The sequence below is a fragment of the Alishewanella jeotgali KCTC 22429 genome, from assembly GCF_000245735.1.
Taxonomy (GTDB): Bacteria; Pseudomonadota; Gammaproteobacteria; order Enterobacterales; family Alteromonadaceae; genus Alishewanella; species Alishewanella jeotgali.
On record NZ_AHTH01000005.1, the window covers coordinates 115343 to 230685 of the forward strand.

The window sequence follows — 115343 nt, forward strand, 5'->3', positions numbered from 1 at the left end:
TCTACGGTGCGGATAATGGTTACTGTTTGCTGATCTAACTCGATATTCAGTTTATCGCCCACTTGCTTAGTGCCTAAATTGGTGATCTGCAGCGTCTCCGGGATCAGGTATAAACTAAAACCACTGGCAGTGACTTCACCGACCGTTAAACTGCACCCTTCCACCGCAATAAAGCCTTTCGGCTGGATATAAGGCAGCAGCTCGGCTGGTACACTCAGCTCAAAGCCGACATTGTCCGCGTCGCGGTGAATGGCGCTAAGCGTCGCAGTCGCCTGAATATGACCCGAGACAATATGGCCGCCCAGCTCATCGCCAAAGCGCAAAGAGCGCTCCAGATTAACCCAACTGCCCACCACCAGATCGCCAAGATTAGTTTTTTGCAGGCTTTCGGCAATCACGTCAAAACAGACCCAGCCGGCCGCAGCATCAAACTCAGTAGCAGTTAAGCAGACGCCATTAATGGCAATACTGGCACCGCGGATTAATTGCTGTAAATGTGCCGCGCCAGCCTGCACCGTTAAACGGCGAATGCCGTTTAAATCGCGAATTTGGCTGATCTCGGCCTTGGTTTGTACTATTCCGGTAAACATTCACACCTCTGTTTGTGGTACATTAGTCGCCCATTTTTACGCTTAAAACGACATTGGCGCCCATGTTACCTTTTTCCCGCTTTGAAGCCAGAACCATTTTAAAACTGTCTGGCCCGATAGTATTAGCTCAGCTTACCCAAACCCTGATGTATTTTGTTGACACCGTCATGGCCGGCCGCGTCAGTGCGACCGATATGGCCGCTATTGCCGTAGCCTCGGGCTTATGGCTACCAGTGGTGCTGACCATGCAGGGCTTGCTGCTGGCTCTGACACCTATTATCGCGCAATATTATGGCAGCCAACAGACTAAACCGATCAGCCATTTTACGCTGCAGGGTCTTTATCTGGCGATGTTGCTGGCGGCAGTGTTGTTTGTGGTGATGCTATTTGCCGATCTGCCGCTCGCCCGGCTTAATATGGACCCACTGCTGCGGGAAAAAACCCTCGATTATTTGTTCTACGTGAGTTTTGGCTTGTTCCCCGCTGCCGGCTATATGGTGATGCGCAATCTGTTTGAAGGCCTGGGTAATACCAAAGCCAGCATGTGGATTGCCTTTGTCGGGATTTTGGTTAACGTGCCGGCAAACTATATTTTTATCTACGGCAAGCTGGGGATGCCGGCATTGGGTGGCGCTGGCTGTGGTGTAGCAACCAGCCTGGTTTTCCTGGCAATGTTTGTTGCTATGTTGGTTTATGGCTATACCAGTCGCAGCACCCGCCCCTACCGCCACTGGCCGGAAAAGCTATGGCTAAGCGTAAAAGATCAATGGCAAATTATCCGCATCGGCACGCCGATTGCGTTTTCCATCTTTTTTGAAGTGACGCTGTTTGCCTGTATTCCACTGGTGATAGTACACCTGGGGCCCATCGTGGTCGCTGGCCATCAGGTGGCACATAACTACAGTGCTATAGTCTTTATGCTACCGTTGTCGCTCGGACTGGCAACTACCATCCGGGTAGGCCATTTAGTCGGACAACAAAATGTGATGGCGCTGAAAAAGGCCATCAGCACGGCGATAGTGTTATCGGTAGCCATGTCGTTGCTGACGGTAATCTTTACACTGCTATTCAGAGGTTATGTTGCGGCGTTGTACTCGCCGGATCCGGCAGTTATTGCGCTGGCCAGTTCGCTGTTAATTCTGGCGGCGATTTATCAGTTCTCCGATGCGGTGCAGGTGGTTGCGGCCTGCGCGCTACGCGGTATGAAAATTACCAAGCCGGTGTTTTTTATTACCTTAATCTCGTACTGGCCAATCGGTTTTGGTTTGGGTGCCGTATTAGGTTTAACCAACTGGCTGGTGAAACCGATGGGCGTGTTTGGCTTCTGGACCGGCATTATTATTGGCCTTACCTGCGCCGCTATCGCCCTTGCGATAGTGCTGCGCAAACAGATCAACAGGATAGAGCATGCTTTTAAAACAGGTACTGCTGCTTAATCTTTTAGTTTTAGCGCTGCTGTTAAGCGGTTGCAGCGACAGTGCCGGCGTGGCAACGCTGCGCGACTATCAGCAGCGGTTAAACCGGGTGCTGGAGCTGGATAGCACTAAACCTCAGTTGCCGGCTGCGGCTGCATTACCGGCCAAGTCGGCACTGCAACAACCCTTGCCGGATCTGCGCATTGATCTGCTTGATGCCTTTGCCACCCGCCGCTGCGGCCTGGATCAGCTAATCGCCGAGCGTAACAGCAGCCTGGGTAAGGTTTTTACTGCCAGCAAGCGCCTGCATTACGAACTGCGCTTTCTGGCCACGCTTGAGCTTTGCCTGACTGAAGCGTGGGACGAGCCGCTAAAAAGCCAACTGACGCAGGTTTACCAGCAAAAACAACAAACTATCGGTATTGCCCTGAGTAATATGCTGCAAACCGATGATACCTTGCGTAAAACCTGGCTCGGTAGCAACAAGGCACTGATACCGGGTAGCGACAACGGTTTTACCGCCAGCCTGGGCGCACTGCAGCAATTACTGGAGCTAAAACAAGCTATCGCCCGCGAAGATTGGTATAGCGCCAGCCGCATCGATCCCGAAGCCGCGCTGGCCAGCTTGTACCGCTCCGACTTCTTCCCGCAGCTGCAGTTTAGTCTGCGCTACGCCAATAGCTGGTTTAATGCGGTTAACCCGCCGCTACTTAGCCTGGCACCCGCCAGCCTGTGCCCACGCGGCCAAAGCGAACAACTCACCATTTTAACCACGGTATTTCGTAAATACTTTATCGGCGAGGTACAGGCGTACCTGGCTGAGCTTAACCGCTATCAGCAACAAAGCTGGCCATTAATCGCCGAGCTTTACCAGGGCAGCGCCCTGCTACCAGTATTGCAGCAGCGCTATCAGCAACCGGCCACAGAACTGCAACAACAGCTACTACAGCACGTTGGCTGGTACCAGCAGCTAAACCAACTGTGTCCGGTAGCACTGACCGGCTAATTTTCAGGCAAACACAACAGCCATACTGAAAAACACTTGCCAAAGTGCAAGGCGCGCAATAACATAGCGCCCGTTGTCAGCGACAACATTTGCGTCCTTAGCTCAGCTGGTTAGAGCACCACCTTGACATGGTGGGGGTCGGTGGTTCGAGTCCACTAGGACGCACCAAATTCCTAACAAAAACAGCACCTTATGGTGCTGTTTTTGTTTTTACTGCTGGTACACACTATCACATCGCTGCGCCTGCAAACACTTTACAAACATAAGCTGCTCACTACGAAGCTTCCGTCTCCGGTATGCTTGCCGTACCGGAGACGCGATCTGTGATGTTGGTTATAGCACGCCATCATCCTGCTTTGACCTTTTTGGTTGGCTTAAGCTTTACCCGCTCCGCCTTTATCCGCGTCAGCAACGCCTCAGCGCTATGCTCACCGCTTATCAGCTCAGGGTTAGCCGCCCGCCAGTCGGCTGTGAGTTCACCGCGAAAGGCTTTCGCGAGGATGGATTGGGTCAGGTTATTTACCCGGCTAAGTGCGGCCTGAGCGGCTTGTTCAATTCGGTCGGCAAAGGCAAACATCTCTTCTACCCGGCGGACACAAAATCGTCTGGAACGATTTTGGACTGCTGCAAGCAGGGCCGAAGGCCGAGTATCAGGGATGATACGAGCAATTTCGGTTTGTGGTGTGCCAGCAACAATACGCTGGCAATAGTACGCCATCATCCTGCTTTGGCCTTTTTGGTTGGCTTAACCTTATCCCGCTCTGCCTTTATCCGCGCCAACAATGCCTCGGCGCTATTCTCGCCGCTTATAAGATCGGGGTTAGCGGCACGCCAGTCAGCAGTGAGTTCACCGCGAAAGGCTTTGGCGAGGATGGATTGGGTCAGGTTATTTACCCGACTAAGCGCAGCCTGGGCGGCGTGTTCAATGCGTTCGGCAGTTCTTCTACCCGACGGACACAAAATCGTCTGGAACGATTTTGGACTGCTGCAAGCAGGGCCGAAGGCCGAGTATCAGGGATGATACAAGCAATTTCGGTTTGTGGTGTGCCAGCAACAACACGCTGGCAATAGTACGCCATCATCCTGCTTTGGCCTTTTTGGTTGGCTTAACCTTATCCCGCTCTGCCTTTATCCGCGCCAACAATGCCTCGGCGCTATTCTCGCCGCTTATAAGATCGGGGTTAGCGGCACGCCAATCGGCGGTGAGTTCACCACGAAAGGCTTTGGCGAGGATGGATTGAGTCAGGTTATTTACCCGACTAAGCGCAGCCTGGGCAGCGTGTTCAATTCGGTCGGCAAAGGCAAATAGCTCTTCTACCCGACGAACGATTTCGGTTTGTTCTGATACTGACGGCAGTTGTACTTCCATTAGTTTTAGATCTGCGCCAGATATTCCCTTCTGACCAGACGTTGATTTCACAAGAGAGTAGATATAATCACGCGCGCTCTGACTTGCTGAAAATATTTCAAGGTACTCGGGTGTCACTTGATTTTTGTCCACTCTCACTCGAATTAGCTTATCTGGATACAAAATAACTTCGTACTTTAATTCAGCTACACGCGCACAAACGCCAACAAATTCGATACTCCCGTTATAACGGGTAAACAGCAAATCGTTCAATTGTAGTTTATAACGTTCTTTATCTTTATCTGGTACCTCAAGGTGCCTAATATCAACTTGGTCTAGGGAAAATGGCCTGACAGAACTGATTCGTAAAATAGGATATCCGTTACCTAATTCATTAGGCTTTGGCGAAAGTCCATTCCGCATTTCATGTATGATTTCTGACAATTGACGTGTCACATAAGGAAACTGCGTTTTATTAAACGCACGCCACTCCTCCGTCAACTTGCCACTCACCGCTGCGGCGAGGACGGATTGGCGGAAGCGTTTTAGGATCTCGGGGATGCGCTCGAGGCGGGCTTTGGTGTTGTCGACCTGTGCCAGCAGGGTGTCGAGTTTTTCGGCGATAACTTTTTGTTCGGCGAATGGGGGGAGCGGAAAATCAAGTTCACTAAAGTGAGCTGGTTTTAAGTTGTTGATATTTGCACCAGCAGACAACTCAGAAACCTTATTTCGGTAATAAGATCCCCTTGTATAGAAACTAATAATTTCGGGAACAACCAACTTAGTTGGTCGCAGTAACCCACAAAAAGCACCAAATCCAGCATCAATATCACTAACTGATTTTGCAGTTTTTCCAACAACAGATTTACTTCCAGACGACATCGCTACGATAATATCGTTCTTTCTAATTTTCTGTATTTCTTTAACAAGTTCAGTTTGTACATAAACAAAATCCCTGAGTATGAGTTTGTCTTTCTGTATATTATTAGCACGAATTATGGGTAAATAGCCTTCATGAGCAGTGTCTGATGATTGGCTATTGTTGTATGTTACTCCACGAAGCAGACTAACCAACTCATCCAACTTAGTTAAGGCCCACCCGGGAGGAAGTTGTTCATTTACACTATCGCCGACTACCATCACACCGCCCCTTCCAACGCCTTAAGCAACCCATCCAGCTCACTAAGCGCGGCTTCCAGCTCATCTTTAGCCTCTCGCGCCAGCACATCGGGTTCTGGCAAATTCGCGGCATCGACGCTGTCTTTATCTTTTAACCAGCTAATATCCAGCGAGTCGGCTTTATGTTCGCGGATCCAGTCACGGCTGAATTTGCGCCAGCGGCTATGGGCTAACTTGCTGTCTACGCCCTGGTTCTCATCAGTTTCAGCCACTTCAACCTGTTCAGCGTTAAAGCTATATTCGCCCTCTTGGCGTGGGCTTTGGCCATTAGGATCTTGTCCATAAACAGCTTCAAACGGCGTTAAATGCTGCTCACCAAAGGGCGTGCGCTTACCAAAGCTGGGCATATTGGTGCGTAGGTCATACACCCACACATTTTCAGTGCAGTTTTCCTGCTGGTGCTTATCTTTCGCGCTGCCTTTGGTAAAAAACAGCACATTGGTTTTAACACCCTGGGCATAGAAGATACCGGTGGGCAGGCGCAAGATAGTGTGCAGGTTGCACTTGTGCATTAAATCGCGGCGCACCTCTGTGCCGACACCTGCTTCAAACAATACGTTATCGGGCAGTACCACGGCGGCGCGGCCACCGGGTTTTAAGTTACGGTAAATATGCTGCAAAAACGCCAGCTGCTTATTGCTGGTTTTATAGGTTAGGTCATCACGGGTATTGCTGGCCTCACCGCCTTTACTGGTGCCAAAGGGTGGGTTGGCTAAAATAATATCGGCACGGGCTAAACTTTTACCGCTATCGCCCAGTGCATTACCTAAATGCACTACGCCCTCAGCGTCGCCCTCCATGCCATGCAATAAGCAGTTCATCAGCGCTAAACGGCGGGTGCCGGGCACCAGTTCAATACCAACAAAGGCGTTATTGCGCTGAAAGCTTTGCTCAGTCGCCGTTAGATCATACAAGTCATCGGTATGCTGTTTAATGTACGCATCGGCGGCAATTAAAAATCCCGCCGTACCCGCGGCAGGGTCTTGTACTACCTCGCCTGCTTTGGGTTTAATGCAGCGCACCATGCTGTTAATTAAGGCACGCGGCGTAAAGTATTGGCCAGCGCCCGATTTGGTTTCACCGGCGTTTTTCTCCAGCAAGCCTTCGTACAAATCGCCCAGGCCGTCTTTGGCGGCGCTAAACCAGTCGATTTGGTCCAGCGTTTTAATCATCTGCTCTAAATGGCGTGGCTCACGCAGGCGGGTTTGCGCATCGGCGTATATGGCGCTGATCAGTGGGTCTTCATGTACCTGGTTGCCCAGTGCATCTTTACCGGTAGACAGGCTTAATAAAATACGTTTGTAATCATTTAGCAGGTTTATGCCCGATTTGCCGTTTAAATCTGTCCAGCGACAGCCTTGTGGCAACGGGTGTTTTTTTAAGGTGCCGGCTTCGGTGTTTTCATGCACCATTTTTATAAACAGCAGCAGTACTAACTCTGTCACGTAATCGCTGTAGTTAATGCCGTCGTCGCGCAGTACGTCACACAGGTTCCAGAGTTTTTGTACAATGTCGTTATTGTTCATGTTAATCCTGATTCAAAATTTCAATATAGGCACGGTATGCAAATACCCGGTTACGTTTTTGGCCGGTTAACTCTTGCACCCAGGCTACTTCGGGTTGTAGCAGTTTATCCATCACCTTACCCACCGTAGCAGCCGTTAAGCCGCTGTGTTCTACCAGGGTATTAATATTGGCAATGGGGTATTCAAATAACACATCCAGCACCTGCTGCGCTGAAGATGCTATGCGGCCAAAGCCGGACAGCGCTGCCCGGTGCTCACTGCGCAAGTTATTTAGCTGCTGCGCCATCTGCACGGCCTGGGTTGCTGTAGCGGCTACGGCGTCAACAAAAAACAGCAGCCAGCTTTCCCAATCACCGCTGGTGCGTACTTGTTGTAAGCGGTCGTAATAGGTTTGCCGGTGCTTTTTAAAAAACACCGACAGATATAACAGCGGCTGGCTTAATACCTTAGCCTGCACCAAAATCAGCGGAATAAGTAACCGTCCCAGCCGGCCATTACCATCCATAAAGGGGTGAATGGTTTCAAACTGTACATGGGCCAGCGCCGCTTTAATTAACGGATCGGTTTGTTCTGGTACGTCATTTAAAAAGCGCTCTAAGTCGGCCCAGCACTGTGCCAACTCCTGCGCCGGCGTGGGCACAAAGGTGGCTTCATCGGCACGGTAGCCGCCAATCCAGACTTGGTTTTTACGAAACTCTCCCGGACCTTTGCTTATACCTCGCCCTGATGTCATTAATGCCCGGTGTAATTCGGTCAGCAGGCGAAAGGTAATGGGATGCCCTTCATTAATACGGGTAACGCCCAGCTCCAGCGCACTAACGTAGCAAGACACTTCCTGCACATCGTCCATCGGCACGCCGGGCATGCCTTCCATTTCATACAGCATTAAATCACTCAGTGACGATTGGGTGCCTTCAATTTGCGAAGACATTACCGCCTCTTTACGCACATAGCTGTATAAAAACAAACGGGCGTCGGGCAGCAAGGTGCTGATGGCATCCAGCCTGCCCAGCGCCAGCATAGCCTGATTAATGCGCCCTTGCAGCTTGCTATCGAGTTGCAGCGCCGGCTTTGGTGGCAAGGGGGCAGGCACAAAAGCCTGGCAGTTAACCCCGCCGGCAATACTGGCTACATAATGCCCTGTGCTTCCACGCTGCATAATTTGTCCTGAAGTTAAAATAAAACCGGCCGCTAATTTAACTTAATTGCCAACTTAAAATAAGACCTCTGCTTAATTTAAGTTGGTTTAGTTACGATAAACCCTGCTGCAACCAAATGCCCTCGCTTAATTCTGCCAGCACCGTGTCTAACTGATCATCCAGCACTGCATTTAGCCGCTTAGCACCGCCATCGTTAGCAAAGCAGTTATTAACGAAATCCCGGTCGACCACCACTTCATGTACCAGCTGCTTGGCCAGGCGTTCTAACCACTTGCGCTGGTTAGGGTTAAAGTTGTGCTGCTGATACAAGCGCTGCATTGCTTGGGCTACGCGCTGCTCAAATGGCAACAGTGGTTCGCCCAGCGCAGCACGGCGAATATGACCAATAATGCTGGCTGCGATGTCCTGATTGGTTTGATTGCGTACCGCACCTCGTAATTTCACCTCGGAGTAACCGGCGCTATCCAGCAACAGTTTTACTTCCTTTAACTGCTCCCGGCTTAAGTCACGCGGCTTATTTACTACCACCGCCAGCGCAGCCGATTGGTTAAGCTGGCCTTTAATAAACTGATTAAAGCTCTCTAAGTAATCTTCTGGCTTTTCGTATTCACCATAGCTTTGCTTGCGTTCTTTAAGCTCGTCATGGTGATCCGACAATACCGGCTGATACACTGAGCCGACCAGGCTGTTTACTTCATTCAGCTGGTTTAACAGCCCGCTGTGTTGCTGAATAAACTGCGCCGCCTGAGTGGGCCCAAGTTGGCGTAAATGGGTATGCAGGCTTTTCGGCTCGACACCCCACAAGTCTTGTAGTTCAGTAAGCTTTTGCTTCAGAGCCGGTTTGCTATCGGCTTTATTTTCGGCTTTACGCAGCACCCGCATCACTTTTTGGCTTAGCTGGCTAAGCACCACATCAGCATAGCTTTCGCCTTGCTGCTCACCGGGGCTGGCTAACGCCTGTTGTAGTTTATCCGGTGTGGTCAGCTCGTCCACCAACTGCTCTAACGTGATGTTAGGGTCTTTCACCAGCGGCTTCATGGTGTTCACATCTTGCAGTGCGGCGTAAATATCTACCGGGTCGTAAATGCGAAATACCGTTTTACCAATGTCGTCACAACGGCGGGTGGCACGACCAATCATTTGCTCGTACAAAATGCGCGATTTAACCCGGCGCATAAACACCAGGTTGCAGATGGTTGGCACATCAATACCGGTGGTGAGTAAGTCGACCGTTATAGCGATATTGGGGTAACGCTCGTTCTTGTACTGCCGGATAAGCTGCTCAACCTTATCACTTTGGCCGGTAATTTTGGCCACCGCCGCCTGGTTATAGTCGCCGTTGTACATGGCTTTAAAGGCGTCATCTAACAGGCGCTTTACCATATCAGCGTGTAAATCGGTGGCGCAGAAGATCATGGTCTTCTCGTCACCAAAAGGATCCAGCTCTTTGGCTAACTGCTGGCAAATCACCCGGTTAAAGTTCTCGTTTATTACCCGGCGGTTAAAGGCTTCAACATCAAAGTTAAGTTCGTCTTCCAGATCCGCTGATTCAATCTCACCCGTGTGGGTGTTAATGGCACTGACCTTGGCGCCCTTTTCAAACTTAATGCCATTTTGGCTAAGCAAGGTTTCAAAACGGATGGGCGGCTCGTGGTCAATCAACCAGTCATCAGCTACGGCTTCACGGTAGGAATAGGTATATACCGGTTTACCAAAGATCTCGCTGGTATGCTTGGCTGGAGTCGCGGTAAGCGCCACTTTAAAGGCATCGAAGTAGTCCAGCACACGGCGGTAACTCGACAAATATTGGCTGGCATCACGAGTGGCCAGCTCGCCTTCGGTCATCTCTTGATCCAAGGTATAACCGCGGTGCGCTTCATCGACAATAATACAATCAAACTGATCCAGTGCTGGCGGGTTATCGCTCATAAAGATACGTTTTACCATCGCCTGCACAGTGGCAACCTGAATGCGGGTTTCAGCCTCTGCCGCCATATCGCCCAGATCAGCGATATTGTATATCTTAAAGAGGGTATGGTTTTGCTCTAGCTTTGCTTCGTTAAAGGCATCTAATGCTTGCTGGCCCAAAGCGGTACGGTCAACCAAAAACAAAATACGTTTAAAGCGTTCGGCTTTTAAAAAGCGATACATTAAACCAATGATGGTGCGGGTTTTACCAGTGCCGGTCGCCATCGCCAGCAACGCGGAACGACGGTTTTCGGCAAGCGCCGTTTCTACCGCTTCAATAGCTTTTTGCTGGTACGGCCTTACTTTTAAGTAACCAAAAGGCTCTTGCTTAAGCTGCTGTTCGGCTTGCGCCTTGCTGCGTTTTAGCAGATCCAGCAAGCCTTCCGGTGTGTGAAAACTCTGCAACGCGCGCTTTAGGTTGCTCTGCTCGCGTACATCACGAAACCAGGTGCCCGATTGTTCAGCCAGTTGCGGCACATATGGCCGACCATTACAGGAATAGACAAAGGGCACTTTGTAATGGCCATCGTGACTATCCGGCCAGGCCACGGTTAAGCCTGCCAGCTCCCAGGCACCGGTTAGCGGCGATACCACATTAAAACCCCGGCTATAGCGTTCAGCCTGGTCGATTTTACCGGCCACATTGACGTTTTCTTTTTTCGCTTCGACTACCGCTATCGGCGTTAACCCGCAAAACAGCGCGTAATCGGCACGACCACCTTCGCCGTTTAATTTGGTTGGCCACTCGGCAATTGCTTTGTTTTTGCCTTTCTCTGGCCGACAACCTTTTTGAAAGGTTAACTCCTGCGTATCAACATCCCAACCGGCATCTCGTAGCTGCTGATCGATCAGAATACGAGTAAGTTCTTCATTAAGGGTAATATACTGGCTGGCCGCCTGCGTTTTTTGCTTAACGCTACTTTGTTGCTTGGCCACATCGTCACTGGCTTGGGTGGCAATTTGCTGCTGCAACTGCTGGATCTTCGCTTCATATTCTTGCTGCTGTTGCTTTAATGCCGCTTCGTGCAACGCCGCTTGCTGCGCCAACTGTTTGGCTTCTTCATCCATTGCCAAGGCTAAGGCTTCATACTCTGCCTTTTCTTTCGCAACCAGCTCATGTAGTTGCTGGCTGCTATCGAGCTGCACATTTGCCTGGTTTAAATCGGCTTTTAGCTTTTCTATATCTTGCTGCAGTTGACGCAGCTGGCTGCTAGGGTCGTTCGGTGCAATAAAAGGCCCGGCTTTAAATTGGGTACCGGCCTTACCAAAGGCCTGATGAAACCACACCGCTAACGCCCGGGCGACTTTTAAACCGTCTAAGGCCTCTTTGTGTTGGGTTTTAAACTGGTGGGTAGCTTTATTGCCTTCAATACGCAATATATGAAACAGCTCGCGCACACTGGGATCAAACCCCAGCTCGCGATTAAGCTTGTAAAGTAAGTCTGCTTGTGTGGTTTGCTCGTCAAAAGCAACGCCGGAGCGCGCAGCCACTTCCTGCGCTATCGCTTCAGCAAATTGGCGCAATTTAATTAAAGTAGTATTAGGGTCTGCGCTAAAGGCACGCTCAGCACTTTGCGCCAACTGCAAAAACAGCGGATCGTATTCGTTTAGAAAAACAAAATTAGACTGGTTGGCAGTTAAAACCGGCTGCGTCATAATCCCTCATCGCAAGCTGATGATTTATCTTTAAATATTAAAGATAAGTTTGTACCACTTGTAGCAACCTAAGGCAATAATCTAACACACATGTTCTTAGAGGAAATCCAAATACTCTTTAGCTTTATTTTGCACCAAATGGCCATAGTGTTTGATGGTGGTTTGAATATTGGTATGTGCCATCAACTTAGATACCGTCAACAAATCTGCGCCTTTGGCAATTAACTGGCTAGCAAAGTTATGCCGCAAAGTGTACAAGTTCAGGTTATCCGGTAAACCGGCTAACTCACGAATTTTCGCCCAGGGCTTTTGCATGGCTTTTTTATCCAGACGCTTACCGGTAACTAGTGATGGAAACACTAGGCCTCTGATGGGATTAGCGTTTTGAATATGCCAAGCTTTTAGATAGCACAGCTCTTTTCACTGCATAGTTAAGCATTGTTTTAAGCGCACCATATACCCGTTGAATGGTATCGTGCGCTAAACCCTCGGCCTCTTTACCCTCAATACACACAGTAATAGTGTTGATCTGGGCCGGTAACAACAACGGGGAGCTGGGACTGCTCATTGTTCATGCTCCGAGAACAAGGTATCCAGTTCATCCCAATCCGGCAGACGGTGTTGTTTAGGGGTAACTTCAAACGTCAGATCCAACGCATCCAGCACCCGTTCAAAAATATCAAAGGAACCGCTAAAGCGGCCATTTTCAATCTCGGAGATGGTTGATTTATGAATACCTGTTCGTCCGGACAACGCCTGTTGGGTATAGCCAAGGGCGGTTCTGCTTGCACGTATTGTTTTACCAATTGCTACTCGGGTTGCCATAACACCCTCCAGTGTTCGCCAATTAGCAAACATTATAGGCCTATTCTACAATGTTTGCCATATAGCAAACTTTTCTCGTCGTAATACCTGCTTGCTATATCAACACTCGCCGCTCATAGCTGCCCCCCTCCCAATTAGTCAGCATCAAAATATTTCAACTTTGCCAAAATCAAGCTGTTTGGATACGAATACCCAAACCGCGATCAGTAACACCCTAGTTGCAATGTTTAGCCTTTAACTCTATTGGCAGCCAGCAAGATAGTCTCCAGGCACCCCCACCATCAACAGCGCCACCGACTTCAGTATCTGGCTGAACGGACAACACTGCCTGCGAGCTAGCCAACTTTGCTCGTCATTCTAACCAAACCGAAATGCTGACAACTGGGTGCGCAGCACATTTTCTGAATACACTTTACGGCCACTGGCCGCGCCGGCGGCTCCGGCAACAACCATTAGCGGCAGCAAATGCTCTTCGGCCCCGCGTGGATGGCAATCTATGGCATGGGGCGCCGTTTGCCACTGCTGCAACAGGGCATAGCGTGTTAGCGGCTCGGCTTGCACGGCATCGGTTAACCAGCGGTCAAAGATCTCTGAGGGCGCGGTATAGCGCGGATCGCCATAGCCACGCATATTATGAAAACTCATGCCACTGCCAATAATTAGTACGCCCTGCTCTCGCAGCGGCGCCAATGCCGCGCCAAGCTGAAGGTGCGCTGAGGCATCCAGGCCGCGTTGCAGTGACAGCTGTACTACCGGGATCTCTGCCTTAGCAAACATCAGTTTTAACGGGATAAAAACGCCATGGTCAAAACCGCGGCTCTGCTCCAGGCGGCTGGGTAAACGCGCTGCGCTAATCCGTTCGGCAATCGCCGCCGCCAGCTCAGGTGCGCCGGGAGCCGGATATGTCAGCTGATAAGTTGATTCCGGAAAACCAAAATAGTCGTAAATTAAATCGGGGTTGGCCGCAGCGGTCAGCGCAAAGGCGTCATCCTGCCAGTGTGCCGAAATCAGCAGAATGGCTTTTGGCGGTGCCGGTAAATCAGACTCGATACCGCGTAAAAACGCCGCCATCTGCTGCCAGGTATGGACCGGGTTCCAGTTCATAAAGAAACAGGGGCCGGCGCCATGTGGAATAAAATAGGCCGGTTGCGTTAGCGGCGAATCAGGCATTGCTTCAGACATCAGTAAAAGCTCCTGTGGTAAAGTTGCACCAGTTTAGCCTGTTACTGATATGATTATAACAAGCAAAAATGAACAACTGTTTTTACTATCAGTGAGAAATAAATGTTAGATCGCTTAACCAGTATGCAAATTTTTGTTGAGGCAGCCAGTCTTGGTAGCTTGTCTGCGGCTGGGCGGGCACTAAAATTATCACCGGCGATGGCGAGCAAATATCTGGATGCGCTGGAAAATCGCTTAGGTGTAAAGCTGCTGCACCGCTCCACCCGCCAATTACGACTCACTGACGCCGGTGAAGATTATTTGGGCTCGTGCCGGCGTATTTTGCAGCAGGTGGCAGAAGCCGATGCCGAAATCACCGCCCTTAGCAGTGAAGCCATTGGCCTGCTGCGGATGAATATTCCGTTATCTTTCGGTGCGCATTATATTGCCCCACTACTACCAGAATTTAGCCAGCGTTATCCGCTGGTTGAAATTGAGCTGGGGCTTAGTGATCAGCAGCAGGATATTTTAGCCGGCGGCTGGGATCTGGCGGTGCGTATTGGCCAGCTAAGCGACAGCAATTTAAAAAGCCGTGGCCTGGGGAATTGCCCGATGCGCCTTTGTGCGGCGCCGGCCTACCTACAGCGCTACGGTACGCCACAGCACAGTAGCGAATTAGCCCGGCATAATTGTCTCAGTTATACCTTGTCGGCAATGCAGCGCAGCGGCAACTGGGCATTTGGCAGACAGGGCGAGCACAAGGTGAACGTGAAAGGCAACTTACAGGCAAATAGCGGTGACGCCCTGCTCGCCGCAGCCATTGGTGGCCAGGGCATTATTTATCAGCCGGATTTTATTGTGCGTCAGGCGCTGGCCAGCGGCCAACTACAGGAAATCAGACTAGAGCTGCCGAATATCGATCTGGGTGGCTTACATATTTTATTTCACCCCAGCCGCAGTCAACCGGCCAAAGTGCGGGCAATGATTGATTTTTTAGTGGCGAAACTCGCAACTTAAAGCTTGGTAACTGACTGGCAAGACTATCGTTTTATCCAAAAGCAAAAAGGGCCGCTGCGTTGCAGAGGCCCTATTGTGTTGTTCCTTTGCCAGCAGCAAAACTTACTGGCTCAGAGCAGGCGATTAAGCCTTACATCACAGAAATTTTTGATGCTTGTGGGCCTTTTTGGCCGGCCGTTACGGTAAATTGCACCCGTTGGCCTTCTTGCAGTGATTTAAAACCACCGCTTAAGATTTCGCTGAAATGAGCAAAAACGTCAGGACCTGACGCTTGTTCAATAAAACCAAAGCCTTTAGCTTCGTTAAACCATTTTACGGTGCCGGTAGTTGGAGTAGACATAAGAGTTACCTGTATCAATTAATTAAAGTGCCTGCGACGAGGCGATAGTGCTGCAAGAGATGTTTAAACTTATGAATACAGGAAAGGGTACTAAACGGCAGTAACATTCAAGGTTTGCATAAATAATGAACAAGCTAATTAAGCCTGAGCAGTGTATCGGTTTAAACCAGGATGTCAAAGCTTATTGTATAAATATTGAGAATAAAAATTAAATGTTCTGCTATTAACCACCGCCGTCTCCAACGCCAATAAACTACCCAAGGAAAGCTGTATGCCTGTTGCAGTTTACACCAAGCGCCAACAAGGGTTGGCGCTGCTGTTAATGATGTTAACTAGTGCTTAGTCATTGCGCTGATACGGCTGCCCTTGCTGCCACCACATTGGTGCCGGCTCGCCTTTAAGGTAGTGATTAAAAAACTCCAGCATTTTCATGCTGTAATCGACCTTGTTGGCAAAGTCCGCCAGATGGTGATCTTCGCCTTCGTACTGCAGCATCACCACCTCTTTTTGCAGCCGGCGCAGCGCTAAATACAGCTCGATACCCTGCTCCCAAGGCACAGCCCCGTCTTTATCACCAAATTGGATCAACAGCGGCGTGTTGATCTTATCGGCAAAGAACACCGGTGAGTTATCAATATAAGGCTTGAGATTGTCGAACATCGACTCGCCAATGCGGCTTTGCCCGGTTTCATACTGGAACTGCCGCGCCAGGCCGGTTTGCCAGCGAATACCGCTATAGGCACTGGTCATATTCGCTACCGGTGCGCCAGCTACGGCGGCGGCAAAGCGATCAGTTTCGGTGATCACAAAAGCCGTTTGATAACCCGACCAACTATGTCCATGCAAACCGATAGCTTTAGGATCGGCAATCCCCAGTTCAATTAAACGGTCAATCGCCGGCAATAAGGACTCGGTAGCACTTGGGCCGGGCGCCCCCTCGCGGAAACGGATATCCGGTAAAAACACCACATAATCCTGCCCTAAATAAAACGGGAAGTTCGGCCGGTGATTAACCCGCATCTGGTTATAGTTAAATAAGCGGTCGGAGAATTGCTCGTAATAATACACCAGCACCGGATAGCGCTTGGCCGGATCGAAACCATCCGGCGTTAATACCACGCCTTGCAGCCGCTCACCATCGGCGGTAAACCAGTCAATCAGATGGCTGTCGCCCCAGACGAAATGGCGCTGCTGCGGATTCACATCCGTTAGCTGAGTCAGCTCGCTAAAATCAGGCTTCGCCAGTTTAAGATCCGGAAACTGGCGGAAGCTTTGTTCGGTAAACAGGTAGGCATCCTGCTGTTCCAGCGCTTCAACAACATCATAGCGCTTATTGCCGCTGATCAGGGTTTGTCGTTCACCCGTTGCCAAATTCAGCTGATAAAAGCCGCTCTGTTTGCTCTGCTCGTTAAAACCGCGTAATAGCAGCTTGCTATTCACGGCAATCGCCTGCGCTTTGGCATCGGTTTGTTCAAAGCGGTAACGCCAGTGCGTGTCGCGGCCATTTACCGTCAGATTACGGTTGTCGCCATTCAGGCCCAGTTGCCAGATATCAAAGCGATCATAAACCAGTACCGCCGATTCATCAGCTAACCAACCGGCTACGCCATAGGCAGCCGCTGGTTCCGGCCGATCGTGCATTTCATCAACCCAGGACACCTTAATATCCGCAGCCAGCTGGCGTTTGCTGCCATCGCTGCTATCAAATAACCAGAGTTTGCCCTGCTGCTGATACAGCGCATAACGGCCAGAGGGTGAGAGGTGCGCACGCTCGTAAGATGGGTTGCCGGCAAAGACCTGCTGCCGCTGTCCGGTATGCAAATTAACATGCCAGATATCATGTAACCGGCCCTGCCAGGTCAGTTGCTGCAGATAAGGACGGCCATTGCTGAGCAGCGCCGCCTGCGGGTTTTGCGATGGGTACAGCCGATCTTCGATATCGGCACTTAGCGCTACCAGTCGCGGTGTGGCGTCGCTTGCCAGGCTACTATTATCCAGACTGCTGTTATCCAACCAGAGCAAAGCCGGGGCGGTGCGGCGCTGTGCTTGCTGATACTCCGCTTTTTGCTGCGGGATAATCCGCGGATCCTGACCATGCCACACCTGCAGCTTGCGCCCAGCGGCCAGGCGGGCTAAATCAAACAGCTGCTCGTCCGTTTCCAGTGCCGCCGCTTCTACTGCCGGCGCGACGAGTGGCCGAAAACCTAACAGTACCGCCCGGCTATCGTCACGCCACTCCGGTGCCTGCTTATCGCTTAACAGCCAGCCATCTTGTGCTAAAGTCAACGGCCGGGCCGGGTTTTTATTGCTACTTGTTAAATTTTTAGCCGACCAATACCACAGTTGCTGCGCAACTTCCTGGCCTTTTTCGGCTTTAGCAGCGCTAAAAAATACCAGTTGCTGACCATCCGGGCTAAAACGTAATTGCTGTTTGATGTCGGCGTTAGCTTCAGTAAGTGCCAGACTGCGCTGCTCGGCAGGGAAATAGACTAACACCTGCTGGCTTGGTTTGGTGTTTTTTGCCGCTTTGTCTGTTGTGGTTTGCGTACTGGCAGCTTGCCCAATACCTGCTTGATCAATGCCCGCTTGCTCAACAACTAGGGCGATTAAGTCCGAGTCTTTGGCGGTAGCAAACTCTGTCACCTGCCCCAGCTCGCTCACCTTACCGCTTTGTAAATCCAGCAGTTGAAGTGATTGGCTACTGTCTTTGCCATCGGCTTTGCGCGCCAGTAACAGGGCATAATTACCGGCACCGGTAAAGCTAAAGCGTTCGATATTGGCAAACACCCGCTGCTCGCCAGTCGTGGTATTAAGCAGAATAGCGTTCTGTGCTAAGGCATCGCGTTTAGCTTTATCGTTTTTGGCCTGTTCACGCGCTAACAGCGGCGCCTGCTGGCGAAACAGCGCAAAACTACCGGTTTGATTCAGCTGGCCACGATCTGCGCGCTCAATACTAAACTCGCGCTCGCTAAGTAAATGCCGCACATAGCCGGTACTGTCGCCAAAATCCGGCTCAGCCGTATAAAGCAGCCACTGCTGATTACCGCTAACCGCACGATCTTTAATCTCGCGAAACTGCATAATATCACTCAGGCTTAACGGTTTAAGGTTGCTCACATCGGCACTACTGGCCGCAATAGTCACGGCGCTTGGCTGCAGCTGCGCCGTGTTAGTTGTCGTTCCAAGTTGACTACAGGATACAAGGGTTACCGATAGAGCCAGTGCCAGGGCGACACGGCTAACAGAGTATTGAAATCTTTTCATAGCAAGCACTTATTCTGGTTATTTTGCAGCGCTTACCCTAGCACAGGCAGCAAGGCGCCAGCAGCAAAATCCTGCCAACTGGCGATTTGGTGGGATAAAATTAAGCTTGAGGGTTCACCACATAGGTAAAACCACACCAACGCACCCCTGAGTTTAAGTATTCCGGTACCGCCTTAATACTTAGCCAAACCCAATGCCCGGCCGCATGTAAGAATCGGCATTTCACGTATAATTGCTGTAAATCTCTGCCTGAAAGTTGGATCTGTTGCTGCACCTGTAAAATATCATCTGGGTGCAAATTAACAAAAAACAGATGCGGCTTGCGCCTTAAAGTAGCCGCACTGTAACCGGTGATCCGGTAGATACTTTCACTCGCTGACGGCAGACGGTAATCTCCCACTTTATCGCGCTCCAGAATAAAAAAAGCGCCGGGGGTTAACTGTGAATATTTTTCTAGCATAGCACCCTCCAGGTGCAGCCAGCAGCGCCTGCTGCCGGCTTTGCTCAGGCAGCAGATAACCGGAACTGATTGGCCAGTTGCTGTTGTTCCAGTCCAAGCTGACTGAGCGCACTGCTGGTTTTGGCGGTTTCTTCAATCGCGACCGAAGACTGCTCTGTTACCACCTGAATATTGGTCAAACTGCGGTTAATTTCTTCTGCTACCGTACTTTGCTGCAGCGCTGCAGCGGCAATTTGCTGATTCATCGCCTGAATATTCTTGATATTACTAATAATTTGTTCGATAGCCTCAGTGGCATCATCCGTCGATTTAAATACCTCATTCGCCATGCCGGCATTGGCCTGCATCGCCTGTACTGCCTGTTCGGTTTTTTGCTGCAAGCGCTTAATCACTTCACTGATTTTGGTGGTGGGCTGCTGGGCCCGGTTGGCCAGTTGCCGTACTTCATCGGCCACCACAGAAAACCCGCGCCCGGCTTCACCTGCCCGCGCCGCCTCAATGGCCGCATTCAGTGCCAATAAGTTGGTTTGCTCGGTAATACCAGAAATCACGCTAACAATTTCGCCGATACTGGCGGCTTCTTGCTGCAATTCGGCAATGGATACCGCCGTATCACTGACCTCCTGCGCCAGATTTTTAATGCCGCTCATAGTGCGATCTAAAATGCGGTTGCTAAATTCAGCCTGCTCGGCTGAGTGAGTAGCTGCAGTTGACGCTTCCTCGGCACTGCGGGCCACATCCTGCACGGTGGCGGTCATTTCATTCATCGCGGTGGCGACCTGCATGGTTTCCATTTTCTGTTGTGCCACACCGGTGCTGGTTTGCTGCGAAATCACCGCCATTTCTTCAGTTGAACTGGCCAATTGTGTTATCCCTGCCGAGAGGCGCAAAATCAGCTGCCGTAAACTTAACGTCATGCGCTGCATAGACTGCATCAACTGTCCCAGTTCATCGCTACGATCGGGGACCAAATCGGCAGTTAAATCGCCGTCAGCAATTTTATCTGCCACGGCCACCACCTGCTGTAGCGGTTTTACAATCAGACGGGTGATGATCAGGGCGGCAGCGATGCCGAAGAGCAGCGCCAGCGCACTGGACACCAGTAATACCGTTTTTAACTGTTGCTCTTCCACGGCCAGGCGCTCTAATTGTCGCGCTAACGATAAATCAGCATCAGATACCACAGCACGAGCCTGCTCGGTTAATTGCTGCTCAGAGTTATCCAGCTGGGCACTGATTTGGCGAAAACTGCTAAATTCAGAGCGGTAGGCCGCCAGCTGCTGATTCACCTCGGCCAACAGTTGCTGCACCATTGCCTCATTACTACTTTGCTGTAACTGCGGAATAATTTGCTCCAGCGTTGCCAACTGTGCCAACAGTGCCTGATAAACCGCATTATCCTTGCTGATAATAAAGTTACGCTCTAACCGTCGCGCCTCCAGCAAAGCACGGTTGGCATCAGCAGCCAGCTGCGAATAACTTAGCGCAGCGATAGTTTCGGCATTACCCTGACGCGCGATCGCAGCAGTAGCCTTGGCCTGGAAGTCTTGCTCCAACTGGCTAAAGCTTCTGATGGCAGCGTACGCCTGGGCTTCCATCTGTTGCTGACGAGCCCGGTTTTCCAGCTCAAGTCGTTGATAATTTCTCAGTTCCTGCTGATAACTGCGGGCCTGTTGCTGCAGGGTTTGCATCAGGGTAATGCTTTCTGGCGTGCTAAAGCCGGCAATAGCGGCGTCAGACAAACGCAGACTTTGCTCAACATTGGCAATGGCCGTGTCGATATACTGCACCTCACCGCGCAGAATAAAGTTTTTTTCTTGCTGCCGAGCATCGGAGATCAGCAAACTAATGCTTTTCACGTTGTTCAGTAGCGTAAAGCGTTCACTTAAAGCGCCCAAAGCCTGAAAACTCAGGGCACTGATGGTTAATAAGATGGCCAGCACCACGGCAAAGCCACTTAACAATTTTTTCTTTACACTTAGGTTTAACAACAGCTGATTGATATTAGTCATGACAACACGCTCCTGTTTGTCTGCGTTTCTTTACACCTCAGTGCATACGGGCCGATTTATTAATTCGGTCAAAAAAAATTTAGAAAAATCGAATATTTTTTTATTATCATTAACAATCAGAGTATTAACATAAAAAGCAATTTATAAATCCAATAGAAAACTTGCTGTCAGGCAACGAAAAGCGAATCAACTGGATCTGCTGTTATTGCTTCAGTAAAGTCTGGAGTTAACTACCATCTGCTTAGCAACAACTATGTCATCCATCTTTCGCTTTGGCCCCGCCACCCTGGTTACCGCTGCTTTTATTGGGCCTGGTACCGTGGTTACTGCATCACTGGCCGGTGCTAACTTTGGTTATGCTTTGCTGTGGGCCTTGCTGTTTTCGGTGCTGGCGACGCTGATTTTGCAGGAGATGGCAGCCAGATTAGGCATCGTAACCGGCCGGGGATTGGGTGAGAATTTGCGCCTGCAGCTGCAGCATCCGCTGCTGCGGGCCTTACTTTATCTGCTGGTTATTGCCGCTATTGTGCTGGGTAACAGTGCCTATCAGGGCGGTAATCTGACTGGTGCCAGCCTTGGAGCTGAAGCCATTTGGGGCGATACCGCCTGGCGACTTGCGCTGGCAGAGCAGAGCAAGCTGAACCCCTGGGCTTTGCTATTCGGAGCCGTTGCTGCGGCTATCCTCTGGCAAGGCCGCTACCAACTGATTGAGCGCTGGTTAATTGGCCTGGTGCTATTAATGAGCCTGGCCTTTATCAGCAGCATGCTGCTAACCCAACCGACATGGTCGGCCATACTGCGCGGGCTTTTAGTACCGCAACTGCCAGAGGGCGCAACGCTAACGGTAATTGCGCTGATTGGTACCACCGTTGTGCCCTACTCACTGTTTTTACATGCCGCCAGTGCTGCCCGTAAATGGCAAACTACCGACAAAACCCAGGCGCTGGCGGAGTCTGCCGCCGATCTGCGTACTGCTATTCCGCTGGGTGGCCTAATTACTTTGGCAATAGTCTCGACGGCGGCTAGCGCATTTTTTGGCAAAGGACTGACGCTTAGTAACGCCGGTGAGCTGGCACTGTCGCTGGAACCACTGTTTGGTGCCAGTGCGCGCTATCTGATGGCGCTGGGCTTACTGGCCGCAGGCTTATCATCGGCACTAACGGCACCACTGGCCGCGGCCTTTGCGTTGCAGGGTTTATTGGCACTGAATCCGCAGCAGTTTCGCCTGACCTGGCTGCTGGTGATGTTAATAGGTATTACGGTATCCAGCATGGGGCTGAAACCTCTAAGCGTGATCTGGTTTGCCCAGGTTGCCAATGGCATTTTATTACCGGTTATTACGCTCTGTCTGTTAGTCGCGGTCAATGCCAAAGCGCTGGGGCGCTATCGCAATAACCGTCGGCAAAATCTGCTCGGTTTTAGCGTACTGGCTATCACCCTGCTGTTAAGCGGCCGCACCCTCTATCTGGCGCTAAGTTAACCCGCGCTGGTATTGCTAAAAAGGAAACAACAGGTTAGGTTAACTAATATTCTGCTTTTAAAATTAACAACCTATGTTCGAAACTTTGACTCAGATTGGTTTACCGCTAGCGCTGATCTTTATTATGACCGGTGTCGGCATGAGCCTGCGACCGCAGAATTTTCACCAAGTCGCAACCCAGCCGAAAGCGTTTTTCGTCGGTGCCGTGGCACAACTGCTACTACTGCCGCTGCTGGCGCTTGGTGTGATTGCAGTGTTTCAACTTCAGGATGAGCTGGCGGTTGGGTTATTTATTCTGGCACTCTGTCCGGGTGGCACGACGTCGAACTTATACAGCTATTTATCCAAAGCCGATGTTGGCTTATCGGTATCACTGACGGCGCTGGTCGGTTTCGTTACCCCCTTTACCCTGCCCTTTTTAGCTGCCTGGGCAATGCAACAGTTTTTAGGCGCCGAGAGTTTATTACAGCTACCACTACTCAAAACCTGGTTAACCCTACTGGTCGTTGGCGTGATCCCGGTGATTATTGGCATGTTAGTCAAAGCGAAGTTTCCACATTTTGCCGAGCGCGCCCAGCCACAAATCAGCCGTTTTTCGGTACTGGTATTACTGCTGCTGATTATCAGTATTGCCTATGATTTAGGCGATACGCTTTGGCACTATCTGCTGCTAAGCGGCCCGGCGGCGCTGGCACTCAATCTGCTGTCGATGGCTCTGGGTTATGGTTTGGGGCGCTGGTTGCTACATAGCGAGCAACAAGCGCGGACCATCTGTCTGGAAGTAGGCTTACAAAATGGCACCCTGGCACTGCTAATTACTACTGGTATTTTGCAAAGCTCAGCGATGTCCATCGCACCAAGCGTTTACAGTTTACTGATGTTTGGCAGTGCCAGCGTATTTACCTGGTGGGCGTTAAAACGCGGCACCCGGTAAACTGGTGGCTAACTTTAACAGCCGCTGCTTGTGGTGCTGTAACGCTGTCTTATCGGCAGCAGTCAAACAAGGTTCTATCGCCTGTTGCATCTGCTCAGTTTGCTGAATTTTCTGCTCTGCGATGCGCCGCTGTGGCTCAGGTAAAAAGGGTAAGCTCTGGCGGGTCAGTTGTTGTACCGGTTGTAATGATTGCAATAGCGGCCAACTGCCTTTCGCGGTTAACTCTAAAAACAGCGGCGCCGTTAATTGATGTTTTGCCAGAACCTGATCAACCTCTGCCACATAGGCTTTGCCCTGCTCTTGCTGGCGCAAATCACTGGCATGCTGCTGCCAGTCACAATGTTTTTTCAACCGCAGTTTGGTTAGCCCTTGCGGATTATCCTGTTCAATAGCAGCCAGCTCCGGTAATGCCGCTTCCAGCCGGGCAATATTTTGTTCGGTTAAAACAGTGGTTGCAACCGCGCTGCTGGTAGCCGTCAACACGGTTAAAGCGAGAGCAAATTTATACATTAGTATCCCCGTTAATTGGTTTAGCCGATTATTACCCACCCTGCTGAATGCCACCTGAAGCCGATAAACCTCGCACATAGCTAACTAGACCGGTACCTGTGCTTACACAGGTACCGGAGACATGTGGAAAACTTTAATGCACAGGTACCGGAGAATAATATGAACGCCTCCACTAAAGCGTCAGGGGCGTTTATCTGAAAGGATGGATACCCCTGGTCACGGCATCGTGTGCCAAAATGGTCGTTATTAACGACAGACAACAGGGGTATCCGAGATGAAGCTTAATGTATTTGGTGTTGATATTGCAAAAGATGTTTTCCAAATTCACTGGGTCGACAAAGCTGGTAAGGCGCGCTCAGAGAAAGTGAAACGACAACATTTTCTGGAATGGTTCAGCAATAAAGCCCCCTCGTTAATCGCGATGGAAGCCTGCAGTGGTGCGCATCACTGGGGTCGTTGTTTTCAGCAAATGGGCCATCAGGTAAGGTTAATTGCCGCGCACAAGGTTAAACCCTTTGTTATCGGCAATAAGAATGACATGGTGGATGCACAGGCCATTTGGACCGCGGTACAGCAACCGCAGATGCGGTTTGTGGCGGTGAAAAGTGTGGAGCAACAAGCGGCGTTATCAGCTCATCGGATGCGCGAGTATTTAGTGAAAACCCGCACCGGTAGCATCAATGCGATAAGAGGGTTTTTAGCCGAGTTTGGTATTGTTATTGCCAGAGGACGGACAGCGTTTAAACGTGAGATTGCCGGCTGTTTAGAAACCTTATCGCAGACGGTCCCCAAGGAATTTGCCGACAGGATGTATGAGCGGGTTGCGTATATCCACAAGCTTGATGACGATATTGCCGGGTTAGAGCAACATATTACGGCTTATTTTAAAGGCTGCCCACAATGTCAGCGGATAGCGAAGGTACCGGGCATTGGTGTGTTAAGTGCCACCGCCATCGTGGCGACAGTAGGCGATGTTAGTCAGTTTAAATCAGGCCGGGAGCTCTCCGCCTGGTTGGGCTTAGTCCCGAAACAAACCGGCTCAGGCGGCAAAGTGAAGCTCCATGGTATCAGCAAGCGAGGCGATACCTATGTACGCACCTTGTTGGTACACGGCGCCCGCTCGGCCATCACGCACAGTAAACATCCCAGTGAGTGGCTGCAGCAACTCTTGGTACGCCGGCCAAAGAATGTGGTGCTACTGGCTTTAGCCAATAAAACAGCCAGAGTTGTTTGGGCATTGTTAAGCAAAGAGGCGGAGTATAGCGAAACACAGTATTCGCAAGTCAGTTAGCTTAATCAGGTTAAGCAAAACGATTAACAACGCAAAGATAAAACAAGTTTAGCGCGAAGCTATTCGCAACCGTTTGTCAGGGCGCCTGACGTGTAATGAAATTGGTAAGACCATACTTTAGCAGCCTGGCCACACGAAGGGTTTAAATACCGACCGGAGAATAAGGACTAAAGTCGCGGAAATCATTAGGGTCAGCGGGGGCGCGCCCCGCATTAATAAGACCGGATATAGAACCGCAGCCCATCCAAACTCAGCACACGTTAAAAACCCTTGCAAAGGAGGCGTTCATATAGTGGTGTGGATAAACTAGCTGCTGATAATGGTAGCGATACCGAGCAATATAAAGATTGCACAGGCGCTGCGTCGTGCCCAATCCAGCGAAACTTTTTGCAGTAACCAGCTACCGGCATAGACCACCGGCACGTTGGCGGCCAGCATACCCAGTGTCGTGCCCCAGATCACCATCCAGACCGCATCGTCAAACGCCGCCGCCAGGATCACCGTTGCCACCTGAGTTTTGTCGCCAATCTCGGCCAGGAAAAACAGTACACAGCTGGCAACAAAGGCGCCGTATTTTAGCATGGCAGTATCGTCGCTATCGTCTTTATCCGGGATCAGCAGCCATAGCGCCACAGCGATAAAAGAGCCTCCTAACAACCATGGGCCCCAACCGGCAGGGATAAACTGCGCCGCCCAGACACCTAACCAGGCTGATGCCGCATGGTTTAATAAGGTCGCGACCAGAATACCGGCGATAATGGCGGTTTTATTGCGAAAACGCGCAGCTAAAAACAGGGAGAGCAGTTGAGTTTTGTCACCGATTTCAGCAATGGCGACAGCGGTAAAAGAAGATAGTAAAGCGTCCATAACATCCTGCATTAGCGCGGGATATTATCGACAAAAGATAAGAGCTGACTCCCGCTTTCGGTCAGTGTCTTATCTTAAGTCTCATCACACAAGCCCGGAGAGTTGAGCTTGCTGCCTATACCATGTTCATGCGGCACAAGTATGTTGATATAGGCGCCTTACGGCCGATTACTCCCTTAAAGAGGCGCGCAGTATAACTGCTGGCGGCAGAAAAGCCAAGCCTGGGCCCGGGAGCGATTCCCGGGCCCGGCTATTAAGCTTGACGCAATAAACGCCGCTGCCACAAACCGCTGCGGGCCAGTAAGCGCCCTGTTGCGGTACGCAGTTTTACTAAACCATAGTAATTAAGCGGCACCAGCAATAAGCTGGTCAGGGTGGAGAACAACAAGCCACCAATAATGGCAATCGCCATCGGCGCGTAGCTTGGGCCATTACCACCAATGGCGGTGCCACCCAGCGCCAGCGGTACCAGCCCCAAGACGGTGGTCGCAACTGTCATCAGAATAGGCTTTAAGCGTGCGGTACAGGCTTCGATAATCAGATTTTTCAGCGGCAGATCCGGCATTAACGCCCGATCCTGATTAATGCGATCAACCAGTACTATGCCGTTATTCACGACGATGCCCATCAGTACCAGCATGCCGATCATCCCCATGACCCCAAGACCAGTGCCGGTAATAAAGAAGGTCCAGAACACCCCAACAAAAGAGAATAGCAAGCTGCCAATCACCGCATTGGGCATTAACAAAGACTCAAACAAGGCCGCCATCACAATATAGATCATCGCTAATGCCAGCAGCATATTCACCAGCATCACCTGCTGCTCCTCGTTCTGGCGGGTAAAGCCGCCCTGATAGGACCAACGATAACCATCCGGCAGTTGCACCTGCTGCATCAACTGGCCAATCTCCTTACGCGCCTGATCCATACTGATATCTTTTTGCAGTGACAACTGCAAGGCGACACCGGTTTCGCGGTTAAAGCGACGGATCGACTGCAGCCTTGGCACCACTTTTAGCTCAGCCAGCTGCGACAGCGGAATACTGACACCGGCCACCACGGCAACCGGTAAGTCGGCTAATTCAGACAAGGAGCGGCTAATGCGCTCGTCATAAATCAGCCGGATCTGCAGCTCACCCTGCTCGGCACTGCGATAGGTCCGCAGATTCACGCCCCGAAGCGATAAGGCGATACTTTGCGCTACCTGATTGGCCGAAAGCCCTAAACGCTCCAGCTCTGGGCGATTAAACAAAATCTGCACTTCCTGCTGCCCACGCGCCAGATCCGAGCGTACCTCTGCTACAGCCGGTAAGCTTTGTAGTGCCGGCTCCAGCTCCGCAGCCAGCTCCAGTAAGCGCTCAGTCGAGTTACCCAGTAAATGCAGCCGCAGCCCGCTATTGTCACTACCAAAGCTAAAACTCGGTCTGGCGCGTACCAGCGGTGGCCATTCCTTGCGAATTTGCTCCTTCAGGCTATTTAGATCAACCGGTAAATCTTCTTGCAGCAAAATGATCGAAATAGCATGCCCGGAGCGGTAATAGCTATATACCGACTCGATATAGAACTCTTCCTTGCGGCTATATAAAAAGGCCTCCATCGCTGACACCTCAGCGCGCACCTCTTCCAGGTTATAATTTCCCTGGATGTTATAGTTTAAAAACAGCCGGCCACGGTCTTCTTCATCTTCATTACTGCTGCCAATTTGCAAAAAGGGTGGTACCGCACTCAGTAATACCAGCACTGCCAGCAGTGTTGCAGTTTTAGGCCAGTGCATCACCTTGGTCAGCAGCCGCCGATAGCCGCGATCCAACACTGAGCCTTGCGGATCACTGACCGGCTGAACTTTAAGTTTGGTGGTCAGCAAAGGGATCAGCGTCAGGGATAACAGCAGCGAGATCGCCAGACATAAGCAAATGGCGATAGCCACATGCTCGAGGAAAATGGTCAGCTGCATCTTCTCACCGATAATATTCGGTAAAAATACGATGGCGGTGGTCGCGGTGCCGGCCAGCACCGCCAGCCCAACCCGTTTCACACCACGCTCGGTTGCGGCACGCAGATCGCCGCCCAGTGCCCGCTCGCGGAAAATGCTCTCAGTCACCACAACAGCGTTATCGACCAACATACCGATCGCCAGCATCAGGCCCATCATACTGAGAATATTCAGGCTGTAGCCCATAAAATACATGGCACCCAGCGCAATCACGATTGCCGCTGGCACCGACAGCACTACAATCAGCGTGGTCGTCAGATGTCGCAGGAATAAATACAGCACAATAAAAGACAGCAAGGCACCGATAGCACCGGCTTGCAGCAAGTCGCTGAGCGATTTAGTGACATTGTCAGCCAGATCGTCCATCACATACAGGCTGATACCATTAAAGGCCGGGTTGGAATCGGCGGCGGCTACCACCTGCATCGCGGCTTTGGCTACCTCGACCAGATTCGCGCCAGACTCTTTGTAAACGTTCATCCCCACTGCATAGGTCTGGTTTAAATGCCGGCCGTCTTCGCGTTTTGGCAGCTCCAGTTCAACACTGGCGACCTCGCGAAGTTGCAGGCCCGGCCGGATCGGCAAGGCGGCAATTTCCGACAGCTCTTTGTACTCACCAAGCGGTTTTACCAGCACACTTTGCTCGCCGTTGCGCAGCTCTCCGGCACTTAAAGCAAAGTTGCTGCCACGTAACTGATTTAATAACGCCGTAGGGTCAACCTGCAGCGCCCGCATCCGATCCGGGTCCAGGCGGATAATCACCTGGCGCTTTTCTACCCCATAAAGCTCAACTTTGGAGACACCCGGTACCCGCTCCAGCGGCCGTTTTATTTGTTGTTCCAGCAAGTCATAAGCCATCGCCAGATCGCGCTCAGAGGAGATCCGCAACTGGAATATCGGCATATCGCTGGTGTTAAACTGGAATACCAGTACCCGCTCTACATCTGCCGGCAACAAGTGGCGCACCGTATCCAGCCGCTCCCGCACTTCCAGACTCTTACTGCTGATATTTTCACTCCAGCGAAACTGCAGTGAAATATCACCACTGTTTTCATTGGCAAAGCTACGCAGCTCTTTAATACCACTGACGGTCGCCAGTGCCTCTTCCAGCGGCCGGGTGATCAGCCGCTCCACTTCAGCTGGTGTGGCATTCGGATAAGGCACATTGACGTACAACTCCGGGATATCAATGCCAGGAAACATCTCCAGCGGCAGCAGCCGACTGGCTAAACCACCGAATAACAACATGGAGATAAACAGCATACAGATGGTCACCGGCCGGCGCAGTGCCACCCGGGTTAACCAGATTGGCTTTTGCTCATCCGCTGCCGCTCCGGCGTGATTGGTGCTGGTTTGCGTCTCGTCTAAAGGCTGTTGGCTCATAGCGTTGCCTCCTGCTCTACTGCCACTGCCTTATCCCGTTGCAGGCTATACAGCACCGGAATAAATACCAGCGTTAACAACGTGGCCAAACTTAAACCAGCGATCACTGTGATCGCCATCGGGGCGCGGATTTCACTGCCCTCACCGGTGCCCAGTGCCAGCGGCAGTAAGCCCAGTACTGTGGTCAGGGTGGTCATTAACACCGGGCGCAACCGGCTTTGCCCCGAGGCAATAATGGCCTCCTGCAGCGCCAACCCTTCAGCACGCAGCTGGTTAATGCGGTCAATCAGGACTATGGCATTGTTGACCACGATCCCGGCCAGCATAATTAAACCGATAAACACAATCACCGACAAACGGGTATCAGTAAGCCAAAGCCCCAGCACGGCGCCTGCTCCCGCCAGCGGCACCGTAAACAGGATCAACAAGGGTTGCAGCAGATTTTCAAACTGCGATGCCATCACCAGATAGACCAGGAATACCGCCAGCAGTAAGGCAAACATTAATGAGCTGTACGCCCGCGCCATCTCTTCACTTTGCCCCATCACCAGCGCCTGTTGGCCCGGTAATAAAACTAACTGTGACAGTGCGGCCTCGGCGGCGGCCGTCGCCTGCTCCAGATCGCCATAAGCCAGGTTGGCCGTCACCAACGCCACCCGCTGCTGGCCCACCCGGGTAATTTCACTGGGGCCGACTTCGCGACGAATTTGCGCCACCGCACTTAACGGTAAGGGTTCAGCTGCACCAGGATTAATAATCAACTCGGCCAGCTGCAATTCATGCTGACGGTACTGCTCATCCAGCCGCACCCGGATATCAATTTTGCGATCGTGCAATGAGTACTGACCGGCCACTTCACCACCGATATAGGTGGCAACGCGGCGTGCGACCTGCTGCGCCGTCATCCCCAGCTGCGATAAGCGGGCATGGTCAAAATACAGGGTCACTTCCGGCTGACCTGGTCTTAAGCTGGATTTAATATCGGTAAAACGATTATCCGCCTCCAGCAAATTAACCAGACGTTCGGCAGACTCAGACAACTGGGCCAAATCATAGCCACTGATCTCAATCTCCAATGGCGTACTGAAACTAAACAATTGCGGCCGGTCAAAGCGGCTGGTTACCCCTGGCAGCAATGCCAGGGTGCGGCGTAATTCTTCCTGCACCAGGGCTTCATCGTCAGCATTGCTATGCTCTGCCATCACCACATGCAGGCGGCCCCAATGGCTGCCGCCGATCGCCGGATCCACTGACATCTGGGCGCCGGTACCGGCTAAACCATAGCTGCGTTCTACCACCGGATACTGCTTCAGTTGCCCGGATAATTGCTTTAACAAGGTATCGGTTTGCTCAATAGCTGTCCCGACCGGTAATTGCACATCGACATAGAACTCGCCCTGACTCAGCTGCGGGATCACATCCGCACCCAAGCGCGGCAACAGGCTAAAACACAGCGCCGCAGCGGTTAGCGTTAAAGCCAGGGTCAGCGTTTTGGCGGCCAGCGCAGCACGCAGCAAGCGCAGGTAGAGTGCTTCAATTGCCTTTAACAGCCCCTGCACCAGCAATACCGCCGGCCGGAATAACCAGTAAGCCCCCTTGGCAATGGCTTTGCCCAGCACGCTTAGTAACGTCAGCAGCGCCAGCACTGAAAGATGTAGCAAACGCCCGGCCGCCCGCAGCGGCAACAGCGGCCAGTGATACCAGCGGCTGGGTCTCAAGGAGGGTAAAGGCGTGATCTCGGTTGCTGCAGCGCCTTTTTGCCAGGAGCGCGCGGCCATGGTTGGGATCAGAGTTAACGCGACAACCAAAGAGACTAACAAGGCAAAGGTCACCGTCAGCGCCTGATCGCGAAACAGCTGGCCGGCAATGCCTTCGACAAATACCAGCGGGAAAAATACGGCTACGGTGGTCAGGGTGGAGGCCGTGATCGCCATCGATACTTCACCAGCGCCCCTGCGCGCCGCGTCTTTCGCCGGCATGCCCTGCTCTTTATAGCGGGCAATATTCTCCAGTACCACAATGGCATTATCTACCAGCAAGCCAACTGCCAGCGCAATACCACCCAGACTCATCATATTTAGCGTAATATCCTGACCGTACATCAGATTAAAGGTGGCGATCACTGACACCGGGATCGATACCGAGATAATGACCGTCGCCCAGACATTACGTAAAAACAGATACAGCACCAGCATCGCCAGAATACCGCCGATAATACCGGCCGATTTCACGTCGCTGATCGCTTGTTTAATAAATTGCGACTGATCATAGAGCACATCCAGCTGATAACCGGCTGGCAGCATCTTTTTCAATTCGTCGAGACGGGATAACAAGCCTTCGGCGACCTTTACCGTATTGGCATCGCCTTCTTTATAGATCGCCAGTTCAATGCCCTGAGCGCCATTGATATAGCTGATACTCTGCCGATCGGCAAAGGCATCCTTGACCTGTGCCACATCCTTTAACCGGATCTGACTGTTACCAACGGTAGCCAGATACAGATTTTCAATTTCCGTTAAATTAGCAAACTGATTTATCGTCCGCACCAGATAATCATAGGCCGGAGTTTCCAGCCGGCCACCGGCCAGGTTGATATTTTCGGCTTTTAAACGCTGGGTGATCAGGCTGATATCCAGCTGCAACTGGCTGAGTTTTTGCGGGTCGACCAGGATTTGGATCTCCTGAGTTAAACCGCCATCGGGCCGCACGGCGGCAATACCCGGAAACGACTCCAGTTTGCGGCGGAATTCTTCTTCGGCGAAAGTGCGCATTGCCACTAAGTCAGCCTGGTTCATCTCCGGCTTGGACAGCGATAAGCGTACTACCGGATCTAAATTAGGGTTAAAGCGCAATAACAACGGCTTTTCGACATCCAGTGGCAGGAACAGGACATCGAGTTTCTCCCGCACTTCCAGCAAGGCCAGATCCATGTCAGTGCCCCAGTCAAATTCCAGCACGACGTCAGAGCGACCGGCACGGGAAACAGAGGTGACTTTGCGCACGCCTTTGACGATACCGAGTGCTTCTTCTACCGGCTTACTAACCAGTTGCTCCACTTCGGCCGGTGCGGCACCGACGTAGGTGGTGCGCACCGTTAAACTGGGATAAGACAAGTCAGGTAACAAATTAACCGCTAACCGACCTACTGACACCATCCCGAACAGCAGGATGGCAAGCGTGAACATCCAGACCGTGACCGGACGGGCCACGGCAGTTTCTACTAATTTCATCTTCTCGTCCCTGTCAGAATTCGCGCTCAGATACGACTTTGACCAGGCTTTGCTCTTTTAACGCAGCATGCCCTGCCACCACGACCTGCTCTCCGGCTTCGACGCCGCTGATAATTTCCACTACGTTATCGGCAGTGTAGCCCAGGGTCACCGGCCGGCGTACAATACGGCTCTCGGCATCCAGTACCAGTACGCCCGGCAGATTATCCAGTGTCAGCAATGCCCGCTTTGGCACCAATAACGCGTTGTCACGGGTATCAAATTTAATTTCTACCTGGCTAAACATCCCCGCTTTTAACTGGCGCGCGCTGTTATCAATTAACAAGGTGGTACGCACTGTGCCTGAACTGGCATCCACCACCGGCGCAACCCGGCTTACCGCCGCCTTAACTTCCGGCACACCGGCAAAGCTCAGCACCGCCTGTTGTCCGGCTTGCGCTTGCAGCACTTGCTGCTCAGGTAAATGCACAACGGCTTCCAGCTCGGTTTCGCTAACCAGATGAAATAACGAATTCGGCGTCAACTGGCTGATCAGTTGGCCGGCCTTAACATAACGACGGGCCACAACACCGGCGATTGGCGCGCGAATTTCGGTTTCCCGTAAATTCAGCTCTGCCAGCTCAACTGCAGCCTGCATTGCCGCAACCTGCCATTTTAATTTTTCATACAGATCGGCACTGACCAACTGGCGCTGATGCATTTCGGTCATCCGGGTCAGCTCTGAACTTAAGCGACCTAATTCCGCCCGCTCTTTCGCCAGTTGGTGACGCTGCCGCTCATTCTCCAGCACCGCCAGTAATTGTCCGGCCTGTACCTGATCGCCTTCTTCAACCAGGATTTTCTGCACCAGCCCACTGCTTTTCGCCATCACTTCGGCTTCAGCACGGGCCGTTAAGGTGGTGGTGGTACGGTAGCTACTGCTGATGGCGCCATTTTTCGCCACAGAAATTTCTACCGGCACAGCGACTTCAGTCGCAGCGGTGGCATTAATACTACTTTGCGCTTTATTACAACCGGTTAAGACTAAGGTACTGCACAGCACGGCGGCCGCAAGCGGCATTATCGTTTTCATTTTCGTGTTCCTTGCATAAAGGGCTGATTTCAACCCGTTACTGTTAATCTGACGCTTTCTAAATTGCAGCCACTATGCCAATAGTTTAATAGATTTAAGATCAGCTACTTAGCTTTAAATTGTTACAAATCACGACAATTGAAACACCAAAAAATAGTAAAAAACACCACCTTTTAGGCAAAAAAATTTATTCGTCGTGAGCCTTTGCCACAGCCAGACTCATCAGACCAGAACATCGCAAACCCACGTTAGAGTCTGTACTCTAAATAATAATCGTTCTATACTGCGCCCCCTTTGTCCCAACAAGGTGTACAACTTATGCTAAGAAAAACCTCGGTCGCCATTGCCGTTTTAGTGGCACTGAGTAGCCTGACTGTGCAGGCGGAAGGTTATAAATTACTGGAGCAGTCGGTCAGTAGCATGGGCAATGCCTATGCCGGTCGCGGTGCACAAATTACTGATGCGACATTGGTTTATTCCAATCCTGCTGCCTTAACCGAGCTTAAGGGCGAGCATTTTTCCGGTGGCTTAAACCTGATCCATGCCCGTACCCGCTACAGCGATGCCCAGGCGGTGAATGCCCGCGGCCTGGAGGTGACAGGCAGGGATCACGGTAAGGTATTGCTAACCGAAGTGGTGCCTTTTGCCTTTTATAGTCAGCAACTGAACGACAATTTAAGTTGGGGCCTCGGCTTTTATGTGCCCTTTGGCCTGTCTTCCAACTACCAGCAAGACTGGGTTGGCCGCTACTTTGCCGATGAAACGGCAGTTCAGGTCTTAAGCCTGCAACCGGCACTCGGTTACAAATTAACTGACTGGCTCTCAGTAGGTGGCGCCATCAGTCTGAACCGCGCTGAAGGCACCTTATCCAAATACAAAGATCACTCAGGTTTGTGTGAACTGGGTAGCGGTATTGCGCAGCTGGCCGGGCGCGATCTGTCTAACGCCGCCTTTTGTGACAGTCATTATGAAGTCACAGGCAGTGACGTTAGCCTGGGATATACACTAGCCCTGCATGCCGAGCCGCTAAGCGGTACCCGGCTGGCGCTGATTTACCATTCAGCGGTCCGTTATACCCTAAGTGGCGACTCCGAAATTACCAATACCCCTATTACGGCAGCCACGGCGGGCAATACCCCAGGGCTTATCAGCGTTGCTCCGGGCCTGCCATTGGTGGATGCCAGTACCGGGCGTTTTGCTGCCCGCGACTTGCTGACGGAACGCAGCAAACTGGCGCTGACCACACCTGCGACCCTGACCTTTAGTCTGGATCAGCAGCTTAATGCCAAACTCAGTGTACAGGGTAGCCTGCTATGGACTGGCTGGAGTGTATTTAAAAGTATCGATATCGTCAGTAAAGATGCTAACCCCAGTATCTCCCTCAGTACCGGTGCCCAGTTAGGTGGCATGGGTTATATTGGCTATATCCCGGAATACTGGCACGATACCTGGTCTTTTTCGCTCGGGGCAACTTATCAGTATCAGGCTGATTTAACATTACGTGCCGGCATCGCCTATGACGAAAACCCGATCCGCACAGTTCACAAAACAGCACGGATCCCAACCTCAGATCGGGTCTGGTTAACCACAGGGTTAACTACCCGGCTCTCTGCCCAGAGCACGCTGGGTCTGGCCTACGGCTATATGTTTATGGATGATGTCGCCATTAATGAGTTTGAGTATGGTGTTGCCGATAACCGGCTGAATCAGGCCAATCTGCAGGCAAACTACCGCAATAAAGCCCATGTGCTGGGTGTGCAGTTTAACTATCAATTCTAAGGCGTTCTGCCTTTTTATTGCCCGCTGGCTTTCAGCGGGCGTTCACGCCCTTTTACTAAACTATTCTTATCGATAGCAGTCAAATTCAGGTACACTGCTACCAGATTGATCTGCTGCAGACCAAAGGCCGTTCAATAGCCAAAGGCTGTATTACCGGGGGTCCTATAATGAAATTGTTGCCAACCGCTTTGTTACTTTGCGCCAGTTTAATGCTGGTAGCCTGCGCCGGCAGTCCGCGTCAGGCCAATATCGATTATGATCGTAGCGTCAATTTCAGCCAGTACCAGCGCTTTGCTTTTTATCAAGCAGCGCCGGCAGAAGGCGAAGAGGCCGCCAAGCCAGCCTATGATCCGCTGCTGGAACAACATTTTAAAACTGCTATCAGCCGTGAAATGACCGCCCTGGGTTACACACTGGACGAAACCGCCCCGCAGTTACTGGTGAACTACCTGACCAATGTTGAAAACCGCCAGGATGTGCGCAGCTCGCCTTTTAGTGTTAACACCGGTTTTGGCTTTTTTGGCCGTAACAGCGCCTTTAGTGTTGGCTTTCCGCTCTATGGCGGCGTCGAAAAAGTCGACTATAAAGTGGGCTCAGTATTAATCGAAGTGATTGATGCCTCAGCCAATAGAGTGATCTGGCAGGGTATGCTGGAAGGTCGGCTATCCAACAAAGCTATGCAGCAACCGCAGCAGGCGATCAACGACACCGTTAATCTGATTTTTCAGCGTTATCCAACCAGACTCGTCAGTCAGTAACTGACTTCGCAAAAAAAGCGGGGGCCAAAGGCCCCCTGCACTCAATCGCAGAGTAATATCCAGGAAGGAAGGTATAACGGCTACGATTATCCGTTAGCAGCATGGCAGTTTTATGACGATTAGCTTGCAGAATAATGAATTCGACGCCGCAGCAACGGGCAGTGCAACCTCAGCAGATGGCAAACGCCTGGCGCTGCTGATTGCACAAAGTGGTTTATGTTCGCGCAGGGCAGCCAGCCGGTTAATCACAGCCGGGCGGGTTAGCGTCAATGACCAGCCGGCCAGCCATACCCTGCACCTGCCCGATGCCAGCACCATCTGTGTCGATGGCAAACCCTTACCTACCCCGGCCAAACTGAGCTATTACCTGTACCATAAACCTGTAGGTATTGACTGCAATATCCGCCCCGAAGATCCGGCCAGTATCGCGGCGGTACTTCGCGATTTACCTGCCAGGCTCTACCCGGTTGGCAGGCTGGATAAAGACTCGCGCGGCCTGCTGCTACTAACCAATGACGGTGCCCTGACCCAAAGGTTATTACATCCGGGTGCCCAAAAGGCCAAAACCTATTGGGTTGAGGTGGATAAACCTCTTAGAGCAGATCTCAGTGCTCGCTTTGCAGCAGGTATCAGTTGGCAAGTCGGGCCGCATCGCTACCAAGCCCAGCCCTGCCAGGCGCGGCCGCTTAGTACAAACCGTTTTGAAGTTATCTTATATGAAGGCCAGAACAGGCAAATTCGTTATATGTGCCGCGAGCTTGGTTATCGGGTACAGGATCTGTGCCGGGTGGCTATTGGTAATCTGGCGCTTGGCAGCTTAGCAGCAGGCGAGCTGCGACCGCTTAGTGCTGCCGAGCTGGCATTGCTGTAGCAGAGGGTTGCCGCTTAAGTCGCCATAGCAGCAGACAAAGTAATAACGTCAGGCCATACATTAATACCGACCCGATCACCACGCCCAACCACTGCCCTGCCTGCCAGAACGGCTGCAGATATAAAGTCCCCGAGCTGGCGCCCAGATAGTAAAACACCAGATAAAGCGCACTGGCGCTGGCCTTAGCACGGAGCGCATGTTGACTAACCCAGCTACTGGCCAGTGAGTGACATAAAAAGAAGCCAAAGGCACTGATAAAAAAGCCTGCGCCAATCAGCACTAAGCTTTGCCCCAGGGTAATGACCGACCCCAGCATCATAATCAGAATACCGGCCGCCATGGCGCCGGGTGCAGACAAGCGCGCCGCAATTTTTGCCGATAATGCTGAGCCGACAGTGCCTGTTAAATAGGTGACAAACAGCAAGCCAATCAGACTACTACTCAGGGAGAACGGAGCTGCCGCCAGCACGAAAGCGATATAGGTATATTGATTTAAAAACACCAGAAAATTCAGGCCGCCAATCAAGTACACCAGCAACAACAACGGCTGGCGCAGATGAAACAGGTTATCACTCAAGGCTTGTTTCAGCCGGAATGGTTGGCGCTGAAATTGTAACGAGGCAGGTAAATAGCGCCATACCAGCCAGCAACTCAGCAAACCCAGCAGCGTCATCGGATAGAACACCCACTGCCAGTGACCAAGATCGGCCATGGCGCCCGATAATAAGCGGCCGCTGATGCCGCCCAGCGAATTGGCACTGATATAAAGCCCGACCGCACTGACCAGCGCTGGCTTGCTGTACTCTTCGCCCATCCAGGCAATGGCAATGGCCGGCAGGCCACCGAGAAAGAGCCCCTGCACTGCGCGCCAGAACAACAACGCCTGAAATGACGCGACCTGACTGAGGATCAGCGTACTGACTGTCATGCCAGCCAGGGTGATTAACAGCAGTTTTTTACGCCCCCAGGCATCAGACAACGCGGCATACACCAATAACGACAAGCCAAGGCACAGAGTACCCATGGTATAAACCCAGCTTACCGTTAACGCCGATAGCTGAAACTGTCGGCTTAACTCCGGCAAAAGCGGTTGCATCAGATGCAAATTGGCAAATACCGCAGCGGCAGCCACACAAAGCGCCAACACACTGCGATAAAACGCTGCCGATTTATATTCAATCAAAGCCGGTGATCCTGTTTCTACTCAGAGCCTTATTGTAACCGATCCCGGGCACCGTCGGATGCGTAATGGCAAAGTTAGCGCCAATATCGACTTAAAACCCAGTCCAGGCTGAAAAGTGCAGAAAATCGAAAGATTAGTTGGATTTATTGCACTGGTCTTACCGCAACCGCGACCATATCTAACCCGGACTGTAATTAACAACCCTAAACTAACCGGAGTGCTATGAATACCGTATTCTCACCAATAAAACTGGGCGCTGTGGCGCTAAAAAACCGCATCCTGATGGCACCCTTAACCCGCTGCCGCGCTACCCTGGACCACTACGCCACCGAACTGATGGCCGAGCATTATGCCCAGCGTGCCAGTGCCGGTTTATTAATCGCGGAAGCCACCATGATTGCGGAAGGCAACTCTGCATTTTACCGCGAACCCGGCATTTACTCGGCTGCGCATGCCAATGCCTGGCGGCAGGTTACTCAGGCTGTACATGCACAAGATGGTAAGATTTTTCTACAGCTTTGGCATGGCGGCCGCGCCTGCCACCCGGCCTTAAATAACGGTAAGGTGCCGGTTTCAGCAGGCACCAACGCCATCGACGATTACACTCACACGCCGGAAGGTAAAAAAAGCTACACCGCGCCGCGGCAATTACCCACTGCTGAAATTGCAGAGGTGGTCGAGCAATTCCGCCAGGCGGCGATCTATGCCAAACAAGCCGGCTTTGACGGTGTAGAAGTGCATGGCGCTAACGGCTATTTAATTGACCAGTTCCTGCGTGATGGTATTAATAATCGCACTGACCGTTATGGCGGCAGTCTGGAAAACCGCGCACGCTTTTTAATGGAAGTGCTGCAGGCGGTCATCAGTGTCTGGGGTGCCGATCGGGTGGGCCTTCGCTTATCACCGCTAAACAGCTTTAATAGTGCCAAAGACAGTGACCCTATTGGCCTGATCAGCTATCTGGCCAAAGCATTAAGCCCATTAAAGCTGGCTTATCTGCACCTGATGCGCGCCGACTTTGCCGGCCTGCAATTTGGTGATGTCGTGAGCGCTGCCCGCGCTCATTATCAGGGGCAACTGGTGGTAAATATGGGCTATGATCTGGCTGAAGCCAATCAGGTAATTGGTCTTGGCAAAGCTGATGCGGTAGCTTTTGGCAGTGCCTTTATCGCTAACCCGGATCTGGTCGAGCGGCTGGCACAAGGCCTGCCATTGGCCCAGCCCGACGTTGCCACCTTCTACACCCACGATGCTAAAGGCTATACCGATTATCCCCGCGCCAGCGCTTAAAGCTTAAAGCTTAAAGCTTAAAGGATGGGGTCATAAAGGATGGGGTCACCCATTAGCCTCTCGGTGTCAATAGCGTAACCAAACCCGCGCGCACGCAAGTGCGCGTATCTTTTATTCCTTGTAAACCAATAACCCTCGCATTTTAGTTCTCGTTGGTGGTTGCGATATATCGCTCCAGTCACCCATCAGGATCAAGGCTCTGGACTCACTGCGTCCGGCCCCTGGCTACTTGTAGCCCCAGAAAACCCTCTGTTCTCCCGCCTGTCCAAGTGATGCAGCTTTTGCTGCGACAGAATCATGGTTTTAAACCAACCCCTTGATGGCTCAGGCAGCAGGCGATGTTACGGCAAACAAGGTGAAACAGCGTAGCAGTGCAATCAGATCTATGGTTTTACCAACCCCAAATACGGCATCAGCTACGCTGGGTAAACTCAGTTAAAGGCGCGCTTCACATCAAACTCTACCCCGTCTTTTAGCATGTTGTAGCAGGCTCTGGCCAGTTTGTGTGCCACGGCTTTCATCGCGACAACCTTTAAATTTTTAGCGCATTTACGTTGGTAAAATCGCTTGATTAATTCATCCGAGCCAATCGCAAAGTGCGCGGCCTCCATAAAAGCCCAGCACAGGTAACGGTTGCCACATTTGCGATTTCCTTCACCCTTTTTCTTACCGTTTGATTCGCGTTTTGACGTGACCATCCGGGCGTAAGAAGTAAAATTGCCGCAACTGTCAAACCGCGTAATATCACCGGTTTCCAGACAAATGGTCATCGATAAAATATCGCCAATCCCAGATACGGTTTTAAGCAGCTGAAAATCCTTGCAAGGCTTAAGTTGGCGTAACAGCTCAGCTTCTACAGCCTGAATTTGCTGTGCTAACGCTTGCATCACAGTCCAATTCGCCTGCAACGCCAGTAACTGCTCTGGCAACAGGGGCAGTGCGGCCACTTGCTCCGCTGTCCATGTTTTAATAGTGTAGCTTGGTGTATCCCGGCCTAAATTGCGCATCAATAAATTCTTGATAGACAGCAGCTGGGTGGTCTTTTGCCGTACCAACTGCGCGCGTTTACGTGCTAAATCACGCAGAGCACGAGGCTCTTTCGGATAAATATAGCCACAGGGCAACAGGTCTATTCGCAGCAAATGCGCCAGGTGTCTGGCATCGGCGAAGTCACCGCTGTATTTAAGGCCATCATAGACCACCACTGCCGCGGTGTTGACCAGACGAACCTCATAACCTTCCGCTTGCAGCGCATCGACCAGCCAATACCAGTTAAACGTTGATTCAACAGCAATAGTGTCAATCTGCTCTTTATACATGGCAAGTACCCCGAGAATAACCTGCGCATCATTCGGTAAACGCTTGGAATAAATGACCTTATCGTTTTTATCAATAATTACTAACACAGAATTATTGGAATGCAGGTCAATACCGACATACAATTTCATACGGCCTCCTTGGAAATAGTTTTTTTCGACGTCAATCAAAAAATAGCTATTAACTCGGAGGCCGTCTAAGGGCCGCTTAGGCTAATGATTATCAGGTCTTGCTTTTTGCTTATAAAGCAAAAAGCAAGACCTGACCCCAATTCCGACCCCAATACCCATGACCCCAATTCCCAATTCCGGCCGGCTTGCAGCTGGCTGTCAGCTCGGGTACAGTTATCAGGTCAAGAATGGGGTGAGATCGGCAGATCTGGCCCCTTTTTACCTTTATATACTAATAACGAGAAATGACTTTATGCATGATGCATCCTGGCGGGACTTACCCCCGCCCACGCCCTTCTATCGCTGGATGGTGTTGCTGTTTGTCAGCCTGGCGATGTTTGGTAACTACTATATCTATGACTCCTTATGGCCTATTGTTGACTTACTGCGCGAACAGCGCGGTTTTAGTTATCAACAAATTGGTTGGCTTTCTACCGCCTATAACGTCGCTGCGCTGCTGGTATTACTGGCCGGTGGCTATCTGATTGACCGCTGGGGCACCAAAAGGGCTATTACACTATTCGCGCTCATTTGCTTATTTGCGGCCATCGTAACTGCCTGGAGCCCAAACTTTGAAATGATGCTAGCCGGCCGTTTTTTACTGGGCCTGGGAGCAGAACCGCTGATTGTAGCGGCCACTACTGTGCTGGCGAAATGGTTTAAAGGTAAGGAACTGAGCTTTGCCTTTGGTATTAACCTGTCGATTGCCCGCTTAGGCTCGACTGCCGCCGATTGGTCGACCGGTTTTGCCAGCCCGCTTTACGCCAACTGGCAAGATCCATTATGGCTGGCCACTGCGGTAGCCGGTATCTCGGTAAGTGCCGCTATCCTGTACTGGATTTTAGAGCGCCGCGCCGAAGGCCGTTATAGCCTGGGTGTAGCGGAAAATAACGAAAAACTGGAATTTAAAGGCCTGTACAGTTTTAGTGCCTCTTACTGGTATGTGGTCGCGCTGTGCGTCGTGTTTTACGCCACCGTCTTTCCGTTTCGCAGCTTTGCCATCGACTACTTTCAGCAGGCGCATGGTCTCGACCGCGAAGCTGCCGGTATTCTCAGCAGCATTCTGCCAGTCTCCGCCATTATCGCCACGCCACTATTTGGTCTGTGGGTAGACCGTATTGGTAAGCGCGCCCTCTTTATGGCTGCCGGCTCACTGGTGTTGTTGCCACTGTTCTTAATTGTCACCTATGCACCGGCCGGCCCGCTGGTCGGTATCAGTATTCCATTTATCGGCAGTGCTATTGTGCCATTGACCTTACTGTTAGTGATTACAGTACTGGGTATCGTTTTCTCGCTGATCCCGGCGGTAATGTGGCCGTCTGTCGCTTACATCGTCGATGGCCGCCGCCTGGGTTCTGCTTATGCGCTGATGACGTTCTGTCAGCAAATTGGCTGGGCAATAGTGCCGCTGACTATCGGTTTCTTAAACGATCGCTTTTTGGCCGGGCCAGAAAATATTGCTGGCTATACTCCGGGTATGTGGCTGTATACGGCGCTGGCGTCACTGGGTTTATATTTCTCTTATAAACTATGGCGCACCGAACAAGGGCCTACAGGTCATGGCCTGGATAGTATTACCAGCAAAAGTGCCGGTTAACGCTGATTAAGCAAAGGGGCTGGGGTCTAGGTCTTGCTTTTTGCTTATAAAGCAAAAAGCAAGACCTGACCCCCTACATACTGTGATGGTTAGCCTTCAAATCAACTAACCCTATTAGATCAAAGTCCTGGATCGGCGTCCAGGACTTTGTCAGCAGTCTGAGGGAGCGAGTAACGCTCCCTTTTTTTATTGTCGCAGCACAAAAAACAAGCAAAAAAAGCTAAAGTTTAATCACGGGCAGCCGTTAACCCGTTAAGGCCAAAATGTAACAGGAGCGCCCAGATGAGTACCATTAAACCGGATGTCGCGGTAAACGCCAATCGGCCTGGCGGTTATAAGACCGAATTACCAGGTACAGCGAACGCAAAAGCCCAGGAAAACTATAGCCAAATGCTGCAAAAAACTAATAAACAGCAGCAAAATATGGCGATCCTGCAGGCAAATGAAAAAGTAGCACTGCAAAGCGGCAATAATTCGCTTAGCTTGTTATACAAAACGGCGCTGGAAGGCATTAATAAAGAGTTAGAGCCGATCTTTGGTAAGAACGCAGCACAAAAAATCTACGACTCGGGTATCGACACCTCACCCGAAGCCACAGCCGGGCGTATTGTTGGCTTTGCCACCAGTTTATTTGCCATATACCAACAACAACGGCCATCGAATGATCAGGAACAGCAGCTGAATGATTTTATGGACGTGATTGGCAAGGGTATCGAACAAGGCTTCGCCGACGCTATTAAAATTCTTGAGGGTTTACAGGTGTTTAATGGTGAAGTTAAAAGCGGCGTCGACACAACTTATGATTTAGTGATGCAGGGCCTGCAAAGTTTCCGCGAAAAAATGCTGGAAAGCATTACCAAGCCTGAATAGTGGGTTGGGCTAGGGGCTGGGGTCAGGTCTTGCTTTTTGCTTATAAAGCAAAAAGCAAGACCTGACCCCAGAGTTTACTCTATCCGCGTGACTAACAACTGGTCGATTTTGTAACTGTCGATATCAACCACTTCGAACTTATAGCCGCCATGCAGCACAAAGTCAGTGCGTTTTGGGATCTTACGCAGGCTATACATCATAAAGCCAGCAATGGTTTCGTAATTTTCCGCATCAGGGAAGCTATCAATGCCCAGTACCCGCATAACATCCGCTAGTGGTGTTAAGCCTTCCACCAGCCAGGAGTTGTTATCCCGAGCCACGATTTGATCTTCTTCTGAACTCACCAACTCACCCATCACAATACTCATCACATCTTTTAGCGTGATAATACCGACCACCAGTGCGTATTCGTTCAGGATAATCGCAAAATCGATACCTGCCGATTTAAAATGTTCCAGCACTTCGTACAGTGACAAAGTATCCGGAATAATCAGTGGCGCCCTGACTATACCCTCTTTGCTCAAAGAAATGGGCTGGTCATGTAGCACCTGCATTAAAATGTCGCGAGTATCAACATAACCAACTACCTGATCCAACACCTTGTCGCATACCAGAAATTTGGCATGTGGATGCTCAGCAATCTTGGCTTTGATATTGTCTTGTGATTCATCTTTAGTGAAGAAAATCAGGCTCTCACGCGCGGTCATCGCCGACGTAACGGTGCGTGACTCCATATCAAACACGTTTTCCAGCAGTTGATGCTCGTGCTCCTGTAATACCCCTGCTTGAGCACCAGCGTCCATCATTGCCATAATATCGTCCGGCGTAATGTCATCTTTGCGCATCGTCGGCACTTTAAACAAACTAAAAATCAGGTTTGCCAGACCATTAAATAACCATACAAAGGGCCGCAAGATCACCAGTAACATTAGCATCGGCGATACGATACGCAACGCGATTTGCTCAGGCGCAATCATCGCTAGGCGCTTAGGCATCAGATCGGCAAATAAAATAAACAAGGACGTGACAAAAAATACCGAAAAGGTAAAGGCCGCAGGCTGCACCCAGGGCTCTGAACTAATTAATGCCAGCAAGCTGGAAAAATAAGGCGTAAAAGCCGATTCACCAAGAATGCCACCGAGGATCGCGACGGCATTTAAGCCAATTTGCACCACCGTAAAAAAGTTACCCGGATGTTCCTGCAACTGCAGCACTTTTTCCGCCCGCACATCGCCTTCGGTTGCCAGCATTCGCAGCCGCATCTTGCGCGAGGCGGCCAAGGCAATTTCAGAGATCGAAAAAAACGAACTGGCAGCCACCAACAAAAACATCACCAGCAAGTATTCAAGGGTTGTCATAATTAATCCGCTACAAAAAAGATTGGGGTTGTGGGGATGGGGTCAGGTCTCGTTGGGAATGGGGTCAGGTCTTGCTTTTTGCGTATAAAGCAAAAAGCAAGACCTGACCCCATTCAGACCCCATTCAGACCCCATTCAGACTCCATTTGGCCACATTTATTATACTGTATTTAGCATAACTGACCGACGCTATTATCTGGACTTTATTGAAAAATTTAGTTACAACTACGCCTAATATATAGCTTGCTGCGATAATAATATGCTTAAGTCAGCGCTGAAAGTAGCCATCCTGTGTTGTAGTTTTATGACAACAGCAGTCTCTGTGCCTGCTTTGGCTTATAGTCAGGAGCTGGATAAGCCGTTGTTGGTCTTATCGGTAAAGGACGCGCAGGACCCCGCTCTGGAAGCCAAGCTCGACCGCTACCTCAATCTGGAGTTTCGTGAACCGGATGCTGCGGCAACGTTACTGCAAGACATTATCAGCTCACTGCATAGCAATACCCCTATTGAAAGTTATGTCCGAGCGCAAACCTATCTGGTGCTGGCTAAACTGTTCAGCCGTGACAGTGCCGCACAAGCAGAGGCAACACAGCTGTTAGATGAGCTGCTGACGCTGACACACTCGCCTCTCACTGCCAATGCGCTAGTCGAAATTCAGGCACTAAAGCTACAAACACTGCTGAGCCAATCCAAACTCAACGAGGCCTATCTGCAAGCTGAAGCGGTGAATGAACTGCTGGCGGACGCCTCCAACCCCAGAGTACTGTACTGGGCGCATGGGATGTTGGGCAATCTGGCGCGCACTGACGGTCAGTTTGAACAAGCGCTGCAACATTACAGCAGCGCCATGGATGCCTTGCTGCATCTTAACGACGAGCGGTTACTATTGCGGCGTTCTTCACTAAACTGGCAAACCGCCTTGGTCTATACCGAGTTAAAAAACTGGTCTCAGGCCCGTCCTTTGTTGGAAGGCTTGATCGAAGAAGTAAAAAAACACGGTCAGGACGATTATCTCGGAGACCTTTATCTGGCACTTGGCTATGTGCTAAGTATGCAAAAAGATTATCAGGCCGCCGGCAAGATCAATCAACAAGGACATGACTTAGCCAGAGCACGAAACCAGCAGTCGTTAGCCCTCACCTTTATAAATAATCAGGCTTCTATTCTGATTGAGCAGCAACGCTATGCCGAGGCGAAAGCCATGCTGGAAGCTGCCTTGCTTGAAGCGGAGGAATTAAACGAGCCGAACACCTACCAGATTATGCGCCTAAACTTAGGCTATATCAGGGTCATGCAAGGCGATACCGCCGCTGGGTTGGCCCAAATGGAGGCTGCGTACGCTTACTATGAAGAGTTTGGCGTAAAATCAGAGCTAGACGGCCATCTGGAATGGTTGGCCAAAGCCTACCGGGCCGCCGGCGATTATCTACAGCTTGCCGATACCCTGCAAAAACAAATGGCGCTGCGCGAAGAGCTGTTCTCTGAAAACAGGGAAAAGCGTATTAATGATTTGCAAAGCCGTTATGATATGAAGTCGCAAGCACAGCGTATTACCATTTTACAGCAACAAAATGAATTACAAGAAGAACTGATTAGAAACAAACAACTACAGCAACAAATCACCCTGCTGTTTATTATTTTAATGGGGCTGGCAGCCATTATGTTAGTACAGCTCTACCGTAAGGTACGCCGCTCTAACTTGCGCTTACGGGAGATGAACAAGCAGCTGGAATACCAATCCTTGCGCGATCCGTTAACCGGCTTATTTAACCGTCGCGCCATGCAGGAGAAAATGGCCAAACGGCATCAGGAAACACAACCTGCCCGTTGTGCGTTGTTACTGCTTGATATCGACTTTTTTAAACATATTAACGATCATTATGGTCATGCAGCCGGTGACGCCGTGCTAATTGAAATCAGCAAACGCTTGCAAACCTTATGTCTGGAATCCGAATTGTTGATCCGCTGGGGCGGAGAAGAGTTTTTGATTGTGTTGCAGCGTCCCGAGCAAGCCGACATTGACCAACTCTGCGCAACACTACTGCACAAGGTTTCAGAACTGCCAGTGCTGTTTGAAGGTAAGGAAATTCCTGTCACCATTAGTGGCGGCTTTATTAACCTGCCCTTTGCTCAGGTGCCCGAACACCAATTTAACTGGGAGCGGGTATTGCAAGTAGCCGATATGGCCCTGTACTTAAGCAAGGTAAATGGTCGTAACCAAATTAATCTGGTTACCGGCCTCTTGGCACCCTTTAGCGAGGCAGAGCCTCATCTGCAATCTGATCTTTCCGGTGCGATCCGCGAAAATATGATCGAGCTGCACACCATCGCCGGCTAAGCTAGGGGTTGATAGCGCCGCTTTAACCAAAGCGAACAAAAAAACACCCAACGCTGACGGCGGCCCAGTTGCTGCAACACGGCAGCAGCATATCGCTGAAGCCCATAATAAACCGGCACCGCCAATAATAGTGGCCAACTGGCAGCCCAGATAGCAGCAGGGGCCAATGCAACTAAACTTAGCCCGGTATAAGCCGCCAGCTCCAACGGCAGCCAGCTAACCCAGGCTGACGGCAGTGCCCCGCCCCAACTTAGTGTTAGTGCCGCCAAAGCCAACAGCAGTAACGGCAACCGCTGCAACCAGGGCATGCTATCAGCTACAGTGCGGCTCAACAGCTCACGTTGCTCAACTCTAAACCGCATCAGCAAGTGACAAAGCGCCAAAGCCGTACAAAGCGCCCCCAAATACAAGCATAACGCCAACGGTAGCGCGGCGGCAGCAGTAGCTTGCTTAAGCGCCGCTTTTGCCATAGCACCACTGGTTAAAGGTAGCGCTGCCAAGCTAACCACAAAAAAGCCCAGTAATAACAAATCCAGCTGGCTTAACCGATAGCGACTGGCACTGCCGGCCAGTAAAAACAAGGCTCCTTTAGCAAAAGCATGATGAGCCGCATAAGCAACCAGCGCCGACAGTGCCAGCGCCTGCTGTTCGGGTACCAGCAACCAGCTGATACTGAGTAGCATTAACACATAACCAATCTGACTAACCGACGAATACGCCAGGATTTGTTTGCTCTTTTGTTGGCACAGCGCGGCCAGAGCACCAAAAATTGCCGACCCAAACCCCAACCATAACAAGCCCTGGCCCCACTGCTGCAATAAAGGGTCGCCGGCAGGCAAAAACAACCAGAGCCCAAAGATCCCGGCTTTGATCATCGCACCCGATAGCACCGCACTGGCAGCCGCAGGGGCTACCGGATGTGCTTGCGGCAACCATAGGTGCAGTGGAAAAAAGCCTGCCTTTAAACCCAAACCCAGTACAAAGAGCGCAATCGTCAGGTGATCAAGCGGCACAGTCTGCCAACTTTGCCAATCATACAGGCCTCCGGCGGCAGCAGCGCGCAGCACTAAAGCGCTAAATAGCAGTAATTCGCCAATAATGGCCAGTTGTAAATAGAGTCGCCCTGCCCGTCTCGCCTGCTTGCTACCACTGTGCAACACCAAACCGGCACCGGCCAAACTCATTATGCTAAACCCCAAATAAAAGCTCAGCGCATCCAGTGCGGTGATCAGCAACATATTGCCAGCAAAACACAGCAGCATAAAAAGCCAGTACCGTGTCGCTTTTGGGTCTGCGGCCTGACTACTTAGGCTATAACCTAACGCCAGCACCCACAGTATTAAACTGAATACCAGCCAACCCTGACTCACTACCGAGACTAACCCCAGGCCGGCACCAGGCCATAGCAGATGGCTTAAATCAATCATCAAAACTAAACTCCCGTTCGACAATCAGCTCACTCCAGCTTAATGGGCTAAGTTCGGTACTGGCAAAGAGCCCCATCAGTAGTATTAGCAGCATCGTAAAAACCGGTGGCACTAATAACATCCAATGTGTTTCCAGGCGTTGAGAAAACCGCTGCGGTGCTGGCCAGGCACTGTACTGCACGCCAAACCAAATCCGGTACACCACCGGCAAAAAATAGCAGGCATTTAACAGCCCAGAGAGCACAAACACCAGGATCAGCCAGGGTTGTGCCACTTCGGCCGCTCCCAGCCCCAGATACCATTTGCTGATAAAGCCTGCTGCAGGCGGAATGCCAATCATCCCCAGAGCACCCAGGGTAAACGCCACTGATGTAAGAGGCATCCGCCGGCCAACACCATTCAATTCGCGGATTTTATGGATCCCCAGGGTTTCGGCGTAGTTACCCGCACAGAAGAAGAGTGTAATTTTCATTACCCCCTGATGCACCAAATGTACCAAAGCGCCTACCGCCGCCAAAGGGCCCAGCAAGGCGACCCCGAGGGTAATGTAAGACACCTGACTAATGGTTGAATACGCCAGTCGCTTTTTAATATCCTGCTGTGCCAGAGCGCACCAGGAACCAAACAAAATGGTAAAAGCCGCCAGGAACAGCAGCGGCCAGGCCAGGTCCAGGCTACTGACGACTTCTACCCCAAAGACGTCATACACCACCCTGACGATGCCAAAAGCCCCCGCCTTGACCACTGCCACGGCGTGCAGCAACGCACTTACCGGCGCCGGTGCCACCATCGCCTGAGGCAACCAACCATGCAGCGGAAATAACGCCGCCTTTACGCCTAAGCCCGCAATCAGTAACGCAAAAGCGACTTTTAGCAACGCGCCTTCGGTTGCCAGCAACGGCAGCACATAGCCACCGGGGGTAAAATCCGGACTACCGGCCAATAAATGCAATAACGACACCCCAAGCATAAGCAATAAGCCACCACTGAGGGTATAAGCCAGGTAACGCCGGCCAGCGGCCAAAGACTGCGGGGTTCCGCGGTGCACCACCAACGGAAAGGTCGCCAGTGTCAGCAGTTCATAAAATAATAAAAAACTAACCAGATTACCGGCCAGTGCCAGCCCAACGGTAGCACTGACACAGAGACTAAAATAGCCAAAAAATCGTGAGCGCAGTGGTGAATTTTCTAAATACCCAATGGCGTAAATCGTCGTGGCTAACCACAACACCGACGACAACACCACAAACAACAGTGATAGTGCATCGGCGTGCAAAATTAAATCAGCACCGGGTAAAAACGCCAGCCGAAACTCATAATTGTCACCAGCCTTTACCCCCTGCCACATCACATACACCAGCACCAGCTTAAGCACTACCCCCAGTAAATTTAAACTGGTGCGAAGTGCTACCTGCTGCTCTTTTAGCGTAAAGATCAGCAAGCCGGGCAATAGCGAGCTAAGTACAATCAGTAGCGGTAAGAACTCCAGCGACCAGGCTTGCATTACAGCTCCTGTTTTAACAAGGTCAGTAGCGGCAGACTGAACACCGCCATCACCCAAACCAATAAAGCCGGCAGTAGCGCCAGATATTGTGGCAAACGCTGTGGTGAGAAATCGGGGGCAGTAGGTGCCGCCCGGTCAAATGCTAACACCACAACCCGAAACACATAGGCTGCCGACAGTAAGGTTGCCACGACTAAGGCTAGCAGCCAAAAAAACTGCTGGCTTTGCCATAACCCCAGTAATAATGCCCACTTGGCCAGAAAGCCGCCGCTTGGCGGTAAACCAATTAAGCTGCCCCCCGCCACGGCAAAGGCAAACATTGCCAGTGGCATAGTTTGACTGGCCCCCTTTAGCTGCTCAACCTGTCTGGCACCAAGGGTATGCTGCAACTCACCGATAGCCAAAAAGCAGGCGGCCTTTGCTAACGCGTGCGACAACACAAAGAGCCACATTGCCGCCACAAATTCGGGCAAATTAAAGCGTAAGATAAAAGCCAGGGCTAAGGTGGCATAACCCAGCTGAGCCACCGTGGAATACGCCACTAAAGACTTACTATAGGGGGTGCGTATCGCGGCTATCCCGCCAAACAGCATGGCGCCCAAAGCCGCTGACGCCAATAAATAGGCCGCTGCAGGCAAGAAGGCGGCCGGAGCCAGCGTCGTCCACAGCAGATATAAAATAAACAAGGGGCCTTTAACAACCAGGGCGGATAACAACGCACTTACCGGTGCCGGTGCGCTGGCATGCGCCGCAGGCAACCAGAGATGCAACGGCCAGCATGCGGCCTTTAACATTAACCCCAGTGTCATCAACGTTAACGCCACAGCATTCAGCCAGTTGGCTTCTAACTGCCCGGCCAGCATAGGAATATCCAGCACGCCATAGCCTGCGTAGATCAAGGCCACGCCCAACAAATAGCATAGGGAGGCAAACAGCGAATACAGTAAATAATCCAGCGCCGGGCGCAGTGCTTTATCGCCCGACAGGGTGACCAGCGCCACAGCGACCATGCCTAACAATTCCAGACAGACATACAGATTAAACAAATCCCGGGATAGCCAAAGCGCCTGTAAACTGGCCAGCAGTAAGTTAGAAAGCGGCCAGAACGCTGCAGGCAAAGGATTACGCCGTTGTATCGAGCCGACATAGGCAGAAACCAGTAGATGTAATGTAACCGACACCAACAGCAATAAGGTGGTTAGGCCGTCAGCTTGCCAACGAATGGCCAGCAATGGGCCCCAATTGCCCAGAAACCATTGTTGTTCGCCGGATACCGTTACTTGCAATAAAAAGCTGACAGCCAGCGGCAGCAAGCCAACAGCCACAGCAAAGTGCAAAACCCGCGCCCGGCGCGGCCAAAGAAGCATTAGCAAGGCTGCCGCCAGCGGCAGTGTAACCAGTAATACCGCTGGCCACATTATTGCGGTCTCGCCAATAAGCGGCCAAGTAGCGCCAGCGCAAAGGCGGTGGCACTTACCGCAACCACCAAGCCGGTTAATACCAGGGCATGTAATACACTGTCGGCCGGCTCACCATACAAAACCGGCCGGTACGCCAGGCTGACCATCAGCATAAAGATACCGGCGCCAATCACATTTAATGCCAAAATCCGCCTTAATAATTCCGGGCCACGCCACAAACCGAGGCTGCCGACACCTAACAGCAAGGCCGCCGTGGCTAAATACAAATAAAAGCTAAGCATCAGCAGGCTCCTGTTCAGGTTCACCCACCACCAGTAAAGCCAGAGTCAGCGCAATAGCCAGGGTGGCAAAGGTTTCAACCAGCAAAATAATGCCACCGGCTAAGGCAACCGGCCAGCTCAGCCATACCAGCTGGCCGGGCAGCAGCAGGCTGGCCAAGCCAGCCATGACAAAAGCAATTAACCCCGCCAATACTAAGGTTCTGACGGCAAAATTCTGCCAGCTTAGCCAGGCAAGTTGTTGATTTAACCTTAAGATAACCAAACCCGATGCCAGCAAGGCCCCGGCCTGAAAGGCGCCACCCGGTGCCGCCGCCCCTCGCCACAACAGGTAAGCACTTAGCAACAATAACATTGGGCTAAGTAACCGGCTCCAGCTTACACTCAGTGACCAGCCTGCGTGCAGTGGCAACTGGCTTGGCACCTGGCGTGCCCCTAAGAGCGCCAGCAGTAACACCAATAACTCCAACAAGGTATCCCAAGCCCGGAAATTAAGTAATACCGCTGTTACCGGATGGCTAACGCCACTGACGGCTAAGTGTTCCGCCACCCGCTCGCTGAGTTCAGTAGTCGGCTGGGCCGGGATTTGAAATACGCTATACAGTAACAGAGCACTTACCGCGGCGACAAAAACCAGGGGTAACCACAGCTTAGGTTTAGGATACCCGGCGTCACCGGCGTAGCGCGCCAACGCCGTAAAACATAAGGCACCGGTTAATCCCGCACCAATTGCAGCTTCTGCTAAAGCCAAATCAGGCGCCTGCAAACGGGCCCAGGCCAGTGCCATCATAACCCCAAAGGCAATAAACAAAGTCACAGCATGCACCAACTGACGACTTAACATGGCAGCGCCAGCCAAAGTTAACAATAACGCACAGAGCACCACATCAAACAGCAGTAGGCCCATTAATCCTCCTGCCCCGGATCAGCCGGTTCCACCGGGTTAGCCTGTTGTTCGTGACTAAAGCGGGCTAATAACTGACAGGAAACGGCGCCCGATCCCATCACCACCAACCAGATCAGCAGCATCAAACAGGCTTCACGCCAATGACTTTGCAAACTCAAGCCGATAACCACCAGCCCCAAGCCCAGAGTGTCGGCTTTGGTAACTGCATGCAAACGGGAGAAACTGTCGGCAAAACGTAATAGGCCCAGGCTGCCAGCCAAAAAAAATACCACTCCTAGCGCCAGCAATAGCCAACTGCAAAGCTGCAAAATACTCATGGTGTTTTCCCAAGTGAGCGGGTATCAGCTCGCGACTTTCCCAGCCGCTGTACTAACGCAGCCGGCGCCGCTGCCGCCAGAATCGCAATTAACAGTGCCACATCTAGTAACGCAGGTAGCGCCAGTAGCTTACTTAGCACCAATAAAATGGCGACGCCGCTACTACCGAACAATTGAATGGTGAGCAGACGATCCAATAAGGTTGGCCCCTTAATTACCCGCCACAGCCCAAGTAACATAGAAAACAACAGCAGTAACAATACCAGTGTCATACCCGCTCCTGCTTATCCGATTCTGCAAATAACAGTGCCAGTTGCTGTTCAAGTGCTAAAACCTCTTGCTGCCAATTGGCTTCGGTGTCTAACAGATGCAACTGTAGCCGCCCGGCAGGCTGCAAGCTAACGGTACAGGTACCGGGTAGCAAGCTAATCAAGGACGCAAATAGCATTTGCGCCTGGGCTGACGATAAACGGGTTTGAAATTCGGCAAAGCCGCTACGATCGAAACGCTGCGGCATCAGGGCCCGGCCAGCCACATCCAGGCCGCCCATTACCAACTGCCGCAGGAATAACCCTAATAGTGGCAGAAAATAACGCCATCGCACTGCCGGTAAAACTAACGGAGAATACCACTGCCACAGCAGTAAAATGGGGAGAACACAGGCAAAAAAGCCCCAACCGGAGTTTGCTGTTAACACTGCCCAACACGCCGCGGCGACCACAACTAACCACCACGACCGACGGACGAACAACCACAACGTTATTGTCATATCGCACCGCTTCAGTTAACAAAACCACAGCGATTATCACAAATAATTACCGGGAAATCGAACAAAACCGCGACTTTCAACCCCCAAATTGGAAACGATTGGGGTCAGGTCTTGCTTTTTGCTTGAAGCGATTGTGCGATTGGGGTCACGATTGGGGTCAGGTCTTGCTTTTTGCTTATAAAGCAAAAAGCAAGACCTGACCCCCTAGACCCCAGATTGCTATAAACGGTGTAAGGTGGCTAGGTGCTGTTGTAAAAATTGTTCGAACTCAGCGAGCGGCAAGGGTTTGGCGAAATGGAAACCCTGATAATGATAACAGCCTAGCTGCAACAGGGCTTTCAGCTGGCCGGCGTTTTCTACCCCCTCAGCTAACACTTCTAACCCCAGGGTTTGACCAAGCAGAATAATGGTTCTGACAATGGCTTGTTCGTTTTCATCCCGCAGCAAATCATCGATAAAGCCGCGGTCAATTTTTAACTGGTATAGCGGCAGTCGCTTTAAGTAAACCAACGACGAGTAACCAGTACCAAAGTCGTCTAGCGCAAAACGAATACCATGCAGCTGTAATTGCTGCATTTTGGAGACCACATGGTCAAAATCATCGACCAGCATACTTTCGGTGAGCTCGAGCTTAAGCGCAGAGGCATCTATTTGGGTTTCTTTTAAAATCCCCTGCACTACCTGCACAAAATCACGCTGCCGGAATTGCCTGGCGCTGATATTCACCGACAGTTCCAACTGAGCCCGCGCTGGCTGCTGCTGCCATAATGCCAGCTGCCGGCAGGCTTTACGTAAAACTTGTTCGCCAATTGCGACAATCATGCCACTTTCTTCAGCAAAATCGATAAACTCGTAAGGGCCTAGTAAACCCCGAGCCGGGTGGCGCCAGCGCAGTAATACCTCTGCCCCCATCACTACCCCAGGGTGAACCAGTTGCGGCTGAAAATACAGTTCAAACTGATCATCTGCCAGGGCATCGCGCAACTCATGCGCCAATAACAGACGCCGGCTGGCCTGAAATTGCAATTCGCCGTCAAAAAATGCCAGGGCATCGCCGCCCTGAGGTTTAACCTGATGCATTGCCATATCGGCCTGAGTGATCAGTACATCAACTTCCTGTGTATCGCCCAAAAACAAGGTAGCACCTATGCTAAGGGTATTTTTTGGACGGATTTGCTGCAAGGCTTGGCTGTCTAATACCGATTGTTGTAACTGGGCAGCCAGTGCCGTCACCTCTTCTACCGCCGCCCGGCTGCAGGATAACATCTCGGTTAATACCAAAAACTCATCAGCGTTTAACCGCCCCACCGTATCGCCCTGCGGCAATACCTGCGCCAAAGCCTGGCCAACCAGCTTAAGCACCCGATCGCCGGTGTTATAACCCAAACTATCATTTAAGGTTTTAAAATCATCAATATCGATAAAAAGCAGCGCACTATAATGCTGTGACCTGTTACTTTGCAGCTGCGCCTGATGAATGCGGTCGAGCAGCAACTGGCGGTTAGCCAAACCCGTTATCGGATCGAACAACGCCAGACTCTCGGCCCGCCGTTCGACCTGCTGACGCAAAAGCGCACCGCAAATATTACCTGCAATCAACTGCATACCGGCAACATGCTCGTTTGACCATTGCTGCGAACAACGCACCACATCCAAGCCTAACATACCCAGCAAGCGGTTGTGGCTACGTAAGGGTAGCATCAGGAGCGACTGAATGCCTTGCGGGGCCAATAATTGATATTCTGCGGAGTCTGGCGGCAAGGCCTGTACATCAGAAATTACTGCCGGCATACCAGCCTGCCACTGGGTATACCAGGTACCAAATTCTGCCGAGGATAAGTTTTGTAGCTCTGAAAGTTGTGATGTAACGCCTGCGGCGCACCATTCGTGAGTATTACTAGCGGTTGCCAGATCATCTGCAAATTTAAACAGATAGCAACGATCGGCTTGATAAAAATGCCCAATGGCCGCCAAGGCTTGGTCAATTACAGTATCAATTTCAGCGGCAGCAGCCTGAGCAAAAGCCCCGGAGATGGTGGCTACCATCTGCAAGAAACTTGGCTCTGAACGATACTGCACTGCCAAAGCTACCTCGAACTTTTTATTGGCCTCTACTGCAGTGTATCTGCTATTACCTTAACTGCAAAGCCTGACCAGCAAAATATCCAAGCGATGAATGTTGATAAAGATTGGCGCGGCTATAGCCTATAGTCTAAGTTTTATTCAGCGTAAAATTTTGTAAAGTGTCGACATATAGACCACAAAAAGAGGCAAAATCGATGTCTTACTGCACTGAATACCAAAAATCCGTCGACAATGCTGTTGAGTTCTGGGCCGATAAGGCGAGCAAGCTGGCCTGGTTTAAACAACCAACCCAGGTCTTAACTGAGCAGCAGGGGCAATATCAATGGTTTGCCGATGGCGAACTGAACACCAGCTATTTGGCTCTGGATTATCATGTGGAACAGGGCCGTGGTGAGCAAGCAGCGCTGTTTTATGATTCACCGGTCACCGGCAGCAAACGCCGCTACAGCTACCGGGAACTGCGTGACGAAGTTGCGCACTTCGCTGGGGTATTAAAAGCGCAAGGTGTTGGCAAAGGCGATCGGGTAGTCATTTATATGCCGATGGTGCCAGAGGCCGCTATTGCCATGTTAGCGACGGCACGCTTGGGTGCTATACATTCTGTCGTATTCGGTGGTTTTGCACCGCACGAGCTAGCCGTTCGGATTGACGATGCCAGTCCAAAGGTAGTGGTGAGTGCATCCTGTGGTATCGAAGTAAACCGTATTATCAGCTATAAACCATTACTGGACAGTGCACTGGAAAAAGCCAGTCATCAGCCCGAGCGCTGCATTATTTTACAGCGGCCACAACAAACTGCGACGCTGCTAGCCGGACGAGATTTAGATTGGCACAGCGCCATGCAACAGGCCGCGCCTGCCGAGCCCGTGGCGGTAAAAGGCACTGATCCGTTATATATTCTGTACACCTCCGGGACCACCGGTAAGCCCAAGGGGGTGGTACGTGATAATGGCGGCTATGCCGTGGCGCTGCACTACAGCATGCAAGCGATTTACAATATCAAACCGGGCGAAGTATTTTGGACTGCATCCGATGTCGGTTGGGTAGTTGGCCACTCTTATATTGTGTATGCGCCACTGTTGGCCGGCTGCACCACCATTTTATATGAAGGCAAACCGGTGTTTACACCCGATGCGGGCGCCTTCTGGCGGGTATGCGCCGAGTATGGTGTTAAAGCCATTTTCGCAGCGCCAACGGCATTTCGCGCTATTCGTAAAGAAGATCCTCATGCCGAATTAATGAAGCAACATGATCTGAGCAAACTCGAAACCATCTTTATGGCTGGCGAGCGCTTAGATCCGCCCACTTACCATTGGGCCTGTGAAGTGTCTGGAAAACCTGTTATCGATCACTGGTGGCAAACCGAAACCGGCTGGGCAATTTGCGCCAACTTGGCCGGTATTGAATTACTGCCAGCCAAGGCCGGTTCGGCGACAAGACCGGTGCCAGGTTATAACGTACAAATCCTGAATGACGAAGGCCAGCAAATGGGCGCCAACCAGCAAGGTAATATCGCGATTAAATTACCTTTACCACCTGGTTGTTTAAGCACGGTGTGGGGTAATCCGGAGCGCTATGTTGCTGGTTATCTGAGCCAATTCCCAGGCTACTATGCCACCGGTGATGGCGGCTATCTGGATGAAGACGGTTATCTGTTTGTCATGGGCCGCACCGATGATGTCATTAACGTCGCTGGGCACCGCTTATCCACTGGTGAAATGGAAGAGATTATCGCCTCGCATCCAGCCGTGGCCGAATGTTGCGTAATCGGTTTGCCAGATGAGCTAAAAGGCCAGCAACCGGTTGGTTTCGTACTGCTGAAAAACGGCGTGGAAACCGATGCCGAAACGGTACAAAACGAACTGGTAGCCCTGGTGCGGCAAGAAATCGGCGCCGTAGCCTGCTTCAAACGCGCGCTGGTGGTACCACGCTTACCGAAAACCCGCTCCGGTAAAATTTTACGTAAATTACTGCGGCAAATCGGCGAAGGCCAGAGCTACCAAATCCCCTCCACCATCGACGATCCGGCCAGCCTGCCTGAGCTGGAGGCATTAATGCAGCAACATGGTTTAGCCTAGTGGGATTGGGGTCAGGTCTTGCTTTTTGCCTTTTAAGCAAAAAGCAAGACCTGATAATCATTAGCCTAAGCGGCCCTTAGACGGCCTCCGAGTTAATAGCTATTTTTTGATTGACGTCGAAAAAAACTATTTCCAAGGAGGCCGTATGAAATTGTATGTCGGTATTGACCTGCATTCCAATAATTCTGTGTTAGTAATTATTGATAAAAACGATAAGGTCATTTATTCCAAGCGTTTACCGAATGATGCGCAGGTTATTCTCGGGGTACTTGCCATGTATAAAGAGCAGATTGACACTATTGCTGTTGAATCAACGTTTAACTGGTATTGGCTGGTCGATGCGCTGCAAGCGGAAGGTTATGAGGTTCGTCTGGTCAACACCGCGGCAGTGGTGGTCTATGATGGCCTTAAATACAGCGGTGACTTCGCCGATGCCAGACACCTGGCGCATTTGCTGCGAATAGACCTGTTGCCCTGTGGCTATATTTATCCGAAAGAGCCTCGTGCTCTGCGTGATTTAGCACGTAAACGCGCGCAGTTGGTACGGCAAAAGACCACCCAGCTGCTGTCTATCAAGAATTTATTGATGCGCAATTTAGGCCGGGATACACCAAGCTACACTATTAAAACATGGACAGCGGAGCAAGTGGCCGCACTGCCCCTGTTGCCAGAGCAGTTACTGGCGTTGCAGGCGAATTGGACTGTGATGCAAGCGTTAGCACAGCAAATTCAGGCTGTAGAAGCTGAGCTGTTACGCCAACTTAAGCCTTGCAAGGATTTTCAGCTGCTTAAAACCGTATCTGGGATTGGCGATATTTTATCGATGACCATTTGTCTGGAAACCGGTGATATTACGCGGTTTGACAGTTGCGGCAATTTTACTTCTTACGCCCGGATGGTCACGTCAAAACGCGAATCAAACGGTAAGAAAAAGGGTGAAGGAAATCGCAAATGTGGCAACCGTTACCTGTGCTGGGCTTTTATGGAGGCCGCGCACTTTGCGATTGGCTCGGATGAATTAATCAAGCGATTTTACCAACGTAAATGCGCTAAAAATTTAAAGGTTGTCGCGATGAAAGCCGTGGCACACAAACTGGCCAGAGCCTGCTACAACATGCTAAAAGACGGGGTAGAGTTTGATGTGAAGCGCGCCTTTAACTGAGTTTACCCAGCGTAGCTGATGCCGTATTTGGGGTTGGTAAAACCATAGATCTGATTGCACTGCTACGCTGTTTCACCTTGTTTGCCGTAACATCGCCTGCTGCCTGAGCCATCAAGGGGTTGGTTTAAAACCATGATTCTGTCGCAGCAAAAGCTGCATCACTTGGACAGGCGGGAGAACAGAGGGTTTTCTGGGGCTACAAGTAGCCAGGGGCCGGACGCAGTGAGTCCAGAGCCTTGATCCTGATGGGTGACTGGAGCGATATATCGCAACCACCAACGAGAACTAAAATGCGAGGGTTATTGGTTTACAAGGAATAAAAGATACGCGCACTTGCGTGCGCGCGGGTTTGGTTACGCTATTGACACCGAGAGGCTAATGGGTGACCCCCAGATTGGCCCCCAAGATTTACCTGACTGATACTATTCTGCTGACTCGGGAGTAATGCAAACCGAAATAATCACCGATCTGTTTCAGGGTATAATTGCCGGTTAGATAGGCAGCGACAATGGCGTCATCGCGATTAATAGCTGCTTTTTCAATTTCTACCAGGGACACTTTATTGCTAATACGTTGTTTCTTCGGGATGTCGGTTAACTCGGCGACGTGATCATCAAGCTCTGATAAGTGTTTCTGAACAAAATCGTCATCACCTAAAAAGATCTGATTGGTAATTTTTTCCCAGATGGTTATCCCCTTGCCCTGCTGTACAAAACTGGCGTACTTTTCTCTGGCTAGCCGGCGTTGATTTGCGAAATTAGCCAACAAAGTATCCGTTGCCAACCACGTTGGCGAAGGAGCGTATCCCATCGCAGCATGCCAGCTGCTCCACGGCCATTCATCCAACGTCTGCACCATGTTGGCTCGAATGGGATTTAAGACAATATATCGGCTTAGCTCCATTAAATATGCATCTCTGTGCACCAAAATTGCCTTGAAACGGCCCTGAAATAAGTGACCTACGCGGCCATATTTGCGGTTAATCTTCTGAGTGTAACTACCATTAAGTTGGCGCATACCTTTGCTTAAATTGGCATCGGGCGTTTCAACTAACAAGTGATAATGATTTGTCATCAGGCAATAAGCGTGTACTAGCCAGTTACACTGTTCACAGACTTTGGTTAGCAAGCTAAGGAAAAGCTTGAAATCTGCGTCTTCGAAGTAAATGGGTTTACGCTCATTGCCTCTGCTTGTTACATGGTAGAGCGCCCCACAGAACTCTAGTCTAAGAGGTCTTGCCATAGCGTGCACATGGTTAACTATTGGTAATAAAAATGTAGCGGAAAAACCAGGAAAAACAAGTTGGGATTGGGGATTGGGGTCAGGTCTTGCTTTTTGCTTTATAAGCAAAAAGCAAGACCTGACCCCAAATTTTCAAATTTAGATGTTGGTTTTGTACCACTGCATGGCTTCGGCGATGCCGGCACGAATGACGTGGGTGGGTGTGTAGCCGAGTAAGCGGGTAGCTTTACTGATATCGGCTTGCGAATGGCGTACGTCGCCTGGGCGGAATTCGCGATAAACCGGCTTTTGTTTTACAGCAACACCGCAGGCGCTTAAGGCTTCTTGCAATGCGTAAAACAAATCATTTAGCGTGGTGCGATCACCAACTGCTACGTTATACACTTGGTTTTTAGCGGCGTCATCTGCGGTAGCGGCTAAAATATTTGCCTGCACCGCATTGGCTATGTAACAAAAATCCCGGCTGGTTTCACCATCACCGTTGATATATACCGGCTCGCCCTCGATCATGGCCGCCGCCCACTTTGGAATAACCGCCGCATAGGCACCCGCAGGATCTTGCCGCTTACCAAATACGTTAAAATAGCGCAGGCCAATACTATTAAACCCATAGCTTCGGGCAAAGACGCTGGCGTAAAGCTCATTCACATACTTAGTTACGGCATAAGGGGATAACGGCTGGCCAATATTCTCTTCAATCTTTGGCAGTGCCGGATGGTCACCATAAGTTGAACTGCTAGCTGCGTAAGTAAAGCTTTGTACTCCAGCATCTCTTGCGGCTACCAGCATATTCAGAAAACCAGAGATGTTTGCCGCATTCGTTGTTATGGGATCTGCCAACGAACGGGGCACAGATCCCAATGCCGCCTGATGCAATACATAATCAACCTGCTGCACCGCTTGCTTACAATGCTCCAGATTTCGTATGTCGCCTTTAATAAAATGAAAATTCTGCCATTGCTGCGGACTAACCAGTTGCCGGACTTCGTCCAAATTATGTTGGAAGCCCGTGGCAAAGTTATCAAGCCCAACAACTTTTTGGTCCAATTTCAGTAGTGTTTCTAACAGGTTCGATCCGATAAAACCTGCGACACCGGTAATCAACCAACGTTTAGGCGCTGCCTTTAGCGCCTCACATACAGATATATAGCGCACTACTAACTCCCTATAAGCGCATATCGGCAGCCTGAGCCGGCAAAATATACTTTAAATCATATAACACAGCGTTAGGTTTACAGTAGCTACGAATATCGGCGACAGATAAGGCTCTGAATTCGCGATGCCCCACCGCCAGAATAACAGCGTCGTAGCTGCCCGGCTGCAACTGGCTGACCGGCGTAACGCCATACTCATGTTCAGCCTCGGCTGGATTTGCCCAGGGATCATACACATCGGCATCAATACCAAATTCCGCAAGCTCAGCTAAAATATCCACGACTTTAGTATTTCGAATATCCGGGCAATTTTCTTTAAACGTCAGGCCCATTACCAATACATGCGAACCATTCACCTGTATTGATTTTTTCAGCATCGCCTTAATCAACTGCGACACCACATAGCGCCCCATACTATCGTTAATACGCCGTCCAGCCAGGATCACTTCAGGATGATATCCCACCGCCTGGGCTTTATGGGTTAGATAATATGGGTCGACCCCAATACAGTGCCCGCCAACCAGACCCGGCCGGAAAGGTAAAAAGTTCCATTTAGTACCGGCGGCCAGCAACACCTCTTCAGTATCAATGCCTAACTTGTTGAAAATAACTGCTAGTTCATTAATTAAGGCAATATTTAAATCACGTTGAGTGTTTTCGATAACCTTTGCAGCTTCGGCCACCCGAATCGAGCTAGCCTGATAGGTTCCTGCGGTAATAATACTGGCATATAAAGAATCAACAAAATGCGCCACTTCGGGAGTGGAGCCAGACGTGACCTTTTTGATAGTGGTAACGCGGTGCTCTTTGTCACCGGGATTGATCCGCTCTGGGCTGTAACCCGCAAAAAAATCAACGTTATACTTCAAGCCACTTCGACGTTCAATAACGGGTACACATACCTCTTCGGTAGCACCCGGATAAACTGTCGATTCAAAGATAACGATATCGCCGGCATTAATAACCTTACCAAGAGTATCAGAGGCCTTAATTAAGGGAGTTAAGTCAGGCTGGCGATGTTTATCGATAGGAGTTGGAACAGTAACAATATAAACGTTAGCTTGCTTTAAATCTGCAATATCATCACTAAACCACAAACGCTCCGCCTGGCTGAGTTCAGTGTCGGATACTTCCAGCGTATGGTCAGCCCCCAACTTCAACTGCGAAATACGCTGCGGATTAATATCAAAGCCCAAAGTCGAATAGGTTTTGCCAAACTCGACAGCTAATGGCAACCCAACATAGCCCAAACCAATAATCGCCAACCGCGTTTCAGATAACTTCATACCGGCACATCCTTATGTATCCATTGCTTAAGAAATAAGCTATATCAAGTTTAGCAGATTGTCGAGGGTTGCTAGGGGTCAAATTGCGTGGGGGTCACCCATTAGCCTCTCGGTGTCAATAGCGTAACCAAACCCGCGCGCACGCAAGTGCGCGTATCTTTTATTCCTTGTAAACCAATAACCCTCGCATTTTAGTTCTCGTTGGTGGTTGCGATATATCGCTCCAGTCACCCATCAGGATCAAGGCTCTGGACTCACTGCGTCCGGCCCCTGGCTACTTGTAGCCCCAGAAAACCCTCTGTTCTCCCGCCTGTCCAAGTGATGCAGCTTTTGCTGCGACAGAATCATGGTTTTAAACCAACCCCTTGATGGCTCAGGCAGCAGGCGATGTTACGGCAAACAAGGTGAAACAGCGTAGCAGTGCAATCAGATCTATGGTTTTACCAACCCCAAATACGGCATCAGCTACGCTGGGTAAACTCAGTTAAAGGCGCGCTTCACATCAAACTCTACCCCGTCTTTTAGCATGTTGTAGCAGGCTCTGGCCAGTTTGTGTGCCACGGCTTTCATCGCGACAACCTTTAAATTTTTAGCGCATTTACGTTGGTAAAATCGCTTGATTAATTCATCCGAGCCAATCGCAAAGTGCGCGGCCTCCATAAAAGCCCAGCACAGGTAACGGTTGCCACATTTGCGATTTCCTTCACCCTTTTTCTTACCGTTTGATTCGCGTTTTGACGTGACCATCCGGGCGTAAGAAGTAAAATTGCCGCAACTGTCAAACCGCGTAATATCACCGGTTTCCAGACAAATGGTCATCGATAAAATATCGCCAATCCCAGATACGGTTTTAAGCAGCTGAAAATCCTTGCAAGGCTTAAGTTGGCGTAACAGCTCAGCTTCTACAGCCTGAATTTGCTGTGCTAACGCTTGCATCACAGTCCAATTCGCCTGCAACGCCAGTAACTGCTCTGGCAACAGGGGCAGTGCGGCCACTTGCTCCGCTGTCCATGTTTTAATAGTGTAGCTTGGTGTATCCCGGCCTAAATTGCGCATCAATAAATTCTTGATAGACAGCAGCTGGGTGGTCTTTTGCCGTACCAACTGCGCGCGTTTACGTGCTAAATCACGCAGAGCACGAGGCTCTTTCGGATAAATATAGCCACAGGGCAACAGGTCTATTCGCAGCAAATGCGCCAGGTGTCTGGCATCGGCGAAGTCACCGCTGTATTTAAGGCCATCATAGACCACCACTGCCGCGGTGTTGACCAGACGAACCTCATAACCTTCCGCTTGCAGCGCATCGACCAGCCAATACCAGTTAAACGTTGATTCAACAGCAATAGTGTCAATCTGCTCTTTATACATGGCAAGTACCCCGAGAATAACCTGCGCATCATTCGGTAAACGCTTGGAATAAATGACCTTATCGTTTTTATCAATAATTACTAACACAGAATTATTGGAATGCAGGTCAATACCGACATACAATTTCATACGGCCTCCTTGGAAATAGTTTTTTTCGACGTCAATCAAAAAATAGCTATTAACTCGGAGGCCGTCTAAGGGCCGCTTAGGCTAATGATTATCAGGTCTTGCTTTTTGCCTTTTAAGCAAAAAGCAAGACCTGACCCCAATCCACATGACCCCAATCCAGCAGCTACTCCGGGAATTGCTGGCGGCGGATAGTGGCGAATTGCTTACGGCATAAGTAGAAGGTGATAGGTCTGGTGATCAGCGGGTATAAAATAACAAGCAACACAATATAACCAACAATCATCCAGCCCTCTGCTCTGGCAATTAAGATAAACAGCACAGATAGAATCACTAGCTTAATGATATTAAGCGTAATTTTTGTAGGTGCAGGCAAGCGATCGGCTGCAGTACGAATAACTTGCATCCGCTGTGAGAAGTTTAACCCCTGCAATTCCGGGATACTCTGACTGTTGAAATAAATCATGGTTTACACCTCAAAACACGGGGTCAGGTCTTGCTTTTTGCTTAATAAAACACGGGGTCAGGTCTTGCTTTTTGCTTAAAAGGCAAAAAGCAAGACCTGACCCCAATCACACAATCACAATCCGACTAATCGAAGAATGTGTTACGGCTCTCAGTCAAATCGACTAATCTTACTGGTCGGTTCAGTGGCTGACCACCATCCCGCCCGATTGGGATCCATGGGATCTGTCCTCTGCCCTTAGAAGGTCTTACTGAGAATAAGTCAAATGGGATCGATAAATAAAAGCCTTTAGTAAAACTGCCTTCACCGTAATCTGCTGAGGATACATTTGTGACAGCAGCATACGCACCTACAATCATGCCGCTGTCAAATCGCTTAGCAAAGTCCACGTTAACGCCCTTATCTTTCGCCAAAAACTGGCCGATATTGAAGGTTAAACGCGTATCGGGTAAGAAACTTGGCTGCCAATAGATGTTCACATGGCCTGTAAGAGTTTTGTAATCAAAAAAGCCAAAATCATTCTCGTAGGAGCGCTGCCGCACGTAGTTTAAATCAAAACCGACTGCAAAAGGACTATCAACTGGACGATACAGAATCTCGCCGCCTACACCACCATACATGGTTTCCAGATAGCCTGCGTAGGCCTGCGCAAAGATTGATGGTGCAATTTCTTTCTGCCAATGTCCAAACACATTGTCCATGCCGAATTTACTACGAGTAACATATTCACGTACATAAGTACGAACTCTGGGTAAATTAGATTCTAAGGCGTCAACTTTAAAGTTAAATTTATCAAAGTTCTCCAACAAGGTCAGTCGCAGATTACCCATCACACTAAATTGATTATTAAAGCGATAGCCTCCCGCTAAATAAACGCCCCCCTGATACATATAAAAATATTCTGGATTACCGAAAGACTGGATCCAGAACGTTTCCAAACCAGTAGAAAAGCCCCGATCATCATTCAGTGGAACCTTAGCAATGGAGTCAGGTTCTGGCTGCTGCCTTACGTATGTATCTCTGATAGTGGCTTCCAACTTATTAGCGTTCACAGCCTCAACAAATGCATCAACATCAATTACCTTCTCAAGCATGGCCATGTTCGCCGAGTGCTCTACTATACGAATAGTCTTAACAGTTTCCGGCAACTGTGCCGCGATAGCGCGCCCAGCACGCTCAGTTGCCTCTTCGTCGTCGCGGTAACCGATGGGCACGCCATGCACAATAAACTCGTGCTCAGACATTTGTATACCTTTTGGCAACAAGCCTGCGTTATAAAACAGATTTCTGGTTAGAGTACTAAAGTTAACATTAGGAGATATCGTGGCACGATCTTCAGGCACAGCGATTTTTTCAGGCTTGATCTTAATCTGGCTTGCCGTATGCATATTAAAGGCATAATGCATACCAAAGCCCAGGGTATTACCCCGCTGATAATTTAGGTCAAAGGTAAAATCGCGCCATTTATAGGTTGCACCAAGATTCCAGCGTGAATCTTGCTGTAATGCCCCGGCGAAGTCCTGTACATAGTTATTACCATCGTACTCTAATTTTAGTACCAGCGGCTGCCATGGCGTCTGATAGGATACGCCACCAAATACCGAAGCAGGTCCCCGGAAAAACTTTTTATATTCAATTTTACCACCCTGGCCACTAAAGCCTGAGTCACGTTGACAGAACGAATCTCTAAGTTCACAAAACGGATTCTTAATATTCCCTGCAGCTCCGAGATATCCCCATCCCATCCCCAAATGAAAATCGACGGCACCAAATTGCTTACTTAACGTAACAAATTCACTCTCAAAAAGCCCTGTACCACCAAAGTCACGCAAACCTACTGCAACCTGAGGTAAATACTGCCCTTCTTGCCAAAGTCGGAACTTCACATCCAAACCTTTATCTTTATAGGTTTGATCGTTGCTAAATCCGGGAGAATCGCTATACAAACGGGTCCTAACGTCAGTATAGCGAGCTGTCGCCTCCATCCATGGAAATAGCTGAATACTTACTGACCATAACCGGTACTCTTCATTATCTGTGTAATTAAGAGTCACATCACCGTCTGGCGCCATACGGGCAGTAGGTGTTTGAATCAGGCCAACACCACCATGCGCTGCCTGAGAGGCGCCTGCCGGATCGGGTTGCCAAGCTAATGACGTATTGGCAACAGCGACTGCAGCTGGCGAACATAGCAAAGCCAAAGCTGATAGTTTAAAAGCAGGTTTTACTTTCAACATTAAATAACCCTATTTACCGCCAGTGCGAGAATTTGCTGATTTAAGCGAGCAAAGTCACCAGAAAACCAAGAAGTGCGAAAAGGAACAAACACCATAGCACCAGGAATGACCTCGATATGTTGTTCGCGCAGCTGTTGCCAGGTTACTCTAACAACCTGTCCATGAGGTTGAATGATATACAGATTTTGCCGATCGGCATTTTTAGAAAAAGGCAAATCATTCAGATAATACTGCAATGGTGTGGCAGAGCGATGGTCTAAATTGGTACTACGAGACAGCGCACCGAAGAAAAGAACATCATTCGGTCGGGGTTGAAGTAACAATTGATAGTGCCCGGCTTCAAATCTTGGGTTAAAAGCCAACTGCACACGAGCACGCTCGTAATCAATCTTAATCGAAACTCGCTGAGCCACTTGCCAGGCAGCTATCTCACTTGCCAACACCTGCAATGATACCTGATTGGAACTGCTCGCCTTTTCAATCAACTGTTGTAGCAATAGCAAGGTTTGTTGTTTTTTCAGCTCGGGTTCAGAAGTGTTTGCCCGGAACAACTTACTCGCTGGCCAATACCAAGGCTGGTCAAACGCAACCGGCGCTAACACATCGACTAATCTGGGACTAGTAACAAACTGCTGCGTTTTACCGTTCACAACTACAACAACCTTAGCAGCTGGAGTATCTGCCGCATATCCAGCAACACACCAGCTCGCAACAAAAACAACTAACAGTATCTGCTTAAACAAAGCTTTCATCGGGCATCCTCCGCAATAGACAAACCACTGGCTGAAAGATGTCGTGCAATTTCACTAATAAACACCAGTTCAAGCGCTGGATGCCCCGGTGCCAAAGTTTGAACGGTTTTCAATACTGTGCCACTACCCTGCTCCAACCAAAAAGTATTCTGCCAATTTTGATCAAAACGCCAAAAACGCGACGGGCTCTCGTATGTGAGTTGTTCCGTTACTTTGATAACGGCAATGTCGTGCCCAAAGTATTGTAAGGTATGCCCTTTCTCAACATAAAAGTGTGAATTAACAACATAACCGTACTCACCTAGCTGCCAATCTATACCACGCAGCCAACGGCTGCCCGTAACAGGCGACTTTAAAGGATCGCTGTTCACATTACTGGTAAAAATTAAATCATTTTCCATACCTATGGTACGAATAATACGCCCATTGTCGGTAACCAGCATTGCATGGTTCTGATCTATCCACTTTAACTGGTTGTTATCGATAAAAACCAATCCCAAGGCCACTCTGGGCGCATCACCCAAGCGCACATAAAGCAAGTCGTTGTTGGCCTGCTGAAGCTCTCCCCAAGTGACATCGACATCAGCAACAGGCGTAAAAGCAAATTTAACAAGGTCTATATAGGCTTTATAAGTGCCCGAGCAGGAACTTAAGAGAACGCAAAGTAAAATTAGCGGTATCCATTTGGCAGGAAACATAGGGCTAAACTCTAAAAAAGTGCAAAAAAAACCGCCATAAGGCGGCTTTTTCGTAACACTCGCTTAAATGCGAGTGATGATAGCAGGATAGGTTCTTACAACAGGTACTGTGATAGTACTTGTAGCAGTACCTGTACCAGTAACGGTTACCGTAACGCTATTATTAGTACAAACACCATCTACCGGAGGTGCATCGCCTTCATTACAAATAAGCGTGAATTCCGGTTCTTCAGGATCTGTACCACCGCCACCTTCATCCGGAGGTAAAATGTCATTACTCTTAGCGTTAGCGATGATGGCAGCAGCAACAGTTGCTGCAATACCCGTAGCAATTGCCGTAGACACGGCGAAACCACCAACACTAGTAACTTGAGTGGTAGCCTGAGCAGGATTTGGGCCACGATTATCAGTTTGCGCGTTAGCAACGCTCACAACAGTAAGTGACATGGCCAAGGCCAGTGCCGATACAGCTAATTTTTTCATCTAAGCTTCCCTCTTTTAATAAGCCAAACTGGCGTAACAATAACTTAAAACAGTGTAATTGGCAACCAAACTCGCCCATGTAACCAAATGTTCACGCTATCTGCTGAGAAGTGCTGGAATTCACCACACCTAATTCAGTCACTGATGCGGTATTTGCAGCAGTTGAGATAGTCGCTACTTTAGCTACCTGTTCTTTAGTAACCACTGCACAGGAGGCGTTTACCACCAAATCACTGGTTGCGTTGCTGTAATTGAACTCCGTGGGCGCACTGCGGATAAGCTCAATGATTTCCTCGACAGCAAAACGCTCACATGCGGTATCCAAACGCTCTAACAGATGCAGCATCTCCGGCCAGGTTAAACAAAGCTCGTCTGCAGCCATAATACGGCTATGGTCAGTTTTACGAACATTATTACCTACCAGCAGCTCTTCATACAGCTTTTCGCCCGGCCGTAAACCGCTAAATTGAATTTCAATATCGCCATTGGGGTGCTCTGCATCGCGTACTTCCAGGCCCATTAAGTGGATCATGCGGCGGGCTAAGTCGGCTATACGAACCGGCTCGCCCATATCTAATACAAACACATCGCCGCCTTTACCCATAGCACCGGCTTGAATTACCAGCTGCGAGGCTTCGGGTATGGTCATAAAATAACGGATAATATCTTTATGAGTTACCGTTACCGGGCCGCCTTTGCGAATTTGCTCTCGGAACAAGGGCACCACAGAGCCAGACGAGCCCAAAACATTACCAAAACGCACCATACAAAAGCGGGTTTGACTCTGGTGCTGTGCCAGACCCTGCAATACCAGTTCTGCCAAGCGTTTCGAAGCACCCATTACATTGGTAGGGCGCACCGCTTTATCGGTAGAAATAAGTACAAAGGTTTCTACCCCTGCTTTAATGGCCGCTTCGGCGGTATACCAGGTGCCAAATACATTATTGCGCACCCCTTCGACAACATTGTATTCCACCAGCGGAACATGCTTATAAGCGGCAGCATGGTATACCGTTTGAACGCCAAAGGTACGCATTACCGTTTCTAAGCGGCTCTGGCGCTGCACAGTGCCCATTACCGGCACCAGGTTTACGTCTAATCCCTCGTTGGCAATCGTTTGTTTAAGTTCGCGCTCTATGGCATATAACGAATATTCTGATAACTCAAACAACACCAAAGTAACAGGTTCACACATTACAATTTGCCGACATAGTTCGGAGCCAATAGAACCACCGGCACCGGTAACCATAACAACCTTGCCTTTAATATTGGCATGCAGCAGCTTTTTCTTGGGGGCTACCGGGTCGCGTCCCAGTAGGTCTTCAATTTTTACATCCTGTAACTCGTCAATTCGCATACTGCCATTTACCAGATCACTCATCCCTGGAATAGACAATACCGGAATAGGTAGCTCTTCAAGCTTATCTAACACTTCTCTGCGCCGTGAACGACTGGCCGAAGGCATAGCAAGCAAAATACGACCAATACTGCGCTGCTTAATTATACTGGCAATATTTTCTGGGCCACTAACTGGGATACCTAAAATGGTAGAGCGTTGCAAAGTCGTATCATCGTCAACAAACATCACCGGGTGGTACTGTTCGCCGTTTATAAGCGCTTGAGCAAGCTGACGACCCGACGAACCAGCGCCATAAATCAACACCCGGGTTTTATGGCTGTTATTACTTGGTTGCAGTACTAAACGAGCCCCCAATCGAATGCCACCAGAGCTTACTAGTGCAAGCAAGGCATACACTACAACCAGATTAGTTTTATCCTGTACGCCCAAACCGGCAAAAAGCAGAGCTAAGATAACGCCGCTGGCGATAATGCCGAACAATACAGCACCAAGCGCATGCTGTCCCATATAACGAATTACGGCGCGATATAGGCCTAACTTAGTGAAAACCAGCAAGGTAAGCGGCAACGTTACTGCAAAAGCGAGTACCATTGTTTGAAATTGGCTTACGTTTCCATTTTGAGTAAGCACAAAGGCCAGCAGCAACGACAAGGTTAAAAATACGGTATCTATTACTACTGAAATTATGCGCTTAACCGAACGCGGTAGCGCCAGCAACCATGCAAGCATTTTTTACTCCATCGTGCTGGTTTCAGTTACCAGCACTAGTTACATCTATCAAGCTGCTGAGTATAGCAGTTAAGCAGTCTAAATGCAGCAGAAAGCCGCCAGCGCACCACTCACAACTCAACATTCAACACTCACAACTAAAAACTCAAAACTCAAGATTCCCCCAAGTGCCCCCGCAACCAAGTCTTAAATGCCGGCCCCAGGTTTTTATCGCGCAAACCAAACTCAACAAAGGCTTGCATATAGCCCAGTTTATTGCCGCAATCATGGCTGCGGCCAATAATATGGTAAGCATTAACCGGCTGCTCTTTCATTAAAATAGCAATAGCATCGGTTAGCTGAATTTCGTCACCAGCACCCAGCGGGGTATATTCCAAAGCTTCCCAGATATCCGGGGTAAATACATAGCGACCCACCACTGATAAGTTTGACGGCGCCTCTTCCTGGCGAGGTTTTTCAACAATGGCCGTCATATTTACCGAATCACCAACTGTTAATTCATGCCCCTGCACATCGGCTACCCCATAGCTGGACACACTTTCCATTGGCACTGGCTCTACCATTACCTGGCTAACACCGGTTTCAGCAAACAACCTGGCCATATGTGCCAGGTTATCCCGCGTTAAATCACTGTCGTAACCATCAATCAAAACATCGGGTAGTACCACAGCAAAGGGTACATCGCCAACCAGAGGGCGGGCACACAAAACGGCATGGCCCAAGCCCTTTGCCTGGCCCTGGCGCACATGCATAATAGTTACATCTTTAGGGCAAATATTTTGCACCTCATCCAGCAACTGACGCTTAACCCGCTTTTCCAGCATCGACTCCAGCTCGAAGCTTTTGTCAAAGTGGTTTTCAATGCTGTTCTTGGACGAGTGCGTCACCAACACTATTTCTTTAATGCCAGCAGCAATACATTCTTGTACCACATACTGAATAAGCGGCTTATCCACTACCGGCAGCATTTCCTTCGGAATAGCTTTAGTAGCAGGCAACATCCGGGTTCCCAAACCCGCTACCGGGATCACCGCTTTACGAACAGCACTCTTTTGCATAATGATTCCAATTCTTTAATTCTGTAACAAACCAAGCACTAAACACTCAAAACTCAAAACTCAAAACTCAAAACTCACAACTCAACATTCAACATTCAACATTCAACATTCAACATTCAACATTCAAAACTACCCTAATCATTCCCAAACAAATCACGGGTATAAACCTTAGCTTCCACATCAGCCAGCGCAGGGTTACGGCGATTGGCCACAATAACATCGGCCAGTTGTTTAAACTCGGCCAAGTCGTTGATCACCCGGCTGTTAAAAAACTCCGACTGCTTTAACTCCGGCTCATACACTATCACTTCCACACCTTTGGCTTTAATACGCTTCATAATGCCCTGAATTGCCGAAGCCCGAAAGTTATCCGATCCAGCTTTCATCACCAGGCGAAAAATGCCAACGATTTTCGGTTGACGCTTAAGGATAGACTCGGCAACAAAATCCTTACGGGTTCGGTTGGCTTCTACGATCGCCTGGATAATGTTATTCGGAACATTACGATAGTTCGCCAATAACTGCTTAGTATCTTTGGGTAAACAATAGCCACCATAGCCAAAGCTCGGGTTGTTATAGTGGTTACCTATACGCGGATCTAAGCCTACACCCTCGATAATTTGCCGGCTGTCCAGGCCATGACTTTCGGCATAGCTGTCTAACTCGTTAAAATAAGCCACCCGCAGCGCCAGATAGGTATTGCTAAATAGCTTAATGGCTTCGGCCTCGGTGCTATCGGTAAACAGCACTGGGATATCCTGCTTAACCGCGCCCTGCTGCAATAAGGCAGCAAACTGGCGGGCACGCTCACTTTGCTCACCTACAATAATACGCGATGGATAAAGATTATCGTACAGCGCCCGGCCTTCACGTAAAAATTCCGGGGAAAAAATTAAATTCGCCGTAGCGAACTGCGCACAGGCGGCATTGGTGTAACCTACCGGCACGGTAGATTTAATAACCATCACTGCATTAGGGTTAATGGCCATAACGCTTTGAATAACGGCCTCAACACTGCGGGTATTAAAGTAATTGGTTTCCGGATCATAGTCGGTTGGCGTGGCAATAATTACAAACTGCGCATCCGCATAAGCCTCCGCCGGATCTAAAGTGGCTCTAAAATTAAGGTTGGGGCGAGCCAGAAACTCACTGATCTCTTTATCTTCTATCGGCGACCTCTTAGCATTTAATAACGCCACCTTCTCGGCCACAATATCCACTGCCACAACTTGATTGTGCTGCGCTAGTAGCATCGCATTCGACAAGCCAACATAACCAGTACCAGCAACGGCGATTTTTAAACCAGACATAACAAGCCTTTTGATTAGTTTTTAGTGCTTAGTTTTAAGTGTTTAGTTTTAAGTGCTTAGTTTTTAGTTAAAAGTTCTACCCCACAGACAACTCAAAACTCAAAACTCAAAACTCAAAACTCAAAACTCAACACTCAACACTCAACACTCAACACTCAACACTCAACACTCAACACTCAACACTCAACACTCAACACTCAACACTCAACACTCAACACTCAACACTCAACATTACCCAATTACCACATCGTCGCAATACTCAAGCAGGGCCTGTTGCAGCACCTGCTTCGCCGCGGTGTCGCCATGCACTATTCTAACCTGCTGTGGCCTGCGGCGCATACCTTTAATAAAGGCGACTAAGCCGCGCTGATCGGCATGAGCAGAATAGCCACCTAAGGTAATGACTTCTGCTTTAATGTCCACTCTTTGGCCCGCTATATTAACATAGCCACCGCGCGGGCCATATTGCTGAATGGCCGCACCCAGAGTCCCCCTGGCCTGATAGCCTACAAATACCACCTGATGTACCGCATCGCCTAGCATAGCGTTTAAATAATTAACGATGCGCCCGCCTTCGCACATACCACTGGCAGCAATAACAATTGCCGGCTTGCGGGTGCTGGCCAGCAGTTTTACTGCCGCCAAATGCTCGGCATGGCTATCAATGGTATACAACTGGCTAAAATTAAGCGGATGCCTGCCTTGGCGCACACGTTTTAACGCCTCGTCATCCCAGCATGCAGCCAATTGTTGATACGCCACATTAAATTTAGCGGCCAAAGGTGAATCTACGATGACTGAAAGCTCGTGCCAACGTAAATGCTGGTGAATTTTTTTATCCCGCAAGCGATAAATTATGCTTTCCAGCTCGTACAACAATTCCTGGGTGCGGCCAATACTAAAAGCCGGGAACAGCACAGTGCCATTATCCTGTAACGAATGTAGCAAAACCTGCTCCAAGCGCTTGATACGACTGCGGCGGCTTTCATGTAGACGATCACCATAGGTGCTTTCAATTACCACCACATCGGCGGCGTAAGGGGCTTTAGGTGCCGGCAGTAGCGGCGAGTAAGGTGCGCCCAAATCACCAGAAAACACCGTAATAAATGGTTTAGCGGCAACTCTATGTTTAATTTCGACATAGGCCGAACCTAAAATATGCCCGGCCTTTTGTAACCTAAACTGCAACTTGCGGCCATCTGGTGCAACGGGCAAGTCCAGCCAGATATTAAACTTACAAGGTACCAATTGCCTGCCAATGGTTCTTAAAAAGCCAGCAATAAGCTGCTCATCGCGGGTTACCCCAACTTTAAGCGCGTCTTCTAATACCAGGGGTAACAAATGAGCAGAAGCTTCAGAGCAAAAAATAGGGCCAGTAAAACCGGCCGCCAGCAGATACGGGATGCGCCCAACATGATCGATATGGACATGAGTAACAATAAGGGCGCGAATATGCGCTATAGGGAAATTGATATTAAGATCGGTTTTACTACCACTACCCTGCTCATCGCCCTGAAATAAACCGCAATCGATTAATATGCCATAATCGGGTGCAACCAGATATTCGTGGCAAGAGCCGGTAACGCCGTCTACGGCGCCGTGGTGGATGATGGTGGGTTGAGGGGCTGAGTTGGTCATCCGTGAACCTCTCTTTTAGTTTTGAGTGCTTAGTTTTTAGTGGTTAGTTTTGTGTGCTTAGTTTTTTGCTGTGATGTTTTTATTATGGCTGTCAGGATCTTGATCAGCTCATCGCTTTGATTAACTAAACTAATGACTTGCGGTTGGTTTTTATCTAAATAACCTGTACAGCAAAGTAACTCTAACCAATATCGGGCTTCTCTCGATTCCTTACTCGCAATACACATTTTTGCGACAAAATCAGCCCTTGACTGACCAGCTTGAGCCTCATTGATGTTTGCACCTATAGAGGTACCGCTTCTCAGCAATTGCTTAGACAGCACAAATTCTTTGTGTTGCTTTATAAGATACTGATAAAGCCGAACCACCCGTACCGCAAAATCAAAAGCTTTGCTTTGGATATTACTCGACATAAAAAAGATCCAACTCAATTCACATCGAAATATCTATAGCATCAAACCACCAAAAAACAACACAAGATATTAACAAAAGGCAAAGGCTAAACACTCAACAATAACCACTCAAAACCCACTCACCGGCAAGCCTGCGCAATCATCTCAGCCATTTTGTGGCAAAGCTCTGCATCTACCGCTTCCACCATTACCCGAATAAGCGGTTCGGTACCGGATTTACGCAGTAACACCCGGCCGCTATCGGCTAATTGTTGCTCGGCAGCGGTTACTGCATGTTTAACAGCGTCAGACTGCAATACCGCAGCGGCATCGCCTTCTACCCGCACGTTAATCAGCACTTGCGGCAGCTTTTGCATACCCAGCTTAAATTCGGCCAGTGGTTTACCGCTTAGCAGCATCGCAGCCAATACCTGTAACGCAGCTACGATGGCATCGCCGGTGCTTACTTTATCCAGCAATAAGATATGACCAGAGTTCTCGCCGCCAATAACCCAATTATGAGCTTTTAGCTGCTCTAGCACATAGCGGTCACCTACTTTGGCCCTGACAAAAGGAATATCCAATTCTTTTAACGCCAGCTCCAATCCCAGGTTGGCCATTTGGGTGCCTACTACACCACCTTGTAAGGAGCCATTCTGTTTGGCCGTGCTGGCCAGCATATACAGAATTTCATCGCCATCGACCACCACACCATGATGGTCAACTAACATAATGCGATCGGCATCACCGTCAAGTGCCAAGCCTAAATGTGCTTGTTGTGCTACAACAGCAGCGGCCAGGCTGTCGAGGTGGGTAGCGCCACAGTGGGCATTGATATTAATACCATCCGGCTTGTCATGAATGGCTACTACCTCGGCGCCCAATTCACGAAATACTGCTGGCGCAACTTTGTAGGCAGCGCCATTGGCGCAATCTACCACAATTTTCAGGCCGGCCAGAGTTAAGCTATTAGGGAAAGTGCCTTTACAAAACTCAATATAACGGCCAGGCGCATCATCAATACGGCGCGCCTTACCCAGTTTTTCACTACTGGCGTAATCAATACCATATTGCAAAGCATGTTCCAGCAAGGCTTCTATTTCGGCCTCTTGCTGGTCGGTTAACTTGGTACCGCTGTTGGAGAAGAACTTAATGCCGTTATCATAATAGGGATTATGCGAAGCACTAATCACTACCCCGGCATCCGCGCGGAAGGTAGACGTTAAATAGGCCACCGCCGGCGTAGGCAAAGGGCCGGCTAACGCAATGTTGACACCGGCAGCCGATAAACCAGCTTCCAGGGCCGATTCCAACATATAACCACTGGCACGGGTATCTTTACCAATTAACACTTCCTTGGTGCCGGCAGCGCCAAGCACTTTACCGGCGGCCCAACCCAGCTTCATGGCAAAATCTGCCGTCATCGGAAAGGTACCGACTTTACCACGTACACCATCGGTACCGAAATATTGGCGTTTCAAAAACTCAACTCCGTTTATTAACTTCTTTTAATGATCTTCAAAATGGTGTCGAGAATGATCCTGATGTCAGTAAGCACACCATGATTATCAACATACTCAACGTAGTAGCGCTGCTTTATCGGCAAAATATGATCAATGTATGCTTGGCGGGGATCGGGATACTTCGACAGAATTTCATTCTCATCCACCATTTCTATCGATGCACGATCGGTAATTCCCGGCCTGACTGATAGTACCTTTGCTTTAATATCGTCGGGGTAACAGTCAATAAACTCCTGAACCTCTGGCCGAGGCCCAACTAAGCTCATTTTACCGATCAAAACATCAATCAGCTGCGGTAATTCATCAAGCTTGGTTTTACGTAACAAATGACCGGAGCGTGTAATACGGCTATCGCGCCCAACCGTTAAGCGGCCGGCCTGCTCAGCGTTAACACGCATGGTTCGAAACTTGTGAATGCGAAATGGGATACCAAAACGCCCCACTCTCACCTGCCGGAAAAACACCGGGCCTGGCGAATCAAGTTTAATCCAAATAGCTATCAGCACCAGTACAGGCAACAGCGCGGCCAACCCCAAAGCCGCGCATAATACATCAAACAACCGCTTAAGCATTCAGCAGTACCTGTTTTACTGCAGCAATAACCCGCAACTGATCATCGCTAGTCATCTTGGTATACAAGGGTAACGACACCTCCTGTTCGAAAATTCGCTGTGCAACAGGGAACATCTCTGGCGTGAGGTTATAGGTATCACGCCAGTATGGGTGTAGGTGCAATGGGATAAAATGCACCGAACAACCTATCCCCAACTCTGCCATTTTCTCAATAAAACGTGCGCGTTCAATTCCCGCTTCCGGCTTTATTTTTACCGGGAATAAATGCCAGGCATGCACATCAGCGCCAGTCGCCGCGGCCGGCATTTCCAAAGGTAAATCTTTAAAGGCTTCAAAGTAAACACGAGCCATCTGCTCGCGCTTTTCCTGAAATGCAGGCAAACGCTTAAGTTGATGAATGCCAATTGCAGCCGCGATATCCGGCATATTGTATTTAAAACCCGGGGCAATAACCTCATAAAACCAAGCTGGTTTTGTTGAAACATAGCGATCAAAAGCATCACGGCTGATACCATGTAAACGCATTACTTTACAGCGCTTCGCCAGTTCTGGATGTCGGGTTACTACCATGCCGCCCTCACCCGTTGTCATGGTTTTATTGGCATAAAAGCTGAAAACCGTAATATCAGTGTCTAACGTGCCAATTAACTTACCTTTGTATTTTGTTGGTAAGGCATGTGCCGCATCTTCAATAACACGAATATTATGCTCTTTGGCTACAGCAATAATCGGATCCATATCACAGGCTAAACCCGCAAAATGCACAGGGACAACCGCTTTCGTTTTGTTAGTAATAGCTGCTTTAAAGCTGGCAGCGGTCATATTGAAGGTTTCGGCATCAACATCAACCATGATGGGTGTAGCGCCAAGATAACGAACAATTTCAGCAGTAGCGGTAAAAGTATAAGTAGGAACTATTACCTCATCACCAGGGCCTACACCCACCGCTTCCAATGCCAGGTGCAATCCTGATGTGGCCGAGTTAACGGCTATCGACTCTAACGAACTGTCACCAAGAAAAGCAGTAAAGTCTGCTTCAAATTGCTTGGTTTTTGGTCCTGTAGTAACCCAGCCAGAACGCAGGGCACTTGCCACTTCATTAATTTCTTCTTCGCCAATCTCTGGCAATGCAAATGGCAAAAAATTATTTGCTGACATATAGCCTCAAAAATTAAAAGGATTTTGTTAAACGTAACATCTGCCTACCATCAGGCTGAGTAAACTCACTCTCGATCTGATAACCGGCCTTAGTATAGAAACCCACCACAGCATCATTGCCATGTTTATCGGTAGTTAAGTACAAACAGTTAACCCCAGCCAGCACGATTTGTTGTTCAAAATCTGCCAGTAGCGCCTTACCTACCGACTTACCCGCCATCGTTGGCAGTACAGCAATACTGCTAAGTAAAGCTGTTTGCTGTAAGGTCGCTGGCTTATCTCCCTTGTAAAACATGGCATAGTAAAGCTTGCGCAGCACCTTAATAGGATGTTTGATGATCCCAGGTATTGCTGCGATAAGAAATGCAAACCACATTTTCTTTCGCAAAGCAGGAAAATACAGATCAGGAGCCAGAGTGCCAGCCGCAAAACCGACTATCCTCTGTTCATCATCAATCGCTACTTGCATTACACCGTATTGTTCCGAGGAAAAAGCCTGATACATTTTTCTTAAAAAAGGCTTACCCAGCATGGTAAGAAAAAAACCTTCAAAAGCAGCAAGATGTACATCAACAATTTGCTGCAGATCATCCCTGGTCGCTTTACGAATCATCATACTATTTAGCGGCTCCGGCTAGTACTGTAAGCAATTTTCGGTAGTTCACATCCATTGATAACCTCTGCTGATAAAAACTTCGCGCATTATGACCCAATTCAGGCCAAGTTTGGCGTGTTGCTAACAGCCTGGCTGCAGCTTGCTGGATCGAGAGCTGATCTTCCGGCTCTGCAACCTCCCCTCCTTTGGCTTCAACCAGCAACTGGTTGGCTTCACCACCAACCGCCATCAAAATAGGTTTACCCATTGCCATACTAGATTGTGTTTTCGACGGGATAGTTATCCTGAATAAGTCGTCATCTTTTAAATGGATCACCAGTACATCGGCAGCAGCCAAAACATCAAAGATCTGTGCTGCCGGCACATAGTCACCAAAAAAGATGTTGTCGTAGCCTGTTTCAGCAACAAAGCGCTTGAGCTGTTCTTTTTCTACCCCACCACCAATCAAGGTAAAGGTGAGCTCAGTCTTATCAAAACTACCGAGTGCTTTTATCATAGTAGTTAAGGCCTGAGCCGATCCCAAATTGCCTGCATAGACAAAACGGGCCGCGCCATCTCCTTGGCTGGAATTGGCATTTTGCTCTAAAACAGTGGCGATACGTTGCTCTTCCGGACACCAATTATAGACAAGGTGTATCTTTTGCGCTGGCACACCTCTATCGATAAGTGCCTGCCTAAAACCTTCAGACAGCACAACGACTTGCGCTGCATGTTTATAAACCAAAGCACACCAACGACTGATCACCCGCAGCAGGAAGCCATCCTTACGCATACCGGTAGCCGTTAAAGCGTCAGGCCACAGATCCTGAACATCTGTGATAAATGGCACCCCTCTGAATAACTTCATCAGCAAGCCAATTAAACCGGTGGTGGATTGCGGATGGTAGGTATATACCACATCGGGTTTTTGGCTAAACAATGCGGCAAATAGCGCCATCAGGGTAAAAGACAAGTAAGACCAGGCTCTGGACAGTTTCGATTTAGAGTGCGAGATATGTGACCAAAGCCTAATAACTCTAACACCGCCACACTCATCCACTTGCCGGAACTTAACGGAATAGCCGTCAAACACCTTGCCAGTTGGATAGTTTGGGAAGGTGGTCAGCACCTCAACCTGATGCCCTTCTGCAACCAAGCGTTGCATCAGGGCCAAACCTTTAATCGAATACTCAGGATCAAACAGCTGGCTGATAAACAGAATACGCATTAATACTGCTTCCAAACCACCCGCATAACGTAATCACGGTAACTGTGTACAATTCTGACAACCTTGTCAGAGACATTAGGCATACTGTAATCGTATACTGGCCGCAGCAAACGCTCATTACCGCTGGGTTGGCTTTCCAGTACCTGCAGCGCCTGAAACACTCGCTCAACTTCCAGCCCCACCATCATTACCGAGGCTTCTTCAAAGGCCTCTGGCCGCTCATGCGCTTCACGAATGTTTAGCGCCGGGAAGTTCATAATCGACGACTCTTCGCTAATGGTGCCGCTGTCGGATAAGACAGCCTTGGCCGATTTTTGCAGCTTGTTGTAGTCGTGAAAACCCAGTGGCTTTAACAACTGCACCAGTGGATGAAAACTTAAGCCCTGCTCTTCAATACGTTTACGGGTACGGGGATGCGTTGAAACGATAACAGGGTAGCCATACTTTTCACCCAAACCATTTAACACTAACGCCAATTTGTGCAGGTTCTTTGGCGAATCAACGTTTTCTTCACGGTGGGCGCTAATTACAAAAAACTCGCGCTCGGTTAACCCCAACCGGTTTAATACATCAGAACCATCAACTTGCGGCATATAATGGTTTAATACTTCAAACATCGGGCTGCCGGTTTTAATAACACGGTCTGGCGGAATGCCTTCGGCCAGTAAATAGTCGCGGGCAATACTGCTATAGGTAAGATTAATATCGGCGGTATGGTCGACGATACGGCGGTTAATTTCTTCCGGCACCCGCATATCAAAACAGCGGTTACCCGCTTCCATATGAAACGTAGGGATCTTACGACGTTTCGCAGGAATCACAGCCATACAGCTATTGGTATCGCCAAGCACCAGCATGGCATCCGGGTTAACTTCGGCCAGCACTTTATCAACGGCAATAATTACATTACCAATGGTCTCAGCGCCCGTGCTGCCCGCAGCATTTAAAAAGTAATCGGGCTTGCGTACACCCAAGTCATCAAAGAAAACCTGGTTAAGCTCAAAATCGTAGTTCTGGCCGGTGTGCACAATAACATGCTCGCAATGTGCATCCAGGGCGGCCATTACCCGTGACAGCCGAATAATTTCCGGGCGGGTGCCCACTACGGTCATTACTTTAAGTTTGTTCATTAATTACACCTTGTAAGCAACAGTATCAGGGCGTTCACGGTCAAAGTTTTCATTCGCCCACAGCATTACCACCATTTCATCGTCGCCAATATTGGTGATATCGTGCGACCAGCCCGGCACGGTTTCCACAATTTCAGGCATGTCGCCGTTGGTAAAAATTTCGATGACTTCATCAGTAATAATATGGCGGAAGCCGAAGCGGGCTTTGCCTTTAATTACCAAAAACTTTTCAGTTTTTACATGGTGATAATGGCCGCCACGCGTTACACCAGGGTGAGCGGTAAAAAATGAGAACTGGCCAGAATCGCGGGTTTTTAGCATTTCTACAAAGCAGCCACGCTTATCTTCATGCTTGGTTAGGCTATAGTTAAACTTATCTGGCGGAATATAGCTAATGTAGGTGGCATACAGCACACGGGTAAACCCTTCACCCACCGGCTCGGTGATCAAGCTTTCACGGCTATCGCGGAACTTATATAACTGATCAACTAACTCACCCAGGGTGATCTGATAAACAGGGTCAACGTTGACATATAGCTGCTCTTCCGGTTGCTGGCGTAAAATTTTTAAAAACGAGGTTACCACGGCCCCAATATGCACTAACTGTAATTTGGTAGAAGGGTCATTCACCTGAATGGGTAAGCCACGGCTAATGTTATGGCAAAAGGTGGCTACGGCTGAGTTGTAATTTGGCTTGCACCACTTACCAAACACATTAGGCAAACGATAAATATAAACTTTATTACCTGTTTCCAAATGTAAATTAAGCAAGTGCATTTCAGCCATTAGCTTACTTTTACCGTAAGCATTATTGCGCTCGGCCTGTATAGACGACGACAACACAATAGGGATCTTGCGGCCACTGGCTCTTATCGCCTGACAAAGCGCACCGGTTAAATCGGCATTCCCCACGGCAAAATCATTTTCATCTAGCGGGCGATTCACCCCAGCCAGATGAAAAACAAAGTCTGCACGCGCCAGCAACTCAGGTAGCTGTTGCAGTGACATATCATGCGTAAACTTAATGACTTCAACTTCTGGGTTACGCTGTAAGCTGATTATCAGGTTCTTACCGATAAAACCGTTCGCACCTGTAACTAGTACCTTCATTGTTTAATCCTCTGCAGTTGCCAGTTCACCACGGGTAATGGCTTGAATAAAATCTAGCTTTAACAGTAACTGCTTCATACCGTCTACATCTAGCCGCTCGGTATTATGCGAGTTGTAATCTTCCAACTCGTTAATCAGCTTATCGCCCTGATCGAAAAACTTGCCGTAGTTTAAGTCTCGGTTATCTGGCGGTACGCGGTAATACTCACCCATATCAATAGCACAAGCACGTTCTTCACGGCTTAATAGCGCTTCAAACAACTTTTCACCATGGCGGGTACCAATAACATTTACCGGATGCTCAGGCTTTTGCATCAGCTCTAATAAGGCTTGTGTTAATACTTCGATAGTAGCTGCCGGCGCCTTTTGAACGAAGATATCGCCATTGTCGCCATGCTCAAAGGCATACAACACCAGATCAACTGCATCTTCCAGCGTCATCATAAAGCGCGTCATATTCGGATCGGTAATGGTAATGGGCTTGCCGGAACGCACCAGATCGACAAATAACGGAATAACAGAGCCACGCGACGCCATAACATTGCCATAGCGGGTGCCACAAATTACGGTTTTAGCCGGGTCCAGGTTACGGGCTTTAGCTACCATCACCTTTTCCATCATGGCTTTAGAAATGCCCATGGCATTAATAGGATACACGGCTTTATCGGTACTTAAGCACACTACACGGGATACACCGTTAACAATTGCCGCTTCCAGTACGTTCTCAGTACCCACTACATTGGTTTTAACCGCTTCCATAGGGTAAAACTCGCAGCTTGGCACCTGCTTTAAAGCAGCGGCATGGTAAATAAAGTCTACGCCACGGGTAGCATTGAGTACGCTGTTATAATCACGTACATCGCCGATATAAAACTTTAACTTCGGATGATTATACTTTTTACGCATATCATCCTGTTTCTTTTCGTCACGGCTAAAAATACGGATCTCTGCAATATCAGTATCGAGAAACCGACGCAAGACAGCATTACCGAATGAGCCGGTGCCGCCGGTGATTAGTAAAATTTTATCTGAAAACATTAGACTTAACCCTAACTCTTATAAACTATGAACATCCAATTTCAACGTTAAAACAATTAAAAACCAAAGCAAATCATACAGAATCAACGATTAAACTGAGGTCAAACTGATTCGAAACTATCAATAAATCTTTTAGCGATGAAATCCCAACTATAATTTTCTTTCATTTTACTATGAGCGATATACTTAAGTCGTTCCCGAGTGTCATGATCTAAAAAACTAAGAATAGTACGCTTTAAATCCTCAACATCAGCCTCTTTGTAGCTTGCCCCAGCTCCCTGCCACCTCTCTGTAGCTGGCTCCTTATCACTCATAATAATAGGCAGGCCACAAGCCGCAGCATCTAAGGTGCTGGTGGTAAGAGATTTCGGCCATACAGCTATATCGCACATGCGATAATACTTCGGTAAATCAGCCCACGGCTGAAAATCAATCAGTTTCGATTGGGTATAATTAGAAAGCACTTTGCTATAGTCACCGCTTCCAACGAACAAGGCTTTAATAGCAAAACCTTCGGCATTAAGTTCCTCAACTGCTTGCGCAAGAATCTCTATACCTTTGGTTGGGGTAATTCTTCCGGTCCAAATACAAATAATATCATTTGCAGCAAAACCAAGCATAGCTCGCATCTGAGCGCGCTCTGCTTCAAACAGTTCATTCGTAACAGGCACATATTTGTCGGTGTCTACCCCTAAAGGAATCATCTCAGTTTTACTACGTGGCACACCATAAAAATCAACTGCCGCATCAACACAATCGTTGGTTGAACCAATGCATTTTGAAACGAAACTGGCTAAAATTCGGCCGGGCATTTTACGGGTTACGAAATTAAAAGCTTTCGTAAAATTCAAACCCTCTTTCTTCAACGCAGGTGAAGCTGCAGAATAAGCCATTCCAGTAGATGTGAATACTCTAAAATTTGAAAAAAACTTAGATAAAATCACTTGGCCTAACACAGGAGAAGCCAAACCTCTTACAACCACTACACTAGGATTGAGTTGAAGTAATTTCTTCTTGAAATCTCTAAGTATAATTCTACTACCAATAAAAATGGGATCTAAAGTATGAATAAAGACCCCATTTCGATGCTCTGTATGTAAATGGGGAAAGCTTTCACTAACGAATCTGTGCCCAGTCTTGTTTTGGTAGTACATCGGGAGCCTGGACGTAATAATATGCACCTCATACCCCAGCTTTGCCATACTTACCGGAAGTAAATTATCAATATAACCAAGCCCTTCTGTATATGTTTCAACCACATAAACAATTATCACTTACAACCCTCTTTAATTCTCATACGCTTATCTACGGAGAACATGAAATAAATAACAAGAAGCACACCACCAAAACTTATCATAGAAGTTGCCAAAGCAGCGTTGGACAACGAAACTACAAAAACAGAAATCGATAGCAAAACAAATTTTTCGTTATGCTTCCTAGAAACAAGATCAAAAAAATAAAAGAATGCAGAAAACAATGGCGCCATTATTAGCATCCCTAAATAACCAAAAGATGTGAAACCATCACTTGCATAATAGGGCGCGTTAAAGGTACCAAGCCCATATTTTGTATCCAACACCATTGGGATACTCTCAGAATAAGGATAGTCAACGAATAAATTAACGCCCGTTATGTGAGAGAAGTATGTATATTGGTTTCCAAGAAAGAAATCACTATAAACGGCTAGAGACAAGCCTTGAATAAGAAAAACTCTTAGACTAATCACGCCCTCGTAGACGAACTTGAGCTCTTTCAGCGACTCGCCAAACATTAAAAGAGGCAACAAGAGAAGCACTGAGAAAACCAATGGGATAAAATAGTTCCCGTTCTTTAAGGTTTTATAATATCCATAACTTAAAACAAAATACCCAAGAGAGAATATATAAATCTTTGCGCCAATAGTGAAATACAAAAACGAATAGCCCATAACAACCGCTAAAACAACTTTCCAATTACCAAGAACCAGCGCCCTCGCCATAATGACAGGAAGAAAAAAATTGGCCATCCAAGAGATAAAATATCCGAACGATCCCAAGCCCATTTCTTTTATTGCGTCTCTCTTTGAATATACATCCAACAATGAAACAAAAGAGAAATTCCACCCGACTTTATAAAAAATTAGAATAGATAGAGGAACAGCAAGAGCATAGACAATTGAAATTGTCGGAATACCAAGAATGGATATTTTTCTTATATCGAAAAGCGGCAACCTTGTGAACAAGGCATTGATAGAGAAACAGACAAATAGAACTAAAGAAAGAACAAAATCCTCTACATTATAAGCTAAACCGACATCATTTAATATGACAAGAGTCGGAATATAAACAACATAAAAAATTATTGTCACAACATAAACACTTGGCCTTGGATTTGAAACAGGAATAAGCAGTGTTGGAACCAGAATAAAAAAAACGATAGAGAAAATATGAAAGAAAGTTGGACTTCCATCACCATAGCCAAAATATTTAAAACTAGTTGCAGCTACAGAAGCATAGGCATAATAGAGAGATAATGTAAACAAACAGGTAAACGCAATAAATATCACTCTATTCTTTGTAAGTTTCATGCTTTACCACCTAAAGAAGCCCTGAAACAATAAAAATAATAGATTATAAAACTTACACTCAGTGAGAATGACGTTGCAACAACGCTTAACAAAGGACTATTAGAATATAAAAAGGCACCAGCTAAAACTGCTAGCAGGAAAAAAAACCTGAATAATTGCCAATTAAACTCCTGAGCCTGCCTACCTGATATCATCATTGAATAAGAAACTGGCGAAGTCAAATATTGAAGGAAAAACATCGGCATTAAAATTTTAATGTAAATTGATGTTTCAAGCCAAGCCTCACCAAAAAGCAAAACTATCAACCACTCAGATAATAGATAAAATAATAAGAAACCTAATATCCCAGTTGAAGCACTGAATAAGCTAACTTTAACAAAAGAGTCTTTAAAATTATTTAGCCTTTTATACTCATCTAACGCTCGAGCTCTATAAACCTCGCCAATCGCTCTTCCAATTAAAGCAGTGGGCATTCCGGCGAGCCTCGTTGCGAGCCCATAATAACCAGAAAACGATGCTCCATAGAAAAAACCGATCAAGTAAATCGGACAATTTGAAGATATATAGTTCACAAAAGTTCCGGGGAATACAAACTTAAGGTAGTTAATATTTCTCCTAAAAGTTACAGATAGAGCGACTTTGCTAAACATAGATCTATTTAGTTGTTTCCGCTCTATTGATTTAAACAAGATAACGTTTGAAAACCAGAACCCGACAACTAAGCCAATGTAAGCACCCGCTTCTATGTCCAAGTAGAAAACTAGAACAATCTGAACACATGCACAAACTGCGCTGTTTGCTAGTTTACTCCCAGACATCAATGTAAAGAGACCACTGTAATTGGCGTGCATATAGAATACCTGATTGACACCCATACCTACTACAGCAAGTGGAAGCATAAGCCAATACCACGATAAAACATCAAAATAAAAGAGAAATACCGTGGCGCCGGATAGAATAATAAAATTAACTAAATTTAACACCAACGATATAGCAACTAATTGCCGCTCTTCTCTTGCATTCCGAGCCGCATTTATTGCATATTCGAATCTCAGCGATGTTAGCGCCCCCAACATCATTAATGTGGTATAGAAAAGAGTGTAGACACCGAAACTATCTGCACCCAGTTTCATAGTCATAAACGGTAAAACAGCAAGCGGTAGTACTTGTGCCACCGCTGTGCCACTGACAAGTTTGAAAATGTTACGAATAAACAAGTTAAAGACTACTTTAGCGTGTTAAGTATATTACTTAATGTTTCGAAGTTGAGATATCCATGCATAGGTAAACTAAATACCTTCTTGCATAAACTCGATGCAACCGGAAAATCACTGTCTGTATAGCCTAATGATTTAAATGCAGTTTGTTGATGCATACAGGTACCGTAGTAGACCATTGCTGGAATATTACTCTTCTTCAGCAAATCAATAAGACCGTCACGGTTTTCACTAACTAAAGTATACTGAGCCCACGAACTTAAATAACCATCGGGAACAAAAGGGACTTGATAGCTTGTACTAAGCGCATCAGAATAAGTATTAGCTGCGTTATTTCTACTAACCAGCTCATCAGGAAATACTGCTAACTTTTCTAGTAATACCGCTGCTTGTATTGTGTCTAAGCGACTATTTATGCCAATTCTAACATTGTCATACTTATCTTTGCCTTTACCATGAACCCGATAAGATCTAAATAAGGCAGCATATTCATCATTATTAGTAAAGATTGCCCCGCCATCGCCATAGCATCCCAGGGGTTTCGCAGGAAAAAAACTTGTCGTTGCGATATCGCCAAAGCTTCCGGCGCGTTTTCCATTAATTTCGCCACCAAAACCCTGGGCGGCGTCTTCAATTAGCTTTAAACCGTATTTATTAGCAATAACCTCCAGCTGCGGATAGTTCGCTGGCAAGCCAAACAAATCTACTACAATTATAGCTTTGGGGGTTAATTTACCCTCAGCAATAACTTGTTGAATACGGCGCTCTAAGTCCTGCGGACATATATTAAATGTGCGTTCGTCTGAATCTACAAATACCGGCGTGGCTCCTGCATAAGCCACAACTTCCGCTGTGGCAAAAAAGGTAAAGGTAGGGCAAAATACAACATCACCCGGTTTAATTTCCAATACCATCATTGCCAACTGCAGGGCATCGGTACCGTTCGCACAGGTAATACAATGTTTAACGCCAACATATTCGGCCAGTTTTAACTCGAGCTCTTCGACTTCGGGCCCCATTATATAGTTGCCGTGATCTAGTACTGATTGAATTCGCTTATCGATACGCTGTTTTAAGTGCTGGTACTGCGCGGCCAGATCAATGAACTGCATATTAACTAACCTTGCTCAAAGAATTATTATTCAGAACATAGCGGGCTCCTGTATGTTCACATACTGCCTCACCCTCACCATTAACTGGTAAGTTTAAGCGCTCGCCATATTCACTCATCCAACCTAACTGCTTAGCCGGTACACCTACCATGAGTGCATAAGCCGGTACATCTTTGTTAATCACAGCACCAGCGCCAACAAAAGCAAACTCGCCTATAGTGACACCACATACGATAGTGCAATTTGCACCTAGCGTAGCGCCCCTTTTTACTAAGGTATCGCGATATTCGTTCTTACGCTCTATTAAGGACCGAGGGTTATAGACGTTGGTAAATACCATACTAGGGCCGCAAAACACTCCCTCTTCTAAGTGTACGTTGTCATAAACCGAAACATTATTTTGAATTTTACATTTATCGCCAATTGTCACTTTGTTGCCAACAAACACATTTTGGCCAAGTGATACGCCTTTACCAATACGGGCGCCGCCGCAAACATGCACAAAATGCCATACGCGCGAACCTTCACCAATAATAGCGCCTTCATCGACAATAGCACTTGGGTGTACTTGGTAGTTACTCATATGACTAAACCAGCTTTGCTACAAAGGGGTGATAATCACCAGTCAACGGGCTAATCGCAGCACTACGAATGTGTGCAACGGTTTCTATTGCAACTCTATTCTCTTCTAATCCAAAGCCTCGACCGGCTAAAATTTCGCGGTAGCTAACAGTATGTAAATCAGTAAAACCATCGGAGAATTCAATAGACTCGCCATCTGCAGTAATAGCGCGATAGGTACGCTGACCAGCAGCCCTTACATCTGCAGGAATGTCGTTAACATCAACTGAGAGGAACCAACGCACCCGGGCTTTTTCATATTCCAAATAGCCAGCAGCCTTGGTTGGTGAGTTATAATGTACTTTATTGTCTTGCAGTTTACCAAAGACAAAATGCAACATATCGTAGAAATGCACACCTATATTAGTAGAAATACCACCGGACTTTTTATCGTCACCTTTCCATGACTGTAAATACCAATGACCACGTGAGGTGATATAGGTAAGATCAACATCAAACTTTTTATCAGCAGGACTGGCTGCAACTTTAGCTTTTAGGGCGATAATAGCGGGGTGCAAACGTAATTGCAGAATCGTATTAACCCGTCTGCCTGTTTCACGTTCAATCTCCTGCAAACCGTCAATATTCCATGGATTTAACACCAATGGTTTTTCGCAAATTGCGTCAGCTCCTGCTCGAAGTGCAAACCTCATATGTGAATCATGCAGGTAATTTGGTGAGCAAATGGCAACGTAATCTATTTGCTTACCATCACCTTGACGCCGCAACTTATCCACATGCCGGTCAAAACGTTCGAACTCCGTAAAAAAGTCGGCATCTGGAAAATGGCTATCTATTATTCCTACTGAGTCATTTTTATCTAAAGCCGCGACCAGATTATTGCCGGTTTCTCTGATAGCTTTCATATGACGTGGCGCGATATAACCTGCAGCACCGATTAATGCGAAATTCTTCATTACTACGACCTCTTAATATTAAAAGCGGATATCAACCAGATTCTTTTCCAAAATATATTTTAAATCATAAATCACACTATCAGGACGACAGAACTTTCTAATACCTATTGCGCCCATTGCTTTGAATTCGTTGTGTCCAACAGCGAGAACAACGGCGTCATAATTGCCATGCACCGGCTGTTCTATTGGTGTAATGCCGTATTCGTGTTGCGCTTCTGATACGTCAACCCAAGGATCGAAAACATCTGCCCGAACACCGTATTCCTTCAATTCCGTTAGTATGTCCATTACTTTGGTATTGCGAATATCTGGGCAGTTTTCTTTAAAAGTTAAACCCATAATTAAAACTCGGGCGCCATTTACATGTATTCGTTTTTTAAGCATGGCTTTTACAAGCTGGCTTACCACATATTCTCCCATACGATCGTTAATACGTCGTCCAGCTAATATCACTTCTGGGTTGTATCCAGCCGCCTGCGCTTTGTGGGTTAAATAATAAGGATCCACCCCAATACAGTGCCCGCCAACCAAGCCTGGGCGGAAAGGAAGAAAGTTCCACTTAGTACCGGCCGCAAGTAATACCTCTTCGGTATCGATACCTAACTTATTAAAAATAACTGCTAACTCATTGATTAAGGCAATATTCAAATCACGTTGTGTATTTTCAATTACCTTTGCTGCTTCGGCTACCTTTATCGAACTTGCCTTGTATGTTCCAGCTGTTACGATGCTACGGTATAAATTATCGACAAAATCGGCCACTTGTGGCGTTGAGCCAGAAGTGACCTTTTTAATTGTCGTAACCCGATGCTCCTTATCACCAGGATTGATCCTTTCAGGGCTGTAACCGGCAAAAAAATCTACATTAAACTTTAATCCTGAAACACGTTCAATGACGGGAATGCAATCCTCTTCTGTCGCACCGGGGTAAACAGTAGATTCATAAATGACAACATCTCCAGCTTTAATAACCTTACCTAATGTTTCTGAAGCTTTGATTAAAGGAGTAAGGTCCGGCTGTCGATGCTCGTCAATTGGAGTTGGTACAGTAACAATGTAAACGTTAGCTGTGCTTAATTGGGATAAATCATTGGTGTATGAAAGCAGAGTTGCGGTATTCAATTCTTCACTGCTAACCTCAAGTGTATGATCCACTCCCTCGCTTAATTCTTTAATTCGGTTTGCATTTATATCAAAACCGATCGTAGGGTAATGTTTGCCAAACTCCACAGCCAAGGGTAAACCAACATAACCCAAACCAATAATAGCTATCTTCGATTTTTCTAGTTCAAACATGTAATTAATTCCAGCTTGGGAGTCAACGACTGACCTTTCGATTGAAATGTCTTCCAATAACAAAAATTACTGAAAACATACCACCAATAATAATTGATAACGCCACCATTAATGCTCGCGCAGGTTTAGCCTTCTTTTCTGCTACAACTGCAGGATCTACCACTTTTAACACATACTCGCTTCGAACGTTTGCGAGCATTAAGGTTTTGGTTTGTTCTTCAATTAACGAAAATAACATTGCTCTTGCATCTGCAATATTAGTTTGGGCAATTTGCTCATTTAGATAAGTGATACTACGCTGTGCCTGGTTTAAATCTCGCTGACGAATATCTTCATTAATTTCGGTTACTAAGCTGTCAACCCACTGTTTAGCCAAAAACGGAGAATAATGTTGCACACTAATTTTTACCATACCGTTACTTTTATCTTGTGACACACTCATGGTCTTGATAAACCGGGTATAAGTTTCCTGCACACTGGGTTTTGGTTTAAATGGCGGTTTAACTTTTCTTACCCATTGCTCTGTTTCTACATCATAAACCTTGGGGTTTATTTTTAAGCTATTGTCGGTGGGGTTCCAGCCCTTTGCTGCCATTACTGGCAGATACAAGTCATACTTATCTATAAAACGGCCAATAAAATCGCGGCTTTTTAGTACTTCTAATGCCAAATTGGTTTTTTCATTGCCCATGCCGGGCCTAAAACCGGCTAACGCCGCCAGGCCACCTAACTGACCAGGCATACGCATACTACTATCTTCGGTAACCGGAGCTAGCAATGCCTCACTTTGGTAGATATTCGGCAAACGTATCGCATAAAATACTGCTGCCACGGCAAACAAGAAGGTAGTAGCAATAATTATCCACTTCCCTTGCCAGATGGCGCTAAATAGCTCGCGCAAATCAATCTCGTCATCCGCTGCTGCGGTTTGCGGCGCGTTTATATTCTCAGACATAGTATTCCTTGTTAAAGCCATTTGGCGCCTGTTTACCAGTTATAGCCAGCAGCAACCAGGCACCAAAAACTAAACATTCAACATTCAACATTCAACATTCAAGAATGTTAAAGCGTTGCAATAGCTGCTATCGCCACCGCACTGTTGTATATAATTTGCGTTGCAGTGGCCCAAATGGTTAAGCCATCTTTGTATTCGGTATTTAACGGCACCACTATGGTATCGCCGGCTTCTAAACGGTTGCGGTTAATGGCAAACCAACTGCTGCTGCGGCTCATTACACTGCCATCGGCTTTAATTACATATACCGCTTTTTGATCGGCCCGTTGTTTAAAGCCACCGGCACGGTTTAAATAATCTTGTACGCTTAACCCCGCCGTAAATACATGGCTGGACGGGTTATGCACCTCGCCAATAATACTGATGGCGTTACGCCTCTGCGGTACAAAAATTTCGTCACCGTCTTCCAATTGAATATTCTGGCCGCGCACCCCCGCCAAAGCCGAGTTCATATCAATTACCAAGCGGCCAATAGCTTCGGCTTCGTTAAGTTTGGCTGCCAGTTCTTCGGCTTCGGCAATAGAGGGGCCTGTTGTACCCACAGTTGCCGATTGGGCAGCTAACTGCTGTTGTAAACTCAGCCGTAATGCATCCAGTTGTTTGCGCTCGTTTTCACGAATACTGGCACGGCTAAATACTGCAGCCTCGGGATGCGCCTGGGTGGTAAAGCCACCAGCCCGGTTTATTACATCGGCCAGGCGTTCGCCCTTTTTAATGGTATAAGTCCCTGGAAACTTAACCTCACCAACCAACCGAACGGTATTGGTTTCGCGCCAATCCGGAATGCGCTTAATTTGTAATGTATCAAGCGGGCTTAGGGCAGTAACACTGGCGTTATCCAGAGCTAATGCCCGGTGTTCCGTGCTGAATACGGCGCTACCGTCGGTACTGCGCCGGGTTAGCTCTGCCGTTACCGCATAGCTGGACTCACGAAAGCCACCGGCTACATCAATAAGTTGTTGTGCCGTCATGCCCGACGTTAAGGGGTAACGCCCCGGAAAACGCACATCACCTTCTATGTTAACAACCAGTTGTGGGGTTTCTTTGTCGGCTTGCTGCGTTAACTTGTTAATTAGCCCTGCTACCACGGGTTCGCGCGGTTCTACCATAGAAAACACATGCAAGGTATCCAGCTCTTGCAGTGGTAAGGCCAAATCTTGTGGGCTAGCCAAAGACACTACTTGTACACTGGTTTTAACCGTAGCACTGTTAAAGCGTGAAATCAGGGCGTAGTTTTTGTCGGCAAATTGGTCCAGATCAAAGCCGGCCTTTAACAAATCGGCCAGTGTCATGCCTTTAGTTAGCGGATAATTACCGTTAAAACGGCTAAAGCCAACTATCGACACTACTTTGGGCGGTTGTAAAAAGCGGGCTTGGTTACGTAACTCAGCTATTAGCCCTTGTAACCGCTCGGTACGATCTTCGTTAGCACCAAACAGAAAAAGTTTGTCGCGCGGCTGCAGTAACAGGTTGGCCGCCGAACCCGGCTGGGTAATGGCCAACGCCGGGTTAAAGGCAATAACTTCAATTTCCCGGGTTGGATACACTTCGCGCCGAATAATGCCGTAGTTTAGGTCCGGGTTTGGTAGCAGTTCACGCATGTCAGGCAGAACGTCGGAAATACGCATACCTTCCCGCCAGCCAAAGCCACCTGGGCGGTGCACATGCCCGGTAAGTTGCACAATATTTTCAATTTGATCCAGCACTGAATACACTTCAAGAATATCGCCCTGGCGTAACGTTGTGGCTTTGCCAGCGGCCTGGGTCAGGTCGATATCTTTCAGCATTTTTGCGCCGTTGGCATCAATGCGCTCTAACCGTGATACTGCCGGAAAGGCGGTAGGTAAAAAACCACCCGCCAGGCGCACGATATCGTCTGCCGTTCTTTCATTTTTTAGTTCGTAAATGGCCGGGCGCAGCACTTCACCACCAATACCCACTGTGCGCTCAATAGTAGGGATAAACACTACGTCTCCCGGCTGTAACATAATATCGGCCGAGGTATCACCGCGTAGGAGTAAATTATATAAGTCGAGTTGGGCTACAGTTTTGCCGCTGCGCTTTATTTCAATATTACGCAGTGAACCAATTTTTTTAACACCACCGGCTGCCATAATGGCGTGTGTTGCGGTAGACAGCGAGCTGATAGTGTAAGCACCAGGCTGGAAGGCTTCGCCCAGCACAAATACGCGAATAGAGCGCAGTTCACCCATGGTTACGTTTAGCTGGTTACCGATCATTTGCTGCTGCACTACAGTAGCCAGATTTTGTCGCAATTCACTAAAGGTTAAACCGGCCACCATAATGGGGCCAATGCCGGGGAAGAATATTTGGCCGTTGCGGTCTACGTTCAGCTCTTGCTGAATGTTTTCTTTACCATAGAGTTGAATACGAATACTGTCGCCTGGCCCTACAATGTAGTCTGTTGGCACCGGAATATCCGATACCGGGGCAAAAGTGCTGGGCGTACCGGCAAACAGGTCGTAACCGAATTGCTTAAGGTTTTGCCGTAAGTTGCGGGCTTTTTGTGTCGGTTTAGCGGCTTTATCGCCATTTTCGGCTTTATCTACATTTGCCGTAGCTCGTTCAATAGTATTATTCCACTGCTCTGCTTGTTCGCTTTGCGGACGTCGCGGTGTGGTTAACTCTTGCAAACTGGGGGCAGGTTGCATTGGTGTGGCTACTGCCGGGCCAGTAAGTTGCGATAAGTCAACACCATACTGCGCAGCAATGGCTTCTTGCTGGGCTCGGGGAAGTTGTTTAAATTGCTCAATTTGTGCCGCAGTAATTTGCTGTGCCATAGCACCGGCGCTGAGAAATACTCCCAGGGTGCAGGCCGCAATGGCGCGGAAAAGACTCTTTGACAACCTCATTAACATGCTTCCGTTTAGTTGGTTATTAATATTGAAATCATAGTTTACGGCTTTAGGTACGCTACCGCCCTTGAGTTAAGCGCCCCAAAACTAAAAATGTGTATTTTTCAAACGCGGGATTATAACTGATATCCCCTCAGGTTATTACCTGAATACGTATTTTTTATGACACCAGCTAACAGCTGCCTTAGGCTGATTTTTCTATGTGCTTATTATCTATTGTTATTTTTAGCTGTTGCCCTAAAAAACTTAACAGAATAATGCTGCGGGTTTCACCGTCTGGCTGCTGAAATACGGCATTTAGGCTAGCAAAGGGACCAGCTAAAATGGCCAGTTGCTCGCCGGTTTTAAAGGGTTGCTGCTCTGGTTGTTGTTGTAGTTCGAGTTGTTGTAGTAGCAGGCTTTGCACAAGTTGGTTGGGTACCGTTGCCAGGGTATCGCCAAAGCGAACCAGGCCACCTACCCCACGGGTACTGCGAATGCATGACAGATTTGGCGTGTTAGGACATTTTAAAAAAATATAGCGCGGAAACAGCGGCTCGCTGACGATAACGGCTTTACCGGCACGGAGCTTTTTGCTGCGAATAAAGGGGGCGAAACTTTCAAAACCCTGATTTGCGAGATGCTGCTGTGCCCGCTGCTCTTGCCTGGGTTTGCTATATATCAGATACCAGTTGTCCATAACTTAACGCTTCCGTAAAACTGGGCGCGATATTAGTGCATTGCCGTAGCTAAGGTCAATCATTTATGCTTGCCCCGCGGTTGGCTGCACTTATATTCACCAACGCCACTCCATTTTGGCGCCTACGGCATGCTCGAATACCTTTTCATTATGTTGCTGGCCGCGTTGTAACTCGTAATCTATGCTCGCCAGGCCGCTGAGTATTGGGTGTTGGTAGCCAACATTCACTACGGTGGCGTCGATAAGCTGTGACGTTTGGGTTAACACTTTCTGCTGTGAGGTGCGGTTACTAAACTTAAGGTATCCAGACTGACCATTGGCAGCGCTAATTTGCACACCCGCAACCCATTGTTTTTCATAGGGTGCGCCAATTGCGCCCGGCTGAATAAACAACCACTGTGCGTAGTTTTCCGGTATGTGCTGATACTCTGCAAAAAACCGTAATAAAATGTCCTGGTTACCCACATAATAATGGCTACCCAGTAACCAGCCATTAGTTTGCTGTTCTCCACGCTGCGCCGACAGCTCACCATATACCGCGGCCTGTGCCGTCAGGTTATAGCGGGCATCTAAACCTAGTGTGGTGATATTGTCTTGTGGTAGTAAATCGCTGTATAGGCCGGTTGTTATTTGCTCACTTAGCTGTGGTTTAAGTTGTCTGCCGGTAACGCCCAACTCTAAGGGTTTAATTGGCCTTAGCGACACACGGGCCGCAGTGTAACGGGCGTGGCGGGTTGGTGCCGTACCAGCATATTCGCCCAGCTGCAAATTAACATTAACAGGGCCTAGCCATTTTAAATGCTGATGTAACGGTAAATTAGAATTAAGACGGTTTATTTGCAGGCTTTTCGTTGGCCGCTGCTGGTTGTTAAAGCTAAAGCTGCTGGTAATAGCCGGGCCCCACCACTGCTGTTGTACCGAGGCCACGAGTACCCAGTTTCCGGCGATGTAGGCGCCATAAGAGCCATCCCAATTCGTTTTATTTTGCGATTTAGCGGTGGCGTCGTAGCTATCACGACGAATGCTTTTTACCAGGCCGCTGGCCCAGTTTTCGTGTTTAGATTCGTAGCTTAATGTTGCGGCAGCCTTTTCGCCAAACTGGTTGCCAAAACTGGCTGTTGCCAGCGGATCGCTACTGGCTTGCAGGCTGGCAGTTTTTATTGTGCTGCGCTGTGCATAGCTGGCTGCCGACTTCACCCGCAAATAGGCAAACAGTTCGGCCGAACTCAGGTTTTGGGTATTAACTTGCTGCAACTGCTCCATGACGGGCTGCCACATTAACGGCCAGGTGTTAACCGGAATATTTAAATGGCCGCTATTCGACAGCAGTTGAATACTTTGCTGCAAAAATTGATCGTCCGTATTTATCCACGGCGTGGCGTGCAGCATTGAGGAAAAGGCTACAGAGGCTGACGCCAGAACAACTTTAGAAACAAACCGCATAAATTTTCTCTGACATCCTGTGCAGACTCATTATCGCGGCAATGCTATCAAAGGCCCGCCGGGGTTACAAGTTTTGAGTTTTGAATGGTGAGTGGTGGGGTTTTGGGTTTTGGGTTTTGGGTTTTGGGTTTTGGGTTTTGGGTTTTGGGTTTTGGGTTTTGGGTTTTGGGTTTTGGGTTTTGGGTTTTGGGTTTTGGGTTTTGGGTTTTGAGTTTTGAGTTTTGAGTTTTGAGTTTTGGGTTTTGGGTTTTGAGTTTTGAGTGTTGGGGTTTTGGTGTTGTGTGGTGGGCGATGCGTTATAATAGCTAAAAAATTAGTGCCTTGATTATGAAAATTTTAGAGACGGCTTTGCCGGGTTGCTTGTTGATTGAACAGCCGCAGTTTAATGATAACCGGGGTTGTTTTCGGGAGTTGTATGTGCAGCAGCGTTATCAGGCTGCAGGTATTACTGAGCCACTGCTGCAAGACAACCTATCGCTGTCGGGTAAGGGCGTGATCCGGGGTATGCATTTTCAGCGGCAGCAACCGCAGGGCAAGCTGGTAACGGTGCTTAGTGGCAAAATTTACGATGTAATGGTTGATATTCGCCCTACTTCACGCACTTTTGGGCAGTGGCAAGCAATTGAGCTATCGGCGGAGCTGCCGCAACAACTTTGGATCCCGCCGGGCTTTGCCCACGGTTTTCAGGCATTAGCGGATAATAGCCTGGTATTTTATAAAACCAGCAGTTATTACAACGCACAAGATGAGGGCGCTTTTAACGCCTTCGACCCTCAGCTTAATATCCCCTGGCCTGTTAAAGAGGCCGTTTTGTCTGGCAAAGATAGCCAGGCTCCAGCTTTTCAGCAGGTTTTTAACCGCGGCCGTTAGTTAGGGCATGTTGTTTTAGATACCACAGCACAGTTTTGCGCAGACCGCTGGCAAAGCTTTCTTGCGGCTGCCAGCCTAACTCGCGTTGTATTTTACTGGTGTCGATGGCATAGCGCTGGTCGTGGCCGGGGCGATCGGTTACGTGGGTGATGAGTTTTGAATGTTGAGTTTTTAGTGTTGAGTTTTTAGTTGGGGCTAGTTCGTCCAGTAGCGTGCAGATGGCGTTTACTACGTCGAGGTTTTTGATTTCGTTGTGGCCGCCGATGTTGTAGGTTTCGCCTACCTTGCCTGTTGTTAATACGGTAAGCAGCGCTCTGGCGTGATCTTCTACAAATAGCCAGTCGCGGATTTGTTCGCCATTACCGTATACCGGCATGGGTTCGCCGGCCAGGGCTTTGGTAATCATAAGCGGGATCAGTTTTTCGCGGTTTTGATACGGGCCGTAGTTGTTTGAGCAGTTGGTGATCAAAATTGGCAAGTTGTAAGTGCGATGCCAGGCACGTACCAGATGATCGCTGGCTGCCTTGCTGGCCGAATAGGGGCTGCTGGGGGCATAGGGTGTGTTTTCAGTAAAAAGATCGTTACTACCGGCCAGATCGCCGAATACTTCGTCGGTGGAGATATGCTGAAACCGGAAATTGGCTTTTACTACCGCTGGGGCGTGCTGCAGATAGGCCCTACTCGCTTCCAATAAGGTGTAGGTACCGATGATATTGGTATTGATAAAGTCTGCCGGGCCAGTAATAGAGCGGTCGACATGGCTTTCTGCGGCCAGATGCATTACGGCATCGGGCTGAAATTGCTGGAATAAGCTATCTAAAGCGGCACGGTCACAAATGTCGGTTTGCGAAAAATAATAGCGGGGCGAGGCTTCGATGTCGGCTAGCGCTGCTAAATCGGCAGCGTAGGTTAGCTTGTCGATATTGACCAGGGTGTAGTCGGTTGCCTGAAATAAGTGTCTTAGCAGGGCTGAGCCGATAAAGCCCGCGCCACCTGTTACAAAAATAACCTTTGCCATATTACCTTGCACTGTTTTGCGCTATTTACTGAGCTTGTTATTGCGCTCTTTGTCGCAGCCTGTATTAAACGCTTTATTGAGCTGCGTATTTAATTAAGTTGGGTGTTGGGCTGCTTAATTCGCCGCCTGGTTTAGCATCCGGCTTAGCGCCAGCTTTAAACTGTGGCGCCAGGCTGGCACCGCTGTATTAAAGTGCAGCTTAATTTTGCCGCTGGCCAAGGCGCTAAAGGCCGGCCGGCTGGCGGCAGTTGGATAGGCGCTAGTTTGAATGGGTTCGACCGTACATTCAAGTCCGGCAGTGTGGAAAGTAGCGCCGGCAAAATCGTACCAGCTGGTAATGCCGTTATTGGCGTAATGCCAAAGCTGTGGCGGGCTAAATAGCGGCTGCCCGGTAGCCTCAGCCATTTGTAATATCGCAATAGCCAGATCGCGGGCATAGGTTGGGCTACCATATTGATCCGCAACCACTTTAAGCGGTTTACCGCCTTGTGCCAGCCGCAGCATGGTTTTTACAAAATTGCTGCCAAATTCTGAATACAGCCAGCTGGTACGGATAATAGCCCCTTTGCAACCACTTTGTAACAACGCCTGTTCACCGGCCAATTTACTGGCGCCATAAACTGACTTGGGGGCTGGGGTATCCAGTTCGGTATAAGGGTGTGCCTGATCACCGGCAAAAACATAGTCGGTACTGATGTGCAGCAACACGATATTGTGCAGGGCTGCTTGCGCTGTCAGGTTTGCCACGCCATCGCGGTTGATGCGGTAGGCTTGCGCCGGTTCGGCTTCGGCTTTATCTACTGCAGTATAGGCCGCGCAGTTAATGATAACCTGCGGCTGATAGCGCTGTATGGCTTGCCCGATACTGGCAGTATCGCAAATATCGACTTCGCTACGCGCGCTGCTAATAAGCGTTAATGACGGAAACCCAGCCGCTTCGGCTTGTAGCGCCTGGCCTAGCTGGCCATTGGCGCCTGTTATCAGCACCAGAATAGAATTTGTCATTCAACATTCAACATCAGAAAACCCATCCTGAATAGCCAGAATGTTATGGTAGGCGTAAACCCGACTTGAAGCAAAGCGTAAGGCAGAATGGCATTAAGTGCAATCAGGTGTGCCAAAGTACACATCCTTCAGCTAAAGCCTACCGAGGGTTGTTATCGTACTTTGTAGCTAACTATTACATTTAAAATCAGCTTAAGCTCTATTTAATGGTTATTTTTGGCAGAAATTGCCAGTAATCGCCATTATTATAGCTTTAACTGTACTCTCATGCTAAATTTTGACTATTATTGTCAAATACTTCATTTTAGGAGAGTCTCAATGTTGATTGAGATGAGCGTTGCGAATTTCCGCTCGTTGCATGGCTTACAAACCTTTAGTCTGGTAAAAGGTAAAGGCGATGAACTAGCCGTATCCAATTCCTTTAGGGTTGCTTCTGTAAACGAACTAGATCTGCTTCGTTCTGCTGCGATTTACGGCCCTAATGCCAGCGGAAAATCTAATTTTCTTCGTGCGTTGCAAACGATGAAACGTGTCGTGCTTGAGTCTGCCACCAACCAGCAGCGAGGCGATCGCTTGCCTGTCACGCCATTTCGCCTTTCACCAGAAACTCGCCAAGCACCAAGTGAGTTTGAAGTAACCTTTGTGGTACAGAATGTGCGCTATCAATATGGATTTTCAGCAACACCTGAACAGATCCATGAGGAATGGTTGTTGGCTTATCCTAAAGGGCGTGCCCAACGCTGGTTTACCCGTGTTTGGATGGCAGAGCAAAACCGGTTTGAATGGGAACTTGGTAATAACCTGGCTGGAGAAAAACAGCTGTGGCAAAAATCTACCCGCGACAACGCCCTATTTCTTTCGACGGCTGTGCAATTAAACAGTGAGCAGTTGCAACCTGTTTTTGACTGGTTTAAGAGCAAGCTTCGCATGACTAATGTTGGTGGATGGGGGCCTTCATTTAGTGCATCACTGTGTGAAAATGATAAAAAATCCAAGGTGATGGACTTTCTTAATGCCGCGGATATTCATATTGACGATATTTTAGTTGAGACAAAATCTTTTGATCCGAGTGATTTGCCTGTCGATATGCCGGATGCGCTGAGGGGGGCTATTTTAGGAGAAATGAAAGATAGAAAAATCCTTGAAATTAAAACGGTTCATAAAGGCAGCGACGGTGAACCGGTGACATTTGATTTTCGCGATGAGTCAGACGGTACCCAAAAGCTGTTTTCATTTGCGGGGCCTTGGATTGATGCTTTAGAAAATGGCTATGTGCTATTTATTGACGAGTTACACGACAATTTGCATCCAAGATTGGTTCGCTTTCTGGTCGAGTTATTCCACAATCCGAAAATTAACTCAAAAAATGCGCAATTGGTTTTCACGACTCATGAAACCTCTATTTTAAACCAAGAGGTATTTCGTCGGGATCAGGTGTGGTTTTGCGAGAAAGATGCCGCTCAAGCCACGAAGCTCTATCCTTTAACAGATTTTAGTCCGAGAAAAGGTCGCGAGAATCTGGAACTGGCCTATCTTTCTGGACGTTATGGTGCTTTACCCTTTGTTAAGAACATTAGCTCGGCCTTTTAAGAGGGATATTTTGTGGGTACGGATAACTTTTTTCATAAGCGAAAGGCAAAAAGTTCGAAAGACCTCAAGAGAAGAACTGCGCGCCGGGAAGCTTACAAAAAAATTCTGATTGTCTGTGAAGGTGAAAAAACAGAGCCCAATTACTTTGAAGATGCCCGTGAACATTATCGACTTAATACGGTTAATGTTGAAGTTCGAGGTGATTGTGGGTCTGATCCAATGAGTATCGTCAACTTTGCAAAGCAGCGTTTCCGGGAAGAGAAAGATGCTGGCGATCCGTTTGAACAGGTCTATTGCATTTTTGATAAAGATGGCCACAGTACCTATGCACAAGCTTTAAGTTCCATAGCATCGTCTACGCCGCGAGGTGTTTATTTTGCCATTAATTCTGTTCCTTGTTTTGAGTATTGGCTGCTATTGCATTTTGTTTATACAACCAGACCTTATACAGCGCTTCCCGGAAATAGCTCAGGTAATCAGGTTTTAACGGAACTAAAAAACTTCATTCCGGATTATGAGAAAGGTAGCCGAAAGATATTCTCAAGCCTTATAGCTCAATTGGAGCAAGCAAAGCGATTCGCCGAGAGGTCTTTGCAAGAAAGCTACCGTATTCAAACAGATAATCCGAGTACGCATGTGCATAAACTTGTTCAGGTTCTGCAGGATCTAAAAAGCTGAGTTTGATGCATCATCGCGGTTAATGCAGGAAAGCCAACCAACATTATTTCTGATCGTAAATTGTATATTCATTTTCGTGGCTTTATGATGCTTATATCACTTCTCTAGCGTTATAAGGATCGGATAATGCTGTCCTCTTTTGCAAAAGTTTCTGTTATTGGCCTGGGTTATATTGGTTTACCTACTGCAGCGGTTATCGCTTCGCGCGGTGTTGAGGTGGTGGGTGTTGATGTGTCTGAGCATGCGGTTAATACCATTAACCAGGGTAAAATTCATATTGTTGAGCCTGATTTAGATATGCTGGTGCAGGCTGCCGTAACCACCGGTAAGCTGCGGGCGTCGTTAACCCCTGAGCCGGCTCAGGCTTTTATGATTGCTGTGCCTACACCCTTTAAAGACGATAAAGCGCCTGATCTGAGTTATATTCGCGCGGCGCTGGAAAATATAGCCCCGGTTATCGAAAAGGGTAACCTGATTATTCTGGAGTCGACCTCTCCGGTTGGCACTACCGAACAAATTGCGCAGTGGTTAAGCGAGCTGCGGCCGGATTTAAAAGTACCACTGGACCCTTCTGACAATGCCGATATCTTTATTGCCCACTGCCCTGAGCGCGTATTGCCCGGCCGGGTTCTGCAAGAGCTGGTAAGCAACGACCGCATTATTGGTGGTATTACCGATCGCTGCGCCGAAAAGGCCATGGGCTTATACCAGTTATTTGTGCGCGGTGAGTGCTTGCGTACAATGCCCGCACCGCCGAGATGGCAAAGTTAACTGAAAACGCCTTCCGTGATGTGAATATTGCCTTTGCCAACGAGCTATCGCTGATTTGTGATGAGCTGAAAATTAACGTGTGGGAGCTGATTAAACTGGCCAATCGCCACCCTCGGGTTAATATTTTAAGCCCTGGCCCTGGCGTAGGCGGCCACTGTATTGCGGTTGACCCTTGGTTTATTGTCGACTCAGCCCCTGCCCTGGCACGGATGATCCGCACCGCCCGTGAAATTAACGACGGTAAGCCGCACTATGTGATTAACAAGGTGAAGGAAGCGGCTGATCAGTTTAAACGCCCGGTAATTGCTTGTTTGGGCCTGGCGTTTAAAGCCGATATCGACGATTTACGTGAAAGCCCGGCGCTGGATATTGCTGAGCATTTGATTAACGACAATGTAGGCGAAGTTCTGTTGGTTGAGCCGAATATCAAAGAGCTGCCAAAACGCTTAAGCCAGCATAACGACAAGCTCACCACCCTACCCAAAGCCTTAGAGCGCGCAAATGTACTGGTGGTGCTGGTTGATCACCGCCAGTTTAAGGCACTGCATATTAACGATGTCACCACCAAGGTGGTAATCGATACCCGCGGTATCTTCGGCTAGTTATCCGCAAAGAGGGTTTGGGGTCAGAAGGTTTGGGGTCAGGTCTGAAGGTTTGGGGGTCAGGTCTGAAGGTTTGCGAAGGTTTGGGGGTCAGGTCTTGCTTTTTGCTTAATGCGAAGGTTTGGGGGTCAGGTCTTGCTTTTTGCTTAAAAGGCAAAAAGCAAGACCTGACCCCAAACCTCTATTCAAACTCAAAAGGATTAATCGCTCTAACTGTTGGAAAATCAGCGGTGTTACGGGTGACAACAACTAAATTATTCGCCATAGCTGTGGCAGCAATTAAACCATCCATTACGGCAACACGGTTGGGCACATTTATTTGTGCATAATGCGAAGCGACATTCTGAGTTATGTCCAAAATTCGGCCTTGGAAGTGCGTTTTAACTACTTGATTTAACCAGATCCGAAGTGGCATTGCCTGCTGGGGATCACGCCTCTCGAGCGACAAAACTCCCATCTCTAACTCTGCCATTGTTATAACGGATAAATAAAGATGCTCGGCAGACACAGACTCTGCCCAACGCCGCACGTTTTGGTCTAGCCGATTTGTGCCAGATTTACGTAGTTCGGATATAACGTTGGTGTCTAAAAGGTACATCAGAAGATGACTTCTCTTGGAAAATCTGTTTGCCGCTCAATGTCAAAGTCAACTTCAGCCGCGGCCGGATAAGCCAGCAAATCGGTGATTTTCTGGGTTTTAGCATTTAACTTTTTGTATTCTTCCGCGGATAACAGAACAGCTTCAAGTTCACCGCGGTTAGTAATATGCACAGGACCTTTTTTGGCAGCACGTTTTGCCGCAGCAGCGTCGTGATTAAATTCTCTGCTAGTCATAGTTGTATGCGACATAAATGTACCCCCAATACTGACAATGTAGCTTTATTATAGCTGAAGCCAAAAAAATAACCATTCACGTCTTCGGCGAGCTTTGGGGTTAGGTATTTTTGCTTAAAAGGCAAAAAGCAAGACCTGGCCCCTAACTTCCCAAAGGCAAAAAGCAAGACCTGACCCCTAACTTCCTTTAGTTAAACGTTAGGTTGTACTGCACAATAATACGGTTTTCGTCGATATCGGTGCGGTAATTGGCGCGGGCCGTGACATTGCGTAGCCGCAAGCTTAAGCCTTTTAATGCTCCTTGCTGCACGCTGTAAGCCAGATCGAGATCGCGTTCAAAGGCCTCGCCATCGCTTACAGTAGCTACCTGGGCGCCATGACTTTTAATGTAGCGCAGGGTACTGCTTAAACCCGGTATGCCAAAGTGGCTAAAGTCGGTGTCGTAACGCAGTTGCCAGGATTTTTCGCCGGCCGAGGCAAATTCAAAAGTTGGTACTTCGTTACCCAGAATACTGACATTGGCAAATACCCGAGGGAAGGCGCTGTCGCCGCGCATTTGCTGATAGCCGATATAGCCGGTATGTGCGCCCTGCTTTAGCGAAAACAGCGCGTAAAAGGCCTGGTTATCCAGCTGGTTTAACAGTGCGCGGCCATGCTCCTGCGCCGAAAATACCCCAAGATTAGCTTTAAACTGCAACTGCTGATTCAGTGCAATTTGCTGCTGCCAGTTCAGATAAACTTGCTGATAGAGGTCTTCCAGCTGCGCATACCAAAGCCGCCACTGGCTGTTCGCCGTTAACTGATAGTCAGCGCCAAGATAGCGAAAGCTGTCGCTGCTGACCTGGCGCTGCGGCACATGCCCCAGCATCGCCTGTAATTTATCGCGCCCGGCGCGGTTTCGCAGACTGGTGCTTTCCAGATAGCCAGCCTGTAATGTCAGCTTGCTGCTCAGCACAGCGTGCAAACTGGCGCCCTGATAGGTTGGTGGCAATAGCCGGATATCGCTATAGGTTAATACCGGCAAATTCGGCAGTAACTCCCCTACTCTCAACTCAGTGCTGCCGGCCTTTAGTTTTAGTGTACCGGCCAGTCGGCCGTAGCTGTCGGCGGCAGTGCCATCATCGTCCAATGCCAGTAAACCGCTATTGATTTTGCTGCGACTGCTGTCGAGCTTAACGCCGGCGAAGGCATGCACGTCAAAACCGACCTGCAGCGGCGTCGCACTATAGCCGGATTTAAAGCTTGCCACCGCGCCTTGTGCCCATTCGACTGTGCGCCGTGGCCCCGGACTTTTAAGATCGCTAAACTCGCGCGAGAAATAGTAGTTTCTTAGCTGTAAATCAAGCTTGCTCTCCTGCCACAGTGGGGTGATTTCCCCATCAGCCTGTGCGGCATTGGCAATAACAGCAGCCAGACTAAAAACGATATAAGATAAAGACTTAGCTGCTTTAGAGCGGTTTGTTTTGCTAAATTCAGGCCGCACGAAGCCGCCACACATATCATTGCGCATAAAAAATCCTGTCGAAAAAGTATTAGGGTGTTAGTTCGTTCTGTTTATAAGTAAGTACAACATGGGTCAGTAAGCCGGCGGTTAGGCCCCAAAAGGCGGCAGCCAGACCGAATAAGCTGACGCCCGAGCTGGTAAGTAGCAAGGTAATCAGGGCGGCTTCGCGGGTTTTGGGCTCTGCCATGGCAGAGTGCAAGGCGCCGGCAATAGCACCAAACAGCGCCAGCCCCGCCAAGGCCGCAATAAAAGCCCTGGGAAAAGCACTAAACAGTGCCACCAGGGTGCCGCCAAAGATCCCCAGCAGCAGATACGCCACACCACCACTGATACCGGCGATATAGCGCCTGGCCGGATCCGGATGCGCATCTTTGCCAGTGCAGATCGCCGCAGTAATGGCGGCCAGGTTTAAACCATGACAACCAAAGGGCGCCAGCGCTGCACTGCCCAGCGCACTATGGGTTAACAGCGGGCTGGCGGCCAGTGGGTAACCAGCTTGTCGTAGCACTGCCATACCCGGCATAAACTGGCCGCTTAGTGCCACCAGCAATAGCGGCACCGACACATTAAGCAAAGCCTGCAGGCTAAATACCGGTGTCGTCCACACCACTGTGGCTAACTGCCAGCTGATCAGCTTGGTATCGACCTGCCCCTGCCACAATGCTATGGTTAGCCCGGTCAGTAATACCAGCACGATGGCGTAACGCGGTAAAAAGCGCCGCCCCAGCAGATAAGCCAGTAACATTAACAAGACCAGTAGCGGGTTTTGCGGCAATACCCCAAATACCGCCATGCCAAACTGCAGTAAGATGCCACACAACATGGCTGCCGTAATGGCCGGCGGTAACAGCTTTAGCAGCCGGTCAAAGGCACCGGTTAGCCCCAGCAGCAGTAGTAACAACGCGGTCATCAGATAAGCGCCAACGGCTTCGGCATAACTTAATCCCGGTAACAGTGTTAATAGCAGCGCTGAGCCGGGCGCCGACCAGGCGATAATCACCGGCACCTTGTAGTAATAACTGAGGGCAATGCCCAGTACACCACTGCCAATCGAGATGGCCCAGATCCAGGAGCTCAGCAGGGCTGCGGGTAACTCTGCCACAGCGGCAACCTGAAAAATAATCAACAAAGGGCCGGCATAGGAAATCAAGGTCGCAATTAAACCTGCCACCAACGCTGATACTGAGCTATCCCGCAGTACAGTTCGCATTGCTTATACCCGTTGTTTTTGTAAGCCAAAAGCCGGTGCTGCCTTACCCCTGCGCTGGCTTAATACAAACACCGACATCGCCACAGATGCAATCACGCCGGGTACGGCAAAGGCCATAAAGTTAAGTTGCAATGGCAGGCTAATCGCCAGCAAAGACCCGCCCAGCAAGGGGCCAACTATGGCGCCGTTACGGCCAATACCTGATGCCCAGCCAAGACCGGTGGAACGGATATTCAGGTTATAGAACTGTGCAGCACAGGCATACAGCAGGATCTGACTGCCAATGGTGGTGGCGCCGGCAATGGCAATCAGCGAATACAGCACAACCATCGGTGGTTTAAAGCCAAGTAAGGTAATAGACACCGCGGCAATAGCAAAAAACACCGCCAACACCTTGGGTAGATTTAGTTTATCACCCAGCACGCCGCCACCGACCGCACCAAAGATGGCACCAAAATTCAGTACCAGCAGGAAGGCTAAACTGGAGCCCAGACTGTAGCCGGCATTGGCCATTAACTTCGGTAACCAGGAACCCAGCGCATACACCATCAGCAAGCAGCAGAAAAACGCCAACCACAGCATCAGGGTGCCCAGCGCGCGACCATCGGTAAATAGCTCTTTAACCGGTTTACCAGCAGGTTTATTGTCGGCTAAAAGCAATTCAGATTGCGCATTTAACCGCACCGCCGGCTCTACCTTTTGCAGCATTTGCCGCGCTTCGCTATGACGGCCGCGTTTAATTAAAAAGCCAACCGACTCTGGCAGTAACAGCATAATCAACGGCAGTAATAACAGCGGGATGCCGGCAAGATAGAACATAATTTCCCAGCCAAAGTTGGGCAAAAGCCAAATGCCGAGGCCAGCCGACAACATGCCGCCGACCGAATAACCGCTAAACATAATAGCAACCAGGGTGCTGCGGATTTTCTTCGGCGCATATTCGTTCATCAGCGCCACCACATTGGGCATCACGCCGCCAATACCTAAACCAGCAATAAAGCGGCAAATGGCGAATTCAGTCACATCACGGGCAAAGCCGTTTAAAAAGGTAAAGCCGCTAAATAGCACCACACAGATGGCGATGGCTTTTTTGCGGCCAATTTTGTCGGCCAGCGGACCAAAAAACAGTGCGCCGAACATCATGCCAAACAATGCGTAGCTGCCAAGGGCACCGGCTTGCATTGGGGTAAGTTGCCATTCCTGCATCAGTACCGGCAGCACGACACCGTATATCACCAGATCGTAGCCGTCGAAGATAATAATCAGTGCACAGAGTAGCAGTACCCGCCAGTGAAAGCGGTTAAAGTGAGCGTTGTCGATGGTTTGGTTGACATCGAGCCTGTTGTCGGACCGGTTGTTGCCGGCGGGGTGTATTGTTGTGTTTGGCATTGCGGTGTTCTCTCTATCTTCCTGTTAATGGATAGGCTGGCGAGGCAACCCTATCGGTATGGTGTATTTTTCACCATTAACCAGAAGATACGCTGCTTATAGCGTGATAATCCAACACCGAATCAGTATGTCACTATACCGAGAAAGTATGGAAAACTATTGCTATTCGGGTTTGGATATGCTTGAAAAACAGGCGGGGCTTGCTGCAAAAAACTACCTTAAAGCGTCTGGATAAGCGCATCCGGCGGCAAGCACACCGTGCAACTTTGACGGGACACGCTGTGGATACATCCCTAACGGTTACAAACTTCATCCATGAAGTTTGCCCTGCGGGCCAGCTAAAGCTGTTCAAATTTGCTCCCGGCAAATTTGTGTCATTTTTCATCCCTGAAAAATACATTCCCTTACAAAGTGCACGGAATGCTTACCACCTCGTTCAATATCATACTGCCAAGCGTTCTTGGGCATTATGACTATAGCATCTGCCTGCTCGCTTCAGCCGGATTGGCTGGTTATTAACAACATCGAGGTTGACTTAAAATATACTTACAGAAAGTAAAAAAACCAACTGAGCTATATAGAACTATGAGAAAGTTTTTCGACTGATGTTGCAAGTAACACCTTTGTAGCCAGGCAGCGAGCCGATATTGCTAAACAAAGCGTGTACGGCATGGATGCCGGACAGGAGCCTACAGGGATGTATTTACGGCGTCTTTGTGTGCAATATCGGCTGGTAGCAGCCTGGCGGTTCGATTCAGATGCTCTGTCAGGCAGCGAAAAACTTCAGTGAGCTAAATCCAACTCCGGGGAAACTCTCAAATGGTGTCGCAAGTAGCGCCTTTGCAGCCAGGCAGCGAGCCGATATTGCTAAGCAAAGCGTCTTTCGCATGGATGCGAAAGAGGAGCCCCCACGGATGGGTTCACGGCGTCTTTGCGTGCAATATCGGCTGGTAGCAGCCTGGCGGTTCGGTTCAAATGTTCTGGCAGACAGCGATGAAACTTATACAGTGGTAAAAGTGCACTCATCACTTTTTAAAGTAGCATTTTGAACGTCTGAAAAAGTAAAGCTGCAGCACACAACCCTGTCCGCTGCAGCTGTAAAGAAAGGTTAAGCCCGCAAAAACTGACTTAGCGCCCGGTTAAAGGCTGCGGGTTGTTCCAGATTGGAGATATGCGAGGCTTTTAACGATACCAGGCTGGCACTGGGGCAAGCCTGTACAATCGCCTCGGCGTCTGCCACCGTGGTTACCGGATCGGCGCTACCGGCGATAACCAACAACGGCAACTGGATCCGTGACAGATCCGCGCGTAAATCTGCCTCGGCCAGGGCATCGCAGCAGGCGGCATAACCCTCCTTATCTTGCTCGGCTAAGGTATCCGTTAACTGCTCAACTAAAGCGGCATGCTTGCGAATAAAGCCCGGGGTAAACCAGCGCTGCGGCGCTGATGTTGCAAGCTCTGCCAGGCCTTGTTCACGCACCGCTGCTGCCCTGCTCTGCCAGCCTTCTTTTGTGCCGATTTTCGCCGCGGTATTAGCTACGACGATCTTTAAAAACCGCTCCGGCGCATAGACTGCCAACCATAGCCCGGTTAAGCCGCCCATCGAAATACCGCAAAAATGCGCCTTTTTAATGCCAAGCGCGCCCAAAACGCATAGTGCGTCCTGCCCCAGCCGGGTCAGGCTGTAAGGACCGGCGGGTTTATCCGACTCGCCGTGCCCGCGGCTGTCGTAGCTAATCACGTAAAAGTATTTAGTCAGGGCATCGATTTGTGGCTGCCACATTTGCCAGCGGGTACCCAGCGAGTTGGACAGCAGCAGCGCCGGATTGGCCGGGTCACCGGCCGTTTGATAGTAAAGTTGCACCCTATCGTCAGTTTTAACGAACATCTGCTGCCTCCAGCCGTTCGATAATCATGGCGATGCCCTGACCGACGCCGATACACATGGTGCATAAACCATAGCGACCGCCGCTACGCTCCAGTTGTTGCAGTGCACTAATCACCAGCCGCGCGCCGGATGCGCCCAGTGGATGACCGAGCGCAATAGCGCCGCCATTAGGGTTGACTCTGGCGTCATCATCGGCCAGACCCAGATCGCGGGTAACTGCCAGTGCCTGCGCGGCAAAGGCTTCATTGAGTTCAATCACATCCATTTGCTTAAGAGCAAGCCCGGTTAACGCCAGCACCTTTTTTACTGCCGGTGCCGGGCCGAAGCCCATAATCCGTGGCGCGACGCCGGCGACGGCAGTACCTAAAATACGGGCGCGCGGCGTCAGTTGCTGCGCTTTTACTGCTGCTGCCGAGGCCAGTAACAAGGCACAGGCGCCATCGTTGACGCCGGAAGCATTACCAGCCGTGACCGTGCCGCTGGCTTTGACTACCGGCTTTAACTTTTGTAACGCCGCCAGGGTGGTATCCGGGCGCAGGTGTTCGTCTTCGCTGATGACTAACGGCTCGCCTTTACGCTGTGGGATCAATACCGGCGTAATTTCTGCCGCCAGAATACCGGCATGTTGTGCTGCGGCGGCGCGCTGTTGGCTGCGCAGTGCAAAAGCGTCCTGATCGGCGCGGTTGATATTAAAATCTTCGGCGACATTTTCGGCGGTGGCGGGCATCGCATCCACGCCATGCAATTCTGCCATTAGCGGATTGATAAAGCGCCAGCCGATGGTGGTGTCTTCAATTTTTTGATTGCGCGAAAAAGCGCTGTCAGCCTTACCCATCACAAAGGGCGCCCGCGACATACTTTCCACACCACCGGCGATCAGTAATTGCTGCTCGCCACTTTTAATAGCACGAGCAGCAATAGCAAGGGCATCCAGGCTGGAGCCACAGAGCCGGTTAACGGTAGTACCCGGCACTTCGACCGGCAAGCCGGCCAGTAAGGCTGCCATTCGCGCTACGTTGCGGTTATCTTCACCGGCCTGATTGGCGCAGCCATAGACCACATCATCCACTGCCTGCCAGTTGACCTGCGGCTGGCGGGCCATTAAGGCTTTAATCGGTACCGCGGCCAGATCATCAGCGCGTACGGCAGCTAAGGCACCACCAAAACGGCCAAAGGGCGTACGGATGGCATCACATATATAGACTTCACTCATCGTTAGCTCCTTGGGCTTACTGACAGTTAGCAGAAAATTGCAGCGCAGCACCGGTCATCGCCTGCAACTGCTCACGGGTAATACCCGGTACCATTTCCTGTACCAGCAGGCCCTGTGGTGTCACATCAATCACCGCCAGATCGGTGTAAATGCGATCGACACAGCCGACGCCGGTCAGCGGATAGCTACAGCGTTCAACAATTTTCGGCTCGCCTTTTTTGGTGACATGATCAGTAGTAACAAAGACTTTGCGGGCACCCACGGCTAAATCCATGGCACCGCCGACAGCCGGAATGGCATCAGCGGCACCGGTATGCCAGTTGGCCAGATCGCCATTGGCAGCGATTTGAAAGGCACCGAGTACGCAGATATCGATATGGCCACCGCGCATCATGGTAAAGGAATCGCCATGATGGAAATAACAGCCGCCGGTGAGTAAGGTAACAAACTCCTTGCCGGCGTTAATCAGCTCCGGATCTTCTTCGCCCGGCGCCGGTGCCGGGCCCATGCCCAGCAGGCCGTTTTCGCTGTGTAAAAAGATTTCTTTTTCCGGATCGAGAAAGTTGGCAATCCGCGTTGGTAAGCCGATACCGAGGTTGACATAGCTACCTTCCGGAATATCGCGGGCAACCCGCGCCGCCAGTTGATCACGGCTTAATGGCTGATAGGTCATCATGCGGCTCCTTATACTGCAACCAGTTGTTGAACAAAGATGCCGGGCGTTACCACCTGCTCCGGATCAAGCGCGCCCAGCGCGACAATTTCGCTAACCTGAGCAATGGTGACCTTAGCCGCGGCGGCCATAATGGGGCCGAAATTACGCGCGGTTTTACGGTATACCAGGTTGCCCCAGCGATCGCCCTGCTGCGCTTTAATCAGCGCAAAGTCGGCACTGATCGGGTATTCCAGCACATAGTGTTTACCATTGATTTCGCGGGTTTCTTTGCCTTGGGCCAGCAAGGTGCCGTAGCCAGTAGGGGTAAACACTGCGCCAAGGCCTGAGCCGGCGGCCTGAATCCGGCAAGCCAGGTTGCCCTGTGGCACTAATTCCAGCTCTATCTCGCCGGCACGGTACAGCGCATCGAACTCATAGGAGTCGGACTGACGCGGGAAAGAGCAGATAATCTTTTTCACCCGGCGGGCTTTTAACAGTGCCGCCAGCCCGGTGTCGCCGTTACCGGCGTTGTTATTAACAATGGTAAGCTCGCGCGCGCCCTGAGCGATTAAGGCATCAATCAGCTCAGCCGGCTGGCCGGCGCTACCAAAGCCGCCAATCATCACCGTTGCGCCATCGTAAATTTGCGCCACCGCGTCAGCGGCGGTTGCCACAGTTTTATCTATCATCTGTTCACCTGCTTCGCTGTGCCAGCAACTGGCAAAGCTTAAGTTAAAGAGTTATCGGCGCTGGTTCGCCCTGTTTGCCGCTTAGCCCTGATCGCCGCCACCGACCGGCAAGACGGTGCCGGTAATGTAAGAGGCCTGTTCCGAGGCCAGGAATAAAATCGCCTGCACCTGCTCGTTAATGCTGCCGTAGCGCTTCATCAGGCTCGATTCGATGGTCTGATCGACTATTTGCTGATACCAGATCTGCTCGTCGGCACTCAGTGGCTTGGGGTTGCGCGGCACTTTGCGTGGTGGCGCTTCGGTACCGCCGGTGGCGACCGCATTGACCCGGATGCCATCCGCCGCATGCTCAAATGCCAGACTGGCGGTTAACGCATTAACACCGCCTTTGGCAGCCGAATAGGGAATGCGGTTAATACCGCGGGTGGCAATTGATGACACGTTAACGATGGCCCCGCCTTGCTGCGCCAGCATCGTTGGCAATACCGCGCGACAACTCCATAAGGTCGGCATTAAGGAGCGGCGGATTTCAGCTTCAATTTCATCCGGCTGATAGTGCTGATATGGCTTAGCCCAGATGGTGCCGCCGACGTTATTGATCAGTACATCAATGCGGCCAAACTGTGTCAGCGCCGCCTGCACCATTTGCTCGGCACCGCTCCAGCTTTCCAGATCAGCTTCCACGGTCAGAATATCGCTGTCAGCCAGGCCGGTTGCGGCTTTAATTTCCGCGGCCACCTCCGGCAAAAAGCTGGCGCGGTCAACCAATACCAGCTTGGCGGCTTCCTGTGCCAGCGCTTCGGCGACACCGCGGCCGATGCCCTGAGCTGCTCCAGTCACCAGTACCACTTTATTGACAAAGCGTGCGTTCATCTTAAGCTCCGACACTGGCCGAGAATTTCTCGTAGTGGAAACTTACCGGGGTGATTTGTGCGGTATTCAGCCAGTTGCGGACCGCATCCACCATCGCCACCGGACCGCACAGATAGATATCGACATCGCCCTGATTGAGCCAGGTGTCGTCAATATGCGCCGTAACATAGCCCTTGCGCGGATGCTGACTGGCCTCGCTGGCCACCACAGTGCGATAGTCAAACCAGCTATGCGCGGCTTTAAAAGCAGCCAGTTTGTCCAGCTCGACTAAATCCTGATCGTGAGTTACCCCAAACACCAGATTGACCGGATAGGCACTGCCGGTTTGCGCTAACACATCCAGCATCGCCATAAAGGGCGCAATGCCGGTACCGCCAGCCAGCATCAGTACCGGCCGTTGTACTGGTCGCAGATAAAAGCTGCCGTAAGGGCCGCTAAAGCTCATGGCCTGGCCAACTTTAGCACTGTCAGTTAAAAAGCTGCTCATCAGGCCGCCCGGGACATTACGTACGATAAAGCTGACGCTATCCTGCCCCGGCCCAGAGCTAAACGAATAGGCACGGCTATCCTGGGTGCCCGGTACGGCGACCTTAACGTACTGCCCAGCCAGAAAACTTAGCGCAGCAGGTTGCTCTGGCGCGATAGTAAAGCAAATGGTGGAATCGCTCGGCTGGCTAAGCGCTGTCAGGGTGCCGGCAAATTCGGCCATGCCGGTTTTACAGCTGGTCGACGAAGCCGGAATTTGCACCACGCAATCAGACTTGGGCCGCATCTGGCAACCCAGAATATAGCCTTGTGCGGCTTCTTCCGGGGTTAGCGCATCTTCGATATACAGCTCGGGCGGCATCTCGTACTTGCCCGACTCACAAAAGCCGCGGCAGGTACCGCAAGCGCCGTCGCGACAGTCCAGCGGAATATTGATTTTCTGGCGGTAAGCAGCATCGGATAGCAGCTCGCCGTCTTTGCAGTCGATAAAGCGGGTGACACCGTCT

At 49.3% G+C, this 115343-nt stretch carries 95 protein-coding genes, 1 tRNA gene and 1 pseudogene (2 of these 97 running past the window's edge); 20 read left to right on the forward strand and 77 right to left on the reverse strand.

Annotated elements, in window-relative coordinates; all coding sequences use genetic code 11:
• A protein-coding gene (locus tag AJE_RS02120) for a riboflavin synthase (RefSeq protein WP_008949443.1) crosses the window boundary here: on the reverse strand, nt 1–590 show its 5' portion. It extends 40 nt beyond the left edge of the window; 590 of the gene's 630 nt are visible here — the first part of the coding sequence; it begins with the start codon at nt 588–590; the stop codon falls past the left edge of the window.
• 62 nt (nt 591–652) lie between these two features.
• Here AJE_RS02120 and AJE_RS02125 point away from each other — a divergent pair, with 62 nt between their 5' ends.
• The 3 genes from AJE_RS02125 (at nt 653) to AJE_RS02135 (ending at nt 3179) form a co-directional block, all read left to right on the forward strand.
• Nucleotides 653–2026: an MATE family efflux transporter gene (locus tag AJE_RS02125; protein ID WP_008949444.1), complete on the forward strand. Its 1374-nt coding sequence runs from the start codon at nt 653–655 to the stop codon at nt 2024–2026.
• The gene (locus tag AJE_RS02130) at nt 1998–3011 is read left to right on the forward strand and encodes a DUF3080 family protein (RefSeq protein WP_008949445.1); all 1014 of its coding nucleotides are present in this window, start codon (nt 1998–2000) and stop codon (nt 3009–3011) included. Before AJE_RS02125 ends, AJE_RS02130 begins: the two co-directional genes overlap by 29 nt.
• A 91-nt stretch (nt 3012–3102) precedes the next feature.
• Nucleotides 3103–3179 (forward strand) — tRNA-Val (locus AJE_RS02135).
• 178 nt (nt 3180–3357) lie between these two features.
• Here AJE_RS02135 and AJE_RS02140 read toward each other — a convergent pair.
• The 9 genes from AJE_RS02140 to AJE_RS02185 all read right to left on the reverse strand — a co-directional run bounded on the left by AJE_RS02140 (nt 3358) and on the right by AJE_RS02185 (nt 13855).
• Nucleotides 3358–3732, reverse strand: a complete 375-nt coding sequence (locus AJE_RS02140) for a hypothetical protein (protein ID WP_237709279.1) — start codon at nt 3730–3732, stop codon at nt 3358–3360.
• On the reverse strand, nt 3729–3971 hold the full coding sequence (locus AJE_RS02145) for a hypothetical protein (protein ID WP_008949447.1): 243 nt from the start codon (nt 3969–3971) through the stop codon (nt 3729–3731). The genes AJE_RS02140 and AJE_RS02145 overlap by 4 nt, the downstream gene beginning before the upstream one ends.
• 118 nt (nt 3972–4089) lie before the next feature.
• Nucleotides 4090–5499, reverse strand: coding sequence for a restriction endonuclease subunit S (locus AJE_RS02150; RefSeq protein WP_008949448.1), 1410 nt, complete (start codon nt 5497–5499; stop codon nt 4090–4092).
• Nucleotides 5499–7064, reverse strand: a complete 1566-nt coding sequence (locus AJE_RS02155) for a class I SAM-dependent DNA methyltransferase (protein ID WP_008949449.1) — start codon at nt 7062–7064, stop codon at nt 5499–5501. The genes AJE_RS02150 and AJE_RS02155 overlap by 1 nt, the downstream gene beginning before the upstream one ends.
• Nucleotide 7065: 1 nt before the next feature.
• Nucleotides 7066–8223, reverse strand: coding sequence for a Fic family protein (locus tag AJE_RS02160; protein WP_008949450.1), 1158 nt, complete (start codon nt 8221–8223; stop codon nt 7066–7068).
• Between the two features lie 91 nt (nt 8224–8314).
• Nucleotides 8315–11848, reverse strand: coding sequence for a type I restriction-modification system endonuclease (gene hsdR / locus AJE_RS02165; protein WP_008949451.1), 3534 nt, complete (start codon nt 11846–11848; stop codon nt 8315–8317).
• A gap of 96 nt (nt 11849–11944) precedes the next feature.
• Nucleotides 11945–12208 (reverse strand): tyrosine-type recombinase/integrase, encoded by a 264-nt coding sequence (locus AJE_RS02170; RefSeq protein WP_039927902.1) that lies wholly within the window; start codon nt 12206–12208, stop codon nt 11945–11947.
• Nucleotides 12209–12412: 204 nt separating this feature from the next.
• Complete coding sequence (locus AJE_RS02180) at nt 12413–12673, reverse strand: helix-turn-helix domain-containing protein (protein WP_008610166.1); 261 nt, start codon at nt 12671–12673, stop codon at nt 12413–12415.
• Between the two features lie 357 nt (nt 12674–13030).
• Nucleotides 13031–13855, reverse strand: coding sequence for a DODA-type extradiol aromatic ring-opening family dioxygenase (locus AJE_RS02185; protein WP_008949453.1), 825 nt, complete (start codon nt 13853–13855; stop codon nt 13031–13033).
• 102 nt (nt 13856–13957) lie between these two features.
• Here AJE_RS02185 and AJE_RS02190 point away from each other — a divergent pair, with 102 nt between their 5' ends.
• The gene (locus AJE_RS02190; RefSeq protein WP_008949454.1) at nt 13958–14851 is read left to right on the forward strand and encodes a LysR family transcriptional regulator; all 894 of its coding nucleotides are present in this window, start codon (nt 13958–13960) and stop codon (nt 14849–14851) included.
• A 130-nt stretch (nt 14852–14981) separates the two neighbouring features.
• Here the strand turns inward: AJE_RS02190 and AJE_RS02195 are convergent, their stop codons facing one another.
• The 4 genes from AJE_RS02195 to AJE_RS02210 all read right to left on the reverse strand — a co-directional run bounded on the left by AJE_RS02195 (nt 14982) and on the right by AJE_RS02210 (nt 20927).
• Entirely contained in the window at nt 14982–15191 is a 210-nt protein-coding gene (locus AJE_RS02195; RefSeq protein ID WP_008949455.1) for a cold-shock protein, read from the reverse strand.
• Nucleotides 15192–15530: 339 nt separating this feature from the next.
• Nucleotides 15531–18455 (reverse strand): alpha/beta hydrolase family protein, encoded by a 2925-nt coding sequence (locus AJE_RS02200; protein ID WP_008949456.1) that lies wholly within the window; start codon nt 18453–18455, stop codon nt 15531–15533.
• Nucleotides 18456–18555: 100 nt separating this feature from the next.
• Complete coding sequence (locus AJE_RS02205) at nt 18556–18915, reverse strand: PAS domain-containing protein (protein ID WP_008949457.1); 360 nt, start codon at nt 18913–18915, stop codon at nt 18556–18558.
• A gap of 44 nt (nt 18916–18959) precedes the next feature.
• Nucleotides 18960–20927, reverse strand: coding sequence for a methyl-accepting chemotaxis protein (locus AJE_RS02210; RefSeq protein WP_008949458.1), 1968 nt, complete (start codon nt 20925–20927; stop codon nt 18960–18962).
• A gap of 253 nt (nt 20928–21180) precedes the next feature.
• Between AJE_RS02210 and AJE_RS02215 the strand changes: the two genes are divergently transcribed.
• On the forward strand, nt 21181–22407 hold the full coding sequence (locus AJE_RS02215; protein ID WP_008949459.1) for an Nramp family divalent metal transporter: 1227 nt from the start codon (nt 21181–21183) through the stop codon (nt 22405–22407).
• Between the two features lie 73 nt (nt 22408–22480).
• Entirely contained in the window at nt 22481–23341 is an 861-nt protein-coding gene (locus AJE_RS02220) for a bile acid:sodium symporter family protein (RefSeq protein ID WP_008949460.1), read from the forward strand.
• Here AJE_RS02220 and AJE_RS02225 read toward each other — a convergent pair.
• Nucleotides 23321–23851, reverse strand: a complete 531-nt coding sequence (locus AJE_RS02225) for a hypothetical protein (protein WP_008949461.1) — start codon at nt 23849–23851, stop codon at nt 23321–23323. The genes AJE_RS02220 and AJE_RS02225 overlap by 21 nt on opposite strands.
• A 274-nt stretch (nt 23852–24125) precedes the next feature.
• On the opposite strand from AJE_RS02225, the gene AJE_RS02230 reads away from it, so the two are divergent.
• Nucleotides 24126–25142, forward strand: coding sequence for an IS110 family RNA-guided transposase (locus tag AJE_RS02230; protein WP_008949462.1), 1017 nt, complete (start codon nt 24126–24128; stop codon nt 25140–25142).
• 306 nt (nt 25143–25448) lie between these two features.
• Here AJE_RS02230 and AJE_RS02235 read toward each other — a convergent pair whose 3' ends face one another.
• The 4 genes from AJE_RS02235 to AJE_RS02250 all read right to left on the reverse strand — a co-directional run bounded on the left by AJE_RS02235 (nt 25449) and on the right by AJE_RS02250 (nt 33687).
• Nucleotides 25449–26009, reverse strand: a complete 561-nt coding sequence (locus AJE_RS02235) for a TMEM165/GDT1 family protein (protein ID WP_008949463.1) — start codon at nt 26007–26009, stop codon at nt 25449–25451.
• A 253-nt stretch (nt 26010–26262) separates the two neighbouring features.
• Entirely contained in the window at nt 26263–29385 is a 3123-nt protein-coding gene (locus AJE_RS02240) for an efflux RND transporter permease subunit (protein WP_008949464.1), read from the reverse strand.
• Nucleotides 29382–32615, reverse strand: coding sequence for an efflux RND transporter permease subunit (locus AJE_RS02245; RefSeq protein ID WP_008949465.1), 3234 nt, complete (start codon nt 32613–32615; stop codon nt 29382–29384). Before AJE_RS02245 ends, AJE_RS02240 begins: the two co-directional genes overlap by 4 nt.
• A gap of 13 nt (nt 32616–32628) precedes the next feature.
• Nucleotides 32629–33687, reverse strand: a complete 1059-nt coding sequence (locus AJE_RS02250; protein ID WP_008608082.1) for an efflux RND transporter periplasmic adaptor subunit — start codon at nt 33685–33687, stop codon at nt 32629–32631.
• A 318-nt stretch (nt 33688–34005) separates the two neighbouring features.
• Here AJE_RS02250 and AJE_RS02255 point away from each other — a divergent pair, with 318 nt between their 5' ends.
• From AJE_RS02255 to AJE_RS02265, 3 genes are all read left to right on the forward strand, one after another.
• Nucleotides 34006–35466 carry an OmpP1/FadL family transporter gene (locus tag AJE_RS02255; RefSeq protein ID WP_008949466.1) on the forward strand — a complete coding sequence of 487 codons (1461 nt, stop codon included), beginning with the start codon at nt 34006–34008 and terminating at the stop codon, nt 35464–35466.
• A 167-nt stretch (nt 35467–35633) separates the two neighbouring features.
• The gene (locus AJE_RS02260) at nt 35634–36224 is read left to right on the forward strand and encodes a DUF4136 domain-containing protein (RefSeq protein ID WP_008949467.1); all 591 of its coding nucleotides are present in this window, start codon (nt 35634–35636) and stop codon (nt 36222–36224) included.
• 112 nt (nt 36225–36336) lie between these two features.
• A complete protein-coding gene (locus tag AJE_RS02265) occupies nt 36337–37095 on the forward strand; it encodes a pseudouridine synthase (RefSeq protein WP_008949468.1) in 759 nt (252 codons plus the stop codon).
• Here the strand turns inward: AJE_RS02265 and AJE_RS02270 are convergent.
• On the reverse strand, nt 37067–38278 hold the full coding sequence (locus tag AJE_RS02270; protein ID WP_008949469.1) for an MFS transporter: 1212 nt from the start codon (nt 38276–38278) through the stop codon (nt 37067–37069). The two genes, AJE_RS02265 and AJE_RS02270, sit on opposite strands and share 29 nt — an antisense overlap.
• Before the next feature lie 222 nt (nt 38279–38500).
• On the opposite strand from AJE_RS02270, the gene AJE_RS02275 reads away from it, so the two are divergent.
• Nucleotides 38501–39568 carry an alkene reductase gene (locus AJE_RS02275; RefSeq protein ID WP_008949470.1) on the forward strand — a complete coding sequence of 356 codons (1068 nt, stop codon included), beginning with the start codon at nt 38501–38503 and terminating at the stop codon, nt 39566–39568.
• A gap of 431 nt (nt 39569–39999) precedes the next feature.
• On the opposite strand, the gene AJE_RS02280 is transcribed toward AJE_RS02275, so the two are convergent.
• A complete protein-coding gene (locus AJE_RS02280) occupies nt 40000–41016 on the reverse strand; it encodes an IS110 family RNA-guided transposase (protein ID WP_008949471.1) in 1017 nt (338 codons plus the stop codon).
• A 292-nt stretch (nt 41017–41308) separates the two neighbouring features.
• Here AJE_RS02280 and AJE_RS02285 point away from each other — a divergent pair, with 292 nt between their 5' ends.
• Both AJE_RS02285 and AJE_RS02290 read left to right on the forward strand, forming a co-directional pair.
• The gene (locus AJE_RS02285; protein WP_008949472.1) at nt 41309–42652 is read left to right on the forward strand and encodes an MFS transporter; all 1344 of its coding nucleotides are present in this window, start codon (nt 41309–41311) and stop codon (nt 42650–42652) included.
• A gap of 282 nt (nt 42653–42934) precedes the next feature.
• Complete coding sequence (locus tag AJE_RS02290; RefSeq protein WP_008949473.1) at nt 42935–43522, forward strand: DUF5610 domain-containing protein; 588 nt, start codon at nt 42935–42937, stop codon at nt 43520–43522.
• 74 nt (nt 43523–43596) lie between these two features.
• On the opposite strand, the gene paeA is transcribed toward AJE_RS02290, so the two are convergent.
• Complete coding sequence (gene paeA, locus AJE_RS02295; protein ID WP_008949474.1) at nt 43597–44880, reverse strand: polyamine export protein PaeA; 1284 nt, start codon at nt 44878–44880, stop codon at nt 43597–43599.
• Between the two features lie 322 nt (nt 44881–45202).
• On the opposite strand from paeA, the gene AJE_RS02300 reads away from it, so the two are divergent.
• Complete coding sequence (locus AJE_RS02300; protein ID WP_237709280.1) at nt 45203–47218, forward strand: tetratricopeptide repeat-containing diguanylate cyclase; 2016 nt, start codon at nt 45203–45205, stop codon at nt 47216–47218.
• Here the strand turns inward: AJE_RS02300 and AJE_RS02305 are convergent.
• The 9 genes from AJE_RS02305 to AJE_RS02345 form a co-directional block, all read right to left on the reverse strand.
• Nucleotides 47215–48645, reverse strand: coding sequence for a complex I subunit 5 family protein (locus AJE_RS02305; RefSeq protein ID WP_008949476.1), 1431 nt, complete (start codon nt 48643–48645; stop codon nt 47215–47217). The two genes, AJE_RS02300 and AJE_RS02305, sit on opposite strands and share 4 nt — an antisense overlap.
• Entirely contained in the window at nt 48638–50149 is a 1512-nt protein-coding gene (locus tag AJE_RS02310; RefSeq protein ID WP_008949477.1) for a proton-conducting transporter transmembrane domain-containing protein, read from the reverse strand. Before AJE_RS02310 ends, AJE_RS02305 begins: the two co-directional genes overlap by 8 nt.
• Entirely contained in the window at nt 50149–51567 is a 1419-nt protein-coding gene (locus AJE_RS02315; RefSeq protein ID WP_008949478.1) for a complex I subunit 5 family protein, read from the reverse strand. Before AJE_RS02315 ends, AJE_RS02310 begins: the two co-directional genes overlap by 1 nt.
• Nucleotides 51567–51851 (reverse strand): Na+/H+ antiporter subunit D, encoded by a 285-nt coding sequence (locus tag AJE_RS02320; protein WP_008949479.1) that lies wholly within the window; start codon nt 51849–51851, stop codon nt 51567–51569. Before AJE_RS02320 ends, AJE_RS02315 begins: the two co-directional genes overlap by 1 nt.
• On the reverse strand, nt 51844–52755 hold the full coding sequence (locus AJE_RS02325; RefSeq protein ID WP_008949480.1) for a Na(+)/H(+) antiporter subunit B: 912 nt from the start codon (nt 52753–52755) through the stop codon (nt 51844–51846). Before AJE_RS02325 ends, AJE_RS02320 begins: the two co-directional genes overlap by 8 nt.
• Nucleotides 52755–53072: a cation:proton antiporter gene (locus AJE_RS02330; RefSeq protein WP_008949481.1), complete on the reverse strand. Its 318-nt coding sequence runs from the start codon at nt 53070–53072 to the stop codon at nt 52755–52757. The genes AJE_RS02325 and AJE_RS02330 overlap by 1 nt, the downstream gene beginning before the upstream one ends.
• Nucleotides 53069–53344: an MrpF/PhaF family protein gene (locus AJE_RS02335; protein WP_008949482.1), complete on the reverse strand. Its 276-nt coding sequence runs from the start codon at nt 53342–53344 to the stop codon at nt 53069–53071. The genes AJE_RS02330 and AJE_RS02335 overlap by 4 nt, the downstream gene beginning before the upstream one ends.
• A complete protein-coding gene (locus tag AJE_RS02340) occupies nt 53341–53841 on the reverse strand; it encodes a Na+/H+ antiporter subunit E (protein ID WP_050858370.1) in 501 nt (166 codons plus the stop codon). The genes AJE_RS02335 and AJE_RS02340 overlap by 4 nt, the downstream gene beginning before the upstream one ends.
• Before the next feature lie 219 nt (nt 53842–54060).
• Entirely contained in the window at nt 54061–55920 is a 1860-nt protein-coding gene (locus AJE_RS02345; protein WP_237709281.1) for a sensor domain-containing phosphodiesterase, read from the reverse strand.
• Between the two features lie 164 nt (nt 55921–56084).
• Between AJE_RS02345 and AJE_RS02350 the strand changes: the two genes are divergently transcribed.
• Nucleotides 56085–58004 carry a propionyl-CoA synthetase gene (locus AJE_RS02350; RefSeq protein ID WP_272941527.1) on the forward strand — a complete coding sequence of 640 codons (1920 nt, stop codon included), beginning with the start codon at nt 56085–56087 and terminating at the stop codon, nt 58002–58004.
• Nucleotides 58005–58149: 145 nt separating this feature from the next.
• Complete coding sequence (locus AJE_RS02355) at nt 58150–59166, forward strand: IS110 family RNA-guided transposase (RefSeq protein WP_008949471.1); 1017 nt, start codon at nt 58150–58152, stop codon at nt 59164–59166.
• A gap of 408 nt (nt 59167–59574) precedes the next feature.
• Here AJE_RS02355 and AJE_RS02360 read toward each other — a convergent pair whose 3' ends face one another.
• From AJE_RS02360 to AJE_RS02520, 33 genes are all read right to left on the reverse strand, one after another.
• Complete coding sequence (locus tag AJE_RS02360) at nt 59575–60408, reverse strand: REP-associated tyrosine transposase (RefSeq protein WP_039928002.1); 834 nt, start codon at nt 60406–60408, stop codon at nt 59575–59577.
• 138 nt (nt 60409–60546) lie between these two features.
• Entirely contained in the window at nt 60547–61563 is a 1017-nt protein-coding gene (locus tag AJE_RS02365) for an NAD-dependent epimerase/dehydratase family protein (protein WP_008949487.1), read from the reverse strand.
• 10 nt (nt 61564–61573) lie between these two features.
• Nucleotides 61574–62848, reverse strand: a complete 1275-nt coding sequence (tviB, locus tag AJE_RS02370; RefSeq protein ID WP_008949488.1) for a Vi polysaccharide biosynthesis UDP-N-acetylglucosamine C-6 dehydrogenase TviB — start codon at nt 62846–62848, stop codon at nt 61574–61576.
• Nucleotides 62849–63328: 480 nt separating this feature from the next.
• Nucleotides 63329–64345 carry an IS110 family RNA-guided transposase gene (locus AJE_RS02375; RefSeq protein WP_008949471.1) on the reverse strand — a complete coding sequence of 339 codons (1017 nt, stop codon included), beginning with the start codon at nt 64343–64345 and terminating at the stop codon, nt 63329–63331.
• 163 nt (nt 64346–64508) lie between these two features.
• Complete coding sequence (locus tag AJE_RS02380; RefSeq protein WP_008949489.1) at nt 64509–64808, reverse strand: DUF6170 family protein; 300 nt, start codon at nt 64806–64808, stop codon at nt 64509–64511.
• 125 nt (nt 64809–64933) lie between these two features.
• Nucleotides 64934–67045, reverse strand: a complete 2112-nt coding sequence (locus AJE_RS02385; RefSeq protein ID WP_008949490.1) for a YjbH domain-containing protein — start codon at nt 67043–67045, stop codon at nt 64934–64936.
• A complete protein-coding gene (locus AJE_RS02390) occupies nt 67045–67797 on the reverse strand; it encodes a capsule biosynthesis GfcC family protein (protein WP_008949491.1) in 753 nt (250 codons plus the stop codon). The genes AJE_RS02385 and AJE_RS02390 overlap by 1 nt, the downstream gene beginning before the upstream one ends.
• Nucleotides 67794–68495 (reverse strand): YjbF family lipoprotein, encoded by a 702-nt coding sequence (locus AJE_RS02395; protein WP_008949492.1) that lies wholly within the window; start codon nt 68493–68495, stop codon nt 67794–67796. The genes AJE_RS02390 and AJE_RS02395 overlap by 4 nt, the downstream gene beginning before the upstream one ends.
• Nucleotides 68496–68558: 63 nt before the next feature.
• Nucleotides 68559–68978, reverse strand: coding sequence for a hypothetical protein (locus tag AJE_RS02400; RefSeq protein WP_008949493.1), 420 nt, complete (start codon nt 68976–68978; stop codon nt 68559–68561).
• Between the two features lie 91 nt (nt 68979–69069).
• Nucleotides 69070–71067: a polysaccharide biosynthesis protein gene (locus AJE_RS02405; protein ID WP_008949494.1), complete on the reverse strand. Its 1998-nt coding sequence runs from the start codon at nt 71065–71067 to the stop codon at nt 69070–69072.
• 152 nt (nt 71068–71219) lie between these two features.
• Nucleotides 71220–72125, reverse strand: coding sequence for a UTP--glucose-1-phosphate uridylyltransferase GalU (gene galU, locus AJE_RS02410; RefSeq protein WP_008949495.1), 906 nt, complete (start codon nt 72123–72125; stop codon nt 71220–71222).
• A gap of 134 nt (nt 72126–72259) precedes the next feature.
• Complete coding sequence (locus AJE_RS02415; RefSeq protein ID WP_008949496.1) at nt 72260–73435, reverse strand: nucleotide sugar dehydrogenase; 1176 nt, start codon at nt 73433–73435, stop codon at nt 72260–72262.
• Nucleotides 73436–73666: 231 nt separating this feature from the next.
• Nucleotides 73667–75073 (reverse strand): MBL fold metallo-hydrolase RNA specificity domain-containing protein, encoded by a 1407-nt coding sequence (locus tag AJE_RS02420; protein ID WP_008949497.1) that lies wholly within the window; start codon nt 75071–75073, stop codon nt 73667–73669.
• 29 nt (nt 75074–75102) lie between these two features.
• Nucleotides 75103–75486, reverse strand: coding sequence for a four helix bundle protein (locus AJE_RS02425; RefSeq protein WP_008949498.1), 384 nt, complete (start codon nt 75484–75486; stop codon nt 75103–75105).
• Nucleotides 75487–75605: 119 nt separating this feature from the next.
• Nucleotides 75606–76946: a phosphoglucosamine mutase gene (glmM, locus tag AJE_RS02430; RefSeq protein WP_008949499.1), complete on the reverse strand. Its 1341-nt coding sequence runs from the start codon at nt 76944–76946 to the stop codon at nt 75606–75608.
• 17 nt (nt 76947–76963) lie between these two features.
• The gene (locus AJE_RS02435; protein WP_272941528.1) at nt 76964–77548 is read right to left on the reverse strand and encodes a sugar transferase; all 585 of its coding nucleotides are present in this window, start codon (nt 77546–77548) and stop codon (nt 76964–76966) included.
• A 4-nt stretch (nt 77549–77552) separates the two neighbouring features.
• Nucleotides 77553–78719, reverse strand: a complete 1167-nt coding sequence (locus tag AJE_RS02440) for a DegT/DnrJ/EryC1/StrS family aminotransferase (protein WP_008949501.1) — start codon at nt 78717–78719, stop codon at nt 77553–77555.
• Between the two features lie 13 nt (nt 78720–78732).
• The gene (locus tag AJE_RS02445) at nt 78733–79335 is read right to left on the reverse strand and encodes a GNAT family N-acetyltransferase (protein WP_008949502.1); all 603 of its coding nucleotides are present in this window, start codon (nt 79333–79335) and stop codon (nt 78733–78735) included.
• Between the two features lies 1 nt (nt 79336).
• Nucleotides 79337–80542, reverse strand: coding sequence for a glycosyltransferase family 4 protein (locus tag AJE_RS02450; protein WP_008949503.1), 1206 nt, complete (start codon nt 80540–80542; stop codon nt 79337–79339).
• The gene (gene wecB, locus AJE_RS02455; protein ID WP_008949504.1) at nt 80542–81672 is read right to left on the reverse strand and encodes a non-hydrolyzing UDP-N-acetylglucosamine 2-epimerase; all 1131 of its coding nucleotides are present in this window, start codon (nt 81670–81672) and stop codon (nt 80542–80544) included. The genes AJE_RS02450 and wecB overlap by 1 nt, the downstream gene beginning before the upstream one ends.
• A 3-nt stretch (nt 81673–81675) precedes the next feature.
• Nucleotides 81676–82782 carry a UDP-2-acetamido-2,6-beta-L-arabino-hexul-4-ose reductase gene (gene wbjC, locus AJE_RS02460; protein ID WP_008949505.1) on the reverse strand — a complete coding sequence of 369 codons (1107 nt, stop codon included), beginning with the start codon at nt 82780–82782 and terminating at the stop codon, nt 81676–81678.
• A 3-nt stretch (nt 82783–82785) separates the two neighbouring features.
• Nucleotides 82786–83820: a polysaccharide biosynthesis protein gene (locus AJE_RS02465; RefSeq protein WP_008949506.1), complete on the reverse strand. Its 1035-nt coding sequence runs from the start codon at nt 83818–83820 to the stop codon at nt 82786–82788.
• A gap of 101 nt (nt 83821–83921) precedes the next feature.
• Nucleotides 83922–85094: a glycosyltransferase family 4 protein gene (locus tag AJE_RS17915; RefSeq protein ID WP_008949507.1), complete on the reverse strand. Its 1173-nt coding sequence runs from the start codon at nt 85092–85094 to the stop codon at nt 83922–83924.
• A complete protein-coding gene (locus AJE_RS02475; RefSeq protein WP_008949508.1) occupies nt 85091–86386 on the reverse strand; it encodes a hypothetical protein in 1296 nt (431 codons plus the stop codon). The genes AJE_RS17915 and AJE_RS02475 overlap by 4 nt, the downstream gene beginning before the upstream one ends.
• On the reverse strand, nt 86383–87603 hold the full coding sequence (locus AJE_RS02480) for a lipopolysaccharide biosynthesis protein (protein ID WP_008949509.1): 1221 nt from the start codon (nt 87601–87603) through the stop codon (nt 86383–86385). Before AJE_RS02480 ends, AJE_RS02475 begins: the two co-directional genes overlap by 4 nt.
• 8 nt (nt 87604–87611) lie before the next feature.
• Nucleotides 87612–88715, reverse strand: coding sequence for a DegT/DnrJ/EryC1/StrS family aminotransferase (locus tag AJE_RS02485; protein ID WP_008949510.1), 1104 nt, complete (start codon nt 88713–88715; stop codon nt 87612–87614).
• 1 nt (nt 88716) lies between these two features.
• On the reverse strand, nt 88717–89298 hold the full coding sequence (gene wbpD, locus AJE_RS02490; protein ID WP_008949511.1) for a UDP-2-acetamido-3-amino-2,3-dideoxy-D-glucuronate N-acetyltransferase: 582 nt from the start codon (nt 89296–89298) through the stop codon (nt 88717–88719).
• Nucleotides 89299–89302: 4 nt separating this feature from the next.
• Nucleotides 89303–90253, reverse strand: a complete 951-nt coding sequence (locus tag AJE_RS02495; RefSeq protein ID WP_008949512.1) for a Gfo/Idh/MocA family oxidoreductase — start codon at nt 90251–90253, stop codon at nt 89303–89305.
• 18 nt (nt 90254–90271) lie between these two features.
• Nucleotides 90272–91549, reverse strand: a complete 1278-nt coding sequence (gene tviB / locus AJE_RS02500) for a Vi polysaccharide biosynthesis UDP-N-acetylglucosamine C-6 dehydrogenase TviB (RefSeq protein WP_008949513.1) — start codon at nt 91547–91549, stop codon at nt 90272–90274.
• 22 nt (nt 91550–91571) lie between these two features.
• On the reverse strand, nt 91572–92504 hold the full coding sequence (locus AJE_RS02505; RefSeq protein WP_008949514.1) for a Wzz/FepE/Etk N-terminal domain-containing protein: 933 nt from the start codon (nt 92502–92504) through the stop codon (nt 91572–91574).
• Between the two features lie 107 nt (nt 92505–92611).
• Nucleotides 92612–95437 (reverse strand): polysaccharide biosynthesis/export family protein, encoded by a 2826-nt coding sequence (locus AJE_RS02510; RefSeq protein WP_008949515.1) that lies wholly within the window; start codon nt 95435–95437, stop codon nt 92612–92614.
• Nucleotides 95438–95624: 187 nt separating this feature from the next.
• Nucleotides 95625–96119 (reverse strand): transcription/translation regulatory transformer protein RfaH, encoded by a 495-nt coding sequence (gene rfaH, locus AJE_RS02515; protein ID WP_008949516.1) that lies wholly within the window; start codon nt 96117–96119, stop codon nt 95625–95627.
• A gap of 96 nt (nt 96120–96215) precedes the next feature.
• Nucleotides 96216–97562 (reverse strand): capsule assembly Wzi family protein, encoded by a 1347-nt coding sequence (locus tag AJE_RS02520; protein WP_008949517.1) that lies wholly within the window; start codon nt 97560–97562, stop codon nt 96216–96218.
• Between the two features lie 327 nt (nt 97563–97889).
• On the opposite strand from AJE_RS02520, the gene rfbC reads away from it, so the two are divergent.
• A complete protein-coding gene (gene rfbC / locus AJE_RS02525) occupies nt 97890–98432 on the forward strand; it encodes a dTDP-4-dehydrorhamnose 3,5-epimerase (RefSeq protein ID WP_008949518.1) in 543 nt (180 codons plus the stop codon).
• Here rfbC and rfbB read toward each other — a convergent pair.
• The gene (rfbB, locus tag AJE_RS02530; protein ID WP_008949519.1) at nt 98416–99450 is read right to left on the reverse strand and encodes a dTDP-glucose 4,6-dehydratase; all 1035 of its coding nucleotides are present in this window, start codon (nt 99448–99450) and stop codon (nt 98416–98418) included. The genes rfbC and rfbB overlap by 17 nt on opposite strands.
• 114 nt (nt 99451–99564) lie before the next feature.
• Complete coding sequence (gene rfbD / locus AJE_RS02535) at nt 99565–100455, reverse strand: dTDP-4-dehydrorhamnose reductase (protein ID WP_008949520.1); 891 nt, start codon at nt 100453–100455, stop codon at nt 99565–99567.
• A 318-nt stretch (nt 100456–100773) separates the two neighbouring features.
• Between rfbD and AJE_RS02540 the strand changes: the two genes are divergently transcribed.
• The 3 genes and pseudogenes from AJE_RS02540 (at nt 100774) to wecC (ending at nt 104096) form a co-directional block, all read left to right on the forward strand.
• Nucleotides 100774–102045: an AAA family ATPase gene (locus AJE_RS02540; protein ID WP_008949521.1), complete on the forward strand. Its 1272-nt coding sequence runs from the start codon at nt 100774–100776 to the stop codon at nt 102043–102045.
• A gap of 12 nt (nt 102046–102057) precedes the next feature.
• Nucleotides 102058–102723, forward strand: coding sequence for an RloB family protein (locus AJE_RS02545; protein WP_008949522.1), 666 nt, complete (start codon nt 102058–102060; stop codon nt 102721–102723).
• A 126-nt stretch (nt 102724–102849) separates the two neighbouring features.
• Nucleotides 102850–104096, forward strand: a pseudogene (gene wecC, locus AJE_RS02550) (UDP-N-acetyl-D-mannosamine dehydrogenase).
• Nucleotides 104097–104277: 181 nt separating this feature from the next.
• Here wecC and AJE_RS02555 read toward each other — a convergent pair.
• The 11 genes from AJE_RS02555 to benC all read right to left on the reverse strand — a co-directional run.
• On the reverse strand, nt 104278–104694 hold the full coding sequence (locus AJE_RS02555) for a type II toxin-antitoxin system VapC family toxin (RefSeq protein ID WP_008949523.1): 417 nt from the start codon (nt 104692–104694) through the stop codon (nt 104278–104280).
• Nucleotides 104694–104930 carry a type II toxin-antitoxin system prevent-host-death family antitoxin gene (locus AJE_RS02560; protein WP_237709283.1) on the reverse strand — a complete coding sequence of 79 codons (237 nt, stop codon included), beginning with the start codon at nt 104928–104930 and terminating at the stop codon, nt 104694–104696. Before AJE_RS02560 ends, AJE_RS02555 begins: the two co-directional genes overlap by 1 nt.
• 187 nt (nt 104931–105117) lie before the next feature.
• Complete coding sequence (locus tag AJE_RS02565; protein WP_008949525.1) at nt 105118–106440, reverse strand: OprD family porin; 1323 nt, start codon at nt 106438–106440, stop codon at nt 105118–105120.
• A gap of 22 nt (nt 106441–106462) precedes the next feature.
• Nucleotides 106463–107644 carry a benzoate/H(+) symporter BenE family transporter gene (locus AJE_RS02570; protein ID WP_008949526.1) on the reverse strand — a complete coding sequence of 394 codons (1182 nt, stop codon included), beginning with the start codon at nt 107642–107644 and terminating at the stop codon, nt 106463–106465.
• Between the two features lie 3 nt (nt 107645–107647).
• Nucleotides 107648–109033 (reverse strand): MFS transporter, encoded by a 1386-nt coding sequence (locus AJE_RS02575; protein ID WP_008949527.1) that lies wholly within the window; start codon nt 109031–109033, stop codon nt 107648–107650.
• Between the two features lie 1108 nt (nt 109034–110141).
• On the reverse strand, nt 110142–110921 hold the full coding sequence (pcaD, locus tag AJE_RS02585; protein WP_008949528.1) for a 3-oxoadipate enol-lactonase: 780 nt from the start codon (nt 110919–110921) through the stop codon (nt 110142–110144).
• The gene (pcaF, locus tag AJE_RS02590; protein ID WP_008949529.1) at nt 110911–112134 is read right to left on the reverse strand and encodes a 3-oxoadipyl-CoA thiolase; all 1224 of its coding nucleotides are present in this window, start codon (nt 112132–112134) and stop codon (nt 110911–110913) included. The genes pcaD and pcaF overlap by 11 nt, the downstream gene beginning before the upstream one ends.
• A gap of 16 nt (nt 112135–112150) precedes the next feature.
• Nucleotides 112151–112810, reverse strand: a complete 660-nt coding sequence (locus AJE_RS02595; protein ID WP_272941529.1) for a 3-oxoacid CoA-transferase subunit B — start codon at nt 112808–112810, stop codon at nt 112151–112153.
• A gap of 8 nt (nt 112811–112818) precedes the next feature.
• Nucleotides 112819–113478, reverse strand: coding sequence for a 3-oxoacid CoA-transferase subunit A (locus tag AJE_RS02600; RefSeq protein WP_008949531.1), 660 nt, complete (start codon nt 113476–113478; stop codon nt 112819–112821).
• Between the two features lie 81 nt (nt 113479–113559).
• Nucleotides 113560–114351 (reverse strand): benzoate diol dehydrogenase BenD, encoded by a 792-nt coding sequence (benD, locus tag AJE_RS02605; RefSeq protein ID WP_008949532.1) that lies wholly within the window; start codon nt 114349–114351, stop codon nt 113560–113562.
• A 1-nt stretch (nt 114352) separates the two neighbouring features.
• Nucleotides 114353–115343 carry the 3' portion of a benzoate 1,2-dioxygenase electron transfer component BenC gene (gene benC, locus AJE_RS02610; RefSeq protein ID WP_008949533.1) on the reverse strand. Its footprint extends 29 nt past the window's final position, so only the last 991 of its 1020 coding nucleotides appear in the window; its start codon lies off the right edge, out of view — the gene reads right to left on this strand; the stop codon is at nt 114353–114355.

What these genes read in the sequence shown, in the direction of transcription:
- rfbD (WP_008949520.1), bottom strand. Translation starts at nt 100,455, where the DNA reads ATGACAAATTCTATTCTGGTGCTGATAACAGGCGCCAATGGCCAGCTA.
- pcaD (WP_008949528.1), bottom strand. Translation starts at nt 110,921, where the DNA reads ATGTTCGTTAAAACTGACGATAGGGTGCAACTTTACTATCAAACGGCC.
- AJE_RS02595 (WP_272941529.1), bottom strand. Translation starts at nt 112,810, where the DNA reads ATGATGACCTATCAGCCATTAAGCCGTGATCAACTGGCGGCGCGGGTT.
- AJE_RS02380 (WP_008949489.1), bottom strand. Translation starts at nt 64,808, where the DNA reads ATGATTTATTTCAACAGTCAGAGTATCCCGGAATTGCAGGGGTTAAAC.
- AJE_RS02260 (WP_008949467.1), top strand. Translation starts at nt 35,634, where the DNA reads ATGAAATTGTTGCCAACCGCTTTGTTACTTTGCGCCAGTTTAATGCTG.
- AJE_RS02140 (WP_237709279.1), bottom strand. Translation starts at nt 3,732, where the DNA reads ATGATGGCGTACTATTGCCAGCGTATTGTTGCTGGCACACCACAAACC.
- AJE_RS02385 (WP_008949490.1), bottom strand. Translation starts at nt 67,045, where the DNA reads ATGTTGAAAGTAAAACCTGCTTTTAAACTATCAGCTTTGGCTTTGCTA.
- AJE_RS02310 (WP_008949477.1), bottom strand. Translation starts at nt 50,149, where the DNA reads ATGCAAGCCTGGTCGCTGGAGTTCTTACCGCTACTGATTGTACTTAGC.
- AJE_RS02415 (WP_008949496.1), bottom strand. Translation starts at nt 73,435, where the DNA reads ATGTCTGGTTTAAAAATCGCCGTTGCTGGTACTGGTTATGTTGGCTTG.
- AJE_RS02405 (WP_008949494.1), bottom strand. Translation starts at nt 71,067, where the DNA reads ATGCTTGCATGGTTGCTGGCGCTACCGCGTTCGGTTAAGCGCATAATT.
- AJE_RS02395 (WP_008949492.1), bottom strand. Translation starts at nt 68,495, where the DNA reads ATGTTTCCTGCCAAATGGATACCGCTAATTTTACTTTGCGTTCTCTTA.
- AJE_RS02195 (WP_008949455.1), bottom strand. Translation starts at nt 15,191, where the DNA reads ATGTCTACTCCAACTACCGGCACCGTAAAATGGTTTAACGAAGCTAAA.
- AJE_RS02425 (WP_008949498.1), bottom strand. Translation starts at nt 75,486, where the DNA reads ATGTCGAGTAATATCCAAAGCAAAGCTTTTGATTTTGCGGTACGGGTG.
- AJE_RS02275 (WP_008949470.1), top strand. Translation starts at nt 38,501, where the DNA reads ATGAATACCGTATTCTCACCAATAAAACTGGGCGCTGTGGCGCTAAAA.
- AJE_RS02375 (WP_008949471.1), bottom strand. Translation starts at nt 64,345, where the DNA reads ATGAAATTGTATGTCGGTATTGACCTGCATTCCAATAATTCTGTGTTA.
- AJE_RS02330 (WP_008949481.1), bottom strand. Translation starts at nt 53,072, where the DNA reads ATGAGTATTTTGCAGCTTTGCAGTTGGCTATTGCTGGCGCTAGGAGTG.
- galU (WP_008949495.1), bottom strand. Translation starts at nt 72,125, where the DNA reads ATGCAAAAGAGTGCTGTTCGTAAAGCGGTGATCCCGGTAGCGGGTTTG.
- AJE_RS02555 (WP_008949523.1), bottom strand. Translation starts at nt 104,694, where the DNA reads ATGTACCTTTTAGACACCAACGTTATATCCGAACTACGTAAATCTGGC.
- AJE_RS02315 (WP_008949478.1), bottom strand. Translation starts at nt 51,567, where the DNA reads ATGTGGCCAGCGGTATTACTGGTTACACTGCCGCTGGCGGCAGCCTTG.
- AJE_RS02400 (WP_008949493.1), bottom strand. Translation starts at nt 68,978, where the DNA reads ATGAAAAAATTAGCTGTATCGGCACTGGCCTTGGCCATGTCACTTACT.
- AJE_RS02305 (WP_008949476.1), bottom strand. Translation starts at nt 48,645, where the DNA reads ATGATTGATTTAAGCCATCTGCTATGGCCTGGTGCCGGCCTGGGGTTA.
- AJE_RS02520 (WP_008949517.1), bottom strand. Translation starts at nt 97,562, where the DNA reads ATGCGGTTTGTTTCTAAAGTTGTTCTGGCGTCAGCCTCTGTAGCCTTT.
- AJE_RS02265 (WP_008949468.1), top strand. Translation starts at nt 36,337, where the DNA reads ATGACGATTAGCTTGCAGAATAATGAATTCGACGCCGCAGCAACGGGC.
- AJE_RS02570 (WP_008949526.1), bottom strand. Translation starts at nt 107,644, where the DNA reads ATGCGAACTGTACTGCGGGATAGCTCAGTATCAGCGTTGGTGGCAGGT.
- AJE_RS02505 (WP_008949514.1), bottom strand. Translation starts at nt 92,504, where the DNA reads ATGTCTGAGAATATAAACGCGCCGCAAACCGCAGCAGCGGATGACGAG.
- AJE_RS02565 (WP_008949525.1), bottom strand. Translation starts at nt 106,440, where the DNA reads ATGCGCAATGATATGTGTGGCGGCTTCGTGCGGCCTGAATTTAGCAAA.
- AJE_RS02290 (WP_008949473.1), top strand. Translation starts at nt 42,935, where the DNA reads ATGAGTACCATTAAACCGGATGTCGCGGTAAACGCCAATCGGCCTGGC.
- AJE_RS02255 (WP_008949466.1), top strand. Translation starts at nt 34,006, where the DNA reads ATGCTAAGAAAAACCTCGGTCGCCATTGCCGTTTTAGTGGCACTGAGT.
- AJE_RS02510 (WP_008949515.1), bottom strand. Translation starts at nt 95,437, where the DNA reads ATGAGGTTGTCAAAGAGTCTTTTCCGCGCCATTGCGGCCTGCACCCTG.
- AJE_RS02485 (WP_008949510.1), bottom strand. Translation starts at nt 88,715, where the DNA reads ATGCAGTTCATTGATCTGGCCGCGCAGTACCAGCACTTAAAACAGCGT.
- AJE_RS02445 (WP_008949502.1), bottom strand. Translation starts at nt 79,335, where the DNA reads ATGATGATTCGTAAAGCGACCAGGGATGATCTGCAGCAAATTGTTGAT.
- AJE_RS02390 (WP_008949491.1), bottom strand. Translation starts at nt 67,797, where the DNA reads ATGAAAGCTTTGTTTAAGCAGATACTGTTAGTTGTTTTTGTTGCGAGC.
- AJE_RS02420 (WP_008949497.1), bottom strand. Translation starts at nt 75,073, where the DNA reads ATGACCAACTCAGCCCCTCAACCCACCATCATCCACCACGGCGCCGTA.
- AJE_RS02560 (WP_237709283.1), bottom strand. Translation starts at nt 104,930, where the DNA reads ATGACTAGCAGAGAATTTAATCACGACGCTGCTGCGGCAAAACGTGCT.
- AJE_RS02180 (WP_008610166.1), bottom strand. Translation starts at nt 12,673, where the DNA reads ATGGCAACCCGAGTAGCAATTGGTAAAACAATACGTGCAAGCAGAACC.
- AJE_RS02160 (WP_008949450.1), bottom strand. Translation starts at nt 8,223, where the DNA reads ATGCAGCGTGGAAGCACAGGGCATTATGTAGCCAGTATTGCCGGCGGG.
- AJE_RS02335 (WP_008949482.1), bottom strand. Translation starts at nt 53,344, where the DNA reads ATGACACTGGTATTGTTACTGCTGTTGTTTTCTATGTTACTTGGGCTG.
- rfbB (WP_008949519.1), bottom strand. Translation starts at nt 99,450, where the DNA reads ATGGCAAAGGTTATTTTTGTAACAGGTGGCGCGGGCTTTATCGGCTCA.
- AJE_RS02495 (WP_008949512.1), bottom strand. Translation starts at nt 90,253, where the DNA reads ATGAAGAATTTCGCATTAATCGGTGCTGCAGGTTATATCGCGCCACGT.
- AJE_RS02225 (WP_008949461.1), bottom strand. Translation starts at nt 23,851, where the DNA reads ATGTATAAATTTGCTCTCGCTTTAACCGTGTTGACGGCTACCAGCAGC.
- AJE_RS02320 (WP_008949479.1), bottom strand. Translation starts at nt 51,851, where the DNA reads ATGCTTAGCTTTTATTTGTATTTAGCCACGGCGGCCTTGCTGTTAGGT.
- AJE_RS02205 (WP_008949457.1), bottom strand. Translation starts at nt 18,915, where the DNA reads ATGCTAGAAAAATATTCACAGTTAACCCCCGGCGCTTTTTTTATTCTG.
- AJE_RS02125 (WP_008949444.1), top strand. Translation starts at nt 653, where the DNA reads ATGTTACCTTTTTCCCGCTTTGAAGCCAGAACCATTTTAAAACTGTCT.
- tviB (WP_008949488.1), bottom strand. Translation starts at nt 62,848, where the DNA reads ATGAAGTTATCTGAAACGCGGTTGGCGATTATTGGTTTGGGCTATGTT.
- AJE_RS02465 (WP_008949506.1), bottom strand. Translation starts at nt 83,820, where the DNA reads ATGTTTTCAGATAAAATTTTACTAATCACCGGCGGCACCGGCTCATTC.
- AJE_RS02220 (WP_008949460.1), top strand. Translation starts at nt 22,481, where the DNA reads ATGTTCGAAACTTTGACTCAGATTGGTTTACCGCTAGCGCTGATCTTT.
- wbjC (WP_008949505.1), bottom strand. Translation starts at nt 82,782, where the DNA reads ATGAAGGTACTAGTTACAGGTGCGAACGGTTTTATCGGTAAGAACCTG.
- AJE_RS02190 (WP_008949454.1), top strand. Translation starts at nt 13,958, where the DNA reads ATGTTAGATCGCTTAACCAGTATGCAAATTTTTGTTGAGGCAGCCAGT.
- wbpD (WP_008949511.1), bottom strand. Translation starts at nt 89,298, where the DNA reads ATGAGTAACTACCAAGTACACCCAAGTGCTATTGTCGATGAAGGCGCT.
- AJE_RS02440 (WP_008949501.1), bottom strand. Translation starts at nt 78,719, where the DNA reads ATGTCAGCAAATAATTTTTTGCCATTTGCATTGCCAGAGATTGGCGAA.
- AJE_RS02540 (WP_008949521.1), top strand. Translation starts at nt 100,774, where the DNA reads ATGTTGATTGAGATGAGCGTTGCGAATTTCCGCTCGTTGCATGGCTTA.
- AJE_RS02215 (WP_008949459.1), top strand. Translation starts at nt 21,181, where the DNA reads ATGTCATCCATCTTTCGCTTTGGCCCCGCCACCCTGGTTACCGCTGCT.
- AJE_RS02185 (WP_008949453.1), bottom strand. Translation starts at nt 13,855, where the DNA reads ATGTCTGAAGCAATGCCTGATTCGCCGCTAACGCAACCGGCCTATTTT.
- hsdR (WP_008949451.1), bottom strand. Translation starts at nt 11,848, where the DNA reads ATGACGCAGCCGGTTTTAACTGCCAACCAGTCTAATTTTGTTTTTCTA.
- AJE_RS02325 (WP_008949480.1), bottom strand. Translation starts at nt 52,755, where the DNA reads ATGGGCCTACTGCTGTTTGATGTGGTGCTCTGTGCGTTATTGTTAACT.
- paeA (WP_008949474.1), bottom strand. Translation starts at nt 44,880, where the DNA reads ATGACAACCCTTGAATACTTGCTGGTGATGTTTTTGTTGGTGGCTGCC.
- AJE_RS02150 (WP_008949448.1), bottom strand. Translation starts at nt 5,499, where the DNA reads ATGGTAGTCGGCGATAGTGTAAATGAACAACTTCCTCCCGGGTGGGCC.
- AJE_RS02575 (WP_008949527.1), bottom strand. Translation starts at nt 109,033, where the DNA reads ATGCCAAACACAACAATACACCCCGCCGGCAACAACCGGTCCGACAAC.
- rfaH (WP_008949516.1), bottom strand. Translation starts at nt 96,119, where the DNA reads ATGGACAACTGGTATCTGATATATAGCAAACCCAGGCAAGAGCAGCGG.
- AJE_RS02235 (WP_008949463.1), bottom strand. Translation starts at nt 26,009, where the DNA reads ATGGACGCTTTACTATCTTCTTTTACCGCTGTCGCCATTGCTGAAATC.
- AJE_RS02600 (WP_008949531.1), bottom strand. Translation starts at nt 113,478, where the DNA reads ATGATAGATAAAACTGTGGCAACCGCCGCTGACGCGGTGGCGCAAATT.
- wecB (WP_008949504.1), bottom strand. Translation starts at nt 81,672, where the DNA reads ATGAACAAACTTAAAGTAATGACCGTAGTGGGCACCCGCCCGGAAATT.
- benD (WP_008949532.1), bottom strand. Translation starts at nt 114,351, where the DNA reads ATGAACGCACGCTTTGTCAATAAAGTGGTACTGGTGACTGGAGCAGCT.
- AJE_RS02360 (WP_039928002.1), bottom strand. Translation starts at nt 60,408, where the DNA reads ATGGCAAGACCTCTTAGACTAGAGTTCTGTGGGGCGCTCTACCATGTA.
- rfbC (WP_008949518.1), top strand. Translation starts at nt 97,890, where the DNA reads ATGAAAATTTTAGAGACGGCTTTGCCGGGTTGCTTGTTGATTGAACAG.
- AJE_RS02475 (WP_008949508.1), bottom strand. Translation starts at nt 86,386, where the DNA reads ATGAAACTTACAAAGAATAGAGTGATATTTATTGCGTTTACCTGTTTG.
- AJE_RS02210 (WP_008949458.1), bottom strand. Translation starts at nt 20,927, where the DNA reads ATGACTAATATCAATCAGCTGTTGTTAAACCTAAGTGTAAAGAAAAAA.
- AJE_RS02130 (WP_008949445.1), top strand. Translation starts at nt 1,998, where the DNA reads ATGCTTTTAAAACAGGTACTGCTGCTTAATCTTTTAGTTTTAGCGCTG.
- AJE_RS02450 (WP_008949503.1), bottom strand. Translation starts at nt 80,542, where the DNA reads ATGCGTATTCTGTTTATCAGCCAGCTGTTTGATCCTGAGTATTCGATT.
- AJE_RS02355 (WP_008949471.1), top strand. Translation starts at nt 58,150, where the DNA reads ATGAAATTGTATGTCGGTATTGACCTGCATTCCAATAATTCTGTGTTA.
- tviB (WP_008949513.1), bottom strand. Translation starts at nt 91,549, where the DNA reads ATGTTTGAACTAGAAAAATCGAAGATAGCTATTATTGGTTTGGGTTAT.
- AJE_RS02250 (WP_008608082.1), bottom strand. Translation starts at nt 33,687, where the DNA reads ATGAAAACGATAATGCCGCTTGCGGCCGCCGTGCTGTGCAGTACCTTA.
- AJE_RS02245 (WP_008949465.1), bottom strand. Translation starts at nt 32,615, where the DNA reads ATGAAATTAGTAGAAACTGCCGTGGCCCGTCCGGTCACGGTCTGGATG.
- AJE_RS02285 (WP_008949472.1), top strand. Translation starts at nt 41,309, where the DNA reads ATGCATGATGCATCCTGGCGGGACTTACCCCCGCCCACGCCCTTCTAT.
- AJE_RS02230 (WP_008949462.1), top strand. Translation starts at nt 24,126, where the DNA reads ATGAAGCTTAATGTATTTGGTGTTGATATTGCAAAAGATGTTTTCCAA.
- AJE_RS02240 (WP_008949464.1), bottom strand. Translation starts at nt 29,385, where the DNA reads ATGAGCCAACAGCCTTTAGACGAGACGCAAACCAGCACCAATCACGCC.
- AJE_RS02340 (WP_050858370.1), bottom strand. Translation starts at nt 53,841, where the DNA reads ATGACAATAACGTTGTGGTTGTTCGTCCGTCGGTCGTGGTGGTTAGTT.
- AJE_RS02200 (WP_008949456.1), bottom strand. Translation starts at nt 18,455, where the DNA reads ATGAAAAGATTTCAATACTCTGTTAGCCGTGTCGCCCTGGCACTGGCT.
- pcaF (WP_008949529.1), bottom strand. Translation starts at nt 112,134, where the DNA reads ATGAGTGAAGTCTATATATGTGATGCCATCCGTACGCCCTTTGGCCGT.
- AJE_RS02280 (WP_008949471.1), bottom strand. Translation starts at nt 41,016, where the DNA reads ATGAAATTGTATGTCGGTATTGACCTGCATTCCAATAATTCTGTGTTA.
- AJE_RS02155 (WP_008949449.1), bottom strand. Translation starts at nt 7,064, where the DNA reads ATGAACAATAACGACATTGTACAAAAACTCTGGAACCTGTGTGACGTA.